Origin of the sequence: Deinococcus aerius, assembly GCF_002897375.1 — a bacterium.
GTDB classification, from domain to species: Bacteria; Deinococcota; Deinococci; order Deinococcales; family Deinococcaceae; genus Deinococcus; species Deinococcus aerius.
Genome location: NZ_BFAG01000005.1, coordinates 56625 through 166179, shown reverse-complemented (window position 1 = coordinate 166179; position 109555 = coordinate 56625). Strand labels below are relative to the sequence as shown.

Annotated in this window: 107 protein-coding genes, 14 tRNA genes and 1 pseudogene (2 of these 122 only partly in view); 58 read left to right on the top strand and 64 right to left on the bottom strand. The window is 70.1% G+C overall.

The annotated features are described in order from the left end of the window. Positions 1-778: the 5' portion of an ABC transporter substrate-binding protein gene (locus DAERI_RS08935; protein ID WP_103129078.1), read on the bottom strand. The gene continues 509 nt to the left of window position 1, outside the view; only the first 778 of its 1287 coding nucleotides appear in the window; its start codon is at positions 776-778; its stop codon lies off the left edge, out of view. Positions 779-899: 121 nt separating this feature from the next. After that, complete coding sequence (locus DAERI_RS08930; protein ID WP_103129077.1) at positions 900-1580, bottom strand: glycerophosphodiester phosphodiesterase; 681 nt, start codon at positions 1578-1580, stop codon at positions 900-902. Between the two features lie 105 nt (positions 1581-1685). Here DAERI_RS08930 and DAERI_RS08925 point away from each other — a divergent pair, with 105 nt between their 5' ends. Both DAERI_RS08925 and DAERI_RS08920 read left to right on the top strand, forming a co-directional pair. Then, on the top strand, positions 1686-2531 hold the full coding sequence (locus DAERI_RS08925; RefSeq protein ID WP_103129076.1) for a ribonuclease H family protein: 846 nt from the start codon (positions 1686-1688) through the stop codon (positions 2529-2531). Positions 2532-2596: 65 nt separating this feature from the next. Further along, positions 2597-3691, top strand: coding sequence for a M42 family metallopeptidase (locus DAERI_RS08920; RefSeq protein ID WP_103129075.1), 1095 nt, complete (start codon positions 2597-2599; stop codon positions 3689-3691). 306 nt (positions 3692-3997) lie between these two features. On the opposite strand, the gene rsr is transcribed toward DAERI_RS08920, so the two are convergent. From rsr to DAERI_RS08880, 10 genes and pseudogenes are all read right to left on the bottom strand, one after another. Next, entirely contained in the window at positions 3998-5644 is a 1647-nt protein-coding gene (gene rsr, locus DAERI_RS08915; protein WP_103129074.1) for an RNA-binding protein Rsr, read from the bottom strand. Between the two features lie 171 nt (positions 5645-5815). Next, positions 5816-5960: transfer RNA gene (locus tag DAERI_RS22370), tRNA-OTHER, on the bottom strand. Between the two features lie 30 nt (positions 5961-5990). Then, positions 5991-6114, bottom strand: a tRNA-Arg gene (locus DAERI_RS22365). 22 nt (positions 6115-6136) lie between these two features. Further along, a pseudogene (locus DAERI_RS08910) lies at positions 6137-6212 on the bottom strand. 4 nt (positions 6213-6216) lie between these two features. Next, a tRNA-Leu gene (locus tag DAERI_RS08905) sits at positions 6217-6290 on the bottom strand. A gap of 2 nt (positions 6291-6292) precedes the next feature. After that, a tRNA-Gly gene (locus DAERI_RS08900) sits at positions 6293-6367 on the bottom strand. A gap of 2 nt (positions 6368-6369) precedes the next feature. Next, positions 6370-6444 (bottom strand) — tRNA-Glu (locus tag DAERI_RS08895). A gap of 133 nt (positions 6445-6577) precedes the next feature. Continuing rightward, positions 6578-6653 (bottom strand) — tRNA-Arg (locus DAERI_RS08890). A 78-nt stretch (positions 6654-6731) separates the two neighbouring features. Further along, positions 6732-6807 (bottom strand) — tRNA-Asp (locus tag DAERI_RS08885). A gap of 85 nt (positions 6808-6892) precedes the next feature. Beyond that, positions 6893-6967 (bottom strand) — tRNA-His (locus DAERI_RS08880). A 369-nt stretch (positions 6968-7336) separates the two neighbouring features. Here DAERI_RS08880 and DAERI_RS08875 point away from each other — a divergent pair. After that, complete coding sequence (locus tag DAERI_RS08875; protein ID WP_133161998.1) at positions 7337-7849, top strand: hypothetical protein; 513 nt, start codon at positions 7337-7339, stop codon at positions 7847-7849. A 5-nt stretch (positions 7850-7854) separates the two neighbouring features. On the opposite strand, the gene purU is transcribed toward DAERI_RS08875, so the two are convergent. Then, the gene (gene purU, locus DAERI_RS08870) at positions 7855-8739 is read right to left on the bottom strand and encodes a formyltetrahydrofolate deformylase (protein ID WP_103129072.1); all 885 of its coding nucleotides are present in this window, start codon (positions 8737-8739) and stop codon (positions 7855-7857) included. A 43-nt stretch (positions 8740-8782) separates the two neighbouring features. Between purU and DAERI_RS08865 the strand changes: the two genes are divergently transcribed. Further along, a complete protein-coding gene (locus tag DAERI_RS08865) occupies positions 8783-9883 on the top strand; it encodes an aminopeptidase (protein WP_103129071.1) in 1101 nt (366 codons plus the stop codon). A gap of 77 nt (positions 9884-9960) precedes the next feature. After that, positions 9961-10278, top strand: coding sequence for a hypothetical protein (locus DAERI_RS08860; protein WP_133161997.1), 318 nt, complete (start codon positions 9961-9963; stop codon positions 10276-10278). 5 nt (positions 10279-10283) lie between these two features. On the opposite strand, the gene DAERI_RS08855 is transcribed toward DAERI_RS08860, so the two are convergent. The 4 genes from DAERI_RS08855 to DAERI_RS08840 form a co-directional block, all read right to left on the bottom strand. After that, positions 10284-10832: a cysteine peptidase family C39 domain-containing protein gene (locus DAERI_RS08855; RefSeq protein WP_103129069.1), complete on the bottom strand. Its 549-nt coding sequence runs from the start codon at positions 10830-10832 to the stop codon at positions 10284-10286. Between the two features lie 51 nt (positions 10833-10883). Continuing rightward, positions 10884-14261, bottom strand: a complete 3378-nt coding sequence (locus tag DAERI_RS08850; protein ID WP_103129068.1) for a DEAD/DEAH box helicase — start codon at positions 14259-14261, stop codon at positions 10884-10886. Positions 14262-14265: 4 nt separating this feature from the next. Further along, positions 14266-15855: a peptide chain release factor 3 gene (locus DAERI_RS08845; protein ID WP_103129067.1), complete on the bottom strand. Its 1590-nt coding sequence runs from the start codon at positions 15853-15855 to the stop codon at positions 14266-14268. Positions 15856-16426: 571 nt separating this feature from the next. Further along, a complete protein-coding gene (locus DAERI_RS08840; RefSeq protein WP_103129066.1) occupies positions 16427-17338 on the bottom strand; it encodes a histone deacetylase family protein in 912 nt (303 codons plus the stop codon). A 144-nt stretch (positions 17339-17482) separates the two neighbouring features. Here DAERI_RS08840 and DAERI_RS08835 point away from each other — a divergent pair, with 144 nt between their 5' ends. From DAERI_RS08835 to DAERI_RS08810, 6 genes are all read left to right on the top strand, one after another. After that, on the top strand, positions 17483-18991 hold the full coding sequence (locus DAERI_RS08835) for a S8 family peptidase (RefSeq protein WP_103129065.1): 1509 nt from the start codon (positions 17483-17485) through the stop codon (positions 18989-18991). Between the two features lie 40 nt (positions 18992-19031). Further along, positions 19032-20048, top strand: a complete 1017-nt coding sequence (locus DAERI_RS08830; RefSeq protein ID WP_103129064.1) for an NAD(P)H-dependent flavin oxidoreductase — start codon at positions 19032-19034, stop codon at positions 20046-20048. After that, on the top strand, positions 20036-20557 hold the full coding sequence (locus DAERI_RS08825; protein WP_103129063.1) for a GNAT family N-acetyltransferase: 522 nt from the start codon (positions 20036-20038) through the stop codon (positions 20555-20557). The genes DAERI_RS08830 and DAERI_RS08825 overlap by 13 nt, the downstream gene beginning before the upstream one ends. 59 nt (positions 20558-20616) lie before the next feature. Continuing rightward, positions 20617-20988 (top strand): helix-turn-helix domain-containing protein, encoded by a 372-nt coding sequence (locus DAERI_RS08820; RefSeq protein WP_103129062.1) that lies wholly within the window; start codon positions 20617-20619, stop codon positions 20986-20988. A 139-nt stretch (positions 20989-21127) separates the two neighbouring features. After that, positions 21128-22042 (top strand): S1C family serine protease, encoded by a 915-nt coding sequence (locus DAERI_RS08815; protein ID WP_235610314.1) that lies wholly within the window; start codon positions 21128-21130, stop codon positions 22040-22042. A gap of 80 nt (positions 22043-22122) precedes the next feature. Continuing rightward, entirely contained in the window at positions 22123-22722 is a 600-nt protein-coding gene (locus tag DAERI_RS08810) for a helix-turn-helix domain-containing protein (RefSeq protein WP_103129060.1), read from the top strand. A 6-nt stretch (positions 22723-22728) separates the two neighbouring features. Here the strand turns inward: DAERI_RS08810 and DAERI_RS21980 are convergent, their stop codons facing one another. From DAERI_RS21980 to DAERI_RS23075, 5 genes are all read right to left on the bottom strand, one after another. After that, entirely contained in the window at positions 22729-23034 is a 306-nt protein-coding gene (locus DAERI_RS21980; protein WP_133161996.1) for a hypothetical protein, read from the bottom strand. Positions 23035-23269: 235 nt separating this feature from the next. After that, the gene (locus tag DAERI_RS08805) at positions 23270-24259 is read right to left on the bottom strand and encodes an aldo/keto reductase (protein ID WP_103129059.1); all 990 of its coding nucleotides are present in this window, start codon (positions 24257-24259) and stop codon (positions 23270-23272) included. Then, positions 24256-24648, bottom strand: a complete 393-nt coding sequence (locus DAERI_RS08800) for a MerR family transcriptional regulator (protein ID WP_165794137.1) — start codon at positions 24646-24648, stop codon at positions 24256-24258. The genes DAERI_RS08805 and DAERI_RS08800 overlap by 4 nt, the downstream gene beginning before the upstream one ends. Before the next feature lie 39 nt (positions 24649-24687). Beyond that, the gene (locus DAERI_RS23080) at positions 24688-25233 is read right to left on the bottom strand and encodes a low temperature requirement protein A (protein ID WP_268806288.1); all 546 of its coding nucleotides are present in this window, start codon (positions 25231-25233) and stop codon (positions 24688-24690) included. A 13-nt stretch (positions 25234-25246) separates the two neighbouring features. Continuing rightward, entirely contained in the window at positions 25247-25843 is a 597-nt protein-coding gene (locus DAERI_RS23075) for a low temperature requirement protein A (RefSeq protein ID WP_268806286.1), read from the bottom strand. A gap of 43 nt (positions 25844-25886) precedes the next feature. Between DAERI_RS23075 and DAERI_RS08790 the strand changes: the two genes are divergently transcribed. Next, complete coding sequence (locus DAERI_RS08790) at positions 25887-26612, top strand: metallophosphoesterase family protein (RefSeq protein ID WP_103129057.1); 726 nt, start codon at positions 25887-25889, stop codon at positions 26610-26612. A 47-nt stretch (positions 26613-26659) separates the two neighbouring features. On the opposite strand, the gene DAERI_RS08785 is transcribed toward DAERI_RS08790, so the two are convergent. After that, positions 26660-27121: a DUF6194 family protein gene (locus DAERI_RS08785; RefSeq protein WP_103129056.1), complete on the bottom strand. Its 462-nt coding sequence runs from the start codon at positions 27119-27121 to the stop codon at positions 26660-26662. A 128-nt stretch (positions 27122-27249) separates the two neighbouring features. On the opposite strand from DAERI_RS08785, the gene deoD reads away from it, so the two are divergent. After that, complete coding sequence (gene deoD / locus DAERI_RS08780) at positions 27250-27957, top strand: purine-nucleoside phosphorylase (RefSeq protein WP_103129055.1); 708 nt, start codon at positions 27250-27252, stop codon at positions 27955-27957. Positions 27958-28376: 419 nt separating this feature from the next. Here the strand turns inward: deoD and DAERI_RS08775 are convergent, their stop codons facing one another. The 3 genes from DAERI_RS08775 to DAERI_RS08765 all read right to left on the bottom strand — a co-directional run bounded on the left by DAERI_RS08775 (position 28377) and on the right by DAERI_RS08765 (position 31664). Continuing rightward, positions 28377-29051, bottom strand: a complete 675-nt coding sequence (locus DAERI_RS08775; RefSeq protein ID WP_103129054.1) for a hypothetical protein — start codon at positions 29049-29051, stop codon at positions 28377-28379. A gap of 8 nt (positions 29052-29059) precedes the next feature. Next, positions 29060-30319 carry an RsmB/NOP family class I SAM-dependent RNA methyltransferase gene (locus DAERI_RS08770; protein ID WP_103129053.1) on the bottom strand — a complete coding sequence of 420 codons (1260 nt, stop codon included), beginning with the start codon at positions 30317-30319 and terminating at the stop codon, positions 29060-29062. A gap of 94 nt (positions 30320-30413) precedes the next feature. Further along, positions 30414-31664, bottom strand: a complete 1251-nt coding sequence (locus tag DAERI_RS08765) for an MFS transporter (protein ID WP_103129052.1) — start codon at positions 31662-31664, stop codon at positions 30414-30416. A gap of 330 nt (positions 31665-31994) precedes the next feature. On the opposite strand from DAERI_RS08765, the gene DAERI_RS08760 reads away from it, so the two are divergent. The 3 genes from DAERI_RS08760 to DAERI_RS08750 all read left to right on the top strand — a co-directional run bounded on the left by DAERI_RS08760 (position 31995) and on the right by DAERI_RS08750 (position 36173). Next, the gene (locus tag DAERI_RS08760; RefSeq protein WP_103129051.1) at positions 31995-33176 is read left to right on the top strand and encodes a sugar ABC transporter substrate-binding protein; all 1182 of its coding nucleotides are present in this window, start codon (positions 31995-31997) and stop codon (positions 33174-33176) included. 253 nt (positions 33177-33429) lie between these two features. Continuing rightward, positions 33430-34770 carry an ABC transporter permease subunit gene (locus DAERI_RS08755; protein ID WP_165794139.1) on the top strand — a complete coding sequence of 447 codons (1341 nt, stop codon included), beginning with the start codon at positions 33430-33432 and terminating at the stop codon, positions 34768-34770. Next, entirely contained in the window at positions 34767-36173 is a 1407-nt protein-coding gene (locus DAERI_RS08750; protein WP_103129049.1) for a sugar ABC transporter permease, read from the top strand. The genes DAERI_RS08755 and DAERI_RS08750 overlap by 4 nt, the downstream gene beginning before the upstream one ends. A gap of 174 nt (positions 36174-36347) precedes the next feature. On the opposite strand, the gene DAERI_RS08745 is transcribed toward DAERI_RS08750, so the two are convergent. Then, positions 36348-37004, bottom strand: a complete 657-nt coding sequence (locus DAERI_RS08745) for a TetR/AcrR family transcriptional regulator (RefSeq protein WP_103129048.1) — start codon at positions 37002-37004, stop codon at positions 36348-36350. Between the two features lie 125 nt (positions 37005-37129). Then, positions 37130-37960, bottom strand: a complete 831-nt coding sequence (locus DAERI_RS08740) for a hypothetical protein (protein WP_103129164.1) — start codon at positions 37958-37960, stop codon at positions 37130-37132. Between the two features lie 156 nt (positions 37961-38116). On the opposite strand from DAERI_RS08740, the gene DAERI_RS08735 reads away from it, so the two are divergent. Next, positions 38117-38680 carry a DUF2231 domain-containing protein gene (locus tag DAERI_RS08735; RefSeq protein ID WP_103129047.1) on the top strand — a complete coding sequence of 188 codons (564 nt, stop codon included), beginning with the start codon at positions 38117-38119 and terminating at the stop codon, positions 38678-38680. 71 nt (positions 38681-38751) lie between these two features. Here the strand turns inward: DAERI_RS08735 and DAERI_RS08730 are convergent, their stop codons facing one another. Further along, positions 38752-38997 carry a hypothetical protein gene (locus DAERI_RS08730; RefSeq protein WP_103129046.1) on the bottom strand — a complete coding sequence of 82 codons (246 nt, stop codon included), beginning with the start codon at positions 38995-38997 and terminating at the stop codon, positions 38752-38754. A gap of 295 nt (positions 38998-39292) precedes the next feature. Between DAERI_RS08730 and DAERI_RS08725 the strand changes: the two genes are divergently transcribed. Then, positions 39293-40123 (top strand): CAP domain-containing protein, encoded by an 831-nt coding sequence (locus DAERI_RS08725; protein WP_165794136.1) that lies wholly within the window; start codon positions 39293-39295, stop codon positions 40121-40123. Between the two features lie 240 nt (positions 40124-40363). Here DAERI_RS08725 and DAERI_RS08720 read toward each other — a convergent pair whose 3' ends face one another. From DAERI_RS08720 to DAERI_RS08710, 3 genes are all read right to left on the bottom strand, one after another. Then, positions 40364-43363, bottom strand: coding sequence for a DUF11 domain-containing protein (locus tag DAERI_RS08720; RefSeq protein ID WP_235610313.1), 3000 nt, complete (start codon positions 43361-43363; stop codon positions 40364-40366). A gap of 920 nt (positions 43364-44283) precedes the next feature. Continuing rightward, a tRNA-Val gene (locus DAERI_RS08715) sits at positions 44284-44358 on the bottom strand. Positions 44359-44375: 17 nt separating this feature from the next. After that, positions 44376-44450: transfer RNA gene (locus DAERI_RS08710), tRNA-Cys, on the bottom strand. A gap of 122 nt (positions 44451-44572) precedes the next feature. On the opposite strand from DAERI_RS08710, the gene DAERI_RS08705 reads away from it, so the two are divergent. Next, positions 44573-45436: a glycerophosphodiester phosphodiesterase family protein gene (locus DAERI_RS08705; protein ID WP_103129044.1), complete on the top strand. Its 864-nt coding sequence runs from the start codon at positions 44573-44575 to the stop codon at positions 45434-45436. A 422-nt stretch (positions 45437-45858) separates the two neighbouring features. On the opposite strand, the gene thrS is transcribed toward DAERI_RS08705, so the two are convergent. The 3 genes from thrS to DAERI_RS08690 form a co-directional block, all read right to left on the bottom strand. Next, complete coding sequence (gene thrS, locus DAERI_RS08700) at positions 45859-47808, bottom strand: threonine--tRNA ligase (RefSeq protein WP_103129043.1); 1950 nt, start codon at positions 47806-47808, stop codon at positions 45859-45861. Between the two features lie 228 nt (positions 47809-48036). Next, positions 48037-48534: a GNAT family N-acetyltransferase gene (locus DAERI_RS08695; protein WP_235610312.1), complete on the bottom strand. Its 498-nt coding sequence runs from the start codon at positions 48532-48534 to the stop codon at positions 48037-48039. 100 nt (positions 48535-48634) lie between these two features. Continuing rightward, positions 48635-49063: a DUF805 domain-containing protein gene (locus tag DAERI_RS08690; protein ID WP_103129042.1), complete on the bottom strand. Its 429-nt coding sequence runs from the start codon at positions 49061-49063 to the stop codon at positions 48635-48637. A 109-nt stretch (positions 49064-49172) separates the two neighbouring features. On the opposite strand from DAERI_RS08690, the gene DAERI_RS08685 reads away from it, so the two are divergent. Beyond that, positions 49173-50201 (top strand): metallophosphoesterase, encoded by a 1029-nt coding sequence (locus tag DAERI_RS08685; protein WP_235610311.1) that lies wholly within the window; start codon positions 49173-49175, stop codon positions 50199-50201. Positions 50202-50245: 44 nt separating this feature from the next. Here DAERI_RS08685 and DAERI_RS08680 read toward each other — a convergent pair whose 3' ends face one another. Continuing rightward, a complete protein-coding gene (locus DAERI_RS08680) occupies positions 50246-50491 on the bottom strand; it encodes a glutaredoxin family protein (RefSeq protein ID WP_103129040.1) in 246 nt (81 codons plus the stop codon). Between the two features lie 104 nt (positions 50492-50595). Further along, entirely contained in the window at positions 50596-51183 is a 588-nt protein-coding gene (gene infC, locus DAERI_RS08675; RefSeq protein WP_103129039.1) for a translation initiation factor IF-3, read from the bottom strand. Positions 51184-51318: 135 nt separating this feature from the next. Here infC and DAERI_RS08670 point away from each other — a divergent pair, with 135 nt between their 5' ends. The 9 genes from DAERI_RS08670 (at position 51319) to tatC (ending at position 58815) form a co-directional block, all read left to right on the top strand. Continuing rightward, complete coding sequence (locus tag DAERI_RS08670; RefSeq protein ID WP_103129038.1) at positions 51319-53304, top strand: amylo-alpha-1,6-glucosidase; 1986 nt, start codon at positions 51319-51321, stop codon at positions 53302-53304. A gap of 107 nt (positions 53305-53411) precedes the next feature. Continuing rightward, on the top strand, positions 53412-54089 hold the full coding sequence (locus DAERI_RS08665; RefSeq protein WP_103129037.1) for an NUDIX hydrolase: 678 nt from the start codon (positions 53412-53414) through the stop codon (positions 54087-54089). A gap of 58 nt (positions 54090-54147) precedes the next feature. Continuing rightward, entirely contained in the window at positions 54148-54438 is a 291-nt protein-coding gene (locus tag DAERI_RS08660) for a YbaB/EbfC family nucleoid-associated protein (protein WP_019587031.1), read from the top strand. Between the two features lie 34 nt (positions 54439-54472). Beyond that, positions 54473-55141 carry a recombination mediator RecR gene (recR, locus tag DAERI_RS08655; RefSeq protein WP_103129036.1) on the top strand — a complete coding sequence of 223 codons (669 nt, stop codon included), beginning with the start codon at positions 54473-54475 and terminating at the stop codon, positions 55139-55141. A 415-nt stretch (positions 55142-55556) separates the two neighbouring features. After that, entirely contained in the window at positions 55557-56129 is a 573-nt protein-coding gene (locus DAERI_RS08650) for a GNAT family N-acetyltransferase (protein WP_103129161.1), read from the top strand. 46 nt (positions 56130-56175) lie between these two features. After that, positions 56176-56652, top strand: a complete 477-nt coding sequence (locus tag DAERI_RS08645) for a hypothetical protein (protein WP_103129035.1) — start codon at positions 56176-56178, stop codon at positions 56650-56652. 95 nt (positions 56653-56747) lie between these two features. Continuing rightward, on the top strand, positions 56748-57476 hold the full coding sequence (locus DAERI_RS08640; protein ID WP_103129034.1) for an SDR family oxidoreductase: 729 nt from the start codon (positions 56748-56750) through the stop codon (positions 57474-57476). Positions 57477-57783: 307 nt separating this feature from the next. Continuing rightward, positions 57784-58038, top strand: coding sequence for a twin-arginine translocase TatA/TatE family subunit (locus DAERI_RS08635; RefSeq protein ID WP_103129033.1), 255 nt, complete (start codon positions 57784-57786; stop codon positions 58036-58038). 12 nt (positions 58039-58050) lie between these two features. Continuing rightward, complete coding sequence (tatC, locus tag DAERI_RS08630) at positions 58051-58815, top strand: twin-arginine translocase subunit TatC (protein ID WP_103129032.1); 765 nt, start codon at positions 58051-58053, stop codon at positions 58813-58815. 90 nt (positions 58816-58905) lie between these two features. Here the strand turns inward: tatC and DAERI_RS21975 are convergent, their stop codons facing one another. Next, entirely contained in the window at positions 58906-59124 is a 219-nt protein-coding gene (locus DAERI_RS21975; protein ID WP_133161995.1) for a hypothetical protein, read from the bottom strand. Positions 59125-59371: 247 nt separating this feature from the next. Here DAERI_RS21975 and DAERI_RS08620 point away from each other — a divergent pair, with 247 nt between their 5' ends. After that, positions 59372-60289 carry a prolipoprotein diacylglyceryl transferase gene (locus tag DAERI_RS08620; RefSeq protein ID WP_103129030.1) on the top strand — a complete coding sequence of 306 codons (918 nt, stop codon included), beginning with the start codon at positions 59372-59374 and terminating at the stop codon, positions 60287-60289. Between the two features lie 115 nt (positions 60290-60404). Further along, entirely contained in the window at positions 60405-61853 is a 1449-nt protein-coding gene (glmU, locus tag DAERI_RS08615) for a bifunctional UDP-N-acetylglucosamine diphosphorylase/glucosamine-1-phosphate N-acetyltransferase GlmU (protein WP_103129029.1), read from the top strand. Between the two features lie 112 nt (positions 61854-61965). Here glmU and DAERI_RS08610 read toward each other — a convergent pair whose 3' ends face one another. Both DAERI_RS08610 and DAERI_RS08605 read right to left on the bottom strand, forming a co-directional pair. Then, a complete protein-coding gene (locus DAERI_RS08610; protein ID WP_133161994.1) occupies positions 61966-62361 on the bottom strand; it encodes a hypothetical protein in 396 nt (131 codons plus the stop codon). Positions 62362-62423: 62 nt separating this feature from the next. Continuing rightward, on the bottom strand, positions 62424-63788 hold the full coding sequence (locus DAERI_RS08605) for an MFS transporter (RefSeq protein ID WP_103129027.1): 1365 nt from the start codon (positions 63786-63788) through the stop codon (positions 62424-62426). Positions 63789-64050: 262 nt separating this feature from the next. Here DAERI_RS08605 and DAERI_RS22360 point away from each other — a divergent pair, with 262 nt between their 5' ends. Next, positions 64051-64458, top strand: a complete 408-nt coding sequence (locus DAERI_RS22360) for a GNAT family N-acetyltransferase (protein ID WP_165794135.1) — start codon at positions 64051-64053, stop codon at positions 64456-64458. Here the strand turns inward: DAERI_RS22360 and rnhA are convergent. Next, on the bottom strand, positions 64445-65005 hold the full coding sequence (gene rnhA, locus DAERI_RS08595) for a ribonuclease HI (RefSeq protein WP_103129025.1): 561 nt from the start codon (positions 65003-65005) through the stop codon (positions 64445-64447). The genes DAERI_RS22360 and rnhA overlap by 14 nt on opposite strands. A gap of 43 nt (positions 65006-65048) precedes the next feature. Here rnhA and DAERI_RS08590 point away from each other — a divergent pair, with 43 nt between their 5' ends. The 12 genes from DAERI_RS08590 (at position 65049) to DAERI_RS08535 (ending at position 75467) form a co-directional block, all read left to right on the top strand. Continuing rightward, positions 65049-65552 (top strand): DUF4870 domain-containing protein, encoded by a 504-nt coding sequence (locus tag DAERI_RS08590; RefSeq protein WP_103129024.1) that lies wholly within the window; start codon positions 65049-65051, stop codon positions 65550-65552. Further along, a complete protein-coding gene (locus DAERI_RS08585) occupies positions 65549-66265 on the top strand; it encodes a nucleotidyltransferase domain-containing protein (RefSeq protein WP_165794134.1) in 717 nt (238 codons plus the stop codon). The genes DAERI_RS08590 and DAERI_RS08585 overlap by 4 nt, the downstream gene beginning before the upstream one ends. A gap of 36 nt (positions 66266-66301) precedes the next feature. Further along, complete coding sequence (locus DAERI_RS08580; protein WP_103129022.1) at positions 66302-67057, top strand: PIG-L deacetylase family protein; 756 nt, start codon at positions 66302-66304, stop codon at positions 67055-67057. A 156-nt stretch (positions 67058-67213) separates the two neighbouring features. After that, entirely contained in the window at positions 67214-67753 is a 540-nt protein-coding gene (locus tag DAERI_RS08575) for an SRPBCC family protein (protein WP_103129021.1), read from the top strand. A gap of 11 nt (positions 67754-67764) precedes the next feature. Further along, positions 67765-68019: a hypothetical protein gene (locus DAERI_RS08570; RefSeq protein ID WP_103129020.1), complete on the top strand. Its 255-nt coding sequence runs from the start codon at positions 67765-67767 to the stop codon at positions 68017-68019. 150 nt (positions 68020-68169) lie between these two features. Continuing rightward, entirely contained in the window at positions 68170-69246 is a 1077-nt protein-coding gene (gene gnd / locus DAERI_RS08565) for a phosphogluconate dehydrogenase (NAD(+)-dependent, decarboxylating) (RefSeq protein WP_103129019.1), read from the top strand. Further along, entirely contained in the window at positions 69243-70976 is a 1734-nt protein-coding gene (gene zwf, locus DAERI_RS08560; RefSeq protein ID WP_103129018.1) for a glucose-6-phosphate dehydrogenase, read from the top strand. The genes gnd and zwf overlap by 4 nt, the downstream gene beginning before the upstream one ends. Positions 70977-71091: 115 nt before the next feature. Next, complete coding sequence (locus DAERI_RS08555) at positions 71092-72048, top strand: glucose-6-phosphate dehydrogenase assembly protein OpcA (protein ID WP_103129017.1); 957 nt, start codon at positions 71092-71094, stop codon at positions 72046-72048. Positions 72049-72061: 13 nt separating this feature from the next. Then, positions 72062-72736 carry a 6-phosphogluconolactonase gene (pgl, locus tag DAERI_RS08550; RefSeq protein ID WP_103129016.1) on the top strand — a complete coding sequence of 225 codons (675 nt, stop codon included), beginning with the start codon at positions 72062-72064 and terminating at the stop codon, positions 72734-72736. A gap of 91 nt (positions 72737-72827) precedes the next feature. After that, complete coding sequence (gene queG, locus DAERI_RS08545; RefSeq protein WP_103129015.1) at positions 72828-73931, top strand: tRNA epoxyqueuosine(34) reductase QueG; 1104 nt, start codon at positions 72828-72830, stop codon at positions 73929-73931. Between the two features lie 58 nt (positions 73932-73989). Further along, positions 73990-74370: a nuclear transport factor 2 family protein gene (locus tag DAERI_RS08540; RefSeq protein WP_165794133.1), complete on the top strand. Its 381-nt coding sequence runs from the start codon at positions 73990-73992 to the stop codon at positions 74368-74370. A gap of 218 nt (positions 74371-74588) precedes the next feature. Continuing rightward, positions 74589-75467, top strand: coding sequence for a glutaminyl-peptide cyclotransferase (locus tag DAERI_RS08535; protein ID WP_103129013.1), 879 nt, complete (start codon positions 74589-74591; stop codon positions 75465-75467). 6 nt (positions 75468-75473) lie between these two features. Here DAERI_RS08535 and tmk read toward each other — a convergent pair whose 3' ends face one another. The 6 genes from tmk to DAERI_RS08505 all read right to left on the bottom strand — a co-directional run bounded on the left by tmk (position 75474) and on the right by DAERI_RS08505 (position 78666). Then, a complete protein-coding gene (tmk, locus tag DAERI_RS08530) occupies positions 75474-76103 on the bottom strand; it encodes a dTMP kinase (RefSeq protein ID WP_103129012.1) in 630 nt (209 codons plus the stop codon). A gap of 94 nt (positions 76104-76197) precedes the next feature. After that, positions 76198-76989 (bottom strand): Nif3-like dinuclear metal center hexameric protein, encoded by a 792-nt coding sequence (locus DAERI_RS08525; protein WP_165794132.1) that lies wholly within the window; start codon positions 76987-76989, stop codon positions 76198-76200. A 23-nt stretch (positions 76990-77012) separates the two neighbouring features. Further along, on the bottom strand, positions 77013-77411 hold the full coding sequence (locus DAERI_RS08520; RefSeq protein WP_103129010.1) for a VOC family protein: 399 nt from the start codon (positions 77409-77411) through the stop codon (positions 77013-77015). 340 nt (positions 77412-77751) lie between these two features. Continuing rightward, positions 77752-77828, bottom strand: a tRNA-Met gene (locus tag DAERI_RS08515). A 50-nt stretch (positions 77829-77878) separates the two neighbouring features. Next, positions 77879-77954, bottom strand: a tRNA-Ala gene (locus DAERI_RS08510). A 37-nt stretch (positions 77955-77991) separates the two neighbouring features. Continuing rightward, positions 77992-78666 carry a TrmB family transcriptional regulator gene (locus DAERI_RS08505; protein WP_103129160.1) on the bottom strand — a complete coding sequence of 225 codons (675 nt, stop codon included), beginning with the start codon at positions 78664-78666 and terminating at the stop codon, positions 77992-77994. Positions 78667-78847: 181 nt separating this feature from the next. On the opposite strand from DAERI_RS08505, the gene DAERI_RS08500 reads away from it, so the two are divergent. Next, positions 78848-79618: a transporter substrate-binding domain-containing protein gene (locus tag DAERI_RS08500; RefSeq protein ID WP_103129009.1), complete on the top strand. Its 771-nt coding sequence runs from the start codon at positions 78848-78850 to the stop codon at positions 79616-79618. A gap of 111 nt (positions 79619-79729) precedes the next feature. Continuing rightward, positions 79730-80401 (top strand): amino acid ABC transporter permease, encoded by a 672-nt coding sequence (locus DAERI_RS08495; RefSeq protein WP_103129008.1) that lies wholly within the window; start codon positions 79730-79732, stop codon positions 80399-80401. Positions 80402-80478: 77 nt separating this feature from the next. Here the strand turns inward: DAERI_RS08495 and DAERI_RS08490 are convergent, their stop codons facing one another. The 3 genes from DAERI_RS08490 to DAERI_RS08480 all read right to left on the bottom strand — a co-directional run bounded on the left by DAERI_RS08490 (position 80479) and on the right by DAERI_RS08480 (position 81296). Next, positions 80479-80898 (bottom strand): hypothetical protein, encoded by a 420-nt coding sequence (locus tag DAERI_RS08490; RefSeq protein ID WP_133161993.1) that lies wholly within the window; start codon positions 80896-80898, stop codon positions 80479-80481. Positions 80899-81106: 208 nt separating this feature from the next. Further along, positions 81107-81181 (bottom strand) — tRNA-Val (locus DAERI_RS08485). A gap of 39 nt (positions 81182-81220) precedes the next feature. Beyond that, a tRNA-Ile gene (locus tag DAERI_RS08480) sits at positions 81221-81296 on the bottom strand. Between the two features lie 67 nt (positions 81297-81363). Between DAERI_RS08480 and DAERI_RS08475 the strand changes: the two genes are divergently transcribed. Further along, positions 81364-82731 (top strand): glycogen synthase, encoded by a 1368-nt coding sequence (locus DAERI_RS08475; RefSeq protein WP_103129006.1) that lies wholly within the window; start codon positions 81364-81366, stop codon positions 82729-82731. On the opposite strand, the gene DAERI_RS08470 is transcribed toward DAERI_RS08475, so the two are convergent. Then, entirely contained in the window at positions 82700-83410 is a 711-nt protein-coding gene (locus DAERI_RS08470) for an alpha/beta fold hydrolase (protein WP_103129005.1), read from the bottom strand. The two genes, DAERI_RS08475 and DAERI_RS08470, sit on opposite strands and share 32 nt — an antisense overlap. A gap of 62 nt (positions 83411-83472) precedes the next feature. Between DAERI_RS08470 and DAERI_RS08465 the strand changes: the two genes are divergently transcribed. The 3 genes from DAERI_RS08465 to DAERI_RS08455 are packed head-to-tail and all read left to right on the top strand — an operon-like array spanning position 83473 to position 85793. Next, positions 83473-84294, top strand: a complete 822-nt coding sequence (locus DAERI_RS08465; RefSeq protein WP_103129004.1) for a hypothetical protein — start codon at positions 83473-83475, stop codon at positions 84292-84294. Between the two features lie 25 nt (positions 84295-84319). After that, positions 84320-85033 (top strand): aspartate/glutamate racemase family protein, encoded by a 714-nt coding sequence (locus DAERI_RS08460; RefSeq protein ID WP_103129159.1) that lies wholly within the window; start codon positions 84320-84322, stop codon positions 85031-85033. Between the two features lie 10 nt (positions 85034-85043). Further along, positions 85044-85793 carry an RNA methyltransferase gene (locus tag DAERI_RS08455; RefSeq protein WP_165794131.1) on the top strand — a complete coding sequence of 250 codons (750 nt, stop codon included), beginning with the start codon at positions 85044-85046 and terminating at the stop codon, positions 85791-85793. 6 nt (positions 85794-85799) lie between these two features. Here DAERI_RS08455 and DAERI_RS08450 read toward each other — a convergent pair whose 3' ends face one another. Both DAERI_RS08450 and DAERI_RS08445 read right to left on the bottom strand, forming a co-directional pair. Continuing rightward, a complete protein-coding gene (locus tag DAERI_RS08450) occupies positions 85800-86024 on the bottom strand; it encodes a hypothetical protein (protein WP_103129003.1) in 225 nt (74 codons plus the stop codon). 76 nt (positions 86025-86100) lie between these two features. After that, positions 86101-86574, bottom strand: coding sequence for a DUF1579 family protein (locus DAERI_RS08445; protein ID WP_103129002.1), 474 nt, complete (start codon positions 86572-86574; stop codon positions 86101-86103). A gap of 90 nt (positions 86575-86664) precedes the next feature. Here DAERI_RS08445 and DAERI_RS08440 point away from each other — a divergent pair, with 90 nt between their 5' ends. Next, positions 86665-88392 carry a sensor histidine kinase gene (locus tag DAERI_RS08440; RefSeq protein ID WP_103129001.1) on the top strand — a complete coding sequence of 576 codons (1728 nt, stop codon included), beginning with the start codon at positions 86665-86667 and terminating at the stop codon, positions 88390-88392. Positions 88393-88414: 22 nt separating this feature from the next. Here DAERI_RS08440 and DAERI_RS08435 read toward each other — a convergent pair whose 3' ends face one another. The 4 genes from DAERI_RS08435 to apaG all read right to left on the bottom strand — a co-directional run bounded on the left by DAERI_RS08435 (position 88415) and on the right by apaG (position 92882). After that, positions 88415-88720: a hypothetical protein gene (locus DAERI_RS08435; protein WP_133161992.1), complete on the bottom strand. Its 306-nt coding sequence runs from the start codon at positions 88718-88720 to the stop codon at positions 88415-88417. 174 nt (positions 88721-88894) lie between these two features. Then, positions 88895-90130 carry an MFS transporter gene (locus DAERI_RS08430; protein ID WP_103128999.1) on the bottom strand — a complete coding sequence of 412 codons (1236 nt, stop codon included), beginning with the start codon at positions 90128-90130 and terminating at the stop codon, positions 88895-88897. Between the two features lie 116 nt (positions 90131-90246). Then, positions 90247-91938, bottom strand: a complete 1692-nt coding sequence (locus tag DAERI_RS08425; protein ID WP_235610310.1) for an NPCBM/NEW2 domain-containing protein — start codon at positions 91936-91938, stop codon at positions 90247-90249. A 563-nt stretch (positions 91939-92501) separates the two neighbouring features. After that, positions 92502-92882 (bottom strand): Co2+/Mg2+ efflux facilitator ApaG/CorD, encoded by a 381-nt coding sequence (apaG, locus tag DAERI_RS08420; protein ID WP_103128998.1) that lies wholly within the window; start codon positions 92880-92882, stop codon positions 92502-92504. Positions 92883-93045: 163 nt separating this feature from the next. On the opposite strand from apaG, the gene DAERI_RS08415 reads away from it, so the two are divergent. Beyond that, a complete protein-coding gene (locus DAERI_RS08415) occupies positions 93046-94110 on the top strand; it encodes a M42 family metallopeptidase (RefSeq protein WP_103128997.1) in 1065 nt (354 codons plus the stop codon). A 219-nt stretch (positions 94111-94329) separates the two neighbouring features. Beyond that, positions 94330-95559 carry a TCR/Tet family MFS transporter gene (locus DAERI_RS08410; RefSeq protein WP_103128996.1) on the top strand — a complete coding sequence of 410 codons (1230 nt, stop codon included), beginning with the start codon at positions 94330-94332 and terminating at the stop codon, positions 95557-95559. A 4-nt stretch (positions 95560-95563) separates the two neighbouring features. Here DAERI_RS08410 and dusA read toward each other — a convergent pair whose 3' ends face one another. After that, a complete protein-coding gene (dusA, locus tag DAERI_RS08405) occupies positions 95564-96589 on the bottom strand; it encodes a tRNA dihydrouridine(20/20a) synthase DusA (protein ID WP_103128995.1) in 1026 nt (341 codons plus the stop codon). 486 nt (positions 96590-97075) lie between these two features. On the opposite strand from dusA, the gene DAERI_RS08400 reads away from it, so the two are divergent. Genes DAERI_RS08400 through DAERI_RS08390 form a run of 3 tightly spaced genes read left to right on the top strand, consistent with a single transcriptional unit; the run spans position 97076 to position 99366 of the window. Further along, on the top strand, positions 97076-98125 hold the full coding sequence (locus tag DAERI_RS08400; RefSeq protein WP_103128994.1) for an Mrp/NBP35 family ATP-binding protein: 1050 nt from the start codon (positions 97076-97078) through the stop codon (positions 98123-98125). Further along, positions 98126-98791 carry a helix-turn-helix transcriptional regulator gene (locus DAERI_RS08395; protein ID WP_103128993.1) on the top strand — a complete coding sequence of 222 codons (666 nt, stop codon included), beginning with the start codon at positions 98126-98128 and terminating at the stop codon, positions 98789-98791. It abuts the gene before it with no gap. Then, entirely contained in the window at positions 98788-99366 is a 579-nt protein-coding gene (locus DAERI_RS08390) for a 2'-5' RNA ligase family protein (RefSeq protein ID WP_103128992.1), read from the top strand. Before DAERI_RS08395 ends, DAERI_RS08390 begins: the two co-directional genes overlap by 4 nt. Before the next feature lie 369 nt (positions 99367-99735). Here the strand turns inward: DAERI_RS08390 and DAERI_RS08385 are convergent, their stop codons facing one another. The 4 genes from DAERI_RS08385 to DAERI_RS08370 all read right to left on the bottom strand — a co-directional run bounded on the left by DAERI_RS08385 (position 99736) and on the right by DAERI_RS08370 (position 106213). Beyond that, entirely contained in the window at positions 99736-100830 is a 1095-nt protein-coding gene (locus tag DAERI_RS08385) for a bifunctional 3-deoxy-7-phosphoheptulonate synthase/chorismate mutase (RefSeq protein WP_103128991.1), read from the bottom strand. Positions 100831-100885: 55 nt separating this feature from the next. Further along, a complete protein-coding gene (locus tag DAERI_RS08380) occupies positions 100886-101311 on the bottom strand; it encodes a globin domain-containing protein (protein ID WP_103128990.1) in 426 nt (141 codons plus the stop codon). Between the two features lie 9 nt (positions 101312-101320). Then, positions 101321-101986, bottom strand: a complete 666-nt coding sequence (locus DAERI_RS08375; protein WP_103128989.1) for a YczE/YyaS/YitT family protein — start codon at positions 101984-101986, stop codon at positions 101321-101323. Positions 101987-102391: 405 nt separating this feature from the next. Continuing rightward, a complete protein-coding gene (locus DAERI_RS08370; RefSeq protein ID WP_165794130.1) occupies positions 102392-106213 on the bottom strand; it encodes a PAS domain S-box protein in 3822 nt (1273 codons plus the stop codon). A gap of 192 nt (positions 106214-106405) precedes the next feature. Here DAERI_RS08370 and ychF point away from each other — a divergent pair, with 192 nt between their 5' ends. Continuing rightward, positions 106406-107503, top strand: a complete 1098-nt coding sequence (ychF, locus tag DAERI_RS08365) for a redox-regulated ATPase YchF (protein WP_103128987.1) — start codon at positions 106406-106408, stop codon at positions 107501-107503. 81 nt (positions 107504-107584) lie between these two features. Then, on the top strand, positions 107585-108172 hold the full coding sequence (locus DAERI_RS08360) for an antibiotic biosynthesis monooxygenase (RefSeq protein WP_103128986.1): 588 nt from the start codon (positions 107585-107587) through the stop codon (positions 108170-108172). 65 nt (positions 108173-108237) lie between these two features. Here the strand turns inward: DAERI_RS08360 and DAERI_RS08355 are convergent, their stop codons facing one another. Then, positions 108238-109350 carry an FtsW/RodA/SpoVE family cell cycle protein gene (locus DAERI_RS08355; RefSeq protein WP_103128985.1) on the bottom strand — a complete coding sequence of 371 codons (1113 nt, stop codon included), beginning with the start codon at positions 109348-109350 and terminating at the stop codon, positions 108238-108240. Then, positions 109347-109555, bottom strand: partial view of a UDP-N-acetylmuramoyl-L-alanine--D-glutamate ligase gene (murD, locus tag DAERI_RS08350; protein ID WP_235610309.1) — the 3' end only. 1102 nt of this gene lie beyond the right edge of the window; 209 of the gene's 1311 nt are visible here — the last part of the coding sequence; its start codon lies beyond the right edge, outside the window; the stop codon is at positions 109347-109349. The genes DAERI_RS08355 and murD overlap by 4 nt, the downstream gene beginning before the upstream one ends.

The following is a 109555-nucleotide window of genomic DNA, read 5'->3' as shown; positions in this document are numbered from 1 at the left end:
TGAGGTTGAACACGGCCTTCTGGTTGTTGAAGATCGCGTTGCTGCCGTCAGTGTCCGCCAGCTTCCCGGTGTAGGTGTAGTAGCCCTTGTCGTTCACATCCTTGAAGAACTGGAAGATGCGGCGGGCGGCGGCGCTGTCCAGGTTGCTCGCGGTCGCGCGGCCCTGGCGCCCGTTGCCGTTGTTCACGAGCAGGGCGCCCTGCTCGCTCATCCACTGCTCCACGAACCAGCCGTACACCGCCGCCGTCATGCACTTGGCGTCGATATTCGCGGCCTTGATCTTCTCGCAGGCCTTGAGGAGCGCGCCGTACGTCGTGGGGGGCCGCTTGGGGTCCAGCCCTGCTTTCTGCATCAGGTTCTTGTTGAAGTACAGCACCGGGCTCGACGAGTTGAAGGGCAGCGAGTTCACCTTGCCGCCGATGGTGTAGTAGTTGATCACCGGCTTGATGTAGTCGCTGAAGTCCACCGCCTTGATCCCGCTCACCGGCTGGAAGGCCCCCGAGTCCAGCGCGAGCTGGCTGCCGACCTCGAAGATCTGAACGAGGGCGGGCGGCTTGCCCTGCCGCGCGGCGAGGATGGTCGCCTGGAGGGAGTCGTTGTAACCCCCCTTGTAGGCGGGCACGACCTTCACCCCGGGGTGGGCCTTGTTGTACTCGTCAGCCCGGGCCTGAATCCAGCCCGCGCGCTTGGCGTCGCCGAACGAGTGCCAGAAGTCCACCGTCACCGTCTGGGCCGAGGCCGTTCCAGCCAGCGCGAGCGTGAGCATGAGTCGTTTCATGTATCCTCCCGAGGTCCGAGCGTAAGGGGGCGGGGTCAGGCGTTCGTCACGTGGCGCGGGTAGGCCGCGTCACGTTCCAAACGGTTCCAAATTGGCGTTCTTGCGCCAGCATAACATCGCTTCAGCGGGCTGCAAGCAGGACCTCCGGCACGTCCCCGATCAACCCGGCTGCCCCCAGCCCGACCAGGTGCCGCGCCAGATCCACGTCGTTCACCGTCCAGACGTTGACGCGCCAGCCGCGCCCGCGGGCCAGGTCCATCAGCCCCGGCGTCACGAGGGAATGGTGCGGGTGGAGGGCCTGCACGTCGAGGAGCCGGGCCACCCGGGGCATCACTCCCGGCCACCGGTCGAAGAGCAATCCGCGCTCGATCTCCGGGGCCGCGCTTCGCAGGGCGGCGAGGAAGAGCGGGTTGAAGCTCGACACGACGGTGGAGCCCACCAGCCCGTGCCGCCTCAGCCCCTCGGCGGTGCGCGCCACCCGGTCGTCGGGCCGCACCGACTCGTACTTGAGTTCGACGTTGAGGGAGGCGCCCGTGTCCGCCGCCCACTCCAGAACCTCCCCCAGCGTCGGCACGGGATGGGGGGCGAGTTGCCGGAGGGTCAGGTCCGCCAGGCGGCGCCCGTCGAACAGCCGCTCGTCGTGATGGACGACCAGCGTGCCGTCCGCGAGGCGGCGCACGTCGAGTTCCACGCCGTCCAGGCCCGCATCCAGGGCGGCCTGGAAACTGGGCAGCGTGTTCTCGCGGTGCTGGCGGGGCGAGCCGCGGTGGCCGAGCAGCAGGGGTTGGGGCATGTCGGGCATCGTACCGGGAGCAGGACGGAGCGGAGCGCACCCGGTGGCCCTGCCTTGGCCTCTTTCCCTGAAACATCACAGGGACCGGCGCTACAACTCGGGAAGGAGGGCCCCATGACAAACGGAACGCGCCCGGCAGGAGTCACGCGGCCCGACGAGGCTGACCCCGCCGACACCTGGCACGTCTACACCGACGGCAGCACCCGGCATGAGCGCCGTCAGACCTTTTCCGGGTGGGCGGCCCGGGCGGTGCAGCCCGAGACGCGGCAGGTGCGGCAGACGAGCGGCGCGCGTCCCGGCGGCACGTCGCTGGACGCTGAGACCGAGGCGATCCTGGCGGGGCTGCGGCTCGTGCCCGGGGGCGCCGCGGCGCGGCTGTACAGCGACCTGGAATTGGCGGCGCTGCTGGCCATCCTGGAGAGTCCCGCCGGGGAGGCCGCCCGCTATCACCTGCGGGACCTGTGGGTGCATCCCGTCGCGCGGAACAGTGGCCGGGATTCCCGCGAAATCCACCACGTCGCCCGCTCGGCAGAGCAGGAGGCGCGGCGGGGAGACACCCGGGACGGCAGCGGCCTTGCCAACGCCGCCTTGGAGGCGCAGGGCCTTGCGCGAATGGGACAGGCGGACCCGCCGCTCGCCCTGCACGCGCCCCGGCGCCTGCCCGGTGAGACGGGGCCCTTGCAGGTGCGTGTGGCTCGGCTCACGCTCGTCCCCGGGGGAGGACCGGGGGGAAGGGTCCGGGCCACGCTCACGCTGGACCTGGCTGAGGTGCCGGGGACCGGGCGCCACGAGGAGGAGGCGCTGCGGGACGCCCTGACCCGGGGCCTTACACCCCTGGTGCGCGGGGGGCTGGTGGAGGTCCGGGTGCCGTCCCGCTGGATGCCCGCCGCGGTGGAGGCCGCACGCGACCTCGGCGTGGTGCGGGTGATCGGGGAGCAGGAGCCTGAGGGGGACGGGTAAGGACGCGGCAGAACGGAGCACGGCACAGCCCCATTCCGCGCGGCGGCGCCCCCTATCTTGTCGTCATGTCAGCCGCCGAGAACGCCATGATCACCCACCTGCGCCACCTCGTCAGTCTGACTGGCCCCAGCGGCTCCGAGGAGGACGTGGGGCGCGCCGTGTTCCGCGCCGCCTCCGGGCTGGCCGACCGGGTGGAGGTGGATTCTTTCGGCAACGTGATCGCCGTGCGCGAGGCTTTGGCCGAGGACGCCCGGCGCCTGATCCTCGCCACCCACCTGGACGAGGTGGGGTTCCGGGTGCGGCACATCGGCCCCGACGGCTTCCTGCGGCTGGAAAAGGTCGGCGGGACGGACGACCGCATCCTGCCTGCCCAGCGGGTCTGGGTCCGCACGGAGAAGGACCGACTTCTGGGCGTGATCGGCACCAAGAGCGCCCACCTGCTGACCGACACCGACCGTCAGCGCGTCGTGCTGTACCCCGAGCTGTACGTGGACATTGGTGCGCGGAGCGCCGACGAGGCGGCGGGCATGGGCGTGCGTGTCGGCGATCCCGTCGGCTTTGTCGGCGACCTCGCGGAGCTGGGGCGGGGCAGCGGGCGCTACACCGGGCACGCGCTGGACGACCGGGCCGGGTGCGCCGTACTCCTCGCCCTGCTGGAGCGGTACCGCGACGAGCCGCCCCCCGTGACCCTGATCGTCGCCTTCACCGTGCAGGAGGAGGTGGGCCTGCGGGGCGCCATGGCCGTCGCCCGCGCCTTTGATGCGGACGTGGCCCTCGCGCTCGACATGACGGCCGCCGACGACACGCCCGAGGTGAACGGCGGGCACTTGAGACTGGGACAGGGCCCCACCATCAAGGTGATGGACTTCTCGACGCTGGCCCACCCCGCCGTTCGCCGCGGCCTGCTCGCTGCCGCGCAAGAAGGAGGTATCGACGTTCAGCACGAACTCCTGCGGGGCATCGGGACGGACGCCGGGGCCTTGCAGCACGTGGGACAGGGGATTCCGGCGGGCGCCGTGTCCGTTGCCAACCGCTACACCCACAGCCCGGTCGAGGTGCTGGACGAACGGGACCTGGAGGGGGCGCTGGGGCTGCTACACCAGTTCGTGCAGTTGCTGCCTGAGCTTGACCTGCGATTTATGGCGTTGGACGAGGAGTAGGGTTCGACTTTCGGCGGCGGAATGACGCTCTGTTTCTCCCTCTCCCCTCGTGGGAGAGGGCCGGGGTGAGGGGCATGTGACCAGCTCCACTTGTTTCTCCTACAAGGGGCATAGAATCCGGGTTGGCCCTGGGACGTGGCGCTCGCTCACCCCCTCTCCTGCGGAGCTGTACCAGTCCCAACCTCCCCTCTCAAGGGGAGGAGTTTTTATCGCTTCACACGCTCTTCTTCCTTCCATTACCAACGGAAAAATGGCAAGCGGGGCGCCAGGTCCTCCCCGACGCCCCGCTCCACGAACTGTCCTCCCTCAGAACCGGCCCGCCGCGAACTCCGTCATCACGCCCGGGGCCGCCGTGTCGAAGCCCACGAGGTCGAGCATACCCGCGTCGGTGGGGTCGGCGATGCTGAAGCGCGTGGCAGTCATGCCGACGACGATCAGGCGCGCGGGAATCCCCATCTTCTCGCGGTACTCGCGCAGCGCGACGACCGGCTGCACCCGGCCCGCCCAGGTCTCGTTGTCCGTGTAGACCACGAACACGTCGGCCTCGACCTTGTTGCGCGTCGCCCACAGCATCGGCAGCGCGCAGTCGGTGCCGCCCATCGGCACGCGGCGCATGGCATCCACCGCGTCGTCGAGCCGGGTGCGGGCCGAGAAGGTCAGGGGCGTCAGGCCGGGCTCGCCGCCGCCCCACTGCCCGCCGTAGCCGCCCGAGGCCGCCGAGAACGCGAGCGCCGTGTACCCCGGCTCGGTGCGCGCCGTCACCAGGCTCATCGCCGCCGTGCCCAGGCGCGGGGTCAGGCCGGGCACACCCGCCACCACGCCCGCGTCCATCGAGCCCGACACGTCGAGGCCCAGCACGAACCGCTTGCCCGCGGGTTCCACCGCCCCGAAGGCGAGCGCGAACGCCCGGTCGAGCGCGTCCACGACCTGCGGGACGACCTTCCACTCGCCGCCGCCCCGCACGCCGCGACCCGCGCGGTACACGAGCAGCGCCTTGAGCACGTCAATGGGGTGGATACGGCCCTTCCGCAGCCCCTCCTCGTTCGTCACCCGCTCCACGACCCGCGAGATCACGTCCCAGTTACCCGGGACAAGCAGGCCGACCCGGGCGAGGTTGCCGAGGTTGCGAAGGGTCCAGGTCAGGCCGTTCGTCTCCAGCGCCGTGCGGTACACCTCCGCGCCGCGCACGTGGGTGGGCACGGCCTCGATGGGCAGGCGGTACTCGCGCATCAGGGCCGCGGCATCCGCGTCGGTCGCCGCCCCCAGGGCCAGCAGATGACCCCAGATCAGGCGCAGCGCCTCGTCGGTCGCCTCGCCCTCCCCCAGCACGCCGTCCACCATGAACTTGAACACCGCGTTGCGGCGCACGTCGTCGGTCTTGGGGTGCGCCAGGCGCAGGGCGTCGGCGTGGGTCCAGCCGTCGCGGGCCTTGTACTTCACGGCCCACAGCGCCAGCTTGTCCACCGGGGCGTTCAGGTACAGGTTCGCCACGCCCTCGCGGGTCAGGCGGCCCCAGCCCCCGAACTCCTGCACGAAGGCCAGGAAGTGGAAGAGGTGCGTGCCTGTGCGCGCCACCCGGGGCAGCGCGTTCCAGGCGGCCTTGCGGGCCTCCAGGTCACCCAGCTTGGCGACCGCCGCGAGCGCGAGCAGCGAGGGACCCGGCTTGGGGGCGCGGTTCCGCTCCGCCACGTCCACGATCAGCTCCACGGCGCGCAGGCCATGCAGGGCGGCGAAGAGCTGGACGAACTCGGTTTCGAGCTTCGTCTGCGCTCGCTCGTCCGCGTAGAACGTGCCGCCCTCGGTTCCGAGGATCAGGAAGCGCAGGAAGCGCGTCTCCTCGCTCACCTCGAACACGAAGCCGCCCGCGTGGTTGCGAACCTGATCGCGCCGCCCGGGGAGGCGCTCGCGCTGGGTGACGTGCTTTGTCGAAATCGCCTTGAGGTAGTTCTTCATGCGTCGGCCCTCCTTTACAGGGCGAGATTGCCGAGCGGCCTGGGCCGCGAACAGCCGGAAGTGGGGGGGTGGCGAGGAGTCGAACCTGAGAACCTTCGCGCGTCGGCCCGTGGGGCAAGGGTGCCGAAGGGTTGCTGCCCGCCGAGTTGGGCAAACCACCCCCATAGGAAAGGGAACGGGTGGGACTTGAACCCACGAAGCTCAAACGAGCGAATGATCCCGAGAACCCTCGAACCGTTGGCCCGTGAGGCGAGGTGGTGCCGAGGGACCGCCGACAAGCGGCGTCATTTGCGTTTGACCACTCCGCCACCGTTCCCGGGTGATGCGGTGCCGCGAGAAGCGGCGGTGGTGGGGCGGGCCGGATTCGAACCGGCGACCTGGCGATTAGGAGTCGATAACCCTCTGGCTTCGGCCCGGCGGGCAAGGGTGCCGAGGATGTTTTTCCTGCTCTACCGCTGAGCTACCGCCCCACACGTTGTTGCTGCTGTTCGATGCGCCCGGCGAGACTCGAACTCGCACTGCCGCGGCTTTTGGACCGCGTTCCTCTGCCAGATTGGGGTACGGGCGCGTGATGCTCCGGGCGGGATTCGAACCCGCACTGCTCGCGTTCTCGACGCGATTCCTCTGCCGATTGGGATACCGAAGCATTGGAGCAGGTTGAAGGATTCGCACCCTCATCTCCGGTGTGGCACACCGGCGTCCTGACTGTTGGACGAAACCTGCGTTGGTCCTGCCAGCCGGAATCGAACCGGCGTTTCCTGATTGAAAGCCAGGGGTCCTGACCGCTGGACGATGGCAGGAGATGCGTGGGCAAGGGGAGTTCACGGGTTGGCCTTGCGGCCCTGGGGAGTCGAACCCCATGCCCCGGGTGCGGGACATTTTCACCCAAGAAAGAGAACCGTGAACGGTCGGCCCAACGCGGGGGAAGGAAGGTGGTGAATCGGGCAGGAGTCGAACCTGCGGCCTCCGGCTTCGCGGACCGGCGCGCTCTCCACTGAGCTACCGACTCGTGGGGGTGAGGACGAGTGGTTGATCCAGGGCACGTTCCTCTCGTACAGGTAACCCTGAATCTCCGGCCCTCACCGACTGGCGGCCCCGAAGGGAATCGAACCCTCATCTCCCGGGAGACAACCGGGTGTCCTCCGCCGTTGAACGACAGGGCCTTGAAGCTCCAGGCAAGGGGTGACCGACGGACGTGTGATCCTTGACAGGGATAACCGTCGGTCTTCGGCCCGAAGCAGGGGTCTTTGGGGTGACAGCCGGGACTCGAACCCTGGATTTCCGCGGCCACAGCGCGGCGTCCTGCCTTTGGACGACCATCACCACGAAAAACCCGGCTTGCGCTGAGGCAGGCCGGGCGGGGCTGGCTATGCCTTCAGAGACTTCGTTGATTGAGGGAATCGGTGCCTGGGAGGCCGCCGTCCTGTCCGTGACGACCCTCGGCGTACAGGGCGGGCCGGAGCCACTGGCCTGCAAGTCGTTCGCTATGTCGTCTGAAGTTCGTCACGGAAATCACCTCGGACCGGAGTGTACTGGGGGCCGCGAACGGATGGCATGTGGAAAAAAGCGTAGCCGCTGTCTGAGCTATTTGGCGGGGAAGTGGGCCTGGATTTAGCCAGCGCCGCCCGAAAAGGCAGCAGTGGTAGCTTGAGTTCTCCCCACCGCCGCCTTTCCCTTCCCCGAGGTGCGAACGTGAATGTCCTTCTTCCCGGTGTTGCCCTGCTGCTGCTCTCCACGGCCACAGAGACTCGCTTGACGGTGCCCGGCACGAGCGTCAGCCTGGCCCTTCCGGCGGGCTTCGCGCCCATGCCCGCCGACGTGATCGCCCTGAAGTATTCACGTGGGGGCAAACCGCCAACACAGGTCTACTCGACCCCTGGCCCGAGCTACGCGGTCAACATTGCCTTTGCTCTGCGGGATGTGAAGCTGCCCGCAGGGAGTCTTGCCCCGGCTCAGACCTCGATAGAACGCTCCATCGCGGGAACGCCCGGCCTGCGCTGGCTGGAGCGCGGCGTGAAGCGGGTGGGCGACCGGGAGTGGATCGTGCTGCGCTTCTGGGTGGACGGCCTGGATCAGCCGATCTACAACCACCTGCGGGTGACGCGCGAGGGTGACAAGACCCTGCTCGTTACGGCCAATGTCACCAAGACGCTGTATCCCCAGTACGCGGCCAAACTCGACGCGGCGATGAACAGCCTGAAGTAAGGAGGTTAGAACACCACCGTCTTGTTCCCATGCACCAGCACGCGGTCCTCAATGTGGGCCTTCACCGCGCGGGCGAGAACTTGGCGCTCCACATCGCGGCCCAGGCGCATCAGCGTCTCCGGCGTCTCGCGGTGGGTCACCGGCACCACGTCCTGCGCGATGATCGGCCCGGCGTCGAGTTCCTCGGTGACGTAGTGACTCGTCGCGCCGATAAGCTTCACGCCGCGCTGGAAGGCCGCGCGGTAGGGATTGGCCCCCACGAAGGCGGGCAGGAACGAGTGGTGGATGTTGATGACGGGCCGCCCGAAGCTGCTCAGGAAGTCGCCGCTGAGAATCTGCATATAGCGCGCGAGGACCGCGAAGTCCGCCCCCGCCTCCTGCATCAGCCGGACCTGCTCGGCCTCGGCCTCGGCCTTGTTCTCCTTCGTGACGGGGACGACGTGGTAAGGAATGCCGAACATCTCCGCGTCGCGGCGCAGGTCCTCGTGGTTGCTGAGGACCAAGGGGATTTCCACGTTCAGCTCCCCCCGCCGCTTGCGCCAGAGCAGATCGAGGAAGCAGTGGTCGTATTTGCTCACCAGGATCGCCATACGCTTGGGCTCGGTGGTGTAGCTCAGCCGCCAGTCCATACTGAAGGGACCGGCGACCACGTTGGCAAAGGCCCGCTCGAAGGGCTCGCGGGCGAGGTCCAGGCCCTCCAGGTGAAACTCCATCCGCATGAAAAAGGTGCCGCCCGAGGGGTCGGTGGAATGCTGGTCCGAGTGGATGATGTTGGCGCCGTGGTTGTGCAGGAACTGCGACACAGCCGCCACAATGCCGCCCCGGTCCGGGCAGGTAATGGTCAGCACGGCGGTGTTCAGGGGATCGAGTTTGGGAGAGGGGGCCGTCATGTCGGGGCAGGATACCGGCTGTCCGGCGTGTAGGCTCGGGGGCGTGCAGACCACTGACTCCGGCCTCCCCGTGATCTACGACCCCCTGCCCCACGCCGCCCTGCTCGCCGACTATTGCCTGAGCGCGGGGGCGGGCGAGCGGCTGCTCGTCGCGGCGGGCACCGAGGCGGTCCCCCTCGTGCGCGAGGTGACCCGCGCCCTGCTGTCGCGCGGTGCCCGCCCGGTGGTGCGCCTGGAGTACCCCGGACAGGATGACGACTTCGCCAACCTTGCCGCCGACGCGGTGCTCGACCAGGCCCACCCCGCCGACCTCTCGGACGTGGAGGCGCTCGACGGCAGCCTGCGGATTCTGACGCCGGAGGCGGGCACGAGTGCGGACGCCTCGCGCCGCGCACGCCTGACCGCCGCCCGCGCCCCGGTCGCGGCCATCCGCAGCCGGAAGAAGTGGAGCCTGACCCTCTACCCCACCGCGCACGCCGCCGAGCAGGCGGGGATGACGGGGGCCGAGTTCGGGGCCTTTGTCATGCGCGCGATGTTCCTCGACCGCCCCGACCCGGTGGCCGCCTGGGGCGAGGTGCGCGAGATGCAGGCCCGGCTAATTGAGCGGCTGACCCGGGCCGACACGGTACGGATCGAGGCGCCCGGCACCGACCTCACCCTGCGCGTGGGGGGCCGCAGTTGGGCGAACAGCGACGGCAAGCGCAACATGCCGAGCGGTGAGGTCTTTACCGGGCCGCTGGAGGACAGCGCCGAGGGCGTGGTGACCTTCACCGTCCCGGCGGAATACGGCGGGCGGGTGGTGCGCGGCGCCCGCCTCGTCTTCCGCGCGGGCGAGGTCGTGGAGGCGAGCGCCGAGGAGGGGGAGGACGTGCTGCGCGCGGCGCTGACCACCGACCCCGGCGCGCGGCGGCTGGGGGAACTCGGCATCGGCACGAACTACGGCATCCAGACGCCCACGGGCAACATCCTCTTCGACGAGAAGATCGGGGGCACCGTCCACCTCGCCCTGGGCCGCTCCTACCCCGAGACGGGCGGCGTGAACAAAAGCGCGATCCACTGGGACCTCATCACGGACCTGAGGGCGGGCGGGCGCCTGAGCCTGGACGGGCAAACCATGCAGGAGGGGGGGCTGTTCGTCGGGTGAGGCGCCGGAGCGAAGCCCTTCTGGCAGCGGGTGGCGGCTTCCTGGCAGGACTGCTCGTCGCCTGGATGTTTTCCGCCATGCCATTTGCCCCGAAGCGGCAGGTCGTCGCGCGGTGGGACGCGCCGGGAGGCGCCTATCACGCCCTGATCGTGGACGAGGGCCCAGCAAGGCTGCCGAGGTCCCTTCACCGCTGGCGGCTGTACCTGGGTCACGACGCGGCGGAGCCCTCCTACGGCCACTACGTCAGCCTGCCCGAACTCCCCGACCTGTACGGCGAGGACGGGGCGAAATGGCGGGAGAGCCGGGTGAGCTGGACGCCCGCCGGGGTCCGCCTCACCTTCTGGACGGGGCACGAGCTGTTCGTTCCGGCACAGGCTTACGAGGGGGGGCGCTGAAGGACCTACCCGATCACCTTTCGCACCGTTCCCCTCCACTCGGGCGGGTACATCACGGCGAACTCCCCCTGGTGGTCGGCCCAGACGCGGGTGAAGTCGGCGTAGCTCATCAGGACGTAGCCCAGGAGGGGGTCCATCAGGTAGACCTCCCGCCGGGTGTCGTCGTAGCCGGTCACGACCCGCCAGTGGGGAATGACCTGGGTGGCGGTGATGTGCGATTGCAGGGCGATCAGCGGCAGCCGGGCCCGAATGGCCGCGCGCACCGTCTGGAGCGAGCCGCCGCGGTACAGCCGCGCCTCCATCCCGACCTTCGGGGCGAAGTCCACGATGGCCTGCGCCGTCATGTAGGACCGCTCGGTGGGGCGGGTCAGGCGGCTCACGTCGGAGAGGCTGACGTTGATGCCGAAGTAGCCCAGGACCTGCGTGATGCTCGCCGGGCCGCAGGCGTTATAGGTCTGGTGCACCAGCGGCATCCCGGAGAGGACATACCCGGCGGGGGCGGCCTGTGCGCCGCCGAGCAGCGCGGCGAGAAGGAGGGGACGCAGGACACTCACGGGCGCAGGATGCCCCAGCCGCTCTGACGAAAGGGTTACGGGCGGGCGAGGTCAGCCCGGCACGGGCTCCGGCTCATCCTCCTCCAGCGGCGCGAACAGGCGTTCCAGGTCCCCCGTCGTCAGTTGCGTGGCGCTCGTCAGGCCGCCGTCGAGCACGCCCCTTGCCAGCGCCGCTTTGCGGTTCTGGAGGTCGAGAATCCGCTCCTCCACGCTGCCCGCCGCGATCAGCTTGTAGACGAAGACGGGTTTGTCCTGCCCGATGCGGTAGGCACGGTCGGTCGCCTGCGCTTCTGCGGCGGGGTTCCACCAGGGATCGAGGTGGATCACCGTATCGGCGGCGGTGAGGTTCAGGCCCACGCCCCCGGCCTTGAGGCTGATCAGGAAGACGGGCACCTCGCCCCCCTGGAAGCGCTCGATCTGCGCCACGCGGTTCTTCGTCTGCCCGGTCAGCTTGGCGTACCCGATGCTCAGGTCCGTTAGCGTCTCCTCCAACAGGCCGAGCAGGGAGGCGAACTGGGAGAAGATCAGGACGCGGCGGCCCTCCTCGACCATCTGGGGGAGGTTCTGCATCAGCCAGTCGAGCTTGGCGCTGCCCTTCACCTTGCGGGCGGCGTCGAGCTTCACCAGCCGCGGGTCGGTCACCGCCTGCCGCAGCTTGAGCAGCGCGTCGAGGATGGCGACGGTGGAGCGGGCCAGGCCCCGGGCGTCGAGTTCCTCGCGCACCCGTTCGAGCATGGTCACCCGCACCGTCTCGTAGAGGTCGCGCTGGTCGCCGTCGAGCGTCACGCGGACGGGAATCTCGGTCTTGGGCGGCAACTCGTGCGCCACGTCGCGCTTCTCCCGGCGCAGGATGAAGGGTTTCACCCGGGCGGCGAGGGCGGCCTGCCGGGCGCGGTCCCCCTGTTTCTCGACGGGCACGCGGTACAGCTCGCGGAAGGTCTTCTCGTCGTGCAGCAGCCCCGGCGTCAGGAAATTGAACTGCGACCACAGCTCGCCGAGGTGGTTCTCCAGCGGCGTGCCGGTCAGGGTGAGGCGGTGACGGGCTTTGAGGGCTCCAGCGGCCTTCGCGGCGGCGCTCTTCGGATTCTTGATGTTCTGCGCCTCGTCGAGAACGAGGAGGTGGAACTCATGCTCGCGCAGGCGGTCCACGTCGCGGGGCAAGAGCGGATAGGTCGAGAGGACGAGGTCGTGGTCGGGAATACGGGCGAAGTCGGCCTTGCGGTGCGGCCCGTGCAGCGTCAGTACCTTCAGGCCCGGCGTGAAGCGGGCGGCCTCCGCGCGCCAGTTGCCGATCACACTCGTCGGGGCGACCACGAGGCTGGGGCGGTCGGCGCGGCCCGCCTCCTTCTCGGTCTGGAGGTGGGCGAGAGTTTGAGCCGTCTTGCCAAGCCCCATATCGTCCGCCAGAATCCCGCCCAGGTCGTACTCGCGCAGGAATTGCAGCCAGTTCAGGCCCTGCCGCTGGTAGGGGCGCAGGTCGGCGTTCAGCCCGGCGGGGGGCGGAACCTCCCTCACGCCCGCGAAGTTCCGCAGGCGGCGCCCGAGTTCGAGCAGACGGTCCGCCCCCAGCCAGCGCGCGTGCAGCGCCTCGTCGAGCATCGCCAGGCGGGCGGCGTCGAGGAGGGGCAGCTTCAGCGGTCCGGGCGGCAGGTCGCGCAGGTGCAGTTCGACGAGGACACTGAGGATCGCCCGCACCCGTCCGGCGGGGAGCGGCAATCGGCGGCCATCGGGAAGCCGCGCGCTGAGGATGTCCTCGTCCCCCAGCGCGGCCAGGGCCTCGGGCGTGAAGAGGTCGGGGTGCTCGGCGATCAGGGAGACGAGAATGGGGATCAGGCTGTGGCGCTCGCCGTCCACGACCACCCCGAGTTCGAGGGTGAACCAGCCGCCCTCCTCCTCGGCCTCGCCGTACCAGTCCTCGATGGAGGCGAAGCGGTAGGGGAAGGAGGGGTCTATATCGACCCGGAAGCCCCTGGCCTCCAGCCTCGGGATTTCTTCGGTCAGGAAGCGTTGCCAGTCGCCCTCCTGCGGGAAGGCATACAAGGCGTTCGCCTCAGGATGCCGGATGTGGTCGCCGCGCGGTTGCAGGGACTGGAGGCGCCTGAGGCCCGTCCGGGTGACCTGCCCGCTCGCCCGTTTCTCGGCGGCGGGGTCGCGGGAGGCGAGGTGGAGAATGCCGTTCTCGTAGTGCTGGCGCGGGGCCTCCAGCGGTTTGCCGTCGTAGAGGTGGCTGAGGCGGGCGACTCCGAGGCGCTCCACCGCGTTCGCCCGCCGCCACCCCTGCTGACGGCTGACCTCCACCGCCTCCTCGCGCAGGGTCAGGACGGGCTGGTACTCCAGGGGCGTGCGGACGGTGCGGACGGGTTTCGGGGTGGGCAGCGCGTCCCCCAGGTCCGGGAAGGTCTCCCGCAGCGCCTGCGCGAAGCTGGCGGCCTGGGCGGGGGGCACCGGGGGCACCCCCAGAAAGGCATTCTCCAGCGCCGGGGGCAGCACCGAGGTGACGCGGCCCAGCAACCCCTCCCCCACATACCAGCGGGGCGAGACGGGAAGGACGCGCACCCCCTCCGGCAGGCTGACCGCAGGCCGCTGCACGCCGCCCTTGTCCATCTCCCAGTCGTAGCTGACCTGCCGCTCGGGGCCGGGACGGAGCGGCTCGCGCCCTCCCGCCCAGTACAGCCGCCCGGAGTCCAGCAGCCGCGCCAGCAGCGTGTCGGTGAGGGGATGCGTGCCCAGGAACCACGTCTCCTCGCCGCCCTGCACGCCGCTCTCGGCCCCCAGCGCGAGGAGGTGGAGCAGGTCTCGGTCGGGGCGGGCGTAGCGGGGCAGTCCCTTGGGGTCGGTCAGGCCCCCCGCCCAGCGCAGGGTGTGCGGCAGGGGGAAGGTGGGACCCGCCCGCAGTTCTCCGCGGCGCTCAGCCGCGCGGCGCACCTGCAAGGCGAGGACCTCGCGGCCGGAGCGGGAGCGCAGGGCGAGATTCAGGTCGAAGCGCAGGGTTTCCTGCTCCTCGCGCCGAGCAGCCGGACCTCCCAGGTCCGCCGCCACACTGAGCCAGGCCCGCAGCGGACTCGCCAGCGGGGGCAGCGGAGCGTCCTCCTCCCCGGGAGAGACGGGCGCCCCGGCCGGGACAGCCTCCTGGGCCTCTCCCCCCGCCCCCTCCAGCGCCCGTTCCAGCGCCGGGCTCAGCAGGACGCGGGCGAGGTGGGGGCAGCCCTTGCGCCCGCAGCCGCACTCGCCGCCGGTAAAAATCCCCGCCTCGTTCAGCAGGAAGCTCTGGCGGTAGATGCGGCCGTCCTCCTTCACCTGCGACTGCCCCTTGAACCCGAAGCGGGTGCGGGTGAGTTCCACCTCACCGACGGCCTTGGGGCTCATGCCGAGCGCCGCGCTGACGGCGGGCATGGAGAAGAAGGCGGGGGGCACGCGCTCCAGCCGCATCCTCTTAGACCCGGGTGAGGTCGCGCGGCAGCGGCAGGAACTCGATCTCGGGGTGCTGCTCGGCGGTGTAGTCGAGGTCGTACTTGCTGCGGAAGAGCATCACCGGGCGGCCCTGGTCGTCCTCCACGTGCCGGGCGAAACGGGCCACGCTGCCCGGGTCACCCGCCAACCAGCGGACGAGCTGGTACGAGGTCACGTGCATCTCGACCTCCACCCCGTACTCCTCGGCGAGGCGGGCCTGGAAGACCTCGAACTGGAGGGGGCCGACCGCGCCCAGGTAGGGGTCACGCGCCCCGTCCGTGGGGTAGAAGACCTGCACCACGCCCTCCTCGGCGAGCTGGGTCAGGCCCTTCATGAACGCCTTGCGCTTGCCCACGTCCTTGAGGGAGAGGGTGGCGAAGGTCTCCGGCGTGAAGCGGGGGAAGCTCGGCAACTGCACCTTGGGGTCCACGCTCACCACGTCGCCGATCTGGAACACGCCGGGGTTGACCAGGCCGACGATGTCGCCGGGGTACGCCTCCTCGACCTTCTCGCGGTCCTGGGCGAAGAGGGTGTGGGCCTGGCTGAGGCGCAGCTTGCGCCCGGTTCGCGTGTGCGTCACGTCCATTCCGCGCTCGAAATGCCCGCTCATCACGCGCATGAAGGCGGTGCGGTCGCGGTGCTGCTTGCTCATGTTGGCCTGAAGCTTGAAGACGAAGCCCGCGAACGGCGCGTCGGGGTCACGCTCGCCCAGGTTCGTCTCGACCGGGCCGGGCGGCGGGGCGAGGTCCACGAAGTGGGCGAGAAAGTGCTCCACCCCGAAGTTGTTCATCGCCGAGCCGAAGAAGACCGGGGTGAGTTCGCCCCGCAGGAAGGCCCCCGGCTCGAACTCCGGCATCGCGCCCTGGATGAGTTCCACGTCCTCGCGCAGCTTGGCGGCGAGGTCGGGACCGACGAGGTCCACGAGCCGGGGATCGTCCAGCCCCGCCGTCTGCACGGGCGCCCGGTGCTTGCCCCCCGAGGTGCGCTCGAAGGCGAGGACCTGCCCGGTCCCGAGGTCGTACACGCCCTTGAAGTCCGGGCCGTCACCGATGGGCCAGGTGAGCGGCACGGCGGTGATCTTCAGCGTGCCCTCCACCTGCGCGAGCAGTTCGAATGGGTCCAGCGCGGGGCGGTCCATCTTGTTCACGAAGGTCAGGATGGGAATGCCCCGGTTGCGGCACACCGCGAACAGTTTCTCGGTCTGCGACTGCACGCCGCGCGCCGCATCCAGAACCATCAGCGCGGAGTCGGCGGCGGTCAGGGTGCGGTAGGTGTCCTCCGAGAAGTCCTGGTGGCCCGGCGTGTCGAGGAGGTTGATGTGCCGGCCCGCGTACTCGAACGTCAGCGCGGAACTGGAAATCGAAATCCCGCGCTGCTGCTCGATGCTCATCCAGTCGGACTTCGTGTGCGAGCGGCCTTCCTTGGCCGTCACCGAGCCCGCCTCCTGAATGGCGCCTCCGTACAGCAGCAGTTTTTCGGTGATCGTCGTCTTCCCGGCGTCCGGGTGCGAGATGATGGCAAAGGTTCGCCGGCGGGCGATCTCGTGCTCCAGTGAAGTGGCGGGGGTGGTCATGGGGACTCCTGCGCGGGCCAGGGCGACCCGATCTGGTTTGATTCGGAAGACAAACGCGGCATCTGCGACTCGCGCTACGGGGGCGGGAGGAGATGCGTCATCCGAGCATGATAGCGCAGCGCAGGAGGCGGGGCATCGCCAGGCACGGATCCAACGACAGCTCGGCAGGCGCTGGTCGCCACACCACCGCTCGGGGAACGGGTCATCCTGTCTTTAGGAGGGCAGCCTGCGGCGGCCACCCCCCTCCCCACCTCCCCCGCAAGGGGGGAGGAGTAAGAGCGCCAAAGCTTCTGCTTCGTAAAACCGTCAACTGTGGACGGCCGATCCCCACCCTTCGGCTCACTCTCGCACCGCCTTCACCACGTCGGCTCGCGCAGCGAGACGGTGGGCGAGCGGCTCAGAATGCAGCAAGATCAGACATTGCGAGTAGAAGAGGACGGCCACGGGCGCAGTGGGCGGGCCCTTTGCCGAGCGCAGCGGAAAGCTCCCCCCTACCCCCGGTGGGGGTAGGGGGGCTGGGGGGGTGGGGGTAAGCCGCAGCAAGATGCCCTGCCCCACGCCTCCCCAGCCCTCACCCAAACGCCGCCAGCGCCGCATCCAACGTCCCCAGCCGGGTCTCGATCAGCTTCCGCGGGTCCCGGTTATATCCCCCCGCCATGACGGTCACGAGCGGCGTCCCCGTCCGGGCCGCCCACCGGAACACCCGGTCATCCCGCGCCCGCACTCCCCCAGGAGTCAGCGCCAGCCGCCCGAGCTGATCCCCCCCCAGCACATCCGCCCCCGCCAGGTAGAAGGCGAAATCGGGCCGAAATCGGGCGACGGCGGGAGCGATGACCTCATCCAGCACGGCGAGGTACGCCTCATCCCCGGTGCCATCGGGCAGGGCGAGGTCCAGCCCGCTCCGCTCCTTCTGAAAGGGATAGTTGTTCGCGCCGTGAACGCTGACGGTCAACACCCGCTCCTCGCCCTGAAGGATGGCGGCGGTGCCGTTCCCCTGATGCACATCGAGGTCGAGGATCAGGACGCGCCGGACGTGGCCCTGGTCGAGCAGCCAGCGCGTGCTGATGACCACGTCGTTCAGGAAGGAGAATCCCTCGGCCCGGTCGCGGTAGGCGTGGTGGGTGCCCCCGCCCAGATTGATGCCCAGGCCGTGAGCGAGCGCGTCGCGGGTGGCGGCGAGTGTCGCCCCGCTGGAGAGCAGGCCGCGCTCCACGACCGCCGGGTTCCAGGGAAAGCCCAGGGCGCGTTCCTCCGCCCGCGTCACCTCCCCCCGGCGCCAGCGCGCGAGGTAGGCGGGATCGTGGACCCGCTCGGCGTCGGCCCAGTCCAGCCGGGGAGCGTCGAGCAGCGGGAGCCGGGCGGCCGCCCCCGCAAGCAGCGCCTCCAGGAATTCGCGGGGAAGGAACTGGCGCCGGGGCGGGGGGCCAGCCTGGTAGGCCGGGCGCCGAAAGCCCGTCCAGGCGCGGGGAAAGGGGGAGGTCATGGGGAAGAGGCCGCCGCTGACCGCCTGCCCGGATCTCCCCCGCCCACAGCCCGCCCCCCCACTTCGACCCCGCACACTTGGATCACAGCCCCCAAGTTACCCTGCGGTCAGTTTGCTGTGTACTTCCACGGGTGGGGGAACGGGATGCTCAAGAAGTCGCTCGCCGTCGTCATGTTTTCGTCGTCTCTGCTGGCCTGCGGCCAACTCCCGACGGGGGACCAGACCCCCAAGGCGTCCGGCGCCGCCGCCGACCTTGAGGCGCAGGCGGTCCGGCGCGAACGGTACCTCGTGGTGTTCAGGACCGAGGGAGGACCCGCCGACGTGGCCGCGCGGGTGGCCCGGGCGGGGGGGCGGCTGGGCCGCAACCTGAGCGGGGTGGGGGTGGCGACCGCGACCGGGGACGCCAGTTTCGGGCGCCGAATGGCCGCCGACCCCGAGGTGCTGGCTGTCGGGCCGGAGGGCCACCTCAGCCTGCCCGCCGTGCAGGAGATCGCGGCCCTGGGAACGAGCAGCCTCGACGACCTGTCGGGGCAACAGTGGGATATGCGGCGCATCGGGGCCGGGGCGGGCGCGGGCCGGGCGGGGGGGCGGCAGAAGGACGTGCTCGTGGCCGTCCTCGACACCGGCGTGATGGACGACCACCCGGACCTGCGGGGACAGCTCGCCCTCAACGTGGGCACGAACTACTGCCGCGAGGCGGGCGGGCCGGGCGGCGCGAGCGGCTACCCGGTCTACCGCAGCTACCTCGACCCCGCCGCGCCCGGCGGCCCCTCCGCCGACGCCTGCACCGCGGGGACGACCCCCACGTATCAGGGGCACGGCACCCACGTGGCGGGCATCATCACGGGGCGGGCGGATGGGGAGGGCATCACCGGGGTGGCGCCGGGGGTGAGGATCGCGGCCTACAAGGTGTTCGACCGCTACCGCTCGGCGGACGGGCAGGACCAGTTCGGCGCGTTCGACGGACCCGTCTTCGCGGCGATCCTGGACGCGGCGAACCGGGGCGCGGCGGTCATCAACATGAGCATGACGAGTACGCTCGACCTCTCAAACCCCCAGCACAAGGCGATGTGGCACGCCTGGAGCCGGGTGACGAACTACGCGGCCCGGAAAGGCACGCTGATCGTGGCGGCGGCGGGCAACAGCGCCGAGAGTTCCCGGGGGAAGCTGGCACACCTGCCCTCCGACCTCCCGGCAGTCATGTCGGTCTCGGCCACCGGCACCACCCGCCTGGAGGGCGACGAGCAGGGCGTCCTGTGGCCGAAGGGGCGCGACGTCCTGGCCTATTACTCCAACTGGGGGCCCAGCACCGACCTCGCCGCGCCGGGGGGCGACTGCGGCACGAACCCGGATAACAACCTGAGCTGGTGCGACGGGCCCAGCGGCAACTCGTACCAGCTTCCCGACGACTCCTACCGCCACATGATCCTCTCCAGCGTCATCCACGAGGACGGCGGCGCGGGCTACGTCTACCTCTCGGGCACGAGCATGGCGGCTCCCCACGTGGCGGGGGTCGCGGCCCTCGTCAAGGCGCTGCACCCGGACTGGAAGGCCGGACGGCTGCGCGCCCACCTGAAGGCGACGGCGGAGAGGATCGGGCAGAAGCAGACCTTCGGCGGCGGCCTGGTGAACGCCGACCGCGCCACCCGCTGAGGTCCCGCCGACCCTGGGATCACGCCCGTAGACTTCCCGAATGAACGCCCTGATGGAGCGGCTCGGCCTGCGGGTGCCGGTGATTCAGGCGCCGATGGCGGGGGGACCCTCGACGCCGGAACTCGCGGCGGCGGTGAGTGAGGCGGGCGGCCTGGGCAGCCTGGGCGCGGCGTACCTGACAGCCGGACAGATTGGGGCGGCGGGGGAAGCCGTGCGGGCGCTCACGGCCCGGCCCTTCGGGATCAACCTGTTCATCCCCGGGCCGTTGCCGGAGGTCACGACCGCAGAGGTGGAGGCGGCGATCGCCGAACTCGCGCCGCTGCACACGGAACTGGGGTTGCCCCCACCCACATTAGGCGAGCGAGTTCGGGAGGACTTCGACGCGCAGTTCCGGGCGGCGCTGGAGGTCCGGCCCGCCGTGTTCTCCTTTGCCTTTGGAAGGCTGGGAGCTGCCAGGATTGCGGCGTTACGTGCGGCAGGCATTCTCGCCGTCGGTACAGCAACAGGGGGAGTGGAGGCCCGTGCGCTCGCAGCGGATGGGGTGGATGCCATCGTCGTGCAGGGCGGTGCGGCGGGCGGCCACAGAGGAGGCTGGACTCACGACGAGTTGGAGGACACGCTGCACCTGACCCGTGTGGCGGTTTGGGCCGTCAATGTCCCGGTCATTGCGGCGGGCGGCCTGATGGACGCGGCGGACGTTCGCGCCGCCCTGGGGGCCGGGGCCAGCCTCGCCCAGTGCGGCACGGCCTTTCTGCGGGCGGACGAGGCGGGCACCTCTGCCCCCTACCGGGGGGCGCTCGCCTCAGCAGGGCCGGGAGACACGACGCTCACCCGGGCCTTCAGCGGCCGGATGGCCCGCGGTCTCGCCAACCGGGTGACGGCGGGGGTGCGCTGTCCCCTCCCCTTCCCCCTCCAGAACGCGCTGACCCGCGAACTGCGCGCGGCGGCGGCGCGCCTGGGGCGGGCAGACTTCCTGAGCCTCTGGGCGGGCGAGGGCGCCCACCGGGGACGGGAAGGCACGGCGGCGGAACTTCTGGCGGGGTTATGGGACGGGTAAGCCTGCGCCCGCTGCGCCCCGGCGACGAGGAAGCCGCCATGCGCTGGGCCGCCGACCCCGAGTTCTGCCTGGCGACGGGCTGGACCGCCGGGCTGGCGCCCCGCAAGGTTCGGGAACACTGGTCACGCGTCATCTCGGGGCTGGGACCGGACTTCCTGCGGCTGGGCGCCGAACTGGACGGGCGGCTGGTCGGGTACGTGGACCTGGCGGACCTCACCCCCACCTCCGGCGAGTTCGGCATCGCCATCGGGGAGCGGGCGCTGTGGGGCCGGGGGGTGGGCGCGGAGACGGGACGGCTGATGCTCGCGCACGGCTTTGACACGCTGGGCCTGGAGACCATCACCGCCGAGGTCCACGCCCCCAACCTCCGCTCACACGCGCTGATGCGGCGGTTGGGCTTCCGCGAGGTCAGGGAGGGAGGGCCGGACACGTACTGTGGCGAGGTGGTCACGACGGTGTGGTATGAGCTCAAGTGGGGCCAGTTTGCTCTAACTCCCCCCACCTTTTGACAAACAGCATTAGATAGCGCGAGATAGGGTCATCTGAAAGGAGGTGACAGAATCAGCGCATGGATGAAGTCCTGACGCTGGAGGAGCTGGCCGCCTATCTGAAGGTGAGTGAAACGACGGCCTACGCGCTGGTGCGGGGTGGGCAGATTCCCGGTCGCAAGGTCGGGCGCGAGTGGCGCTTCCTCAAAGCGCGCGTGGTGGACTGGCTGATGAAGGCCGGAACGGAGGACGGGATGGAAGGGCACAGCGGTGTGGTTCAGCGCGACGAGCAGGGCGGCGAGTTCAAGGTGGAGCATGGGCGCGAGTACGTCGCGCTGTGGCTGCCCCTGACCCGCGAGGAGAAGGCCGCGCAACTGGAGAAGGCGGCGCGGGAGGGCGTGAACGTCAGCGACCTCGTGGCCGACTACCTGAGAACCTGGGCTGGGTCCTAGGTTCAAGAGGTGAGCAGGTCGTCCCATGGCTCGGGGCGGCCTGCTCAACACGTCCGCCCCACGCCCCGCCCATTCGGAGGGGGAAGTCGCCCCCCATTTGCCCGAGGTGAACTTCCCGCCGGAAGCGCACCCTGGGGGCATGACAACCTTTCAAGACCTTTCGGCAGGAATGGCGGACGCCGTGCGCGCGGCGGGACAGAGTGTAGTGACGGTGATGGGCGTTCGGCCGGTGACGGTGAGCGGCACGGTGATCGCGGACGGGCAGGTGCTCACGGTCGCCCACGTCCTGCACAGTGACGAGGTGACGGTGCGGACGCCAGATGGCCGCGAGTTGCCCGGCACCGTGGCGGGCCGCGACCCGGCGACGGACCTCGCGCTCGTGCGGGTGGACGGGCTGAACGTGGCGCCGCTCAGCCCCAGCGCGGGCGCGCGGGTAGGTGAACTGCTCCTCGCGGTGGGCCGCCCGACCCACGGCGTGCAGGTGAGCCTGGGGCTGATGGAGCGGGAGGCGGCGCCGGAACGCGGCCCGCTGCGCGGCTGGCTGAATGCGGGCGCGGCGCCCTTCCGGGGAGTGTCGGGCGGCGCCCTGGTGGACGCCCGGGGCGGGCTGGTCGGCGTGCTGAACGCGGGCATGAGCCGCGGCATCCTCCTCGCCGTGCCCGCCTCCCGCGCCCTGAAGGTGGCGGAGACGCTGAGCACGCAGGGCCGGGTGCCGCGCGGCTACCTGGGGGTGGCGACCCAACCCGTGCGCTTCCCCGACCCGGCGGGCGAGGGCACCGAACCCGAGCGCGGGTCACGCCGGGGCCGTCATGGGCGCTGGGGGCGTGACGGTGGCCGCGTCGGCCTCGCCGTCGTGCAGGTCGAGGAGGGCAGCCCCGCCGCGGGGGCCGGAATGCTCGTCGGGGACGTGCTGCTCGCCCTTGAAGGCGAGGGCATCCGCCACCCGGGCGAGTTGCTGGAGCGCGTGCGCGAGCGGGCCGGGGAGACCCTGACCGTGCGGGTGCTGCGCGGCGGGCAGGAACTCGACCTCACCCTGACGGTGGGGACGCGCTGAAGACCGCCGGGCGGCCGGGGCGGGGCGGTGGGGAGACCTCACCGGCCCCGACTCCGGCGTTGCGGCGGGTAGCATCGGGCATGACGGCCTCCTCGCTGCCCGCCGTGCAGGTCAGCGCCCGTTCCCCGCTGCTGGGCGCGGGCCTGGGCGCCCTGCTCCTCGCGGCGGGCCTGCCCGTGGTGGCCGAGGGGGGCGAGGTCCTCGTTCTCGACGACGGCTGGCTGGACGACCCCGACGCCCTGACGGAGGTGTGGCCGGAGGGCATCGGGGTGGTCGCGGTCGGTTCGCCCGCCTGGGCCGGGGTCCTGGCCGAACTCGCGCCGTGCGGTTGGGCAGCCCTCCCGCTCGACGCCACGCCCGGCGAACTCCTCGCGGGGGTGCTCGGTGCGGCGGCAGGCCTTGCGGTGCTGCCCCCCGCGCTCGTGCCCACCCCGGCAACTCCAGCCGGGGAGGAAGGCGAAAGCCCCCTTCCCACCGGGGACGTGTCCCTCACCCCCCGCGAGCGCGACGTGCTGGCCCTGCTCGCCGAGGGGCTAAGCAACAAGCGGGCCGCGCGGGAACTCGGCGTGACCGAGAGCACCGTCAAGTTCCACGTGCAGGCCGTGTATTCCAAGCTCGGGGTGCAGAGCCGGGCGGCAGCGGTGGCACGGGGGATTCAGTTAGGGCTGGTGAGTGTGTAGAAGCCGTTAGCTTTGACTTGAGGTGTCCTGATGAGCTGAAGTATTCGTCAGCCACTTCAAGTAGCCCATCGGGTCATGAACAAATCGCGCGGCCCGCGAAGCCAGAATTTCGGCCACAACTGCGTTCCACTCGGCCTCGAACACGCGCTCCTCACTGGAAACGAAGACCGCTTCTGCTGCTGCTGTCGCCTCTACGATAGCCCGCAACAGGGCGGTGTTCGGGTTTCTCAAGTCAAGGCGAGCCTGAATTTCAACTACCCGCCCACCCTCGTAGTCCACCTGGATGTCGTCTTGACTTGGCTCCCCGTACACGAGTCTCGCATCGTCTCCAGTGCCATACGTTTCGTGTAACGGCAACAAGTCACACAGCCGGGACAGCAAGGCTTCAGGAACGGGCTGAGCCTTCCAGCCGAATCTGCACCACAAGTCTTCAGGGGAGACGTTTGGTGCAGGGCGGGGAACCGGCCTGAAGGTGAACTGCCAAAGAGCCATCCACCCCATCACACCACAAACAGCCCCTCAAATCCCATGCTGTGCTCCCAAACCCTCAGCGATTCACGCTGCTCATATCCGGGTAACGCTCCCCGCTCGCCGCGCCCACCGGGAAGGCGGCGTCCATGCGAGACAGGTCCTCCGGCGTAAGCTGCACGTCCAGCGCCCCCAGGTTCTCCTCCAGGTACTTCACCCGCTTGGTGCCGGGGATGGGCACGAGATCGTCGCCCTGCGCGAGCACCCAGGCGAGCGCGAGTTGCGAGGGCGTGCAGCCTTTCTCGGCGGCCAGCCGCTCCACCTCGCGCACGAGGTCGAGGTTTTTCTGGAAGTTCTCGCCCTGAAAGCGCGGGCTCACGCGGCGGAAGTCATCGGGGGCGAAGTCCTCGGGGCTCTTGATCTGCCCGGTCAGGAAGCCGCGCCCCAGCGGGCTGTACGGCACGAAGCCCACGCCGAGTTCCCGGCAGGTTTGCAGGATGCCCCCTTCGGGGTCGCGGGTCCACAGGCTGTACTCCGTTTGCAGGGCGGCGATGGGGTGGACGGCGTTGGCGCGGCGCAGCGTCCCCGCGGACGCCTCCGACAGGCCCAGGAAGCGGACCTTGCCCTCCTGCACGAGTTCGCTCATGGCCCCGACCGTCTCCTCGATGGGGGTGTTGGGGTCCACCCGGTGCTGGTAGTACAGGTCGATGTGGTCCACCCCCAGCCGCCGCAGGCTGGCCTCGCACGCCGATCTCACGTACTCGGGGCGGCCGTTGATCCCCAGCCGCTCGCCGCCCTTGCCGCGCATGTTGCCGAACTTGGTGGCGATCACCACCCGGTCCCGTTTGCCCGCGAGCCAACGCCCCAGCAACTCCTCGTTGCGGCCGACGCCGTACATGTCGGCGGTGTCGTAGAAGGTGACGCCCAGTTCCAGGGCGCGGTCCAGCGTCCGCAGGTTCTCGGCGTCGTCGGTCCCGCCGTAGAACTCGCTCATGCCCATGCAGCCCAGGCCGAGGGCGGACACGCTGAGGTCGCGGAGGTGCCGGGTGGGAAGGGAAGTCGTGGTCATGCGGTCTCCTTGTGGGTGAGGGGCGAATGCTGCCGGTCGTACTTCTCGATCTTGTGGCGAATGGCCTCCAGGTCCGCTTGAAGAGCTTCCAGCCGCGCGACGACGGCCTGCTCGTGCCGGACGAGCAGTTCCCGGCGGGCGGCAACGGTGCCGTCCCCCTGCCGGGCGAGGGCCACGTAGTCCCGCAGCCCCGCCATGCCCATCCCGGTCGCCCGCAGCCGCAGCAGGAAGCGCAGCATGTCCAGTTCCCGCTCGGTGTACCGCCGCTCCCCGCCCGCCGCGCGGGGCACGGTCAGCAGGCCCTCGCGCTCGTAGTAGCGCAGGGTGTGGGCGCTCACGCCGAGGAGCGCGGCGGCCTCCCGAATCGGCAGGGGGAAGGGGTTCGGCACAGGGGCACCGTACGCCTTCGAGCGCACTCGAAGTCAACTTCAGGTGAGCTTCACTGTCCGCCGCCCCGCCTCCGCCAGCAGCAGGAGGACGAGCAGCGCGACGCACGCCCCCAGTTGCACCAGGCCCCCGTCGGCGAGGGCGAGGGGCACCGTGAGCAGCGCCCCCACTGCGGCCAGGAGGCGCAGGCGACCCGGGCCCAGCCCCATCAGCCGCCGGAACAGCACGTCCCCGGCCAGGTACAGGGCGAGACCGCCTCCCAGACACCAGGCGACGTGCGGCTCGGCGTGGTCCGCCGGGTGCGCCACGACCCCCTTGATCCCGGCGGCGAGCACGATGATCCCCGCGAGCATCAGGTAATGCCCGTAGCCGAACCCGGCGAGCGCGAGGCGGGCCCGCTCCCCGTCCGGCAGGGCGTCCATGCGGCGTTCGGCCCGCTGGTCGTCGCGGTCGAAGTAGGTCCACCACAGCGCCCCGGCGAGGGCCAGCCCGAGCGCCGCCGCCGTGACCAGCGTGGCGTTCAGGGCCAGGCCGCGCGCCCCCGTCCCGATAGCGACGATGCTCTCCCCCAGCGCGATCAGGACCACCAGCCCGTGCCGCTCAACGTTGAGGCGCCGGGCTGAGCGTGAACCCCCGCTCGCGCCCGAAAAAGGAGCTGGAGATCACCACCCCGACCGCCGCCACCCACAGCGGCCAGTCCCACGGCAGATTCACAAACCCCGCGAGCAGCACCAGCCCCGCCGAGACCAGGTTGAAGGGGGCGATGCCGAGGATCGCCCGCGCGCTCCCCGTCCGCGCCCGGGTGAAGAGCCCGGCGTGCACCAGCGTCACGACGAGCAGGCCCACCCCGTAGGCCACGCCGCCCGCACCAAACACGGTCGGAATGGCGAGTGCCATCACCAGAAAGCCCGCCATCCCCGCGAACATCAGGAGGCGGTGCTTCGTGCGTTCGGTGCCCACGTTGCTCGTGAGCCACACGTACCCGCTGTAGATCCACCAGATCGTCATGAAGACGAGCGCGGCCCCCAGGTAATCCGCCCCATTCCGCGCCCCGGCGATCAAACTGGTGAGCTGCGTGACCGTGAACACGAACACGAGGTCGAGGAACAGTTCCAGCGTGCTCACCCGCGTGATGACCGGCTCCGTCCGGGCCGTCTCACGGGCTGCCTGGAAGGCCGAGCGGGGCAGGTCCGTCATGCCCCATCCTGCCTGAAATCGGGGCGCACCTCTACAGTAAGGCATGCGAATCGCGGTGTTCGGCGATATCCACGGCAACCTCCCGGCGCTGCGGGCCGCCCTGGCGGACATGCGGGCACAGGGGGCGGAGGCGTTCGTCTGCCTGGGCGACGTGGCGATGGACGGCGCCTGGCCGCGGGAGTGTGTGGCGGAGGTGGCGGCGCTGGGCTGCCCGGTCGTGCGGGGCAATGCGGACCGGGAGATGCTAGAAGCGCCCCGCCCCTTCACCCCGCGCGGCCTCCCCGACGAGCGGGAGGGGTGGGAGATCGGGAACTGGGGCCGCGAGCAACTGACGGACGGCGACCGGGACGTGCTGCGAACCTACCGGCCCACCGTCAGCCTCCCCGACCTCCTGTGCTTCCACGGCAGCCCGGAGCGGGATAACGAGGAACTGGCGGCGGGGACGCCGGAGGACAGACTGGAGGAGTTGCGGGCCACGCACGGACAGCAGGCGGCCTGGGTGGGCGGCCACACCCACAAACCGCTCCTTCGCACGCTGGACGGCTGGACGCTCCTCAACCCCGGCAGCGTGGGCCTGCCCTTCGAGCGCCGGAGCGGAGGGTACGTCAACCTCGCCCGCGCCGAGTACCTGCTCATTGACCGGGCGGGAGGAGGCTGGCAGGTGACCTTCCGCGCCGTTCCCTACGACGTGGAGGAGGTGCGGCGGGGCCTCCTCGCCTCGGGCATGCCGCACGCGGCGTGGGCGGCGGGGGACTGGGTGGCCGAATAACGGCACCGCCCGGTAGGCACGGCGGCACGGGCGGGAACACTTGGACCCTACGTTTCCCGGCGCTCCGCCCGCGCGGCCCCACGCCGGGCTGCGCGCGTATGGGCCTCGTCCAGCAGGGGCTGGAGGGCCTGAAACGTCGCCTCACTGGGGTTGAGGACGCAGACCCAGGCCATCGGCGCGTACAGGGGGTGCGGCATGAGCCGGTCCAGCGCTGTGTAGTCGTGCCCGGTGTCGATGACGGACGCCCCGCTGCCCCGCGGCAGTTCCCCGAACAGCGAGCGGTAGGTTTCCGGACTCACCCCGACGTTGAGCCGAAAGACCGAGGGCCGCTCAAGCCGGGAGGCCCGATCGTACAGGTCGTTCGTGACCAGTGTGGCGAAGGGCAGCCAGCGGTCGGGGCCAGCCTCCCGTCCAGGCCGGACCTGGAAAAAGAAGTTGCCCGACGACTCGATCACCTCTAGGTCGGCGTACCGACGGGTAATGGCCTCTGTAACAGCTTGCTCATCCATACCGAGCCTCCTGCCTCAACCTCGCTGAGAACCGTGAGCAAACCCCGGGGCAGGTCGTTGAGTTCGCCTTCATCCTGGAACACCTCCCCGGTGGGACGGCGTTCGCGCCCGCCTGCTAGCCTGTCCGCGTGAGCGTCCACCTCAATGCCGAACCCGGCCAGATCGCCGAGACCGTCCTGCTGCCCGGCGACCCCCTGCGCGCCCGGCACATCGCCGAGACCTTTTTCGAGCATCCCGTGCAGCACAACTCCGTGCGCGGGATGCTGGGTTACACCGGCACCTACCGGGGCCAGCGGGTCAGCGTGCAGGGCACCGGCATGGGCATCGCCTCCTCGATGATCTACGTGAACGAACTGATCCGGGATTATGGCTGCCAGAACCTGATTCGGGTGGGTACCTGCGGCTCCTACCAGCCGGACGTGCATGTGCGCGACCTCGTGCTGGCCCAGGCCGCCTGCACCGACTCCAACATCAACAACATCCGCTTCGGGCACAAGAACTTCGCCCCCATCGCCGACTTCGGCCTGCTGCTGCGCGCCTACCAGATTGCGCGCGAGCGCGGCTTTACCACCCACGTCGGCAACATCATGTCGAGCGACACCTTCTACCACGACGATTTCGACCAGTACAAACTCTGGGCGGCATACGGCGTCCTCGCTGTCGAGATGGAGGCCGCCGGGCTCTACACCCTCGCCGCCAAGCACGGCGTCAAGGCCCTGACCGTCCTCACCGTCTCCGACCACCTCGTGACCCGCGAGGAAACGACCGCCGAGGAACGCCAGCAGACCTTCAACCAGATGATCGAGGTCGCGCTCGACGCGGGGTTGGGGCTGTAGGAGACGTGGAGGACGGTGGGCTCGCTTCTGGGCAAGTCGGGCACACCTCTCTTCTACAAGCTTCTCCAGGCCCAATCTTTGGAGGGCAAGCGTTACTTGACACCCCCTCCCAGCCTCCCCCCTCAAGGGGCAAAAAGAGCTAAAACTTGTGCTTCCCAAAACCGTCTATTCTGGACGGCCCATTCCCCAAAGTGGCCCGCTCGCGCACGGCCTTCACCCCGCCTTGCTCGCGCAGCGAGACGGTGGGCACGCGGCTCAGCAAGCAGCAAGATCAAACCTTGCGCGCAGAGAGAAACGGCCACAGACGCGATGGGCCGAGCCCCTTGCCGAGCGCAGCGGAAAGCTCCCCCTGCCCCCTCTGGGGGTAGGGGGCTGGGGGGTGGGGGCAACCCGCAGCAAGTTGCCCTGCCCCACCCCCTTCACTCCTCCTTCGCCGGAAACACCTGATTCACCAGAATGCTGTACCCCAGCGCCGTCGCCGCATCCCCCCGCGACCCCAGCGTGAGCATGATCGCCCGGCTCAGCGTCTCGTACCGGTTCACCATCCGGGTCCATTCCTTCGGGTCGTACAGGCCATACGTCTCGTTCGGCCCCGGTTTGTAGGCCCGCAGAGTCCTGATGTACTCGGCGTTGTTCTGCCGGGCGTCCTGAACGGTGCGGGCGTACTGGCCACCGGTCCGCGCCCCCAGGGAACTCCGGGCAAGAGCCGCCAGACTGGCAAGCTGCTCTTCCAGCGGCGCGAAGCTGCGGGGAATGGCGTGGGCGTACAGCGTCCCGCCCCCCGCCCGGATACCCGCCAGCTCGCTCTCCAGGTCCCGCATCTCGCGGAACTGCCCCCTCAGCGTGGCCATGCGCGCCCGGAGCTGCGGCATCCCCGCCAAGCTCGCCTGCAACTTCGCCGCCCGGCACTCGGCCCAGTGGTAACTCGCATTGTCCTGATCGGCCTCACTCCACTGCTCGATGGTGAGGAGGCCGTAGCTGTCCGCGTCCACGACGTTCGCCAGAGGGCAGTTCGCTGGCGTCTGAGCCCGCGCGGCGCCGAGGACCAGGAGAGCGGCCAGGGGGAGCAGCAGGCGGAGGGGTGCGGGCGTCATGCCCCAGCCTACTCCTCCCGCCCCTTTCTGAGCCGCGCAATGAAAAAGCCGTCCAGACCACCTTCGGGCACCGTCAGCACGCCCTCTCCAGCGGCCACGGTGGGCAACTCCAGGTCGGGCAGCGGCTCGGGGGTGAACTCCGGGTGCCCGGCCAGGAAGTCCCGCACGACCTCCGGCCCCTCCTGGGGGGTGACGCTGCACACGCTGTAGACGAGCAGGCCGCCGGGCTCGACCAGGGCGGCAGCGTTGGGCAGCATCCGGGATTGAAGGGCCGCCATCTCCCCCACCGCCTCCCTTGTCAGCCGCAGCTTGATCTCGGGGTGGGCGCGCAGGGTGCCCGTCCCGGTGCAGGGCGCGTCCAGCAGGACGAACGGTGCGGGGGGCACGTCGAGCGGCGTGGTGAGGTCGTGGGTCAGGAAGTCGGCGTGCAGGCCCAGGCGCCTCAGGTTCGCCCGCGCGGCCTCGTGCTTGCGGGCAGCCACGTCCACGCTCGTGACCCGTGCCCCCCTTGCCGCGAGCATGGCGGCCTTCACCCCTGCCCCCCCGGCGAGGTCCAGGACCCGAGCCCCCTCCACCTCCCCCAGTGCGTCCACCACGGCCAGGCTGGCTGGGTTGATGGGCTGGGCCTGCCCCCGGCGGTACGCGGCGGACTCGCGCAGTGGGCGGGCGAGGGTCACCCGGTCCACCCCGTTCGGCCCGGGCTCGACCACGCTGCCCTCGGCCTCCAGGCTCCCCACCCCCGCGTCCGAGAGGCTGAGCCAGAGGGGTTGCGGCTGGAGCAGGTCGGCCAGCACGGTGTCCGCCCGCTCGCCGTAGGCCGCGCGGAACACCCCGATCAGCCAGGCGGGAAGGGCGTAACGGGTCTCGTCCGTCTCCGGCGGCGACTCGACCCGGCGCAGCACGGCGTTCACCAGCCCGGGCGGGGCCAGACGTGCGAGCCGGGCGACATTCACGTACTCGCTGACGACCGCGTGCGGCGGGGTGCCCAGGATCAATTTCTCGAAGGTCCCGGCGAGCAGCAGCGCCCGCGCCTTGGGGTGCGTCTCGCCGCGCAGCAGGGGCGTGAGGGCCGCCTCTAAGCGCGGGGCGTAGCGCAGCGTGCCGTACACGAGGTGGGTCGCCAGGCCCGCGTCCCGGGGGGAGAGCCGCGCCTCCGTCAGCGCCGCGTCGAGCGCCGGGGCGGCGAAGGTTTCCCCCGCCAGCACGCGCGTCAGGACACGGGCGGCCAGCACGCGGGCCGGGTTGGCGGTGGGGCGGGGGGCAGTCACCGGGGCAGGATAAGGCCAGCAGGCCGTGGGCGGGAAAGGAAGCGGCCCGGGCTCACCGCTGGGGGCGGAACCCGGGCCGGTGGGAGGAGGAGACTCAGCTCCTGACGGCCTCCCCCTCCCTCCCCGCGGGCCGGACCTGGGGCCGGGCGATCAGGGTCCACACCAGCAGCGCCCCCAACACGCCGCCGCTGAGCAGGTAGGGGGCCGCGTGCCCGGCGGTCTGGTACAGGCCGGTGCCCAGCAGCGGGCCGGTCATGCGCCCCAGCGCGAGGGCACTGCTGTTGAGCCCGGCGACGGCCCCCTGCCCGTTCGCCCCCGCGCTCAGCGAGAGGGCGGCGCTCAGGCTGGGGCCGAGGATGGCGCTCCCCACCCCGACCACGGCGAGCGCGGCGGTGATGGCCCAGAAGGTGTGCGTCTGGGGCAGCAGGAACATGCCCGCACCCATCACGAGCAGGCCCAGGCTGATGAGCGGGCCGGGCGCCACCTTCTTGCTCAGGGGCCGCATCGCCCCGCCCTGCACCGCCGCGGCGAGGAAGCCGAACACGGCGAGCATCCCGCCCACCGCCCGCGCCGTCTCGGCGGCCCCCAGGCGCAGGGTGTCCTGCACGTAGAACGCGATGGTCTGCTCCATCCCCACCGAGGCGAGCGTGTACAGGGCGCTGACCGCCAGGAAGAGCAGGATGGCGGGCTGCCGCAGCAGGGCGCGGCGTTCCCCCCGGGGGGCCGCTCCAGCGCCCGCCCGGCGCGTCTCCGGCAGGGTGAGGAAGGCGGCGAGCGCGGTCAGCAGGCCCAGCCCCGCGCTGAAGAACACGGGCACGGTGAGCCCGAAGCCCGAGAGCAGTGCCCCCAGCGCCGGGCCGAACACCACGCCCAGGCCAAAGGCCGCGCCGATCAATCCCATCGCGGCGGCGCGGTCCTTCTCGGCGGTCAGGTCGGCCATCATCGCCTGGGCGGTGGGCAGGGTGGCGCTGGAGAGCAGGCCGCCGATCAGCCGGGCGCCGACGAGCAGCGCGAAGAGCGCGGTGCCGCCCAGCACGCCGTGCAAGCCCAGGGCAGCGAGCACCCCGAACAGCCCGAAGCTCAGCGAGAAGCCGACCAAGCCGAGGATCAGGATGGGCTTGCGGCCCACGCGTTCGCTGCGGCTGCCCCAGATCGGGGCGAACACGAACTGCGCGAGGCTGTAGGCGGTGGAGAACCAGCCGATCTGCGTCTCGCTGAGGCCCAGTTGCCGCCCCAGCGGCGCGATGATCGGGAACAGCACGCTCAGGCCCAGCATGGCGACGAAGATGGTCAGGAACAGGATCAGTTTGGGACTCCCGCGATGGGGAGGGGGGGCGTCGCTCATACCCCCAGTCTACCCCCCGCCCGACCGCTCGGTCAGGGACGGATGTAGGTGGGAAGGGACACGAGGCCATCGCCGTTGTTACGGCCCTTGACGCCGCCGGATGGGAGCAGTCTGACCTCGGGATGAAAAAGGGCTTTGTAGCAGGGGATTGTCAAGATTTTTGCGGCCTCCTATACTGGCGGGCGAGCCACCGAGAAGATGCCGTCTGCCGGGTCCCTCCCCGTTGAGGAAACTCTGCCTGACGACCCCGCTGAGGCGGTGCGGCTCGTCTTGCCCGATGGGTATCGAATCTCTGGAAGCGGTTCAATCACCGCGCCCCAAGGAGTCAGCATGAAGAAAGCTCTTACTGTTCTGTCCCTCGCCCTGCTGGGAAGCGCCAGCGCCGCCAACCTGACGGTCTGGACCCACTTCGGGACGGGCGAACTCGCGTGGCTCAAGAGCCAGGCGGAAGCCTACGAGAAGAAGACGGGGAACAAAGTCACGGTCGTCAGCGTGCCCTTCGACCAAATCCCCGACAAGTTCATCCAGAGCGCCCCCAAGGGCCAGGGTCCCGACGTAATTGTCACGCTGCCCCAGGACCGCCTGGGCCAGATGGCCGCCGCGGGCGTGGTCGAGCCGCTGAACAAGTACGTCACCACCACCACCGACCTGGACCGGACGGCCGTGAGCGCCTTTACCTACCAGGGCAAGCTGCTGGGCCTCCCCATGTTCGCCGAGTCCGTGGCGCTGGTGTACAACAAGAAGCTGGTGTCCAAAGCGCCCACCACCTGGGCCGAGTTCCTGAAGGTCGCGCAGGCGAACACCGGCAACGGCAAGTTCGGCTTCCTGTACGACCTGAGCAACGCCTACATGGGCTACGGGTTCATCAACGCCTACGGCGGGTACGTGTTCAAGAACAACGGCGGCACGCTGAACACCAAGGACATCGGCCTCGCCAATGCGGGCGCGGACAAGGCGAGTGCCTTCCTGAACGACCTGCGCTACAAGTACAACCTGGTGCCCGAGGGCGTGAGCGGCGACGCGGCGCGCAGTGCCTTCCTGCAAGGGCGCCTGGCGATGTTCCTGACCGGACCCTGGGACATGTCCGACATCAAGAAGGCGGGCCTCGACGTGGGCATCGCCCCCTTCCCCACGCCTCCCGGCGCGGCGGGCAAGTGGAGCCCCTTCGTGGGCGTGCAGGGCACCCTGATCAACGCCTACAGCAAGAACAAGGCGGCGGCGGCGGCCTTCGCCAAGCAGATCACCTCCTCGGACGCGCAGGTCGCCTTTAACAAGGCGGGCGGGCGCATCCCGGTCAGCCTTTCGGCCAGGACCAAGCTCAAGGCGGACCCGGTGGTCGCGGGCTTCGGCAAGACGATCAGCATGGGCACCCCCATGCCCAACGTGCCCCAGATGGGCGCCGTGTGGGGCCCCTGGAGCAACGCCATCGCCCAGAGCGTGCAGAAGCCCAACCAGAACTACACGCAGATCCTCGACAAGGCCGTGCAGGAAATCAACAGCAACATCAAGTAAAGGGCCGTGCGGGGCGTGGCCTGAAGCAGGAGACGGACGGGGCGGCGTTCCCGTCCGTCTCCCCTTTCCTCCCGCTCCACCGGCCCCCCACCTGTTCAAACACTCAAGGGTTCCTGCTGGCAGAACGGCGTAGCATGATGTACTTGCCAGCGGACAACCCAGCCCGAAAGGAGCCCCATCCATGACTGTGACCGCCTCCCCGCGTCTTTCCGCTCCGCGCTCGGCCAGTCCACCGGAGGGGGCGGGTGGAGTTATGCTGGCGGTGCTGGTCCTCCTGCTGCTGATGGGGGTCTCGGTGCTGATCGGCTGGCTGCTGAGCGGCGCGACCGCCCGCGTCCTGCCGTCGGCGCCGCCCTACCTGATCCTGGTCTACACGCTGGGCGCCCTGCTGGTGCTGATGCCCGTCACGGCCCGGCTGGTCCCCTGGATCACGAACTGGTACTACCTCTTTCCCGCCATCGTGTTTCTGGCGGCCTTTACGGTGCTGCCCGTCGTGCTGACGGTGAACTACGCCTTTACCAACTACAGCGCGGTGAACAGCGGCAGCCCGGACTCGGCGGTGCGGACGGCGGCTGGCCTCAGCCCCGACCGCCGGGTGGTCACCCTGGCCGAGACGCCGCAGGCGAACACCATTCAGGAGTACCTGAAGTGCCGCACGCCGACCTGCGCCGGGGACACCCTCATCCTGTTCGACGAGGAGGCCGCCGTCCCCGTGCGGGCGAAGATCGCCAGCGTGAGCGGCAAGCAGGTCACACTGACCGCGCCTGCCCCCGCCGGGCTCGCCGTGGCGAACGCCACCCGGCTCAACCGCTACGAGTACGTGGGCCTGGCGAACTTCCGCGAGATCTTCGCCAAGGCGAGCCGGGCGCTGTGGCCGGTCTTTCTCTGGACCGTGATCTTCGCCTTCTCGACGGTGGTGATCAATGCCGTCGCGGGGCTGATCCTGGGCATCCTGCTGTACAACAAGCGGCTCAAGGGCCGCAACATCTACCGTACCCTGCTGTTCCTGCCCTGGGCGATTCCCGCCGTGATCAGCGTGCAGATGTGGGTGGCGCTCTTCAACCAGCAGTTCGGCATCGTGAACAAGACGCTGGGGCTGCTGGGGATCACGGCCATCCCGTGGCTGGGTGACCCCCTCTGGGCCAAGATCAGCATCCTGCTCGTGAACCTCTGGCTGGGCTTTCCCTACATGATGACGGCCACCATCAGCGCGCTCTCGACCATCAACGAGGACCTGTACGAGGCCGCCAGCATCGACGGGGCGAGCCGCTGGCAGCAGATCACGAACATCACCCTGCCGCTCTTGCGGACCTCCTTCACCCCGATCCTGCTCTCGGGCTTCGCCTTCAACTTCAACAACTTCGGCATCATCTACCTGCTCACCAAGGGTGGCCCCACCCAGGAGGGCCGCGAGGCGACCGCGCAGAGCACCGACATCCTGCTCTCGTGGGGGTACAACACGGCCTTCGCCAGCAGCGGCGGCCAGAACTTCGCCCTCGCCAGCGCTATCGCGCTCATCATCTTCTTCCTGACGCTCGCCATCAGCCTGGTGAACTTCAAGGCCGCGGGCGTGTTCGAGGAGGCCCGCCGATGACCGTCGCTCCCCAGAATCCGCAGACGCCCCGCGATGTTCCGCGCTCGCAACCCCTGCCGCCGGGGGGGTACGTCCACCGGGAACCCGGGCCGCTGCGCCGGGCGCTGCCCTGGCTGGTCCTGGCGGCGCTGCTGGTCGGCCTGGTCGTCCTCGGCTATTTCCTGGTACGCAGCCTGGCGAACAGCCAGAAGAGCTTCACGATCTACTTCGTGGAGGGGGGCTGGAAGCGCTTCTTGCTGTTCCTGCTCGCGGCGAGCGGCGTGCTGGCGCTCACCAGCCTGGCGGGGCAACGCATCGGTCAGGCGCGCACCGGGCGGCGCATCAGCTACCTGGCGGTGCTGGGCGACCAGCTCACGCACCTGTTTCTGATCCTGGTGGTGCTCGTCGCCATCTATCCGCTCTTCTACGTGCTGCTGGCGGCCTTCGACCCCAACAACAGCCTGTTCGCCTTCCCCGACTTCGGGAATCCCAACATCTTTTACAGGACGGGGCTCCTGCCCCAGCTCAGCGGCCTGAGCTACGACAACTTCCGCCAACTGTTCGAGGGCTTCTCCATGCCCGGCTGGCAGGTGCTGCTCGCGGGCATTGTCGGGGCGGGCCTGGCGGCGATGCTGATCCTGCTGCTGCTGGGGCGCTTCGGGCGGGAGAGCGCGGGTCTGGACCGTACCCGCACCTGGATCACCCGCGTCCTGCTGGCCGCGCTGGCGATTCTGATCATCTTCATGACCCCGGCGCAGTTCACGGGCGGCACGAACGAGAGCAAGTTCCTGCTGTCGGTCCGCAACACGCTGTTCGTCTCCGGCCTGACCGGCGCCCTGGCGATCCTGCTCTCCACGACCGCCGGGTACGCGATGGCGCGGCTGCGCTTTCCGGGCCGCTTCCAGACCCTGCTGTTCTTCATCTTCATCCAGATGTTCCCGGTGTTCCTCGCGCTCGTCGCCGTGTACACGCTGATGGTGCTGCTGGGCCTGAGCAACACCTTCACCGGCCTGATCCTGGCCTACTCGGGCGGCGCCATCGCCTTTAACACGTGGATTTTCAAAGGCTACGTGGAGTCGCTGCCCGAGTCGCTGGAGGAAGCCGCGATGGTGGACGGCGCCACCCGCTGGCAGGCGTTCCAGCGGGTGGTGCTGCCGCTGTCGGGCGGCATCCTGGTGTTCATCTTCCTGAACCAGTTCATCGGCACGTACGCCGAGTTCATCCTGGCGAACGTGCTGCTGACCGGCGTGGAGAAGTGGACGGTGGGCATCATGCTGCTGAGCTTCACCAGCGGCCAGTTCTCGACCAAGTGGGGCGTGTTCGCCGCCGCCGCCACGCTGGGCGCGATCCCCATCGTGGCGCTGTTCTACGGCTTCCAGCGCTATTTCGTGGGTGGGGCCGTGGCGGGCGGCGTGAAGGAATAGGCACGCTTTCCAGCTTGGGAGGAGGCCCCAGGTACGCTCCCCGGGGCCTCCTCCTTTTGGCCGGACCTAAAACAGTTGGCGAAAGAACAGTGTCATGCTGAGCGAAGCATCCTCAAACCTCCTGGGAGGGAACTCTTCACTTCGTTCAGGGCGACCATTCTTCTGTCCAACGCCCTAGACTTGGGCGGTTTCCGCGACCAACCTATCCACCACCGCGTGCAGGCTGAACGACAGCTCCTTCTCGAAGGAGGGAAACATGAAGGCGAGTTCGGGCTGGCGGCGCAGGTAACCCGTGGAGGGCTGCTCCTCGGTGACCTGCTGCCAGCCCACCGACAGGGCGTACAGGTGCATCAGGAGCCGCAGCGTGACGCCCTGCGGCAGGGGCACCCGGTCGAGGACCGGCTGGAGCAGGGTGCGGACCTCCCGCTTGAAGCTCAGCGTCAGTTCCAGGCTCACGTTGTGTTCCAGCACGGTGCCCAGCAGGATCAGCAGTCGGCGCAGCGCCTCGTGCCCGCGGGTGGAGGCGACGAGGACATCGGCGACCTCGCCCGGCGTCTTCGGCCCGCGCTCGTCGAGCAGGGCCGTCAGCTCCTCCAGCCAGCGCCCCAGGTGTTCAGTGAGCAGCGCCAGGAACAGCTCCTCCTTGGTGTCGAAATACAGGTAGAGGGTGCCCTTGGCGAGTTTCGTCTCGCGCGCCACCTGGTTCATGCTCAGGTCGGCGTAGGGGGTATGGGCCCAGAGCCGCTCCGCGGCGCGGAGGATGTCGTCGCGCCGCTGGCCCTTCTCCTCGGGGCTGCGGGCGCGGGCGGGACGGGGGGGATCGCTGACCACGAGTCAGATCATACGCCCGCCCCTTTAGCGCCCGCTGTGAAGCCTTTTACGGCGAGTCTCCCGGTGTGGGGCCGGAAGGGTCCTTTCCCAGGCACCCCCGGGCCGCTCGATCCCTTCCGAGGTGGCTAGGACTCGGCACCTGGCTGCCGCGACTCCTCGCCAGTAAGGGCTCGCAGGCGGGCGGCCAGCGCCTCCTGAATCACGGCCCTCTCCTCCAGCCGCAGGACCGCGGCCAGGCGGCGGGAGACGGTGAGCGCCCGCCCGTAGGCAGAGGCCGCCTGGCCCGAGACCGTCCCCCGCAGGGCTTCCCGCCACCCCTCCGGCAGCTCGCGTTCCGCCCGGCGGGTGGGGGCGAGCGGTTGCGGCAGGCCCTCCAGCACGCGGACCAATCGCAGCAGCCCGCCCCGCACCGGGGTCAGCAGGTCCCAGGCCCGCAGCTCCTCGCCCCGCGCCAGGACCGCCGAGCCGAACACCAGGTCGTTCAGCACCCCGTCGTAGAGCGCCTGGACGCCGGGCAGGGTCGCCGCGAAGATCGGGCGGGTCGCCAGTTCCTCCAGCCGGGCGCGTAACGCGCCGTCGGCGTCCTTGATCAGCATCCGGTCGGGCGAAGTTCCAGCGTTGGGCCAGGTGGAAATCTGGGCCAACTGCTCCCCGTCAACCATGTGCAGCTCGACCCGGACCAGGTCAGGAGTGACCACGTTCGGCGTGCCATAGGGATTGACCACCGCCAGGGCGACCGGCATCAGGGGCCGCAGGAAGGCGAAGGCGTCCAGCGTCTCCCCCGACTCCAGAAAGGCCCAGTACTCCAGGTCGCTCCACCCGTCGGAGGCGGGCGCGCCGTCTGGCCCCACCTGAGTCCGGCTGCCGTAGGCGAGGGCATGGCGCACCCCCGGCTCGGCCACCAGGGCGGCCCGGATGCGGGCGTCCAGAGCGTCGAGAGCAGCCACGGAGGTCACGGCCCCAGCGTAGCCCACCTCATCCCGCGCTTCCGCCCCATGACCGAGTGGCGGCCCTCACCTCCCATCAGGTGTCTTAAGGGGCGGGCAAGCCGGGCTCACTGAGGAGGAGACGGCACTCCCTAGGGTGGACAGAAAGCACGGCAAGGAGCGGGTATGGATTCACAGATCAATGACCGCATAGAAGACGCGCTGAGTAACCACCCTTCCGTGGAGGTTCTGTCCGAACGGCTGCAAGGCTGGCTGAAGGAGGCGGAGGAGGCCTTGCCGGACGGGCTGATCAGCCTGCTGCACGGCGAGCCCATCGGCCATCCCCTGCATCCCATCCTGATTCACCTGCCGCTGGGGGGCTGGATCGTCGGGGGCATCCTCGACTTCCTGCCGGGCCGGAGCAGCCCGGAGCGGGAGTACGCCGCCGACATGGCCCTGCTGCTGGGCACCGTGGGCGCCGTTCCCACGATTGCCGCGGGCTGGACCGACTGGTCCAACGCCCGAGGTCAGGCGCGGCGCACCGGCCTCATCCACGGCAGCCTGAACGAGGTGGCCTTCCTGCTCAACGCGGCCTCCCTGCTGGCGCGCAGGCGCGGGCGGCGGGGCCTGGGCAAGGCGCTCTCCGGCACGGCCCTGGCCCTGGGCGGCGTGGGCGCCTTCCTGGGCGGGCAGCTCGTCTACCGGCACGGCCTGGGGGTGGGACACACGATGACGGTTCCGCAGGGCTAGCCGGCGCGCCCATCCCGCAAACAGGCCCGGGGCATCCTTCCCGGGCCTGCACCTTTTGGGGGGCGGGTCGCTCAGCGGGGCTTCTTGTAGTCCTTCGTCGTGGGATCCAGGAGGCTCGGTCCCTGATCCTCTGGACCCTCGACATGGTCCTGAACGTACTCGTCCGACGGCTCGGCACCGGGCACCTGCCGGGCGCCGCGTCCCTCGCGCGCGTGCAACTCCACGATCTCCTTGTCGGTCAGGTCCGTTCCCCCGGCGTCGGCGGGGAAGTCGCCCTCCGCGTGCTGCTTCTGGCCCCTCTGATCATCGCGTGTCATATCCAACCTCCGGGTGATGTGGCTCCAGCAGATGGAGAAGGGCAGCATACGCCGGGTGCGGCGAGGGGCCGGTGACCATGACGAATCGCTCAAGCGCTCCTGGTGTCCGTCTTAAACAGACGGGAGGTTCGGGGAGGGGTGTGAGGCCCGACGGGGCCAGAGGCTGTGAGACACAGCGGATCTCGGACTGAGGGTGCCCGATCTCAACCGGGCGGGGGCATCCTCATGAGCGCCGGCGGGGAGAACTCAGGCCCAGTTCATCCCTTTACCTGACTGAATTCTTAGGCTGCGTTACGTGAAATCACAATCTCTTCTTATCCTCCTCGGCTCGGCCACGCTGCTCCTGGCCGCCTGCGGGCAGACGCCAGGGCCTACCGCCACCGCGGCGGAGCAACGCCTCTCGACCTCCGCCGACGCCGCGGGGATCACCCCACTCGCCGTCACGCCCATCGCCCTCACCGTCGGGCAGACGTATCAGATCAACGTGTACTACGGCGGGCAGCCGGTCACGCCCGCCCTTGTCACCTGGACGAGCAGCAACGCGGCGGTGGCGACGGTCGACCAGTATGGCCTGGTCACCGCCCGGGGGGCGGGAACGGCGACCGTGCGGGTGGCGCTGCGCAGCAACCCGGCCAGCTTCCTCGACTTCCCGGTCAATGTCAGCAAGGCGGCGACAGCCCCGGCTCCCACGCCGACGACGGGCACGGGTCCCAGCGCCTACGAGCAGCGGGTCCTGGACCTCACCAACCAGGCCCGCGCCCAGGCGCGCACCTGCGGCACCCAGTCCTTCCCCGCCGCCGCACCCCTGACCTACAACGCCGCCCTGCGCACGGCCGCCTACAACCACTCCAAGGATATGGCGGTGCGGGGCTTCTTCAGCCACACCAACCCCGACGGGCTGAGCCCCTTCGACCGCATGCGCGCGGCCGGGTACACGAACTTCACCGCCGCGGGCGAGAACATCGCCGCCGGGCAGTCCACGCCCGAGCAGGTCGTGGCGGGCTGGCTCCAGAGCCCCGGCCACTGCGCCAACATCATGAACGCCGCGTACCGTGATCTCGGCGTCGGGTACTACGCCGGGGGCAGCTACCGCTCCTACTGGACGCAGAACTTCGGTCGGCGCTGAGCGGCAAACGGAATGAGGGGGCCTTCACCGGCCCCCGTTCCGTTTTGGTCAGCCCCGCGCCCTGATCCCCAGTTGCGATGAGGCGAGGACGAGGGGCGAGTGAAGCGGGCAGCAGAAGCTGCCGGACTTGCGAGGATGGCCGAACATCCGGTGCCGGTTCAGATGTTCGGGAATTGGAGCCATCCGGCATAGCAAGAGAAACCCCCGCGCCTCGGCGGGGATTTCTCCTGGGTGCCAGGTTTACTTGCCGGAGGGATCCGGCATGCCCATGGCGTCCGTGATGTAGGTGTGTTCGTTGTCCACGATGGTCCGGCCACCACCCTGATCCCAGGTCATGGTCGTGTTGAAGAAGTCGTCGCCCTTCTGGCTCGCCACCACCTGGAACTCGAGGCCGATCCGCTCGCCGGGCTCCATGTTGTCGACGTGGAACCGGAAGCTGCGCTGATCGTCGGCGGGGATCAGCGTCACCGTGGTGTCGCCGAAGGTCGCGGTCCAGGTCGAGGGGTCGCGCAGGTCGAACTGGTGGAGGGTCAGGTTCGCCGTGGGGTTCTCGCTCAGGAAGTCGCTCCAGAAGCCCAGGTAGATGGACGAGCTGTTCCTGAGGTTGACCATTCTCGGCAGGGCCGCGTTGATGAACACGTTGGTCGCCGAGTTGGTGCCCTCGTTGTCGTAGTACGTGTCGTACACGAACGGCGAGCCGACCGGGTAGGCGTCCGTGCCGTTGTCGCGGTCGAACTCCTCGGCGGTGACGTAGTGGTCCCACAGGTCGTGGCCCCAGGCGGGCTTGCCCACGATGTCGACGTAGGCGCAGTCCTCGAGGAAGTTGCGGCCGTTGTCGAGTTCGTACGAGGCGTTGAGCTGGCCGTTGTCGGGACCCTCGAACTGGAGGTACTCGTTCGGGTTGCCGCGGTAGAGCTGGTTGAGGTTCCAGGCGAACAGCCGCACGCAGTTCTGGTTGCGGTTGCCGATGACCTCACCACGCAGCGACATCGTGATCGTGCGCGAGGTGCCGTTGAGCAGCGTGCCGAGGTTCAGGCCGACGCGGCGGTCGCCGTTCATCTGGTCGGAGCGCTCCAGCGTGATCAGGTTGCCGTTCTCGTCGCGCGCCACCGGGCCGCTGAAGGCCGGGCCGTAGGTGTCCTCGATCCGGGCGTTGTACAGGAAGCCTTCCTGCGGGTACTCGTTCGGGAAGAGGGCCTTGAGGCGGGCGTAGGCGTTGCGGATGCGCGAGTCGGTCTCGTTGAGCGTGGAGCGGTCGAAGTTGTCCACCCGGATGTTGAACCGGGCCTGCTGGTTCGAGACGACCTCCTGATCCAGCGCCGTCTTGGTGATGCGGGCCACCGGACGCACGATGTTGATGTACTTGTACGCGTCGACCTCGGCCGCGTTGCTGGCGCTCGCCTTGGCGCGGTTCTTGATGTCGTACGGGTCCTCGTACTCGGTGTTGAGGTCCGCGATCGTCTCGGGCGGCGTGAGGCCGTACACACCGCGCAGGTCCGTGACCGGGTCGGCGTCCCCGTTGCGGTCGTTGTCGTTCCAGGCGTAGCCGGGCTTGTGGCGCGGGTAGACATCGATGGCGATGCGCAGCTCGGCGCCGGGGGCGAGGTCACCCACCGTGTTGAAGTCGATGGTGTGGGTGTTGAGGTCGTAGTCGGCATTCAGGGTGCCGCCGGTGGGCGTCCCGTTCGCGTTCACGATGCGGGCGCTGCCGAGGACGTAGCCCAGTTCGGCGGGCAGCTCGTCGCGCACCGTCACGTCGCGCGCTGGCGTCGTGGTCGAGCTGTTGCGGACGCGGATCGTGTAGGTGTAGGTCTTGCCGACCGTGAAGTTGTCCTCGGTCGTCGCGGTGCTGGTGCCGCGGTCGAGGCGCGGGGGCAGGTTCACGTCGTCGGGCGCGTAGGGGTTGTGCGCCGGGCTGTTCGGGCTGACCCGCTGGAAGCCGGTCCACGTCAGGATGTTCGGCCCCGTCTTCTCGATCTGGAGGATCGCGCCGCTGAAGGTCTTGGTGAAGTTGTAGCTCTTCAGCAGGAAGTCGTAGACCGTGCTGCCGTAGCGGACCTGGTAGTAGTAGTCGGCGCGCACGCCCGTGGACAGCGGCAGCTCCTCCGCCCTGACGTCGAGGGCCGGGCGCAGGTAGACGTTCTGGCCGCCGCCAACGGTCACGCTGCCCGAGCCGCTGATCGCGCCGGAGTTGGTGGTGAGGAACAGGCGGTCTGAGGGCCCGGTGAGCGTGTAGGTGACGTACCCGGGGAATGGGGCGTCCTGCCCGCCGCCCACGGCGACCGGTCCCTGCTGGGGCTGCTTGGCGTAGGCGAGGGTGGCGAACGAGTGAATCCGCTCGCTGGGGTTGAACCAGTTGTTGTCGAAGCTGCCGACGTTGCCACCCAGGCGCTGACCGCTGGGGAGGAGGCGCCCGCTGCCGTCGGCGTAGTACAGGTGGCTCATGTTCGTGAAGAACATCTTGAACTCGGCGAGCGCGGAGCTGGTGGGCGCGTCGGAGGCGTCGCTCGCGCTCACCACGAACTTCACGGGTGTGCCCTGGGACGGCGCGCTCGTCGCGTACACCGTGAAGCGGACGATGCCGTTGGCGTCCGAGAACGCCGTGGCGGTGGCCGCGACGGCCTGGGCGCGGATGCCCAGCGGCGACGCCGAGGCGCCCATCTGCACGTGGCCCGCGATGATGGTCACGTCGTCGCTGTCGGCCGAGACATTTACCCGGGCACCGGCGACCGGCGCACCGGCGGCGTCCCGCACGACCATCTGGACGAGGACGGGTTCCTCCGTCTGGGAGGCGTACAGCCGCACGTTCTTGTTGGCGTTGACTTCCGGGTTGAAGGGCAGGCCCTGGCCCATGCTGTCGGTCACGGCGGGGTCGGTGGTGAACCCGATGCTCCTGACCTGCTGCTGCTGCTGGGCCTGCTGGGTGCGGTACGACAGCGTGACCAGGCCGTTGGCATTCGCCGCGCAGTCCAGCGTCACGGACTGCGGAGTATTGGACTCGGGCTGGTAGCCCTGCATCTCCTGCGCGGCAACGGTATACGTGCCCGCCTCGAACATGGTCGAGAGCTTCTGCCCGCTGGTGGCCGTACCGGTAAAGACGGCCTTGCCCGCGGCGTTCTTAATGACGACTGGGGCCTGAACCTTGCCGTCGACAGCCTTGACGTTTTGCAGGTTGACGGTGATGGTGGCGCAGGTGTTGGCGGCTGGGGGCTTGGTCGGGGGGTTGACCGGGGGCGTCACGACCGGGGGTTGGCTGCCCGGAGGTTGTGAGATAGGCGGGTTCGTTCCCTGGGAAGGCGTGTTCGTGCTTCCGCACGCAGCGAGGGTAAGGGCACCGGTCAAAGCCAAGCCGACGTATCTGAATCCCTTCATGCTGTATCTCCCTAAAGGCTCTGAGCATCTCGTGACGCGATGATGAGCCTTCGCAAAAGCCGATAAACCGGCGATCGCGTCCTTCATGTGGCCGTATGAAACGAACCGATGAACTGTTGGGAAAGCGCCCGCTTATGCACCCGAATCGGGGGGGTTGAGCCTGTAGCCCTTGATCTGCCTGGGAATGCCCCTCCGAGGAGCCGCCACACAATTTCTCTCCTGACGCCCCTCCCAGCGGGGTACGGGCGCCAAAACCGGCCTCACATCAGCAGTGTTCAGTCAGGACTTCTCGAACAGCGAACCTCCACCAACTCCGGGAGAAAGACCTCGAACAGCCGCAGACACGTCACATGGGGGTAAACCTCACATTCACCTCCCCCTGCATAATGTGGAATTTCCGACATTATATGGACCAATCTGTTTCTCATGTTGAGAAAAATGAGTTGCGGCTAAAATTAAGCTCTTTGAGAGGGGGAGCGGGGCGCGTGGTGGGCGTTCGGGAGGCGGAAAGCTCAGCTCACAGCCTGAGGAAAGCGGCAACGCCTCAGGCTGGACTCGATCCAACTAGCTGTGTTTTTCCCCGTCCCACCGCCACTTTTTGCGCCAGCAGAACTGACACCGCCAGCGACAGTTCAGGTGAGAGGTGGTGTGAGGCTGGGGCTCTGCTCCCGGCTCACCACCTCCTCTCAGGGAGGAGTCGTCTTCCCCGTCCGACGTGGAGCGGCGTGGCCAGGAGAACGTGGCCCCCGGGGGCAATAGAAAAACCCCCGCCGGGCGGGGGCTGATGCTGGTAGAACCGAGGGGATTTGAACCCCTGACCCCTACCGTGTCAAGGTAGTGCTCTACCCCTGAGCTACGGTTCTGAACCTGAATGGGGTATTGGAGGCGCTGACCGGATTCGAACCGGTGAATCGAGGTTTTGCAGACCTCTGCCTTACCACTTGGCTACAGCGCCGCTGTACTCGCCTTGGGGCGGCTGGGGGGCTCAACCTCTGCCAGCGGAGGGAATGTTAGCACGCCCCCCGGGGGCTGTAAAGCAGGCGAAAAGCTCGCCTAGGCCCGTAGAGTTGAGGTGTCATGAACAGAATGCTGACCGCCGGTCTGGCGCTGCTGCTGGGAGCCTGTGCGCCCGCCGCCCAGCCCACCAATCCCTTCATCCAGGGGCGGACCCTGAACATCGCGCACCAGGGGGGCGAGGGGCTGCGGCCCAGCAACACGATGCTCGCCTACCGCCATGCCGCCGACCTCGGGGTGGACATGCTGGAGATGGACATGCACGCCACCCGTGACGGCGTCCTCGTGCTCTCCCACGACGAGACGCTCGACCGACTGACGGACACGAAGGGACGGATCGCCGACCTCACGCTGGCGCAGGTGCTGGCGGCAGACGCCGGGTACGCCTTCACGCCGGATGGCGGCGCGACCTTCCCCTTCCGGGGGCAGGGCGTGCGGGTGGCGCAGCTCTCAGAGGTGCTGGCCACCTTTCCCGATATGCCCCTGACGGTCGAGATCAAGCAGGCGTCCCCCAGCATCGCCGCGCCGTTCTGCAAGACGCTCCGGGATGCGGGGGTCACAGATCACGTCATCGTCGCCAGCTTCAGCGACGCGGCCCTGAACGAGTTCCGCGCGGCCTGCCCGGAAGTGACCACGAGCATGACGGAGAAGGAGCTCCGTCCCCTCGTGCTGCTCAGCAAGGTGGGGCTCGCCGGGCTGGCCCCGCTCCCGGGCCGTGTGGCGCAGGTGCCGGTGCGGTCGGGGAACATCGAGGTCGTGACCCCCGGCTTCGTGCGGGCGATGCACAGGCGCGGGGTGGCCGTTCAGGTTTGGACCATTGACGACCCCGCCGAGATGCGCCGCCTGATTCGGATGGGCGTGGACGGCATCATCACCAACCGGCCCGACCTGCTGAAAGCCGTTCTGGCGGAGGGGATGGGGCGCTGAAGCAGAGGGGATCAGGAACGGGCAGGAGCCAGCGCCGCCATCGCCTGGGGCGGGGCGCAGAAAGCTGGTCACCCTGAGCGAAGGCGTTGGGTCCCGGAGCCTTGGGATGCTTCGCCGGCGCTCAGCATGACAACCCTTTGGCGCCCCGCCCCAGAACAGGTTCACCCTCGCCCCCTGAGGGAGACTTGCAAAGCTGCGAAGCAAAGGGTCGGCGCGCAGCGCCGGGGAGAGGAGGTCCACAGGCGGGCTGACCCCTGCTTTCCCCGCAAGCTCCCTGCAAGGGGTCAGGCCGAGCATTCCACCTGTCGCCGAGGGGGCCCTTCACAGCATCCAGGGCGACATCCTCTCCCGCGTCACCTGCTTCAAATGAAGGAGGGGCCAGCCGCGGTAGCCAGAGCCAGCCCCTCTCTCCTCCCCACTCCTTATGCCCGCGTCCGGTAGCGTTCCTGCAATTCCCGGAGCAGGTCCGTGAAGTCCACGCCCTTGCGCTCCCTGTGGCCTTCCGGGGTGCGCTCGCGGACGCTGACCTCGCGCCGGGCCTCCTCCTGATCGCCGACGATCAGCATGACGGGGATTTTCGACAGTTCGGCGTTGCGGACCTTGGCGTTCATGCGGTTGGTCGAGTCGTCCACCTCGGCGCGCAGGCCCGCCGCCCCCAACTCGTTCGCCAGCGTCTCGGCGTAGGCGTTGTGCCGGTCAGCGATGGGGATGACCACGACCTGCCGGGGTGCCAGCCACAGCGGGAAGTCGCCGCCGTAGTGCTCGATCAGGATGCCCACGAAGCGCTCCAGGCTGCCGAAGGGCGCGCGGTGGATCATGACCGGGCGGTGGTCCTGACCGTCCTCGCCCACGTAGGAGATGTCGAAGCGTTCGGGCAGGTTGTAGTCCACCTGGATGGTGCCGAGCTGCCACTCGCGGCCCAGCACGTCCTTCACGACGAAGTCGAGCTTGGGGCCGTAGAAGGCGGCGTCGCCGGGCTCCACCGTGTAGGGCAGGCCGACTTCCTCGACCGCCTCGATGATCTGCCGCTCGGCCACCTCCCACTGGGCCGGATCGCCCACGTACTTGTCGGACTCGGGGTCGCGCACGCCCACCCGGAAGCGCACCTCGTTCATCCCGAAGGTCTTCAGGACGAGGACCGTCAGGTCAAGTACGTCCAGGAATTCCTTCCCCAGCTGGTCGGGCCGCGCGAAGATGTGCGCGTCGTCCTGCGTGAAGCCGCGCACGCGGGTCAGGCCGTTGAGCTCGCCGCTCATCTCGTAGCGGTACACCGTGCCGAACTCGGCCAGGCGCACCGGGAGGTCGCGGTAGCTTCTGGGCTTGCTCGCGTAGATCCGCACGTGGAAGGGGCAGTTCATGGGCTTGAGCATGTACTGCTCGTCGTCCACCGTGATGGGCTCGAACTGGCTGTCGGAGTAATAGGGGTAGTGGCCCGAGGTGCGGAAGAGGTCGAGGTTGCCGATATTCGGCGTCACCACGCCCTGATAGTCGCGCTGGAACTGCTGCTCGCGCAGGAAGCGGGTCAGCTCCTCACGCAGAACCGTGCCATTGGGGAGCCACAGCGGCAGGCCCTTGCCCACGAGGGGATCGATGGTAAAGAGTTCGAGTTCCTTGCCCAGCTTGCGGTGGTCACGGCGCTTGGCCTCTTCGAGCCGCGCCAGGTACTCGTCCAGCTCCTTTTGCGTGGCGAAGGCCACCCCGTAGATGCGCTGGAGGATCGGGTTCTTCTCGTTCCCGCGCCAGTACGCGCCGCTCGTGCTCATGAGCTTGAAGGCCGTGGGCAGCCTGCCCGTGTTCGGGAAGTGCGGCCCCCGGCACAGGTCCACATAGTCGCCCTGCTGGTAGAGGGTGATGGGCTCGCCCTCCGGCAGCTCGCGGATGAGTTCCTGCTTGTAGGGGTCGTGCGGGAACTGCGCCAGCGCCTCGTCCTTGCTCACCTCGCGGCGGGAGAAGTCGAGGCCCCGGGCGATGATCTCGCGCATGATCCGCTCGATTTCCGGCAAGTCCTCCTCCCGCAACGGCTCGGGCAGGTCGAAGTCCTGATACCAGCCGTTCTCGATGGCGGGGCCGACCCCACGCTTGACAGCTTCCGGGCCGTAGCCCCTGGCCCGGTAGAACTCGCCGACCGCCTGGCTCATCACGTGGCCCAGCGAGTGGCGGAAGACGGCGGCGGCGTCCGCAGGGTTCTTCTTCGTGACGAGCGTGATGTTCGCGCCCTCGGGGAGCGGGGACATCAGGTCCACGAGGTCGCCGTTCGCGGTGGCGGCCAGGGCGTCCTGCGCGAGGCGGGGGCCGATGGCCCGGGCGGCGTCGAGGGCCGTGGCGCCCTGGGGCAGATCGAGTTGTTTTCCGTCGGGCAACGTGACGTGCATGGGGTGACTCCTTGAGAGCAGAATTGACCCGGTCTGGCCGCAAATCCAGCAAAACGCCTGAGAGCCGCGTGGGAGCTTCTCAGGCGCTGAGAGTTCGCGTGGCCAGACCGGGAAGGGGCATTCGCCTCGGCAGCCCGCCACGCATCACCAGACCGGAGTGATGGGCGAGCGGCTTCATGAACGCAGGATAGCGGGCGAGGTGGACCAGGGGCAACCCGCCGAAGAGGCTCAGGACCCCCGCAGGGGGTGGGGGGCGCGGGTGTTCGCCTCCCCGAGATCGATCTCGAAGAAGCGGTAGCCCTCCTGCCCGGCGTCCGCCGAGCGGTAGCCCATTCGCTCGTAGGCGGGCGCCGCACGGTGCCCGTTCGCGTACCAGAAGACGTAGCGCAGGGGCCGGGACCGGGCCCAGTCCTCCACCGCACGCATCAGGGTTCGGGCGACACCCTGCCGCCTCGCCCCGGGGACGGTGTAGAGGTCGTCCAGCTTGGCCGTGCGGTGCGAGTTGCCCGAGCGGAGATGCGGGCCGTAGTCGTGGACGGCGGCATAACCGAGCAAACGGCCCGTCTCGTCCCCCGCCACGAGCAGGGCGAAGTCGTCGCGGGCGCAGAAGGAGGGGAAGCGCCGGGCGAGCGCCTCCTCGTCCTCCACGAAGCCCATGTCGAGCAGCATGGGGCGCAGGGCGGGGAAGTCGGCGGGAATGGCGGGGCGGACGGTGAGGGGGGGCATGGGAGGAGTTTCGCCGCCTGGAGGCTGTGGGGAATGCGCCAGATGGCTCAGGCACGAGAAAAGGCCCCACCGAAGCGGGACCTGCCATCGCTGACCCGACCTACCAGGCGGGTGCCGCCGTCGCCTCCATCCCCTTGGGATTCGGCCCCCACTTGTTCGCGCCGGGCTGGCTCTCCATCACCAGGAAGATGAAGAGCACCAGGCCGCCGACGAACGGGACGAAGTTAATCAGGTACCACCACCCGCTGCGGCCCGTGTCGTGCAGGCGACGAATGGTGACGGCGAGGCTGGGCACGAAGATGAACAGGGCATAGAGAATCGTCAGGACCAGGCTGAGCATGGCGAGGCCGCCCGGGTTCCAGTCCTCCTGCCCCGCCGCCGCCGCACCCACGGAACTGAGCAGCAGGGGCAGTTCCAGCAGGATCACGACGACTGTGTTGATCAGCGAGAACATCCAGAAGTCCCGTCGGCGCGCCCTTCCCCGAAAGTCGGCGTAGTGGTTGCGGATCACGTTCAGGTATTCGTTCATATGGCCTCCTCCGCCCGGTTCTGCCCACGGGCGCGTGAGGATATCCTAAAGAAGTCCTGAGAGAGATGGGCCGCAACTTCGCCTTCCCTGATGGGGGTAGCATCCCCCCGTGCGTCCCCCCCTGCCCCTCGGCCTGGGTGTGCTGCTGGCCGCCTGCGCACCTGTCCCGACCGGACCCGTCCCGCCACTGCCGGATATGACGGCTCCTCTGCTCATCCGGGCGGATGCGGCGGATGTGAGGATCGTGGTGATGGGAGACCAGGGCACCGGAACGGAGGTGCAGCGGCGGGTGGCGGCGGCGATGCGTGCGGTCTGTGAACGCGAGGGCTGCGACCTGGGGGTGGGGCTGGGCGACAATTTCTACCCGGCGGGGCCGCGTGATCCGGCGTCCATCCTCTTTCGAGAACGCTTTGCCGAACCCTACGGCCCGCTGGGCGTGCCCTTCCTGATGGTGCCCGGCAACCACGACGAGTCGTGGCTCCTGGGCGGGGACGGGGCCGACGCGCGGGGAGCGGAGGCGGAGGTGGCCTACGCCCGCCTGAACCCGCAGTGGGTGATGCCCGCCCGCAGCTACCGCGCCGCCGTGGGCGATCTGGTGGAGTTCTTCGCGGTGGACACCTCCCCCCTGGCCGCGTACCTGCCGCCCCTGCGGGTAAACGAGAGGCCGGGCGGGTCGTGGGACCGGGCGCAGCGGGCGTGGTTGGCGGGTGCCCTGGAAAGCAGCCAGGCCCGCTGGCGGCTGGTGTTGGGCCACCATCCCCTCTTCAGTGGTGGCAAGCACGGGGACGCGGGGCACTACGATGGTCTGCCGCTGCCCGGACAGCGGGGGGACGGGGTGCGCGCCCTGTACGGCGTGGCCTGCGGAAAGGCGGACGCCATCCTGAGCGGGCACGACCACGTCCTGATGGGCTTCGCGCCGCAGCCGGAGTGCCCGGGCACCCGGCAGTGGGTGAGTGGAGCGGCGGGGCAGGTGGAGCCGGGACGCAGCGGCTCCCGCCCGGTCACGTTCGGGATTTTTGACCAGCCCGGCTTTCTGTGGCTAAACATCACCCGGGACGCCCTGACCCTCCGCGTCTTTACCGTCTCCGAAGACGGCGCGGCGCAGGAGGTCCACACCGAGACGGTTGGCAAACCCTAAAGAAGGGCGGCCCCACGCGGAGGCCGCTCCTACGCGAATTACCCTTACAGCCCGGCGGCGGCCAGGAAGGCGTCGAGTTTCTGGGGACGGAAGCCGCTGAGGCTCTGGGCCACGTCGCCGCTCACCAGGGTGGGGACGCTGCGCTTGCCGCCGTTCACGCTCATCACGTACTCGGCGGCCTGCTCGTCCTGCTCGATGTTGATCTCCTGAAAGGCGATCCCCTTGCTGCTCAGGGCACGCTTGGCGGCGTGACAGTCGGGGCACCAACTCGTCGTGTACATCTTGACCATGCTTCTACTTTACAAAATAAAGCGGTATGGAAGGTGAGAGTTCTTCCCAACGTCCAGAGAAAACGGCCCACCGATGTGGCGGGCCGACGAGGAGCAGGCTGGGATCAGGCGTTGGCCGCGGCTTCGGGCCGGGGCGCCTCGGCCTGCGGGGCTGCGTCGCGCCGGGGGGCCGGGGCCGCCTTGGGCGCCATGATCATGTTCATGTCCATGCCCATCATGGAGGGCATCCCCTCGGGCGTGCCGATGTCCGAGAGCGTTTCAGCCACGCGGTGCAGGATGCGCTCGCCCAACTCGGGGTGGGTGCGCTCGCGGCCACGGAACATGATGGTGACCTTGACCTTGTGGCCTTCTTCCAGGAAGCGGCGCACGTGCCCGGTCTTGGTGTTGAAGTCGTGGTCGTCGATCTTGACGCGGAACTTGATCGCCTTGACTTCCTGGGCGCGGGCACGCTTGCGGTTTTCCTTCTCGTTCTGCTGCTGCTCGTAGCGGAACCGGCCATAGTCCAGCAGGCGGCAGACGGGCGGCACGGCCTGGGGGCTCACCATCACGAGGTCCAGGTTCTTCTCGCGTGCCATCGCCAGCGCGTCGCGCGTGTCGATAATGCCGATCTGCTCACCCTCCGCGCCGATCAGGCGAATCTGGCGGACGCGAATCTGGTCGTTGACCTTGTGTTCTTTCGCTATGTCTATCACCTCCGCACGCCGCCCACACGCTGGCGGGTCGGCGGCTCGTACACCCCTCGGGGCATGACACGTCATTTTACCACGCGGGCCGCGCTTCCCGGGAGATGGCTTTCTTCATCGCGGCGCTGGGGCATTCTGGGCTCCATGACACCCCCCTCCCACACCGGCCCGGCGGTCTCCCGCGCGTTCGGGCCGCTCGCCGCCCGCGACCCCAACCTGGAGGTGCTGCTCACCGACGGGCTGGGCGGCTTCGCCCTGACCAGCCTGGCGGGGGTGCCCACCCGCTGCTACTCGGGCCTGGCGGGGAGCCACGAGCCCCCGGTGCGCCGCTGGCAGCACCTCGTCTCGCCGCTGGAAGGGCTGGAGGTGGGCGGCGAGCGCGCGACGCTTCACGCGCTGGAGATCGCCCCCGGCGTGTTCGAGGGCGAGGGCCTGACGCATCTCGCGGGCGCGGGCCTGCACGACCTCCTGCCCGAACGGGAACAGTGGGTGCGGGGGGTGCGGGTGAGGCGGCGCTCCTTCACCCCCCGGCACTCCGGCGCAGTCGTCTTCCTGTACGACGTGGACGCCCGCGATGAGGTCACCCTGACGCTGGGCGGCTTTTTCGCCGACCGCGACATGCACGCCGTCCACCGGGAGGCGCCGGAGTTGCGCTTCGACGCTGGGGGAAGGCAGGTCCGGGTGCGCGGCGAGCGGGAAACCTGGGTGACCCTGCACGCCCCGGACGGCGGGATGGAAGCCCTCACCCCCCAGCCCTTCGCCCAGCGGGTCTACTACCGCCACGACGAGGCGCGCGGGGAGCCGAACCACGAGCGGGTAACGGGGGCGGCGCTGTGGCGCGTGACCCTGCCGCCCGGGGGTGGGCGGGTGGCCCTCGTCGTCTCGGGGCTGCCGGGCGTGACCGTGGATGATCCCTGGGCAGCCTACGGGGAGGAAGCCACGCGGCGCCGCACCCTGGTCCGGCAGGCAGCAGAGGCGACCGGACTGGACGACGAATTGACCGCCATCCTGGCCGTCGCCGCCGACGCCTACCTCGTGCGGCGGGCGAGGCCGGAGGGGGTGAGCGTGATCGCGGGCTACCCCTGGTTCGCCGACTGGGGCCGCGACTCCATGATCGCGCTGACGGGCCTGACGCTGACGACGGGGCGGTACGGGGACGCCCGCAGCCTGCTGGGCACCTTCCTGCGCTCGCTGCGGCGCGGCCTGACGCCGAACAACTTTCGCGACGACGGCTCGGGGGCCGGGTACAACACGGTGGACGGGGCGCTGTGGCTCGCGGCGGCACTCGAACGCTACGTGGGGGCGAGCGGGGACCTCGCCTTCGCGCGGGAGGCGCTGCTGGGGCTGCGCGAGCTGCTGGCCTGGCACGTGCGCGGCACCGACCACGGCATCCGGGTGGACCCGGCGGACGGCCTGCTCCTCGCGGGGGAACCCGGCGTGCAGCTCACCTGGATGGACGTGAAGGTGGAGGGCTGGGTGGTCACGCCCCGCCACGGCAAGCCGGTGGAGGTGCAGGCGCTGTGGCTGGGGGCGCTGGGCGCGGAGACCCGGCTCTCGGAACGGCTGGGCGAGTCTCCCGAGTTCGGGGAGACATACAAGCGGGCGAGGGCAAGCTTCGCGGCCTTCTGGCAGGAGGAAAGCGGGGCCTTCGCGGACGCGCTGGGAGGGGACGGCTCGCCCGACCCCAGCGTGCGCCCGAACGCCGTCATCGCGCTGGCCTTGCCGGACACACCGCGCACCCCCGCCCAGGTGGAGGCCCTGGTGCGGCAGGTCGAGGCGCAGCTTCTGACCCCGGTGGGCCTGCACACCCTCAGCCCGCGGGACCCGCGCTACCGCGGCAACTACGGCGGCCCGCAACTGCTGCGCGACGCCGCGTACCACCAGGGCACCGTCTGGCCCTGGCCGCTGGGCTCCTTTGTCGACCTGCTGCTGGAACGGGGCGAGGTGGGCCGGGCGCGGGCCGCCCTGACCGGCCTGAGCGGGCACGTCTGGGAGGCGGGGCTGGGCCACGTCAGTGAGGTCTTCTCGGGAGACAGCCTGGGGCCGGGCGGCTGCCCCTTTCAGGCCTGGAGCGTGGCCGAACTCCTGCGCGCCCACGTGCGGGTCAGCCGGGTGGAGAGGGATGTATGAAAGACCACAAAACCGGGAGGGAACCGCGTATAGCAGCCACTTCTTCCGCCAGCCTGCCTACACTTATTCCTTGACGTTTCGGGAACACAAAGTCTACAGTTTGTGTCATGGGGACACTCTCGCTTCCGCCGCAGGCCACCCAGGTCGGGCTGGCCGTGGACGTGGCGGCCTTTGCGATGCACGCGGGCGAGCTGCGCGTGCTGCTGGTGCAGCGCGGCGAGCTTCCGCACGCCCGCGACTGGGCGCTGCCCGGCGGCTTCGTGCAGCCCGGCGAGGCCCTGCACGAGGCGGCGCTGCGCGAGCTGCGGACCGAGACGACGGTGGAACTCGAGCCCCGGCACCTGGAGCAGTTCTACACCTTCGGCGAGCCCAGCCGCGACCCGCGCGGGCGCATCGTCTCGGTCGCGCACCTCGCCGTGCTGCCCCACGGCACCGTGCGGGTGACGGGCGGCGGGCACACCCTGGGGGCGGACTGGTTTCCGGCCCACCGCCCGCCCCGCCTCGCCTTCGACCACGCCCTGATCCTCGACCGGGCGATCAAGCGGCTGCAAATCCGGCTGGAATACGCCAACCTCGCCCTGGAGTTCCTGCCCGACACCTTCACCCTGCCCGAACTCCAGGGCGTGTACGAGGCGATCCTCGACCGCCAGCTCGACAAGCGCAACTTCCGCAAGCGGCTGCTCGCGCAGGGCATCCTCGCGCCCAGCGGTGAGCGGCGCAGCGGCGTGGGCCGACCGGCGCAGCTCTACCGGCGGGCGAAGGGGGCGAAGGCGGCGGCGCTGTAGGCGAACTGTCCGGCCCCACGTTCTGCGGCACGGCCCCCCGGTAGAATGTCCCCCAGCTATGGACATGAAGAAGCTCATGAAGCAGATGCAGCAGGCGCAGGTCGCCGCCGCCAAAATTCAGGAGAACCTCGCCGCGCAGACGGTCGAGGGCACGGCGAGCGGGCTGGTCACCGTGACGATGAACGGGCACGGCAAGGTCACCGGGCTCAAGATCAAGCCCGAGGCGGTGGACCCGGACGACGTGGAGGCCCTGGAGGACCTGCTGCTCGTCGCCCTGCAAGATGCCTCGGCCAAGGCCGACGCGCTTCAGCAGGAGGCGACGCGCGGGCTTGGGTTGCCCGGATTCTGATGCGGACATGGTCTATCGTTGAAAGGGGAGGAGTATGAAGTACCCACCTTCCCTCGTCGCGCTGATCCGGGAGCTGTCGCGGCTGCCGGGCATCGGCCCCAAAAGCGCGCAGCGGCTCGCCTTTCACCTCTTCGAGCAGCCGCGTGAGGACATCGAGCGGCTGGCGGGGGCGCTGCTGGAGGCCAAGCGCGACCTGCACACCTGCCCGATCTGCTTCAACATCACCGACGCCGAGCGGTGCGGCGTGTGCAGTGACCCTAGCCGCGACCAGAACATGATCTGCGTGGTCGAGGAACCCGGCGACGTGATCGCCATCGAGCGCAGCGGCGAGTACCGCGGCCTCTACCACGTGCTGCACGGCGTCCTGAGCCCGATGAACGGCGTGGGTCCCGACCGGCTGCACATCCGCCCGCTGCTGCCCCGCGTGCAGGAAGGCATGGAGGTCATCCTGGCCACCGGCACGACCGTGGAGGGGGACGCGACCGCCCTGTACCTCCAGCGGCTGCTCGAACCACTGGGCGCCGACGTGAGCCGCATCGCCTACGGCCTGCCGGTGGGCGGCGCCCTGGAATACGCCGACGAGGTGACCCTGGGCCGCGCCCTGAGCGGAAGGCGCCGGGTGAGCGAGCAAAGCCCGCCTCCCCCCCGCCGCCGCAACGAGGACGAGCAGGACGGGGCGGCTCCGGCGGCATCGGCCCATTAGGGGGATGGCCGTCCTCTCGAGGTCAAGCCCGAGAAGACTGGGAAAACACGGCCCTGACGGCGCCTTTTGCCCCTCCCCCTTGAGGGGCGAGGTCGGGTGGGGGTGAGCGAGCACGCCCCCCGACGCGGCCAGTAGACGAGGCAAGCCATCTTGCAGACGCCAAAGCCGCCCACACGTCCCCTCACCCCGGCCCTCTGCAAGCAGCTCTGCGAGTCTCCCACAAGGGGAGGGGGAGAAAAACCTCGTTCCCGCCGCGCTTGTTCCGAACGGGACTATACGGGGCGCCGTTCCCACCCACCCTCTCTCCCGCCCTGCCCCTCCCCGGTGGGGCGTTTGCTTTCCCGGACGGCTGGGCTACCGTTGCCCTGTGACCCCCACCTCCAACCCCCTCTCCCCTGCCCCGCCCGACGAGTGGATGCGGCCCGTCACGCTGACGGGGCCACACGTGACGCTGGTGCCATTGACGCCGGAACACGCCGCCGACCTGCACCTGGGCGCCGATGAGGACACCTACGCGCTGCTCGCCCGCGGCGGCCCGGAGCAGCGCACGGTGGAGGGCTGGGCGGAGTACATCGGGCGGCTGAATGCCCTGCCCGCCCGGGTGAACTGGGCGGTGCTGCGGGAGGGCCAGGCCGTGGGCCGCATCAGCTACAGCGAGGTGCGGGCCGCCGACCGCTGGGTGGAGATCGGGACGATGCTCGTGCCCGCCGCACAGGGCACCGTCGCCAATCCCGGCGCCAAACTGCTGCTGCTGACGCGGGCCTTCGAGGAGCTGGGCGCCAACCGGGTCCACTTCAAGGTGGACGCCCGCAACGCCCGCAGCCTGCGCGCGATGGAAAAGCTCGGGGCCGTGCGGGAGGGGACGCTCCGGCAATATCAGGTGCGGCCCGACGGCTACGCCCGCGACAGCGTGATGTTCAGCATCCTGCACGGGGAGTGGCCCGCCGTCAGGGCCGGGTTGCAGGCCCGCCTCCTGACTGGCGGATGAGAACCCGCCCCGCGCTTGCCACATCCCGGCGGGTACACTGACCCCCATGCGTGCCCCCCGCCTGCCTCGCCTCCCGCTGGCCACCCTCGCCCTGGCCGGGACCCTGCTCGCCGCGCCCGCGCGGGCGCTCGTCGTGCCGCTGACAGGCTGGACGCCCGTGAACGGCAACGCGAACCTCTGGACCGACCCGCAGGGAGCCTGCCTGGTGCGGGAGGAGCGGCATGACCAGGCCTTTCCGGCCTTCAACACCCTGGAGGAGGCCCGGCAGTTCGCCCTGCGCCTCCAGAACGCCCTGGGCCGCGGCGGGGCCAGCGAGGTCACCGCGCAGCCGGTGGACCGGCCCGGGGGCTGGGGAATCCTGGCTGCCTACACGCATGACGAGGGCGGCGTGCTGTACCGCATCAGCCAGCTCTACCTCAGCGACGAGGGGCGCCTGCGGACGATCACCGCCAGCAGCGCCCAGTACGAGGCGAGCCCCTGCGTGAACGACATGCGCTCGTTCGTGCGGTACGTGGCGAACTGATCTGGATTCCGGTTGAACCAGGGGCGAACCGGTCAACCCGGGCGGCGCGAGCGGGAAAGAACCGGTTGCCGGCCCCCGCCTGTTACGCTGCCCGCATGAGTCTATTCAGGCTGGACGGGAGGCAGGCCCTCGTCACGGGTGGAAGCAAGGGGATCGGGCTGGCGGCGGCGCACGCCCTGGTCCGGCTGGGGGCCGATGTGACGGTCGCGGCGCGCGGGGAGTCGGCGCTGCGGACGGCGGCGGATGCGCTGGGGGCGCGGTGGGTGGTCGCGGACGTGAGTACCCCCGAAGGGGTCCGAGCGGCGGTCGAGGCGGCGGGCGCGGTGGACATCCTGGTGAGCAACGCGGGCGGCCCGCCCCCCAGCCGCCCCAGCGGGGTGACGGAGGAGGCGTGGCAGCGGGGCTTCGAGACGACCTTCCTCTCGACCGTGCGCCTGGCGGACGCCGTGCTGCCGGGAATGCGCGAACGGCGCTGGGGCCGCATCATCGCCGTGACCAGCCTGACAGTGGGGCGGCCCGCGCTGAACCTCCCCGTGAGCAATGCCATGCGCGCCGCGGTGACGAATCACCTGAAGACCCTAGCGCTCGAGGTGGCCGCCGACGGGGTGACCTGCAACACCGTCGCGCCCGGCTACACCGCCACCGACCGCCTGAAGGCCCTGCACGCCGACCCCGCCGAGGCCGAGCGTCTGCTGGCCCGCATCCCCGCCCGGCGCTTCGGGCAGCCGGGCGAGGTGGGCGCGGCGGTCGCCTTTCTCGCCACCCCCGAGGCGGGGTACATCACCGGGCAGGAGGTGCTGGTGGACGGGGGATGGAGCATCTGATCGCGGCGCTCCGTTACGTTGATGGGAGGAAAGCACCCCCATCAACTCCACTCCGACCGCTCCCGCTCACGGTTTCTCGCTCTGCTCGGGCCGCAGGAGTTGCGAGGCGGTCCCGCAACTCCTGCGGCCACCGCTGTGAAGCTCCCGCACCTTAAGGGGAGATGGGGGTGGTCGGTGATCCAGTCCCGGCGCGACCGCATAGGTACAGGACAGCAGGGCCGCGTGAGGGAGTACCAAACTTCTTCATATGTGGGCGCTACGCTGAGGACGTTCCCGCTGGAGCGCGGGGCTGCCAGGAGGAGTCACTATGTCGCTCGGACCGCTCGAAATTATCCTGATCGTCGCCGTCATCGCCCTGATCTTCGGGGCGCGCAAGCTTCCCGAACTGGGCAAGGGCCTGGGCCAGGGCATCAAGGAGTACAAGAAGGAAATCCGCGACCCCGCCGTGCCCCCGGTCACCGACGTGCCCTCCCGCCCCCTCGACCCTGTGACGCCCGAGGTTCCCCGCACGGCGGACGGGCGCCCAGCCCCGACCGTCACCGAGCGCGACCACCGCGCGTAAGGCAGGCCCGGCATGTCGCAGGACCTCAAGAGCGCCCCGCTCCTCGACCATCTTGAGGAGCTGCGCAAGCGCATCATCATCAGCCTGATCTTTCTGGCGGCCGGCCTGGTGGTCGCCTTTCAGTACCGCCTGCAACTCATCGAGCTGATCAAGCTGCCGCTGCACGCCTCCGAGCAGTACCAGCAGAACAAGGTCACGGTGGTGACCCAGGGGCTGACGGACCAGTTCATCCTGTCGCTCAACCTGTCGTTCTGGTCGGGCCTGGCGCTGGCGCTGCCGTTCATCCTGTGGCAGGTCTGGGCCTTCATCGCGCCGGGACTGTATCCCCAGGAGCGGCGGTGGGCGCTGCCCTTCGTGATCGGGGCCGGGCTTTCGTTCCTGGCCGGGGCGGTCTTCGGGTACAAGCTCGTGCTGCCCGCGATGGTCGGCTTCCTGCTCGACTTCCTGGCCGGGGCGGTGACGCCGCTGCTGAATCTCAAGGATTACATCGGGACCGTGACGACCTTCCTGGTGTCGTTTGGCCTCGCCTTCGAGCTGCCGATTCTGGCGGTCATTCTGACCCGCATCGGGCTGGTGAACCACGTCATGCTCCGCAAGAGCTGGCGCTTCGCGCTCGTCGCGGTCGCGCTGGCCGCCGCCCTCATCACGCCCACGCCCGACCCCGGGAACATGCTCCTCGTCGCCGTGCCGCTGTACGCCCTGTACGAGCTGGGTGTCCTGCTCTCGCGCGTCTTCCGGGTGGTCCCCAGCGAGGACGCCCCCGCCATAGGCGCCTGAGCCCCTGTCGTCCCGCCCCCCGGCCCGCTGAGGTCGGGGCTTTTTTTGGTTCAGCAACAGCGTGCCGTATGCCACAGGTCAATTCCCGCTTCAGATGGTGAACGAGCTCCCCAGCGCCAAGGTATACAGCAGCACGAGCAGCAGGGCCGCGGCTTCAGACAGGTACATGTTCAGAATGGCCCGCCGCCGAACCGGGGCAGCCGCGTTCACCTCACGGGTCCGCTTCTCACGGACGTGACGGGTGACAAACGCGGGCGCGATGACTGCCAGGGCCGTCAGCGTCACCGCGTCCCCCCCAACGTCCGTCATGCGGTGGAAATACGGGACGGAGAGGGCTCCCAGGACCAGATGCGCGGCGGAAAGGAGCAGGGCGATTCGTTCCAGGGTGAGGACCAGCAGAGTTACCTCAGGATCTGAGGGCGTTGTCGCCTCTCCCCCATCACTGCCCATTCCTCCCTACAGAGACCTGACCTCAAGCGGCCCGAACGGCTCCTGTTGCGTGGCCCCGCGGAACAGCGACCCAAAGCCCGCAGGGGGATTACACTGCGTAGGACCTATGGACCCCGTCTTCCTGAAAATTGGCAACTTCACGATTGCCTGGTACGGCGTACTCATCACGCTCGGCATCGTCCTGGGGATCTGGGTGGGGACCCGGCTGGCGCGGCGGCGCGGCCTGGATGTGGACCTCTTCGAGCGGATGATCATGTGGATGCTCTTCTGGGGCTTCGTGGGCGCCCGGCTGGTGTTCGTCCTGACCTCCTGGCACCTGTTTGAGAACATCCCCTTTCCGCGGGTGCTGCTCGACATCGTGAACCTGCGGGCGGGGGGCATCTCGATTCACGGCGGCCTGATCGGCGGCATCCTGACGCTGATCTACTTCGCCCGGCGCTACCGGCTCAACTTCTACGAGTACGCGGACCTCGCGGTGCCCGGCGTGGCCTTCGGCATCATCGGCGGGCGCATCGGCAACATCATGAACGGCACGGACACCGTGGGGCGCGTGACCGGGTGGCCCATCGGCTTCCACTGGCCGGCCTCGGCCCGCGCCTTCCACGAGGGCATGTGCATCCCCAACCCGAACCCCGACCTCGACCTCTCGAAATACTGCCGGGAGGTGGGCGGCCAGCTCGTGATGACGGCACCCGTCCACTTCACCCAGCTCTACGGGGTGATTATCGGGATCATCCTCGCGGTCGCCGCGTACTTCTGGCTGCGGTCGCGCAAGGCGGGGTGGGCCTTCTGGCAGTTCTGGCTGTGGTACTCCATCCTGCGCGCCGGGCTGGAGGAAACCTTCCGCCTCAACCCGCTGCCGCTCAAGGTGTACCTCAACCAGGGCCTCGGCTCCCCCGGCATCGGCCTGTGGACCGACACACACCTCATCAGCTTCCCGCTCATCATCATCAGCATCGTGATGCTGCTCAGGATCGGGCGGCGGCCGGACACGCGGCAGGAGCAGCCCGTCCCCGGGGATTAGCCGGGACCCTCACCCCGCGCGGCGCGGCCACCCCAGGCCCGCCGCGTTCTGCTGACGCCCGACCTCTGAAGGCGCACCGCTTTCCCTTACACTGCTGCCCGGACAGGTGATTGAAATGACACACACGGAACGTCCCCTGGACGTGGTAATTCTCGCGGCGGGGCAGGGCACCCGCATGAATTCAGCGCTGCCCAAGGTGCTGCACCCCGTCGCCGGGCGCCCGATGGTCGCGTGGGCCGTCAAGGCCGCGCGGGAGCTGGGGGCGCACGACATCGTGGTGGTGACCGGGCACGGGGCCGAACAGGTCGAGGCCGCGCTCTCGGGGTCCGGCGTGCGCTTCGCCCGGCAGGAGCAGCGGCTGGGCACGGGGCACGCCTTTTTAGTCGGGGCGGAGGCCCTGGGAGAGACAGGCGGCGCCGACCTGCTCGTGCTGTACGGCGACACGCCGCTCCTGCGCACCGAGACGCTGCGCGAGCTGATCGCCGACCACCGCGCACACGGCAACGCCTTCACGATCCTGACGGGCGAACTGCCCGACGCGACGGGGTACGGGCGCGTCCTGCGGGGCGCGGCGGGAGACGTGGAACGTATCGTGGAGGAAAAGGCCGCCACGCCCGCGGAAAAGGCCGTGCGCGAGTTCAACTCCGGCGTGTACGTGATGGACGGCCAGGCCCCCGAACTCGCCCGCCGCATCACGAACCACAACCGGGCGGGCGAGTATTACCTGACCGACCTGCTGACCCTCTACCGGGCCGAGGGCGCGAGGGTAGGCGCTTTCAAGCTGAGCGACCCCGACGAGGTGGTGGGCGCGAACGACCGGCTGGGCCTCGCGCAGGCCGAGGCGATCCTGCGGCGGCGCATCAACGCGGCGCACATGCGGGCGGGGGTGACCCTCCAGGCCCCCGACACCGTCCAGATCGAGGACACCGTCATCCTGGGCCGCGACGTGACAGTCGAGCCGGGCGTGATCCTGCGCGGGCAGACGCAGATCGCCGGGGGCGTGACCGTCGGCGCCTACAGCGTGGTGACCGATTCCGTCCTGGAGGCGGGCGTGGTCGTCAAACCCCACAGCGTGCTGGAGGGGGCGTGGGTCGGCGCGGGCAGCGACGTGGGGCCGTTCGCCCGGCTGCGCCCCGGCACCGTGCTGGGCGAGGGGGTCCACATCGGCAACTTCGTGGAGACGAAGAACGCGCGGCTCGACGCGGGGGTGAAGGCCGGGCACCTCGCCTACCTGGGCGACGTGACGATGGGCGCCGAGACGAACGTGGGGGCGGGCACCATCATCGCCAACTTCGACGGGGTGAACAAACATCAGAGCCGGGTGGGCGCGGGCGTCTTTATCGGCTCGAACTCCACCCTGATCGCCCCGCGCGTGGTCGGTGACGCTGCCTTTATCGCCGCGGGCAGCGCCCTCCACGAGGACGTGCCGGAGGGCGCGCTGGCCGTCGCCCGGGGCAAGCAGCGCACCCTGGAGGGCTGGTCCCGCCGCTACTGGGGCGGGATGCGGGAGAAGGTCCGGGAGAAGTTGCCGTGGCTGGCAGGGTGGTTGGAACGGCAGGGGTGAGTGGTCAAGAGATGGGGGGGGAGAGGTCGTTCCTCTCCCCCTCATCCCTACAGCCCATCCCCAAGAGCCCCCCGAAAGAGCGAGGCGAACGGACGGGGTTGCCCTGCCGTCCTCAGCTCTTCACCCCTCCGCCTGAGGGGCCAGACCGAACACTGGCCAACGTCTCCTCAATAATGTTCTGAAACCCACCGTGGTACATCCGGTTCATAAAGATCAGGGTTCTTTCCGCCGCATCCGAGAAGCCGAACTCGCATCCGTTGAAGTCGCAGCCGGAGATCAGGGGAACCTGGCCGCCGCTGTAGACAACGGTGCAGCGTCTGAACGTGCAGTTCCTGTACTCATTGCCGTCCAGATCGACTCTCGTGTTTTCAAAAACCTGATTCTGAAACTTCACGCGACTCCCCCTGTTGAACCGTTTGACTTGGGTGTCACGCCGGGACATCCCGGGACGAACTCCCAGCAGTCCAACCTCTCCCCCTAGACCGGCACGGGGAATTTCGGCCAGCATATCCCCTCCGGCAAAAGAGGCGCGCCGTCAAGCTCGACGGCACGCGGATCCCCGTTCCTCTTCTACCCGCCCCGCGCCGCTGCCAATCCCTCCAGGTACGCCTTATCCTCCACCCGCTGCACGGTGGGGCTCAGGAGTTGCAGGGCGCAGATCACGATGACCAGCAGGCCGAGCGCCGCGATGACCGGGCCGGGGGGCAGGGTGGTGGACAGGCCGCTGACAAAGGCCATCCCGAGGGGCACGGTGAACCGCCCGACGATGCGCCGCACGGCAAAGACGCGGCCCTGAAGCTCGCGCGGGACCTGCGACTGCCAGATGCCGTTGCTGTGCGCCATGGTGATCGGCATGACGAACACGGTCAGGGCGAAGGCGGCGGCGGTGAGGTAGAGGTTGCCGGAGAGGCCCATCAGGACCAGGCCCGCGCCGCAGAGCAGGCAGGGCAGCAGGATACCCAGGACCCGGCGCCGCTTCAGGCCGCCCCAAGTGCTGATGACGAGGCCCCCCAGGAACATGCCCGCGCTCGTGGCCGTCTGGATGATGGCGAGGGTGGCGGCGAAGCTCAGGCCCCGGCTCGTACGGTCGGGCTCCAGGGTGAAGGTGGTCAGGAGCGTCTGGTACACCGGAATCGCGGCGGTGGCGAAGTTCAGGGCGGCGGCCAGGATCAGCAGGTGCAGCAGGGGCGGGCGGCGCAGCAGGTAGGTCCAGCCCAAGCGGGTGTCGGCGCGCAGGTTCGCGGCGGCGCCCCCGTGGTCCTCGGCGGGGGGCGGGCTGGGCACGGCGAGCCGGGCGAGGATGGCGGCGGCGATCAGGAAGCTCACGCCGTCCACCAGCAGCGCGAAGGGCACGCCGTCGCGCAGGGAGGCCAGCCAGCCGCTGCCGTGCAGCAGCGTGGGCACCCCGATCAGCAGCGTGGCGAGCGTGGGCGCCAGCAGCGAGCTGAAGGTGCGGGTGGTCTGCATCAGGCCGTTGGCGCGGGTCAACTGCTCCTCGGGCACGATCATCGCGTAGCTGCTCTCCAGCGCCGCCTCGTGGAAGATGCTGACCGCCTGGGTGACGATCACGAAGGCGAGCAGCAGCCAGAAGGGCACCACCGCGCCGAACATCAGCGCCACCAGGCCCAGGGTCAGCGCGCCGCTCAGCACGTCGCAGGTCAGCATCACACGCTTGCGCGACGTGCGGTCGGCGACCGACCCGGCGACCGGGGCGAGCAGCACCGCCAGCAGCGTCGCGGCGATGGCAAAGGCCCCCAGCGCCAGTGCCAGGGGCGCTTTTTGCTCCGGCGCCGGATACAGCGTCTGCGCGACATACACGTTCAGCGCGAACCAGGCGACGTAGCTGCCGATCTGGCTGATCGACTGCGACCCCCACAGGGCCAGGAACGTTCGCCACCCCGCCGCCGGGATCTCCGAGGAAGTGGATGAGAGCATGACAAGGCAGTGTAAAGGCAGTGGTGTGATGACGTATCCACATTTCAGCAGACCGTCAGCCCGACAGAATGCATCCAGAGAAATACGTGTGGGATGGAGTCTTTCGACCGCAGGGGACGCCGGAGACGCTGAGAATCAGGCTCTCCCCCACGCCCGGGCTGACCAGCGGTCACATTTCTGCGGGGTCTGCCAACAGGAGGGCCGAGTTCAGACGCCGCGCGCCCCTGCCCGAGAGCGGGGAGAGGGAGGCTACCCTGTCCCCATGCTGACCGAGGCGAACACCCTCACGACCGAGGTGGAAGCGCTGCTCATCCGGGCGATGTTCCCCGACCCGGAGCGCATCCGCCGCAAGCTGGAGGATTACCGCACCGAGCCCGGGAGGCAGGTCTTTGTCTGGTCGGTGGACGGGCGACCCGTGAGCGCGGCGGGCGTCCGGGAAGTTGGGGAGGCAGCCGAAATCCTGCACCTAGGCACCGCACCCGGGGAGGAAGGGCGGGGGTACGCCCGGGCGCTCCTCCATGCCGTCGCGGCCCACCTGAACGCCGCCAAGCTGCTCGCCGAGACGGACGACGACGCGGCTGCCTTCTACCGCCGCGCCGGATTTGAGATTACGCCCGCCACACCCAGGGGAGGCCGCCCCCGCTACCGCGCCGTCCTCACCCGGCCCTGAGCTTCTTTCTCTCCTCCACGGCGAGCTTGTCCACCCGCTCGTTCTCGCCGTGGCCGTTGTGCCCGCGCACCCAGATAAAGGTCAGGGCGTGGATTTTGGCCTGCGCGATCAGTTCCTCCCACAGGTCCTGATTCTTGACCGGCTCGCCGCCCGCCGTCTTCCAGCCGTTGCGCTGCCACTTCAAAATCCAGCCGTCGGTAAAGGCTTTGCGGAGGTACTGGCTGTCGGTCACCACCCGCACCTGGCAGGGCCGCTTGAGGACCTTCAGGCCTTCGAGCAGGCCGCGCAGCTCCATGCGATTGTTCGTGGTGTCCCGCTCGTGGCCGCTGAGGACGAGTTCCTTGCCCCTGTAGTTCAGGATCGTCGCCCAGCCGCCGTGCCCGGCCGCCGTGTCGCAAGCGCCGTCGCTGTAGAGCTCCACCTGTTCCCCGGCGACCGGCTTCTCCGGCTGGATGCCCGCCTTGATGGGGAGCAGGTCGCGGGCGGCGTCCTGGGCCTTTTTCGCGGGAGATTTCCTGAACTGCGGTTTCCCGCCGGGCCTCGTCATAACCCCGGAACTGTAGGGAGACCTCGCTCGTACTGTCAAGCGTATGAGCCTCCCCGAGCCGCCCCGCACTGAAGCTCCCCCGGGCTGGCGCCTCGACCCGGGCCTCATCCCCGAGCCCGAGCGGACGCCCGCGCTGCTGATCCACCTCTCGCCGCTGCTGGGGCTGGTGCTGCCCGCCCTGGGCAACGTGCTGGGGCCGCTCGCCGCCTGGTTGGCGTACCGCGACCGCAGCCACGTGCTGGACGACCAGGGCAAGGAGGCGCTGAACTTTCAGCTGAGCGTGTGGCTGTACTCCTTCCTGGTGGGGCTGCTGTTCTTCGCGCTGTTCAGCCTGGGGTTGCTGGGGGGTCTGTTTGGCGCGGCCTCGGGGAGTTCCGAGCTGGGCGTCCTCGCCATCTTCGGGAGCCTGGCGGCGTTCTTCGCCTTTTTCATCCCCGTCAGCCTGGTGCTGTGGGCCTTTCCGCTCGTGGTGATGCTGCTCGCGGTGATCCGGGTGAACCAGGGGCGGGCGTACCGGTATCCGCTGAGCATCCGGTGGATTCGGTGAGCCTGCCGGACTGGGTCCACGTGCGGCTGGGGGACCGGGCCGATGTGCTCGGCGCGCTCCTGTACGGCTCGCGGGCGCTGGGTGGAGCGGGGCCGGGCTCCGATATCGACCTGCTGCTGATCGTGGCGGGTGAGCGTGCTCCCGGACCCGAGGCCTGGCACGGCCCGGACGGCGGGCAGGCCGACGTGCATTTCACCACCCTGACCGGGTGGCGGGAGATGCCGGAGCGCCGGGGCTGGTGGACGTTCGGCTACGCGAATGGCCGTCCCGTCTATGATCCCGGCGGCGTGGTGGCGCGTGGCCTGGAGGCGCTGCGCGTGCCTCCCCCCTCCCACAGGGCCGCGGGTCGGGACATGCTCGACGGTTACCTGAACGCCACCTACCGCAGCGTGAAGGCGTGGCGGCGCGGCGACGAGCTGGGGGCGCGGCTGCAGGCCACGCTGGGGCTCTCGTACCTGCTCGACGGCCTCTTCCGGCTGGCGGGAACGTGGACGCCGTACTGGGACAGGTTGGAGGGGTACTGGGAACGACTCGCCCCCCTCGGTCTGGACGTGGGGGCCCTGCGCGCGGAGGTCGAAGCCGTCTCCCGCACACCCGCCGACGCCGCACAACTCGCCCTCTATAGACGGATCTCGGGCTGGATGCGTGCCCACGACCTCGGCTCCATCCTCGACGCCTGGGACGGGCCGTTCCACAACACCATGCGGAGTTAAGGGCTGGCCTTCCTCCACGCAGCTATTCTTTCCCCCATGCGGATCATGGCTGTCTTTGCCCACCCCGACGACGAGATCGGGTGCATCGGGACGTTGAGCAAGCACGCGGCGCGCGGCGACGAGGTGATGCTGGTGTGGACCACGCTGGGCGAACTCGCCTCGCAGTTCGGGGACGCCCCGCACGAGGAGGTCACGCGGGTGCGGCAGGAACACGGGGCCTGGGTGGCCCGCCGCATCGGGGCGCGCCACCACTTCTTCGACATGGGGGACAGCCGCATGACGGGAAGCCGTATGGAGGCGCTGCAACTCGCCCGGCTGTACGCGCACTTCCGCCCCAACGCGGTGATCACCTGGAGTGACGACCACCCCCACCCCGACCACCGCATGACGGCCAAGATCGCCTTCGACGCGATCACGCTCGCCCGCATCCCCAAGATCATCAACGAGTCGGGCGGCGGCGCGGCCATGCCCCCGGCCCCCAACCTCAGCGGCGACGAGGCCGTCGAGAGCGGTGAGGACGTGACCCGGCTGGAGGCGTGGCGCGAGCCCGTGCGCTTCTACCAGTACTACGCCCCCGCCAGCCCCTACCCGGACGTGTTCGTGGACACCTCCGACACCTTCGAGGCTTCCGAGGACGTGGCGCGCTACTACCGCGACTTTTACAAGTGGAACTGGACCGCCGAGCAGTTCCGCGAGGGCCGGGCGGGGCTGGGCAGACTCGCGGGCGTGAAGTACGCCGAGCGCTTCAACCTGCGGGCCAGCCACCTGCGGGCGCGGGAGTATTTGGATTGAGGGGAAGTGGGCAGTGGTGAGTGGTCAGTGGATCGTGGGCACCACAATCCCGGCGGTCAACAGGAGAGGCCAAAGCCTCCCCCGCCAGCCCTTCCCACTCCCCAGTTCCCACGGACCACTAACAGCGCGCCCCCGCGCGCTACAGTGACCCCCGACATGTCCGAAGACATCCAGATCAGGCAGAGCATCGTGGTGCGGTCGCGCCCGGACGTGCTGTACCGGCTCGCGCTGGAGCCCAAACGGCGGGTCCGCTGGGACCCCAACCTGGTCCGCGCCGAGTACGAGGGCGGCGAGGGCCGACTCGCCAACAACGTGCTCGTGCGCTTCAAGTTTGCGCGGCGGCTGCTGGGCCTGAGCTTCACGGCGAAGTACGGTCAGCTCCAGGCGCCCATGCGCGGCGGCTGGGAGAGCGTGCGAAACGTCGGCCCGCTGGAAAAGCTCACCCAGGGCTGGACCTTCAAGGCGATGCCGGGCGGCACGGAGGTCACGATGACCCTGAATGGCCGGGTACGCTACCGCTGGATCAAGACTCCGGTGGAGCGGATGCTGCACAACCTCGTCGTGACCACGCTGATCGAACTTCAGCGGCAGGTGGACGCCCAGGGCGCGCAGCTGATGGAGGACATGGGCCGCGAGATGCAGCGCAAGCAGAAAGAGGAGCAGAAGGCGGCGAAGGCGGCGCGGCGCAAGCGGTAGTCGGGGGAACCGTGGACCTGTGGGACCTGCGGGACGAACTCATCTTCCCGGACCTGCGCCTCACGCTGGGGCGGCACCTGGGGACCGGCGAGCCCTGCCTGCTGTTCATGGTGCAGCGTGGCCCCGGGGAGTACCCGGCCCGGCTCCGAATCAGTGAGGACGACTTCCGGCAGTACCGGCAGGACCCGCATCTGGCTGCTCGCCGGACCGACGAGTACCAGGGGCTGACCTGCGAAGAGGTGCGCGGGGCGGGCGGCGAGTGCTGAGCGCGCCGGATCAGGTCGGAATGCCTAAGCTCATCTAAACCTCCCCTTCAGGAAGGGAAAGGCCCCCGGGGCCGCGCGTATGATGCGCCTCATCAGGCGCCCGGGGCTGGAACCGCTTCCGAACCCCCTCTCGGCGCCGGGAGGTCAGACATGAAGATGGGCATGATCGGGCTGGGCAAGATGGGCGGCAACATGGTGCTGCGGCTGACGCGGGGCGGGCAGCAGATCGTGGGCTACGACCGCGACCCGGCCAGCGTGGACCTCGTCGAGGCGCAGGGCGCCCAGGGCGCGCGCACGATGGACGAGCTGGTCGCGCTGCTCGGCGAGCCGGGCCAGCGGGCCGTGTGGGTCATGGTGCCCGCCGGGGCGATCACCCAGGCCGTGATCGACGACCTCGCCGGACGGCTCGCGCCGGGCGACATCATCATCGACGGGGGCAACTCCAACTTCAAGGACACCATGCGGCGGGCCGAGGCGCTCGCGGCGAAGGGCATCCATTTCGTGGACGTGGGCACCTCGGGCGGCGTCTGGGGCCTGACCGAGGGCTACGCGATGATGGTGGGCGGGCCGGAGGAGGCCGTCGAGCGGTTGCGCCCCATCTTCGAGGTGCTGGCGCCCGCGCCCGACCGGGGCTGGGGCCGCATGGGACCGTCGGGCTCGGGGCACTACGTGAAGATGGTCCACAACGGCATCGAGTACGGGATGATGCAGGCCTACGCCGAGGGCTTCGAGCTGATGCACGCCCACAAGGTCTTCAACCTCGACATGGCGCAGATCGCCGAGCTGTGGCGGCACGGCTCGGTGATCCGCTCCTGGCTGCTCGACCTCACCGCCGAGGCGCTGAAGAACGAGACCGACTTCTCGCAGCTCTCCGACTACGTGGCCGACTCGGGCGAGGGGCGCTGGACCGTCATCGACTCCATCGAGCTGGGAGTGCCCACGCCCGTGATCACGCTGGCGACGCAGATGCGCTTCCGCTCGCAGCAGGAGGTCAGCTACGCCGGGCAGATGCTCAGCGCGATGCGCCGCGCCTTCGGCGGCCACGCGGTCAAGGTCCTCGAGTCCGCCCGGCAGGAGACGGTCGTGCCGGAGGTGCAGCCCGGCGAACACCCCGCCGCCGCCGCCCCGCAGAACATTCCCGTGGAGGCCGCGCAGCCCGTCCCGATCGGGCAGCAGGCCGAGGAACTCGGCGAGACCGGGCAGCAGCGCGTGACGGGTGACGCATGACGAAGGGCCGCAAGACCAAGGCGGGGAACACACGCCAGCCCACCACCGCCAGCGTCCAGGAGGGCGTGGAGAAGCTGGAGGCGGTGCGCAACGACGATCTGGAGCAGTCGCTGCCCGCCCCCCCCGCCCGCCGCCCCCGCAAGAGCCGCGCCCGCGTCCCCGAGCCCGAGTCCCCGGAGGCCGAGCCTCCTGAATCCGGGCCGGGGGCCGACGGGCAGAATCCCTTCCGCACCCTGATGCGCCGCAACCGCGCGCCCGAGCCCGCGACGCTGGTGATCTTCGGCGTGACGGGCGACCTCGCCAAGCGCAAGCTGCTCCCCGCCGTCTTCGGCCTGTGGCAGGACGGGCTGCTGGGAAGTGCGTTCAACATCGTGGGCGTGGGCCGCCAGGAGATGACCGACGACCAGTTCAAGGACTTCGCCATCGAGGCCCTGAAGAGCAGCAAGGAGACCGACGCGATCCAGCCCGGCAGCCTGGAGAAGTTCCGCGACCTGCTGTACTACGAGTTCGGGGACTTTGGCGGCGACGAGGTGTACGACCTGGTGGGCAAGGAACTCGACCGGGCCGAGGAGGCGCACGGCGGGCGCAAGAATGCGCTCTTCTACCTCTCCACCCCGCCCAGCCTGTTCGAGCCGATCTCGGCGGGCCTGGGGCGGCTGGGCCTGGCCGACGAGTCCCAGGGCTGGCGGCGCATCGTGATCGAGAAGCCCTTCGGGCGCGACCTCGCCTCGGCGCGGGAGCTGAACGCCGCGATTCACCGGGTGTGGGACGAGTCGCAGGTCTACCGCATCGACCACTACCTGGGCAAGGAGACGGTGCAGAACCTGATGGCGATCCGCTTCGGCAACGCCATCTTCGAGCCGCTGTGGAACCGCGGATACGTGGACCACGTGCAGATCACCGCCGCCGAGGACCTGGGCCTGGAGGGTCGCGCCGGGTACTACGAGGAGGCCGGGGTGGTGCGCGACATGCTGCAAAACCACCTCATGCAGCTCTTCACGCTGACTGCGATGGAGGCCCCCGCCGCCTTCGACGCCGACGCGATCCGCGACGAGAAGGTGAAGGTGCTGCGCGCGGTCAAGCCCATCCCGCCGGAGCGGGTGCCCGAGGTCGCCGTGCTGGGCCAGTACGGCCCCGGCACCCTGTACGGCGAATCCGTGCCCGGCTACCGCGAGGAACCCGGCGTGAAGCCCGGCAGCACCACGCCGACCTACGTGGCGGTCAAGCTGGAGGTCGACAACTGGCGCTGGCAGGGCGTGCCCTTCTTCCTGCGGACCGGCAAGCGGCTGCCGAAAAAGGTCACCGAGATCGCCGTCGTCTTCAAGCGCCCACCGCTCGGCATGTTCCCGGGCGGGCTGGAGCGCAACGTCCTCGCCTTCCGCATCCAGCCCGACGAGGGGGTGAGCCTGAAGTTCTCCTCCAAGTCGCCCGGGCAGGAGATGGTGCTGCGCGAGGTCGTGATGGACTTCCGCTACGACGCCTTCGGGGCGGAGCTGGAGAGCCCCTACTCCCGCCTGCTGCTCGACGCGATGCTGGGCGACGCCACCCTCTTCCCCCGCGAGGACGAGGTGGACCGCGCCTGGCAACTCGTGAGCGGCCTGCTGCAAGTCGCAGATGCCCCGGCCACGGGCAAGAACGCGCCGAACTACCCCAACTACCCCGCCGGAACCTGGGGACCGGACGCCGCCGACGCCCTGATCGGGCCGGACCGGCGCTGGAGGCGGCTGTGAGGGGCGCGGCGCGCCGTCAGTGGTGCGTGGTTAGTGGGCAGTGGTTTGAAGGCGCCGTCTCTCCCACTTCCCACTCCCCACTCCCCACTTCCCTCCTCTCCCACGGAGGCACCCCATGACCACCGCCACCGACCTCCAACCCCTCGGCCCCGTCGAGACGAGCGTTCGGCGGGCGCAGGCCACCCTGGACGAACTCTGGGCGCAGACGGACGTGGAGACGCGGGCGTACACGGGCAACATCGTGGCGCTCACGGTGAAAAAACACCTCGCCCGGGTGGAGGAGGCCCTGGCTGGGCTGGAGGGCCGCTACGCGGGGCGGCAGATCATCGGGGTGATGGACGGCACCAGCGAGGTGCGGGTGCAGGTCAGCCTGGTGCCGCAGCGGGGGGGGCTGTACATCGAGCGGCTGCGGCTGGCGGCGGACCCCGAGCAGCTTCAGGGGGCAATCCTGCCGCTGCTGCGCCCCGCGACCGTCAACCACGTGTGGTGGGGTGCCGACACCAAGCCGAGCGGCGTGCTGCTCTCGGAACTCACCGAGATCGCCGACCAGGTGATCGCCGACAGCCTCAGCCTCGACATCCCCCCGGCGCGGCACTACGCCCTGGCCGACCTGGGCTGGAGCCGCTCGGCGGGCTGGCGCGAGGCCCTGGCGCAGGTGTTCGACAGCCCCGACGCGGCCCGGCGGCTGCCCGGAGTCACCCGGATGACCGTGCGCTACGCGGGCCACAACGACCTGCCCGCCCGCCTCTTCGCGGGCTGGGTGGCCGACACGCTGGGCTGGCCCGACCTGGGCCGCGTCACCTTCAAGGCGGCCCGCTGCGGGCGGGAGAACGGCGACCTGTGCGGGGTGGAACTCGCGGGCGACGGGGTGGGGTTCAACCTGAGCGCCGCCGACGAGGAGATCGTCCGCACCCGCTGCCACTGGCCCGGCATGAACCGCGAGACCGAGCTGAACGTGCCCCGGATGACGCTGGCCGAGGGGCTGGCCCGGGTGATGGCCCGCCCCGAGCGGCGCGAGGTCTTCGAGCGGGCGTGGACCCTGGCGAAGGCGAGCCTGGCGGGGGGGAAATGAGCGGGGGGACCGCGTGAACGTGTGCGTCTTTCCCACCCCGGAGGACACGGCAAGGGCGGCGGCGAAGGCCTTCGCGCGGGCGGCGGGGGTCGCGGTGGCGGCGCGGGGGGCGTTTCACGTCGCGCTCTCGGGCGGCAGCACTCCGCGGATGATGTACCGCGAGTTGCGCACGCTGCCGGATGTTCCCTGGGAGGGCGTCCACATCTACTTCAGCGACGAGCGCAGCGTGGGGCCGGACAGCCCTGAGAGCAACTACCGGCTCGCCCACGACGAACTGCTCGCCCACGTCCCGGTGCCCGAACGTCAGATTCACCGCATGGAGGGCGAGCGCCGCCCGCTGGAGGACGCGGCGCGCGACTACGCCGCCCTCCTCCCCGAACGGCTGGACGTGGTCCTGCTCGGCATGGGGGACGACGGGCACACCGCGAGCCTCTTTCCCGGCACGGCGGCGCTGACGGCGGGGGGACGGGTCGCGGCGAACTGGGTGCCGAAACTGGGTACCGGGCGGCTCACCTTCACCTTTGATGAGATCAACGCGGCCCGGGAACGCTGGCTCCTGGTGACGGGGGCGGGCAAGGCGGACGTGCTGCGCGAGGTGGCGGCGGGCGAGGGGGATTACCCGGTGGCGCGAATCCGGGACCCCCTCTGGTACCTGGACGAGGCGGCGGCGGGGAAGCTGGGCCGATAGCGCCTCACGCAGGAGGCGGGGAGCCCCGGCCCCCGCCTTTTTGTTCACTACCAGCCAGAGGCCGCGCCCCGCACCCTCCATACTCTCCCCCGTGAACGCCGCCGACCTCCTCTCCGATCTCGCCGTGTCCCTGGGCGCGGACGCGGTGGGGTGGGCTCCGGCGCGGGTTCCGGCCTCCGCCGTCGCCGAGTACGCGGGGTGGCTCTCGGCGGGGCGCCACGCGGGGATGGGTTACCTGGAGCGGCAGCTTCCCGCCCGCTCGGACCCGGCGAGCCGCCTGGAGGGGGTGGGCAGCGTCCTCGTGCTGGGGGTGTCGCACGCCTTTGCGGACCCCGGGGTGCCCACTGGCGGCGTGCGGGTGGGCCGGGTCGCCCGCTACGCCTGGACGCCCGACTACCACGACCAACTCCAGCCCGTCCTCTCGCGGCTGGAGGCGGAGGCGGCACGGCTGGGCGTCCGGTCCCGCGGCTACGTGGACCACGGCCCGGTGATGGAGCGCCTCTTCGCGGCGGGCGCCTCCCTGGGCTGGCGGGGCAAGTCGGGCATGACGGTCAGCACCCGGCTGGGCGCCTTCGTGACGCTGGCGGTTCTTCTGACCGACCTTTCCTTTGAAGGGGTGGAGGAAAGCCACCCCGACCGCTGCGGGCGCTGCTTCCGCTGCGTGGCAGCCTGCCCCACGGGCGCGATTGGAAACGACCGGGCCATCGACGCGCGGCGCTGCGTCTCGTACCTCACCATCGAACACCGGGGGCCGGTGCCGCATGAACTGAGGCCCGGGATGGGCGACTGGCTTTTCGGCTGCGACGTGTGTTCCGAGGTCTGCCCCTGGACGGCGAAGGCGGGACCGCTCGCCCGGCTGCTGAGGCCCGACCCCGACCTCGCCCACCCGGACCTGTCGGCCTTTTTCGGCGTGGGCGAGCGGCAGTTCGAGCGGCGGTTCGCGGGGACGGCCTTCCTGCGCCCCCGCCGCAAGGGGATGGCCCGCAATGCGCTGACGGTCCTCGGGAATACCCGCGCTCAGGAGGGCTGGCCGCTGCTCCTCGCCGGGGCACAGGACCCCGCCTGGGAGGTCCGGGAGGCCGCGGCCTGGGCGCTGGGCCAGTGGGGCGAGTCCCGGCACCTCCGCCCCCTGCTGGACGATGAGCACGGGACGGTGCGGGAGGCGGCGGCACTGGCGTTGAGCCACGCTTCATGAGGAAATTGCCCGGGTGATCTCCCACCCTTTTGCCCCCCCCGCCGTGTTGTCTTGGGGCATGGCGAACATGACCGAGAGCTTCATGCAGGCCCTCCAGACCATCGAGGCGAGCGGTGACCCGGCCCCGCTGGTGGACCTCTTCGCGGACGAGACGAGCCTGCGCAACATGACCACCCAGGAGTGGAGCGGCAAGGAGGGGGCCCGCGACTTCTGGACGCGCTACCTGGAGAACTTCCAGAGCATCCGCAGCGAGTTTTTCCACCACACCGACGACGGCCACACCGGCCTGATGGAGTGGGAGGCGACGGGCAAGCTCGCGGACGGGGCGGACATCGCCTACCGCGGCAGCAGCGTGATCGAGCACGACGGGGAGAAGGTCACCGCCTTCCGCACGTACTACGACTCCGCCGCCTTCGTGAAACCTGCCGCGCAGCAGTAATACCGACTTGCTCTGATTCCAGGACATCTGGGAAAGCGCCGGATGTTCTTCCATCGCCGCCAGCCGGTATTTGTTGCCTCTCGCTCTGCTTCGCAGCTTTGCAAGTCCGCTCGGGTTCGTCTGCGCCTCACCGCCATTTCGTGTAGGAGCCGCGCGGCGGACCCGGCCCTGCCCACAGTGCACCCTTTCCGGGCACCGGGGACAGCTACCATGACGGCATGCGTCCCCGGCTTCCCCTGTTCGCCGTCCTGCCCGCCGCCTGCGCCCTCCTGGTCCTGAGTGGGGGCGGGGCGGGACTCCAGGCGGCCGATACGCCGTCCGGCCCCGTGGCGCCCGTGCTGCGCGCCACCGTCACCGCCCGCTATCCCCACGACCGCGCCGCCTTCACCCAGGGCCTTCAATATCTGGGAGGCGGCCTCCTGGTGGAGAGTACCGGGCAGGTCGGCGAGTCGGGCGTGCGGCGGGTGGACCTGAGGAGCGGGCGGGTGCTGGCGCAGGTGCCCACGCCCATCGCCAGCGCCTTCGGGGAGGGCGTGAGCGTGCTGAACGGGGTGGCTTACCACATCACCTGGCAGACGGGCGCGGCCTTCGCCTTCGACGCGGCCACCCTGCGGGAGATCGGGCGTTACCGCTACACGGGCGAGGGCTGGGGCCTCACCCAGGATGGCCGCAGCCTGATCATGAGTGACGGCTCCGAGACCCTCTTCTGGCGCGACCCCAGGACCTTCGCCGTCACCCGCACCGTTCGGGTCACGGACCGCGGCCAGCCCGTGCGGAACCTCAACGAGCTGGAGTACGTGGGGGGCAGCGTCTACGCCAACATCTGGCTGACGGGCCGCATCGCCCGCATCGACCCCCGCACCGGCACCGTGACCGCCTGGCTCGACGTGCGGCCCCTGACGCAGGAGGCGAGCGTGGCCGCTGCCCGCGCCGGGAAGCCCCTCACCTTCGACGACGTGCCCAACGGCATCGCCTACGTCCCCGAGCGTGGCACCCTGCTCCTGACCGGCAAGCGCTGGCCGACCATTTTCGAGGTGAAGGTGTCCGGCGTGCGGGCCGAGCCGGGGACGACCGGGCGGGGCCAGCCGGGGCGCTGAGAGGGGCTAAGGGGCCGGAGCCCCCAGCCTCTCCCCCACCGCGTGCCAAATGGCGGCAGCCAGGGTCTCCACGCCCCGTGAGGCGTCGAGGACCAGGAACCGCCCCGGCTCGCCCGCCGCGAGGTCCAGAAATCCCTGCCGGACCCGGCGGTGAAACCCCAGGTCGGCCCGTTCCAGGCGGTCGGGCTGTCCCCGGTTTGCGGCCCGGGTCAAACCCACCCCCGGGTCGAGGTCGAGCAGCACGGTGAGGTCGGGGGTCAGGCCGCCCGTCACCTCGCGCGTCAGCATCCTGAGAAAGGACGTGTCCAGCCCCCGCCCCGCCCCCTGGTAAGCCAGGCTGGAGTCGGCGTAACGGTCGCACAGGACGACTTCACCCCGCTCCAGCGCGGGCCGGATAATCTCCCGGACAAGCTGGGCGCGGCTGGCCGAGTACAGCAGGAACTCGGGCAGCGGGTCGATGGTCAGCCCCGGGTCGAGGAGGACTTCCCGCACCCGGGTGCCCAGCGGCGTTCCCCCCGGCTCGCGGGTGACGATGTGCCGCACCCCCTCCGCCCCCAGCCGCTCGGCCAGGCGCCGGAGTTGCGTGCTCTTGCCCGCCCCCTCGGGCCCCTCGAAGGTGATGAAGAGGGGGGTCATGGGGCACCAAAAACCAGGAAGTGGGAAGTGGGAAGTGGGGCGTGGGAAAACAACTGACCACCGATCCCTGACCACTGACGGCGCGCCGCACCCCTCACAAGCCCGTCGGGTGGTGCAGGAATTGCCACGGCAGGCCGAACTCCTGCTCCAGCCGGGCGGCGAGGGCGCGCACGCCGAACACCTCCGTCTCGTAGTGCCCGGCGAAGACCACGTTGACCCCGTACTCGAAGGCGTCGTGGAAGTGCTTGTGTTCCGGCTCGCCGGTCAGCAGGGTGTCCAGGCCCGCCGCCGCCGCTTCCGCCACCGCGCCCGCGCCGCCCCCGCTCACGATGCCCAGGCGCTGGACCTGCGGAAGGCCACCCCCGTGGACCAGGCAGATTTCCCCGGTCAGCTTCTGCACCCGGTCGGCGAAGTCCTGGAGACTCTGCGCGAAGGGAAGCTCGCCCGCCAGCCCGATCTTGTGGCCCTGCCAATCGCCGAAGGGCCGCGCGTTTTGCAGGCTGAGCGCCCGGGCGATCATCGCGTTGTTGCCGACCTCGGGGTGCGCGTCGAGGGGAATATGGGCCGCGTAGAGGTTGAGGTCCGCCATCAGCGCGGTGCGGACCCGCCTGCCGTGCGGCCCGGTCAGCGCCAGGGGCCTGCCCCAGAACAGCCCGTGGTGCACGAGCAGCAGGTCGGCCCCGTTGTCGGCGGCGTCCTGAAGGGTCCTCACGCTGGTATCCACGCTCGCCGCCACCCGCCGGATCACGGGCGTGCCCTCGATCTGGAGGCCGTTGAGGCTGGGGTCGGGGTAGGCGCCGAGATTGAGGTACTCGCCAAGCCAGCGCACCAGCGTGTCGCGGTCGACCTCGCCGCGCGGGGTCTGGGGGGAAGGGCTCTCGGTCATGGGGTGCATTGTAGGCGGGCGGCTCAGGACGCACCGGTCAGGGGCACCCCGGCGTGGCCCCCCTCCACGACCTCCAGTCGGTTGCCGAAGGGGTCGCGCAGGAAGACGCGGGGGACGCCCGCCTCCGCGTCGGCCTTGTACGCCACACCGTGAGCGTCACAGTGTGCCCGGAAAGCGGCGAGGTCCGGGCAGCGCAGTGCCGGGTGCCCCTTCTCGCGCGGCACGAAGCCGGGGGTCACGCCGACGTGCAACTGGCGACCGTCGGGCAAGGCAAACCACACCCCGCCCCTTCCCCGCAGCGCCTCCGGCTTGAGCAGTTCCGGCAGCCCCAGGAAGGCCCCGAAGAACGCCCGGGCCTGTTCCTCGCAGCCCGCCGGCGCCTCCACCTGCACGTGGTCGAGTCCCGAGATCAGCGGCGACATGGCAGGAGCTTAGAATCTTACCGGCGAGCGGCCCTGTTCCTTCTTCAGAGACAACAGGTGGGCGGCCCTGGCGCCCGCCCGGAACCCGAAGAAGGAGACGACGATGGCTGGCGCATCAGGCCCGCAGGGATCACCCTCCGGCCCGCTCGTGTTGCCGCGGGCAGCAGGGGGACGGGGGAGAGAGGCACCAGGGGCCAGGTTTTCGATCAGTCTGGTCCTCCCCGTCCCGCACCACATCGGCGGTACCGGCCGTCGTCTCCCCGCAGCGGGAGAACGTACGCCACCCGAATCAGGCCGCAGAGCGACGAAAGAACCCCGCACGGATCGGCGGGGCCTTCTTTGGTGGCGATGGACGGACTTGAACCGTCGACCTAACGATTATGAGTCGTTCGCTCTAACCAGCTGAGCTACATCGCCCCGGTACTTTCCTGGAGAGCAATGCCCCGCACGGTGGCGGGGCCTCTCTTTGGTGGAGCTGAGGGGATTCGAACCCCTGACCTTCTGAATGCCATTCAGACGCGCTCCCAACTGCGCCACAGCCCCGAAGGCCCGGTTAGGTTACAGCGGGCCGCGGAAGTTGTCAACGGCTCCCCGCGGGATGCTGCGCGGCGAGCTGCACATACCCCTCGATGAGGTGAATCACCACCGGGTTGTGGGTGTGGACCCCGTGCGCCTCCCCGCTGGCGCCCTCCTCAATGAAATGGGCGATCACGGCGGCCTCCCCATCGCGGGCGAGCAGGAAGGCGCGCTGACCCTCGGCGGCGATGGCGGGCAGGCCGCTCAGGGAAGCGCGGTGCAAGTCCACCCCACGGGGGGTGAGGCGCTCCAAACGCTCTCCCAGGGGGAGGTCGCCCGCCATATAGACGCTGCGCCGGGCGTTCAGGGTCAGGTCCTCGCACAGGCTGCGAATCGCCGCCTCGCCGTAGAGGTGGTAGACGGCCTCGGGCGCGGGGTCGGGCGCCAGGCGCGAGAGGTCGCGGTCGAGGGCTCCCAGCCGGTCGTCGAAGGAGCGGCGGGCCCGGGCGAGATACTCGCGGGCGCTCAGCGGCGCGTATTCCAGCGGGTTTTGCCCCACCCGCGCCGCCAGCCCCCGGCCCTCCAGGCGCTCCAGCGTCTCGTAGATCTTGGGGCGGGGAATGCCGGCCTGCCGCGCCACCCGGGCGGGGACGGCGCGCCCGAGGGCCAGCAGGGCGGTGTAAGCGCGCGCCTCGTACTCGGTCAGGCCCAGCGCTTGCAGGTGAATCACGGCACTCATGTCGTCCCAGCATACGGGAAAAGCCGTGCCAGCACGCCCGGCCCAGGGGAAGGCCACGCGGCCTCCTCCACCCACCACCCGTGCGAAGGACACCACATTCTTCTTTCTAAAGCACTTTAGAATTCTGTGCAGAAAGGCGGCGGGTCGTCCCTTCCCACCCGCCGCCGGAAAAGAGGTTCCGATGCGTTTCCCGATCCTGCTGACCACCCTGGCCCTGGCCGCCGGGCTGAACGCCCAAGCCGCCCAGACCACCCCTCCGACCCTGACGGGGGGCGTGCTCAAGATCGCCATGGAGGGCACCTATCCGCCCTTCACCTTCAAGGACGAGCGGGGGCAGCTCACGGGCTTCGACGTGGACGTTGCCAAGGCCGTCGCCGCCAGGCTCGGGTTGAAGCCCCAGTTCGTGCTGACGGAGTGGAGCGGTATCCTGGGCGGGCTCCAGGCGAACAAGTACGACGTGATCGTGAACCAGGTGGGGATCACGCCCGAGCGGCAGAAGACCATCGGGCTGAGCCAGCCGTACGCCTACAGCAGCCCGCAGATCATCGTGCGAAAGAGCGGGAGCTTCAGCCCCAAGACGCTGGCCGACCTGAAGGGCAAGCGCGTCGGCGTGGGGCTGGGCAGCAACTTCGAGCAGCAATTGCGCGCGGCGGGCGGCATCAACGTCGTGACCTACCCCGGCGCCCCCGAGTACCTGGCGGACCTGGCGGCGGGACGCCTCGACGCCGCGTACAATGACCGCCTGCTCGTCGGCTACCTCATCACGAAGAATAATCTGCCCATCCGGGGCGCGGGCGTGGTCGGACAGCCCGAACCCGTCGGGATCGCCTTCAAGAAGACGAACACCGCGCTGGGGAGCGCCATCAACCGCGCGCTGGCGCAGATCAAGGCCGACGGCACCTATGCCAAGATCAGCCGCAAGTGGTTCGGGGCGGACGTGAGCAAGCCCTGAACGGAGGGGTGACGACTCGGGGGAAGCAGGGGGGTAGCCTCCTCTTCCCCTTCGTTCTGGCCCTTCGCCTTGATCCCGCCCGCCGAGTTCACCCCCAGCCGGAGAACGCCCATGACCACCGAGCAGTTGCAACAGATTCTTCAGAGTGCCTGGGGCGCCCTGCCCACCCTGCTCGCGGCGGCGCCCATCACCATCGGGTACGCGCTGGCGGCGATGCTGTTGGGGCTCCCGCTGGCCCTGCTCGTCGCGCTGGCGCGGCTCTCGGGCGTGGCTCCCCTGCGGACACTCAGCAGCGTCTACGTCTCTTTTATTCGCGGGACGCCGCTGCTGGTGCAGATCTTCATGGTGTACTACGGCCTGCCCTCCTTCGGGGTGACGCTCAGCCCGCTGGTCGGCGGGGTGCTCGCCCTCACCCTGAATGCCGCCGCCTACCTCTCGGAGACGATCCGCGCCGCGATCCTCAGCGTGCCGCGGGGGCAGCGGGAGGCGGCGCTTAGCCTGGGCCTGACCCCGCGGCAGACCCTGCGGCTGATCGTGCTGCCCCAGGCGGCGCGGGTGGCCCTGCCCAGCCTGGGCAACACCCTGATCGGGCTGGTCAAGGACACCTCGCTGGTTTCAGTCATCACGGTGGTCGAGCTGCTGCGCAGCGCCCAACTGGTAATCGCGCGGACCTTCGAGCCGTTCGGGCCGTACCTGGCCGCTGCACTGATCTACTGGCTGATCAGCAGCCTGCTGGAACTCGTGCAGCGCAGGCTGGAGGGGCGGCTGGCGCGCCGGGGATAACCCGGTGCAGGAGAAAGGCAGAGGAAAGCCCCAGCGCAATGCCGGGGCTCTTCCTCTGCCCTCTCTCCCTTCCCCCTTCAGATCGTGCAGCTCAGCGCCGGGAGGCCCGCCACCGCGCGCCGCACCGTCCTCGCGATCTCGCAGCTCAGGGTGGCGGCGCTGCGGTGACGCTCGTACGTGGCGCTCGTGACCCTCACCGTCACGGTTCCCCCGGCCCCCGACGCACTCACGATCAGGGGCGTGGCGGGCGGACCCGCCTGCGCGGCCCAGGTGTAGGCAGGCAGCAGCGCCGGGAGGTCGAGCAGCAGCGCCGCTTCCCGGGAGGAGCGAGCGCCGCCGATCTGGCGCACGGGGGCGGGCTCCCCCGCCAGGGGCCAGTCGGCGGGCTCACCCTCGAACAGATACCCCAGGGCTGCCGCACGGTCGTGGTCACAGCCCGTGAGCGGCGCCCCCGGGCCGCACGGGCGCACGTAGAGGGTGCCGCCCTGGAGAGCCATGCTCGTGTTGCCCCCGGGCGTGGGCGTGAGCGGAGGCCAAGTCTCGCCCCCGGCCCGCGTCCCTGCGGCGGAGCCAGGGTTCCGGGGAGGCAACAGGGAGAGTTCGGTGTGCATTGTGAAGAGCGTACTTAATCGACTCTACATTCTTCTTACAGCCCTGCCCGCGTGACCACAAAAGCAAAAACCCCGGCTACGCCGAGGTCTTGTCTGGTGGGCGGTATAGGATTTGAACCTACGACCCTTCGCGTGTGAAGCGAATGCTCTACCGCTGAGCTAACCGCCCGTGTCGCGGCCCCGTTCCACTTGCACGGCTGGGGCTTGGTGGTGGGCCCTGCCGGATTTGAACCGGCAACCAATCGGTTATGAGCCGACTGCTCTGACCGTTGAGCTAAGAGCCCGGGCCGTGAGCGAGGGGAAGTGTAGCAGCGGGGGTGGGGGTTGTCAAACGGGCGTAGAGTACGGGCCATGCGTGCCGTGCATGTCGGTTCCGAAGTGTTTCCCTTCTCGCGTTCGGGGGGGCTGGGTGACGTGCTGGCGGCCCTCCCGGCGGTGCAGGCGCGGCTGGGCGTGGACGTGACGGTGGTGTCGCCCTGGTACGCCTCGCTGGCGGGCACGCCGCGGGAGGTCTGGCGCGGCGACGTGTTCGGCGTGGGCGCGGTGCGTGTCGGCGAGCTGCGGGAGGGCGGCGTGCGCTTCCTGTTCGTGGGCCTGGCCGAGTTTGACCGCCCCGGGCTCTACCACCCCGACGACGTGGAGCGGTTCTGCGCCTTCGGGCGGGCGGTTCTTCCCGTGTTGCAGGCCCTGAACGTCCGGCCCGACCTGCTGCACGGCCACGACTGGCAGGCGGGTCTGCCCCTGGCGCACGCCCACCTCAGCGGGTGGCGCACGGCCTTTACCATCCACAACCTCCAGTACCAGGGGCGCTGGAATCTGGCCGAGGCGCGCGGGTGGACGGGCCTCCCCGACTGGGCGTTCGGACCGGAGGGGGTGGAGTTCTTCGGCGACCTCAACCTGATGAAGGCGGGGCTGGTGTTTGCCGACCACGTGACCACCGTGAGCCCCACCTACGCCCGCGAGATCACGACGCCCCAGTACGGCGAGGGCCTGGACGGCCTGCTCGTCCGGCTGACGCTGGAAGGAAGGCTCAGCGGCATCCTGAACGGGCTGGACCAGGAACGCTGGGACCCGCGCACCGACCCCGACATCCACCCCTATGTCGGCGCTGAAGGAAAGGCGGCCAACGGGGACGTGCTGCGGGCCGAGTTCGGGCTGGACGACGCGCCCATCCTGGGGGTCGTGAGCCGCCTTGCCGAGCAGAAGGGGATGGACCTCCTGATCGAGGCGCTGCCGGACCTCGTGGCCGATTGGAACGTGGTCGTGCTGGGGGGCGGCGATCCCCTCCTGACGGCGGCGCTGACGGGGTGGGCGCAGAACCCGCGGGTGGCCTTTGTCGGCGGCCTGAACGAGGGGCTCGCGCACCGCATCTACGCGGGGGCGGACGCCTTCGCCATGCCGAGCCGCTTCGAGCCCTGCGGCCTGTCACAGATGATCGCCATGCGCTACGGCACCCTCCCCGTCGTGCGCGAGACGGGCGGGCTGGTGGACACCGTGCCGCACGACGTGGGCTTCCGCTTCGCCGGGGAGACGCCGGGGGACCTGGCCGCCGCCTGCCGGGAGGCGCGGTTCGCCTTCGACGACCGGACCGAGTGGCGGGCGCGGGTCGAGCGCGGCATGGCCCTCGACTTCAGTTGGGAAAGTCCGGCGAGACATTACCTCGCGCTGTACGAACGGCTGACGGGGATCAGCGCAGAAAGTCCAGCAGCGCGGCGTTGAAGGCCCCCGGCGCGTCCAGGTTCGAGAGGTGGGCGGCGCCGGGGATGACCCGCAGCGTGCCGCGCCCCGCGTCGGCGATCTCCCGGGCGAACTCCGGCGGCGTGATCTCGTCCCGCTCGCCCACGAGGACGAGGAGGGGGATATTCAGCTCCCGCAGCACGTCCCGTCCCTCCGGTCGGTTCGCCATCGCGCGCAACGCCCCGGCGATGCCTTCCGGTGTCGCGACCTCGATCATGGGCCGCACCCGCTGGAAGGTGGCGGGGGAGTGCTCCTTCTCGGCGGCCTCGATGATGAAGCCCTTTCCCTCGGCGAGCACCCGGTCGGCCTGTTCGCGGCGGTCCCTGGCCTTTTCGGGGGGATCGGCGCGCAGGGTGGTGTCGGCCAGGACGACGCGGGCGAAGCGTTCCGGCGCCTGCCGGAGCAGTTCCAGCACGAGGTAACCGCCCATGCTCAGGCCGACGGCGGCGATCGGCTCCCCCGGTAGCGTCCCCAGCAGGTCCCGCGCCGCGTCCGCGAGGGAGCCCATGGCGCCCTCCTCCCCCCCGAAGCCTGGCAGGCTGGGGGTGAGGACAGCCAGGCCCGCCTCCTCCAGCGCGGCCCTCTGGTCCCGCCACATGTCGGCGGAGAGGGGGTAGGCGTGGAGCAGGAGTACGGTGCGGGGGCGGCGCTCGGGGGTCATGGGTTCAGGCTAGGCGGGGAAGAACAGGGCTGGCCTTGAGCTTCGCTTGATAGGCTCGCCCCATGCCGGTGACCGTCTCCCCCGCCCCACCTGCCGACCTGCCGCCCGTATTCGCCGCGCTGTACGGTGCCCCCGAGGAGGCGGTGGCCTGGATGGCCGAGGTGCTGACCGGGGCGTGGGTCGCGCGGAATTCGGCGGGCGAGGTGGTGGGCGCGGTCGGCCTGCGCCCCAGCCCGGCGCACGGGGCGGAACTCGTGGGCGGGGCGCTGCCCGGGCCGGAGCATGGGGAGGCCGCGACCGCCCTGGCGCTGGCCGCCCGGCAGGAGGCGGGGCGCGCGTACGCCTTCGCGGAGGGGGCCTTGTTTCCGGCGGGGGCGCTGGAGGCGGCCGGTTACCACGAGGTCGCCGCCTACCGCCTCCTCGCTGGACCCACACCCGGGGCCGAGGCCGACGTGCCGGAGGGCCTCCGCCTCCTGCCCCTCGCGGACGTGCCCGACCCCGCCACCCGGCTGGACGCCCTCGCCACGTACGAGGACCGCGTCGGCCACCACGCCGTCAGCCCCGAGGCGGCGGCGGACGGGGCGGGGGGCTTCGACCCACACCTCAGCCTGATCGCGCTCGACGCGGGGGGGCGCGCCGCCGGGATCTGCCGCGCCGCGCCCGAGGAGGGGTACGCCCGCATCGACGCGCCCGGTGTTCGGCCCGACCTGCGGTCCACCGGCCTGCGCGCCGCCCTGCTGCTCGGCGTCTGCGCCCTCGCGCGCGGTCGTAGCCTGGACCACGTCAGCGTGGAGAGCTGGGGCGACACGCCGGGGGAACTCGCCGCCGACCTCGGGCTGGGGCTGGGCGTGGAGATCGAGAACCCGATCTACGCGGCGGGGTGACGGGCCTCCCCTTATGCTGGACCCCGTGAAGACCCTGGGCGTGCTGGGCGGCATGAGCTGGACGAGCACGGCGGAGTACTACCGCCTGCTGAACGAGGGAGTCGCCGAGCGGCGCGGCGGCCTGCACTCCGCGCCGTTGCTGCTGCACAGCCTCGACTTCGCGGAGGTCGCGCGACTCCAGCGCGAGGACCGCTGGGAGGAGGCGGGGGAACGGCTCGCAGACGCCGCCCGGGGCCTGGAACGCGCCGGGGCGGGCGCCCTGCTGCTGGCGACGAACACCATGCACAAGGTCGCCGATCAGATCGAGGCGGCGACGGGCATCCCCCTCCTGCACATCGCGGACGCCACCGGGCAGAGCATCCGCGCGGCGGGCCTCACGCGGGTGGGGCTGCTGGCGACGGCCTTCACAATGGAGCAGACCTTCTACCGGGAGCGCCTAGGGCGCTGGGGCGTGGAGGTCGTCGTGCCCGCTGCGGCGGCCCGCGCCGAGGTTCACCGCATCATCTTCGACGAGCTCTGCCGCAACACTGTCCGGGAGGACTCGCGCGCCATCTACCGCCGCGTCATGGAGGAACTCGTCGGCGAGGGCGCCCAGGGCATCATCCTCGGCTGCACGGAGATTACGCTGCTTGTCGGCCCGGGGGACGCGAGTGTCCCCGTGTTCGACACGACCCGCCTTCACGTGGGGGCGGCGCTGGACTGGCTGCTCGACGGGGGAAGGAGGCCCCTCCCGCGCTAGCATCCCAGGCGTGAACCTCGCGGTCGTCCTCGTCTCTCCCAAAACGCCGGGCAACATCGGGGCGGCGGCCCGCGCGATGCTGAATATGGGGGCGCATGACCTGCGGATCGTGGCGCCACGCTGCGACCCCCTCGACAGCCAGGCCCTGGCGATGGCCGTCCACGCGGCGGACCTGTTGCGCTCGGCGCGGATCTACCCCACCCTGCGCGAGGCGCTCGCCGACCGGGACGTGAGCGTGGGCACCTCCGCCTGGATTCGCGCCGACCTCCCCCCGCCGCGCCACCCCTCTCAGGTCCGCCCGCTCGTCCGCGCGGCCTCGGCCCCCGCCCTCGTCTTCGGGCCGGAGGAGACGGGACTGGTCAATTCGGACCTGGAACAATGCCAGGTGACGGTCCGCGTGCCGACCGGCGACTACGCCAGCCTCAACCTCGCGCAGGCGGTGCTGCTCGTGTGTTACGAGTTCCTCCAGGCGCAGGACGAGGCGCCCAGCTCCGAGCGCAAGACCGCCACCCGCGAGGAGATGGAGGCGCTGTACGGGCACCTCCACGAGACGATGGAACTCATCGGCTACACCGACGCCGTGCGTGCCCGGCATACCCTGCGGCTGTGGCGCGCGATGCTCGACCGGGCGCTGATGAGCAGCGCGGAGAGCCGCCTCTTCCGGGGCTTCCTGCGCCAGGTGCGGTGGAAGGTGGAGGACGCGGCGAGGAGGGGGACGGTGGAGGGCCGGGGCGGGAGCTCAGAGGACGCCTCCGAGTAGCAGATGCTACTTCTGGCTCCGGGCCTTCCTCTGGAGCAGCCCGGCCAGCAGCCACAGCAGCAGCGAAAGCCCCACGGGCACGAAGACAGCCCCCCAGTTCCCGCCGATATCCTCCCAACTGACGACAAACCACCCGAGGGAGATCAGGAGCATCGGCCCGCCGAAGGCCAGCAGCACGATCAGCGCTATCCCCCGCAACGCCCGGCTCCACAGCAGGAGAGGATCGCCCATGCCCCAGGGTATCTGGCGATTCCCCGCGAACGGTCCTCCCCGGGACTGCGGGACCCCAGGTTTCCCCGGCCCATCCTCAGTCCACACCCCGCCGAACATAGGTCGCGGTCAGGAACGGCGTGAACGTCTCCTGGCCGGGCAACCTGTTCTCGATGGTGTACCTGTACCGGTCCCCCTGCCAGGCGAAGCGGTGGCGCGCCTCCCCCCGGGGGGTACTCTTGCCCACCGTCAACGTCTCGCCCTCCCAGCCGCCCCGGGCCGGTTCGAGCGGCGGAAAACCGAAGGTGTCGAAGGCGTAATACAGCACGTCCCCCTGCCCCGGGTCCACGGTGAAAAACCCGCGCAGGCTCAGGCCGGGCTGGCCCCGGCGCTCCTGCTGGTAGTGCTGCACCAGGAGGATGTCCCCCAGGTCGGGGGCGAAGGTGACGTGGCCGGTCGCCGTGCCCGCCTCGGCCCAGGGGGAGGGGGACAGGGTTTCCTCGCCCCGCCAGGTGCCGTGGAACCGGGCCAGCAGGGCGCGTCGCCGGGTCAATTCCGCGTGTTCGAGCATGGGGGCTCCTCCCGCCGCTGACCCGCAGCATAGCGGCTGGCGCGGACTCCGGTTACGGTTCTCTGCCGCCCCCTCCCTAGACTGTCTCCCATGATGGACACTCCCGCCGCCCTGCCCTCGCCGCCGCCGCCCGCCCCGCGCGGGGTGCCGCTGTCGGACCGGGTGCAGCTCGTGCGGAACGTGCTGCCGCCGCTGATCGTGCTCGTGGTGGCGGTCGTCGAGTACACCATCGCGCGGCTCCCCGACCCCCGCGCGGAGGTCTGGGCGCACCTGCTGTTCTACGGTTTGGTCGGCCCGGCAGTCACCTTTTTCAGCGTGGAGTGGATCGCGGAGGGCACCCGCGCCCGCGAGCGCGCCGAGCGGGAACTGCGCGAGACCTACGCCCAGCTCAGCGCCTCGCACGAGCGGCTGCGGGCGGTGCAGGAACTCATGCGCGACCTGACGGACGCCCCCGACATGGGCGCGGTCGTCGAGGTGGCCGCGCGGGGGGCGGTGCGGGCGACGGGCGCGGCCCACGCCACCCTGACCGTGCCCGGCGGCCTGAGCAGTTCCGCGACCGGTGAGCCTCCAGCCGCCGCCACCTCCGAGCTGTACCCCCTGCGGGTGGGCATTCCCGGCGGTGGCGCCCTCGCCCTGCACTTCCCGACGCCGCCAACCCCGGAGACCGAGGCGCTCGCCCAGGCCCTCGCCGCCGAGGTGGTGACCGGGGTGGAGGCCGCGCGGCAGCGCACCCTGGACCTGATGACGCTCTATTCGGTGGACCAGTCCATCCGCGCCGAGCGCAACATGCGCCGGTTGCTCGCCCGGGTGACGCGCAACATGGCCGAGCGGGTGCGGGCGGGGGCGCGGGCCGCGTACCTCAGCGACCAGGACGGCGTGCTGCGGCTGGAGTACGCCGGGCAGGCGGGCGGCGAGAGCGGCAGCAGCGGCGCCCTGGCCCCACCCTTCGTGGCCCGGGTGGCGCAGGCGGGCACGCCCCTGGTGGCGAGTGCCGAGGAGGCCGCCGAGGTGTTTCCGGGCGCGGCCTCCGCCGTGGGCTTTCCCATGCGCGACGAGGAGGGGCTGGTCGGCGTCCTCGTGCTGGGGGACGCCCGGCCCGGCGCCTTCGAGGAGGCCCGGCTGCCCCTGCTCGCGCTGCTGGCCTCGCAGGCCGCGCTGGGAGTCCGCAATGCCCGCGCCTACCTGTACTCCGAGGAGCTGGCGATCAGCGACGAGCGCGCCCGCATCGCCCGCGAGATCCACGACGGGGTGGCGCAGTCCCTCGCCTTTTGCGCCCTGAAGCTCGACGTGGTCGCCCGGCAACTCCACACCGACCCCGACAGGGCCGAGGAGGAGGTTCGCGCCGCCACGGGGCTGCTGCGCGAACAGATCCGCGAGGTGCGGCGCTCGATCTTCGCCCTGCGGCCCATCGACCTGGAACGGTACGGCCTGCTGGAGACGGTGCGGCGCTACGTCGAGGACTTCGGGCAACAGAACGGCGTCCGCACGGTCCTCAACGTCTCCGGCGACATTCACCTCGCGCCGGGGGACGAGGCGGTCGTCTTCCGTATCCTGCAGGAGAGCCTGAACAACGTCGCCAAGCATGCCCGCGCCCGCGAGGTCACCGTCACCCTCCACGGTGGCCGGAACGTCACCCTGCGCGTGCAGGACGACGGCGCGGGCTTCGACCCGGAGCAGGTTTCGGGCCGTGTCAGCAGCGCCGGGGGCCTGGGCCTGATGCAGATGCGCGAGCGCGTCGAGAGCCGGGGGGGGAGTTATAGGGTACTGAGCAGCCCCGGGCACGGCACGGTGGTGGAGGCGGAAATGCCGCAGGCGTAGGGGTCAGCCGAGGTCACACGGGTCAGGGAAAGGGGAATCTCGCGCATGGGACATCATCGGCGAAGTCCTCTTGATCAACGAGCCGCATCCCCTTGTCCGTGAGATCGACGGCGAGAGTCCAGCACGCCCGCATTACTTCACCGAAATGCAAGTCGACGTAGCCCAGGCCCTCCAACTCCCTCAACGCCAGCACATCGGGATGCGAGTCGAAATCCTCGGACTCGTCAATGTTCAAGTCGAAGGCTGCGCCGCTCCTATACCCTTTTCTCCAAAGCCTGACCAGCCAGCGCAAGTTCTCCAAGGCGCGCTCGGAGAGCAGTTCGCTCATATTGGCCTCCACGGGGTTCTCCTCCGATCCATTGAGCACAAAGGGCAATAATACGGGGGGAGTTACCGCGGGCTCATCAGCCCCGGGCGTGGGACCGTGGTGGAGGCGGGGATGCCGCAGGCGTGACGGGCGAATTCGACCTCACCCCGGAAGTTGTTCCACTGGTCTCAGGAGCTACGACAGGGGCGGCGACCCATACACCCGCTCCTGGGCGCGAGCTACCGCCCGGTTGTTCACGCGGCCCACGAACAGCACGGCCACCACGAGGGCCAGCCCGCCCGCCACCGCAAAGGTCTCACGCAAGCCCAGGGTCTGGCCGAGCACCCCTCCCAGGAACGCGCCGAGCGGGGCCGCACCGGCAACTATGAAGCGGTACGCCCCGCCCACCCGCCCGAGCAGTTCCGGCGGCACGAGCCGCTGGCGCAGCGTCACCTTCACGACCCCCGACAGACCCAGGTTGAGGCCGTCGAGCACCAACAGGGCGGCCAGCAGCGGCGGCGCGCGGAGGACGCTCAGGCCGAGGTACACGAGCCCCAGGACGAACACGGAGCCGAGCACGGTCCGCCCCGCCCCGAAGCGCCGTGAGACATACGGCGACAGCAGGCTGCCGAGGATGTGCCCCACAGCCCCAGCCGTGAGCAGCAGGCCGTAGCCGACCGGACCGACGCCGGGGAGAGCCGTCGCAAAGAGCACGAACAGCGCGAACACCGCCGCGTCGAGCAGCGTCGTGAGGGCCATCAGCAACGCGACCGAGCGCAGCAGCGCGTGCGACCACAGCCACCTCAGGCCGTCCGTCACCTCGCGCCACCACCGTTCGCGCGTCACACCTCGCGGTGCTGGGCGGCGGGGCAGGGTCGAGATCAGGGCCGTGCTCCCGAGAAAGCTCAGGGCATTGACGAGAAACGGCAGGCCGGGAAAGGCGGCGAACAGCAGCCCCCCGAGCGGTGGGCCGACGAACTCGTTGCTCGTCACGCTCGTGGCATACAGCGCGCCGTTGGCGTCCTCCAACTGCTCCTTCCCGACGAGCGACGGCACCAGGGTCTCGGCGGTCCCGTCTGCGAGCGTCTCCGCCGTGCCGAGGACGAAGGCGACCCCATACAGCAGGGCGACGTGGAGGTGCCCCGCAAAGATGGCGAGGGCGAGCAGGCCGAGCAGCACCCCACGCGCCGTGTGCGCGACCAAGAGCAGGGTGCGGCGGTCGAGACGGTCGATCAGGGCACCGAACGGGAGCGTGAACACCAGGCCGGGCAGCGCGGCGAAGGCCGAGAGGCTGGCGACAATGATGGGATCGCGGGAGATCGACGCGACGAGCAGCGGCAGCGCCGTTTTGCCAATGCCGTCGCCGATATTGGCGCTCGTGCTCGCCAGCCACAGCCGCCGGAAGGTCGGTCCCGCCCGCCACACCCTCATGGCTGAAGGCTACCGTGTCGCCCCTGAGGACGTCCTCTCATTCAGTCTCCGCCCTCCTGGCACCTCCAAAACGAAGGGGAGCAGGCGTTCATGCCTGCCCCCGCCGAGGGCTGTTGTCAGCGCGCCCCGACCGCCACCCCAGCCGCCCGCAGCTTCTGCTGCCAGAGGTCCCACTCGGCCCGCTCGGTCGCTAGGGTCACCTTGCCCAGGTCGCGGTTGTTCGCGCAGCGGCTGCCGTTCAGCGTGCAGTGCGGAAGCCACATCGGGTTGTTGTTCTCGCGCCCGTCCGCACCCACCCGCGTCCAGCCCGAGACGTTGTCGCGCAGAACGTTCCGGCCGAAGGTCGCGGGCCTGAGGTTCGAGGCGCCGTTGATGTCCCACACGTACATGCCCACGTTCATGGCGGCGATGGGGCGGCCATCGGGGAGGCGACCGCTGCTCACCACCCGGTTCCCGTACGCCTCGATGCCCGAGCCGCCCGCGATGGCGATGCCGTAGTTCGTGGTGCTGACGATCTGGTTGCCCCACGCCCGCACGTACCCGTTGCCCAGCGGACTCTTCACCTTCCCGTCGCCCAGCATGATCCCGCCCCCCGAGTAGCCCTTCTGGGAGGCGGGATTCATGGGGTAGGCCCCCTGGATGTAGTTGTCGTGGATCAGGATGGGGCTCTGCGGCGTGCCGCTGCTGGCGTGGAGGTTGATGTTGTCCTCGACGGCGCTCTCACCGGGCCGGTTCACAACCTGATTCCAGGCGATCTCGGCGTTCGGGATGCCCTGCACGTCGTTGAACTGCACCATCTGGCGGCGGTCCACCCTCCCGCTGAAGCCCCGGACGCCGCCACTCTGGCGACCGTCGATGTTGGCAAAGGTGTTGCGCCGGATGCGAATGCCCTGCGCGCCCCGGCCCAGGAACTTGCGGACGTAGATGCCGCCGCGCACGAACGAGGAATTCTCGACGGTGAGGTTCTGAATCTCCTCGACCAGCACCGCGTGACCGGGGGCGCGGCCCGCAGCGTTGGGCGGCAGATTCTCCCCCTGGACATTCCGCAGCGTGAGGTTGACGCCGAAGCCCCTCACGAGGTCGCCGCGCCCCCTCAGCCGGGCGTTCTCAATCACGACGGGCTCGGAGGTCCTGATCGTCACGGCGGGCGTGCCGTCGCTGCTCGCCCAGTTGCCCGAGTAGACCCCGCCCCGGGTGATCGTGATGGGCGCGCGGTAGACCACCGGGCCGGAGGCGGGAGTCTGGGGGGCGGCAGGACGCGCGGCGGGACCCGGTGTGGCCGCGCGCCGCGCCGTGGGGCTGGACACCGGGGGCCGGGTGGCGGCGCGGGGTGCGGGGGAACTGTTCAGGGCGCAGCCCAGCACCTGGGGACTCACCCAGTCGGCGTGGTCCCCACCGTTGCCATCTCCGCCATCCGTCACGACCAGCCGCAGTTCCCCCGCGCCCGTCACCGGGACGATCACCGTTTTCGTGGCGCTCCGGCCCGTCATGGGGCCGCTGTCGTAGACCTTCGACTGGTCGGCGTAGACCTGGAAGACCACGCTGCCCCGGTCGCCCACCTCGTCGTCCACGCCGACGCGGGCCATGAAGAGGCGGCAACGGCCCCCCAGGGCGAACGACAGGCTGGACCCCGCGTGAACGCCGAGGCCGCGGGCGTAGACGCGGCCATTCAGCGTGAGCGCCCGGCCGTCGCCGGTGGCCCCTTCCCCGTTGCTGCGATTGCGCTCGGCCGGTCCCCGGGCATTCGTGGCCCGGAGGAACGGCTGCACGCTCAGGTCGCCGCGGCTCAGCGGCGTGTGCGTGGGCATTCTGCTGATGGCCGTGGACGGGGCGACCGCCACCGCACCCGGAAATAGACCCGGTACCAGGCCGAGCAAGGCTCCGACAGAGATGATGGAATAGCTTTTTGTCAGAACTTGGCGCATAGACTTCCCTCATCCCGGTCAGTGAGTGCACTGGGACCCCTGAATACTTAAGGCTGGCTTCAGATCAGCTCAGGGCACCTTCACGGCCCTCTGATCCAGACCACCGTAGTGCCTTCACCCCCCCTGCGGCTGTGCGGTTTACCGCATCCGGGCAAGGTGGGAAGCTCCACTCGATGCCGGAGAACTCGGGACTCATCCTTAACGTCAGCTCACAATTACGAGATCGCCCATGAGGGCGCCCGAAGAGTTGACGGCGGCGAGCCGGGTGAACGGCACAGCCTCGGTAGGAATATCCCGGACGCCCACGCCTGGCCTCGCCTGCTCATCGCCGTGAAGAGGGCGCCCAACGGCGAGGCTCTAAAAGTTTGTCACCCCGAGCAACGCGAAGGCTCTCGCCTGGAAATGCTCCGCATTCGCTCAGCATGACCAGGATTCTGCGCTCCGCCTTAATTCAGCGTCCGCTCCCCCGGCACCTCCAGCACGAAGGGCGGGATGGGCACCTGCGCCCGCTCGCCCCAGGCGTCCTGCATCACGTAATGGCCGCCCATTCGTCCCGGCGTGTCCTGCATGGTCACGAAGGAGTCGTAGACGAAGGTGCCGCCGGGCGGGATGACCGGCTGCTCACCGACCACACCCTCGCCGTCCACAACGGTCTCTCGGCCCCCGGCGTCCACGATGTCCCAGTGGCGGGCGAGGAGTTTCCAGGTCTCGCCCGAGTGGTTCTCGATGCGGATGACGTAGGTGAAGATGTGGCGCCCGGGCGCGGAGTGGGCCCGGAGGTAGGACACGTCCACGTGGACGCGCACATCCGGTGAAGGCTGGCTCATGCGGGCAGGATAAGGGGTTGGCGCCCCGGTTCCGTGCATCCGGGAACCCCGCCCGAAGGCTCTCCACCTCCGCCACCAACCGCTTCTGGCTTCTCGCCCCGCTTGGGTGCTGGCCGGGTCATCACCCGCCCCCGATTCAGCCGCGCGGCGTAGACTCGCCCGTGTGAGCGCCCCCACTGACCCGCAGATCAACCTCGACTTCCTGTTCGCCCTGCTGCGCCAGGCCGCCCCCAGCGGCTTCGAGCGCCGCGCCGCCGACGTGTGGAAGCAGGAGGCGAGCACCTTCGCCCGCGTTTCGGAAGATCACTACGGCAACGTGTACGCCGAACTGGGGCCCGAGGACGCCCCCGCCATCGCCCTGCAAGGCCACCTCGACGAGATCGGCCTGATCGTGAGCCACGTGGGGGACGAGGGTTTCCTGAGCGTCCTCGCCCTCGGGGGCTGGGACCCGCAGGTCCTCGTGGGGCAGCGGATTCGCCTCCTCACGCCGGGGGGGGACCTGATCGGCGTGGTCGGCAAAAAGGCGATTCACGTGATGGAGGCCGAGGAGCGCAAGGTCGCCAGCAAGATCGAGGACCTGTGGATCGACGTGGGCCTGGGCAAGGAGGAGGCGCAGGCGAGGATTCCGGTCGGCACCCCCGGCGTGATCGAGCAGGAGCCGCTGCTGGTGGGCGGGCGCATCGTCAGCCGGGCGCTCGACAACCGGGTGGGAGCCTTCATCGTGCTGGAGGCGCTGCGCGCCCTCGCGGGTGAGGAGTTGCGGCACCGGATCGTCGCCGTGGGCACGAGTCAGGAGGAGATCGGCCTGTTTGGGGCGCAGGTCAGCGGCCACCGGCTGAACCCCATCGCCGGGGTCGCCGTGGACGTGACCCACGAGACGAAGCAGCCCGGCGTCAGCGAGAAGAAGTACGGGGTGGTGCCCTTCGGCTCGGGGGCGAACCTCAGCGTGGGGCCCATGAACAGCCCGGTGATCCTGCGGCAGATGACGGCGGCGGCGCAGGCGGGGGGCATCCCCTACACCCTCAGCGCGAGCGGACGCCACACGGGCACGGACGCGGACGCCCTGACGCTCGTGCGCGGGGGCGTGCCCACGGCGGTCGTCAGCATCCCCAACCGCTACATGCACTCGCCCAGCGAGATGGTGGACGCGCGGGACGTGAGGGCGTGCATCGACATCATCGCGGCGTGGGTCAGGGGGCTGGGGGCGGAGCCGGACTTCACGCGCTGAGGAGGGGAGCCCTCACCCCGCTGCTTCGCAAGGAACCTCTCCCCCTGGTAGAGGGTTGGGTGAGGGGTCTTTTGTCACCAGCCCACCTCCCCGAGATTCGCACCACGCCGTCCCGGACCAGCCTGCGGAGGCCCGGTCACAAAAAGCGTCACCTTCTGGCGGGAATCTTAGGCCATAGGCCCTATTCATCCCGTTGCCAGCACAGTTTAGAGTGCCCTGATGGTAGCCACCTCTGCCCGCCGCCCCGCCGCGCTGGCGTTCATCCTGCTGACGGTCCTGCTCGACGTGATGGGCATCGGGCTGATCATTCCGGTGTTCCCGCTGCTCGTCACCGACCTGGCGCACTCGCCCACCGCCGGGGCGCAGATGGTCGGCGTGTTCACCGCCGTGTACGCCGTCATGCAGTTCATCTGCGCGCCGATCCTGGGGGCGCTCTCCGACCGCTATGGCCGCCGCCCGGTCATCCTCGCCAGCCTGACGGGGATGGGGCTGGACTACCTCCTGCTGACCGTGGCACCGAACCTGTGGTGGCTTTTCGTGGGCCGGGTGATCGCGGGCATGACGGGAGCGAGCATCACCGTGGCGAACGCCTACCTGGCGGACGTGACGCCGCCCGAGGGCCGCGCCCGCTCCTTCGGGCTGCTGGGGGCGACCTTCGGGGTGGGCTTCATCCTGGGTCCGGCGCTGGGCGGCGTGCTGGGGGACGTGAGCCTGCGGCTGCCCTTCCTGGTGGCGGCGGGGCTGGCGCTGCTGAACGCGCTGTACGGCTTCTTCGTGCTGCCCGAGTCGCTCTCGCCCGAGAACCGGGGGGCGCGTCCGGGGCGCGGCGTCCTCAACCCGCTCGCGCCGCTGGGGGCGCTGGCGCGTTATCCCCTGGTGCGGAACCTCGCCGCCGCCTTCGTGCTGATCGGCATGGCGCAGCAGGTCATCTTCACCACCTGGGTTCTCTTCACCGAGCGGGTGCTGGGGTGGACCCCCGCGCAGAACGGCGTCGCGCTGGCCGTGGTCGGTCTACTTTCGGTGGTGGTGCAGGCAGGGCTGGTCGGCACGGCGATGCGGGTGCTGGGGGAGCGGGGGGCGATCCTCACCGGGCTGCTGATCGGCGTCGTGCAGTACGTGCTGCTGGGCGCCGCGCGGTCGGGTGAAATGCTCTACGCCTCCATCGTGATCGGCTCGCTGGCGGGCATCGCGGGTCCGGCCATCCAGGGCCTGATCAGCCGAACGGTGGACCCCGGCGAGCAGGGGCGGGTGCAGGGGGCACTTACCAGCGTGAACAGCCTCGTCGCCATCGTCGGCCCGCTCCTCGCCACCACCGTCTTCGCCTACTTCACCCGGCCGGGCAACACGCTCCACGAGCCGGGCGCGGCCTTCTACATGGCGGCCCTCTTCAGCCTGCTGGGGACCGTGGTGGCGGGCGTGGTGCTGCGGCGGGCGGGGCGGCAGTATTGAGGCGCTACGCGGGCTGAGCCTCTCCCACCCCGGGCCGCGCATCCAATACACTTTCGGGCACCCCGGCCAGCGCCTCCCGCAGCACGTCCAGCCCCGCGCCCGGGCGGTGGCCCTGCTCGCTCAGCGTCCGCTTCCAGTGACGCGCGCCCGGCTGCCCCGCGAAGAGGCCGAGGGTATGTTTCATCATGCGGTTCAGGGGCTGGCCCTGTTCCAGTTGCCCGGCGACGTAAGGCAGGAACGCCTCGATAGCTTCACGGCGGGTGGGCGGCGTCACGTCTTCCCCAAACACGTCCCAGTCGGCGGTCGCCAGAATGTAGGGGTCCTGGTACGCCGCGCGCCCGATCATCACGCCGTCGGCCCAGCGCAGATGCTCGCGCGCCGCCTCCAGGGTCAGCACGCCACCGTTCAGCACGACCGTCAGGTGCGGGAAATCGGCCTTGAGCTGCCGCACGACCTCGTAGCGCAGCGGGGGAATCTCCCGGTTCTCCTTCGGCGACAGGCCCGAGAGCCACGCCTTGCGCCCGTGGACGATGAAGGTCTCGCACCCAGCCTGCGCCACCGTTCCCACGAAGCGCGTCAGGTGCTCGTAGCTGTCCAGATCGTCGATGCCGATGCGGTGCTTGACGGTGACGGGCAGCGTTGTGGCGCCCCGCATCGCCTCCACCGCTCGGGCCACCACGTCCGGCGTGCCCATCAGGCAGGCGCCGAACGAGCCGCTTTGCACCCGGTCGCTGGGGCAGCCGCAGTTGAGGTTCACCTCGTCGTAGCCCCAGTCCTGGGCGATGCGGGCACACTCGGCGAGCGCCGCCGGGTCGCTGCCGCCCAGTTGCAGGGCGACGGGATGCTCTGCCTTCCCGAAGCCGAGGTGCCGCTCGCGGTCGCCGTGCAGGATCGCCCCGGTCGTGACCATCTCGGTGTACAGCAGGGTGCGCCGGGTCAGGGTGCGGTGGAAGGCCCGGCAGTGCCGGTCGGTCCAGTCCATCATGGGCGCGACCGAGAGGGTGTGCGGGGGGCGGGCGGGGGCCGTCATCAGCCCGTCAGTGTACGGGAAGGCGGCGGGGGGAAAGGTGGCGGGAGGAGGGGGACAGGGTGAGCATCCGAACTTCTTGCGCTGGGGAAGCCACGGCTGAAAGAGCGTTTCGCGCCCCTCCCCCTTGAACGTCTGATATGAATTGCAAAACGGGCAAGCTGGGCGAGGCGGAGCGTATTGCTCGTCTGACACGAGGACGAGCTACGCTCGTCACCCCTCTCCCCAGCCCTCTCCCGCAAGGGGAGAGGGAGAAAAAGATCTATCCCACACGGTGCTTTCCGTGTTGCGGATCAAGCGTCGCCCGGCGAGAGGCTGGGACCCGCAGAGCTGCTGGCCGAGGGGGTGAACAGGCCCGACCCCCAGCGCGGTGGGTCAGCGAGACAGGCCATCTTGGAGACGCCGGAGCTGGTCACACGCCTCCTCCCCCGCCCACTGTGAGCCCGTGGCTTGCCGCCCCCCCCCGGGCCGCGCTACTAATGGCGGGACATGCGTGACGCCCTGTGGACCGCCCTGAAGACCGTGAACGACCCGGAACTGCACCGCGACCTGGTGTCGCTGGGCATGATCGAGCGCGCGGAGGTCGAGGGGGACGTGGCCCACGTCAAGGTGAACCTGACGACACCCGCCTGCCCGCTCAAGGGTCAGATTGAGGGGGATGTGCGCGCGGCGGTGCTCGCCGTGCCCGGCATCCGGGACGTGGCGGTGACCTTCGGGGCGATCGTGCGGCAGCCCGCCCAGCCCGCGCTGCCCGGGGTGAAGCACGTGATCCTCGTCGGCAGCGGCAAGGGCGGCGTGGGCAAGAGCAGCGTGGCGGTGAACCTCGCGGCGTCGCTCGCGCGGGACGGGGCGCGGGTCGGCCTGCTCGACGCCGACGTGTACGGCCCCAGCGTGGCGCACATGATGGGTCAGGGCGGGGCGCGCGTGACGGCCAACGCCGAGCGCAAGATGCAGCCCATCGAGGCGCACGGGGTCCGGTTCCTGAGCATGGCGAACCTCTCGCCCGCGGGGCAGGCGCTGGTGTGGCGCGGGCCGATGCTGCACTCGGCGATCCAGCAGTTCCTGAAGGACGCGGCCTGGGGCGACCTCGACTACCTGATCGTGGACCTGCCGCCGGGCACCGGGGACGTGCAGCTCTCGCTGACGCAGACGATCCACGTGACGGGGGCGGTGCTCGTGACCACGCCGCAGGACGTGGCGCTGATCGATGCGGCGCGGGCGCTGGATATGTTCCGCAAGGCCAGCGTGCCCGTGCTGGGGGTGGTGGAGAACATGAGTTACTTCGTGGCGCCCGACACCGGCCTCACCTACGACCTCTTCGGGCGGGGCGGCTCGCGCAAGCTGGGGGGCCTGCCGCTGCTGGGCGAGGTGCCCCTCGACGTGGTGACCCGTCAGGACGCCGACGCGGGCACCCCCGCCGTGCTCGCGCACCCCGAGTCGCCCGCCGCCCAGGCCCTGACGCAGATCGCGCGCAACCTCGCCGGGCGGGTCAGCGTGCAATCGCTCGCCCAGCTTCCCGAACAGCTCCCGGTGGTCTGAATGACGGCGCTGCCTTCCCCGGCTCCCGCCGCGGCACCTCCACCCGCCCCCGAGCGCACCAAACACCGCCTGCTGGAACTCCTCAAGCGGGGCGGCCCCCAGACGGTGCAGGACCTGGCCGTGGGGCTGGGGGTCAGCGTGCCGGGGGCGCGGCGGCATCTCATTGACCTTCAGGAACAGGGGCTGATCGAGGCGCGCACCGAGCGGCCCGGCGGGCGCGGGCGGCCCCAGCACGTCTTCGGTCTCACCGACCGGGGCGAGGCGGCCTTTCCCAAGACGTACTCGACCCTATGCGTGGACGTGCTGCGGCACGTGCAGGAACTCTTCGGCGAGGGGGCGGTGCTTCAGGTCCTCGACGCCCGCAGCGCGGAGCTGGCGCAGCGGCTGCGGGACGACCTTCCCGACACCCTTCCCCTGGAGGAGCGCGTGCGGCGGCTCTCGGAGTGGCTGACGGGCGCGGGCTTCGACGCCGTGGTAGAGCCCGGTGAGGACGGCGCGTGGTATGTGGTCGAGCGCAACTGTCCCAACCTGACTGTCGCCCGGCAGTACCCACAACTGTGCCGCAGCGAACTGGGCATGTTCGTCGGGGTGCTGGGGGTGCCCGTCACGCGCGAGACACGCATCGCCTGCGGGCAGGGCAGTTGCCGCTACCGGATCGGGCCTTGAGCACCACGTTCCCGCCCTCCCCGCCGCTGTACAGCCTGGTCGCGTGGCCGCCCGAGGCGCTCGACACCTGGCTGCGGCGGACCCAGGAGCGGCTGAACGTGCGCGCCTTCGGGGTGCCGCACCTGAACCTGCGTGCCCCCTTCCAGACCGACCTGAGGACCCCCGAACTCGTCGCCGCCTTCCGCGAGGTGCTGCGCGGCGAGGGGCCTTTCGAGGTCCGAGTGAAGGGCTGGAAGCGCGTGCCACACGTCATCTTTCTGGAATGCGAGCTGGACGCCCGGTTGGCGAACCTGCACGCCCGGGCGCTGAGCGTGGGGCCGTCCAGCCGCGCCCCGCACGACGGCGAGCGGTACATCCCGCACCTCACCCTCGCGCTGGGCCTGCTGCCCTGGGCCGAGGACGAGGTGTGGGAGCAGGTGCGGGACCTGATGCCCCCCGTTCAAGCCTTTACCGTTAATGTCCTGAGCCTCACCCGCGAGGAACGCGGCGAGGTGCAGGAGCTGCACACCTTTCCGCTGGACGGGGGGCAGGCGGGGGAACGGGCGGTGGTGGGGACGGGCGAAGCGCACTTCTAGGGTGAAAGCGGCAGCGGGGATGTCGGCCTGAGCCGCTGCTCCAAAACCCTTTTCCTTCAGGCACTGGGGGACATCCGTGACCTCCATGAGGAAAAATTGCGTGTCATGCGTACAGGACGTCAAAAAGCCCCTCCCCCTCGAGGGGGGAGGCCGGGTGGGGGTGAGCGGGCAGGGCATCCGAGGCGGTGAGGAGGTGAGACAGGCCATCTTGCAGGCGCCCAGGCTGGTCACACGCCCCCTCACCCCCACCCTCTCTCCTTCGGAGCTGTACCAGGCCCACGAGAGGAGAGGGAGAACGGCCCCGCTTTTTCCCTCAACGGCAGGCGAGGGGCCGGGAACAGCCTCCCCGGCCCCTCATCCTTTGATTCCCTACACCGTCGCGGGCACCTTCAGCAGGGGCGACAGCGCGTTCAGGAAGCGGTCGTACCCGGCGAAGTCGAGTTGCTGCTCGTTGTCGCTGAGCGCCGTGGCGGGGTTGGGGTGAACCTCGACGTGGATGCCGTCGGCGCCCACCGCGAGGGCGGCCTTGGCGAGGGGAATCAGGAGGTCGCGGCGCCCGGCAGCGTGCGTCACGTCCACGATGACGGGGAGGTGCGTCTCCTGCTTGGCGAGGGCCACCGCCGAGAGGTCGAGCGTGTTGCGCGTCCACTTCTCGAAGGTGCGGATGCCGCGCTCGCAGAGGATGACCTCGGGGTTGCCCTCCGAGAGGATGTACTCGGCGGCGTAGAGCCACTCCTCGATGGTGGCCGAGAGGCCGCGCTTGAGGAGCACCGGGCGGCGGGCGCGGCCCACCTCGCGCAGCAGGGCGAAGTTGTGCATGTTGCGGGCGCCCACCTGGAGGATGTCGGCGTGTTCGGCCACAACTTCCACGTCGCGGGTGTCCATCACCTCGGTCACGAAGAGCATCCCGTTCTCGCGGGCCGCCCGCCCGCCGATGATCAGGCCGTCCACGCCCATGCCTTGGAAGCCGTAGGGGCTGGTGCGGGGCTTGTAGGCGCCGCCGCGGAGAATCTTGACGCCGCGCCCGGCGAGGAAACGGGCCGTCTCCTCCATCTGCTCCGCCGACTCGATGGAGCACGGGCCCGCCACGATCACGGGGGGCGCGTCCCCACCGATCCGCACGCCGTCGATGTCGAGCATGGTGTCGGTGGGCTGGACCTTGCGCGACACGAGGAGCTGCTTCTTGTCGTTGCTCTCCTCCAGGTCGAGGCTGGCCCGGAAGATTTCCTTGAAGATCGCCTTGACGGCGGCGTTGGTAAAGGGACCCTTGTTCAGGCCCTCCAGGTCGCGGAGTTGCTGCTCCTCGCGGGCGGGGTCGTAGTGCTGGGGGCGGCCCTCGAGCGACTTGGCGCGCCCGATCTGCGCGACGACCTCGCCGCGGCGGGAGAGCAGGATCAGGAGGTCGCGGTTGATCGCATCGACCTCGGCGCGAAGCTCGTCGATGCTGCGTGGGGAAGGGGTCATTGGGTCAGTGTAGGCAGAGCGGGCGCTGGCGGACCGTGACCGTGCTAGTCAATTGTCAAGAGTTGTCCAGGTTCGGCTCCCCCTCCTCGGGGGTGTTCACCATGTGCGCCGCCACCCGGGAAAGGGCCGCGTACAGCTCGCGCGCCTCGGCCTCGCCGATCTCGGGCGTCTCGCGCAGGGCAGCGTTCATGCAGGCGAGCCAGGCCCGCGCCCGCGCCGGCGTGATCGGGAAGGGCAGGTGCCGGGCGCGCAGCCGGGGATGTCCGAACCGCTGGTGGTAGAGGGGCGGCCCGCCCGTGAAGCCCGTGAGGAAGGCGAGCTGCTTCTCGGCGGTGTGGGTCAGGTCGGCGGGAAAGAGGGGCGCGAGGTCGGGGTGGGCGGCCACGCGGGCGTAGAAGCGGGTCACCAGGGCGGCGAGCGCCTCCGGGCCGATGCGGCCGTAGAGGCTGCCGCCCTCGGTGAGCGTCAGGGGCGCGGTCATGGGGGCAGGCTAACGCGCGGCGGGGGCGGGGATAGTGGCCGCTTCCCGTGAGGCGCCGCGCCGCAGCCCGTACAGGGCCATCCCCGCACTCATCGCCGGGCCGCTTCCCAGCGCGAAGACCAGCGTGCCCCAGCCGACCAGACCGCCGAGCAGCCAGCCCAGCGCCAGCACGACGAGTTCGATGCCGGTGCGGACGCGCGCCACATCCCAGCCCGTCCTCCGGCTCAGGCCCAGGATCAGGCCGTCGCGCGGCCCGGCCCCCAGCCCCGCCGCCACATACGTCCCGGTGGCGAAGCCCAGCAGCGCCACGCCGAGCACGAACTGCACCCAGCGGCCCAGGAAAGTGGCTGGATCGGGCACCAGCGGCCCCAGCAGGTCGAGGAAGACGCCAATGAGGATCACGTTGATCACCGTCCCCGGCCCGATGCGTTCCCGCAGCCGCAGCGCCGTGAAGGTCACGATGAGCACGCCCGTCAGCACGCTGACCATCCCGATGCTCAGGGGCAGGTGGTGGGTCACGCCGAGGTGAAAGGCCTCCCACGGCGCCAGCCCCACCCGCGCGTCGAGCATCAGGCGCAGGCTCAGGCCATACAGGAAGAGGCCGAAGACGAGCAGCGCGTACCGCCCCGGCAGGGGCAGGCGGGTCAGGGACGCGAGGGGGGCCGGGCGGGGCACACGGGCGAGGGTAGCACTCTCCCCGGCGGCGTGGGGAAGCGGACGGCCTGCTGGGGAGGAGGGTGGCTGGTTTCCCCGAAGCTCTCCGGTCCAGTGGCGCGATTCATTTGCGACTTCCAAACCTTCAGGAGCCAGAAACCCGTTCTAAAACGCACTTTTTTGCCCCTTCCCCTTGAGGGGGGAGGCTGGGACTGGTAAAGCTGCGGAGCAGAGGGGGTGAGCGCCAAGGACCTGCGGGGCGGCTGGGATGAGGAGCAGGGCATCTTGCCCGTGTCGGCGCCGCTTCGTCGCCCCCTCACCCCGGCCCTCTCCCACCGGGGGAGAGGGAGAACAACAGGGAAAAGAGGTTTAGCCAACTCCCCGGCGGAAAGCTGGGCAGCCGCCCGTCAACCTCTCCAGGACGCGTCAAATACCGGGTTCCGCCTCCCCCGCCCCGCGTCCGGTCCCCGGAAGCTCCTCTTCCACGTCCGGCAGGGTGAAGAAGAAGGTGGAGCCCTCGCCCGGGGTGCTCTCCAGCCACAGCCGCCCGCCGTGGCGCTCGGCGATCTTGCGGCTCACCGCCAGGCCCAGCCCGCTGCCCTCGACCTGATCCTGGGCGTGCAGGCGCTTGAACGGCTCGAAGACCTGCTCCAGGTAGCGGCGCTCGACCCCGACGCCGTTGTCGGTGACGGCAAAGCGCCACATCCGCCCGTCCCGCTCGGCGCGGACGTGAATGCGGGGCGCCATCCCCTCGCGGCGGTACTTCAGCGCGTTCCCGATCAGGTTGACGAGCAGCCGCGAGAGCTGGCCCTCGTCCGCCCGCACGGTGGGGAGCGGGCCGGAGGTGACCTCCCCGCCCGTCGCCTCCAGGTCGGGTGCCAGCAGGTCCAGCGCCTCGGCCAGCACGCCCGCGCTGTCCACCAGCTCCAGGGGCCGCTGCTGGGTGTTCAGGCGGGAAAAGGCGAGCAGGTCGTCCACCAGGCGTTTCATGCGCTGTCCGCCCCGCACGATCTGGCGCAGGTAGGCGTGCCCCCGCTCGTCGAGCCGCTCGCCGTAGCGCAGTTGCAGGAGTTCGGCAAAGCTCGTCACCGCCCGGGCGGGGGTCTGGAGGTCGTGGCTGGCGATATAGGCGAACTGCTCGAGTTCCCGGTTGGAGCGGCGCAGGTTCTCGTTCGCCTCGCGCAGCGCCGCCTCGGCCCGGTACCGCTCCGTCACGTCGCGCATGGCGACGACCGCGCCCAGCCGCTCGCCCCCCGCGGCGACGATGGGGGCGCCGACGCTCAGCACGGTGCGGGCCTCGCCGTGCCGGGGCCGGATCACCATCTCCGCGTCCCGCACATGCTCGCCCCGCAGGGCCCGGTACAGCGGGATCTCGGTGGTCGGCAGCCGCGTCTCGCCGTCCGCGCGGTACAGGTCGTAGTGCCCCGCCCACTCGTCCGGCGGCAGCGGGGCCTCGGGCAGGCCGTGCAGCTCCCGCGTCGCCCCGTTGAACAGGGTGAGGTACCCCGAGGCGTCGCAGGCCACGATGCCCTCCGAGAGGCTTTCGAGAAGCGCCGAGAGGAAGGTCCGCTCGCGCTGGAGTTCCCGCAGGGCGTCCGCCCGCTCCAGCGCGAGCCCCAGGGACCGGGCCACCGTCTCCAGCAGGGCGCGCTCCTCGGGGGTCCAGGGCCGCGCCGCGTAGGTGCCCACCACCAGGACCCCGCGCGGCCTGCCCCCCACGCACACGGGCAGGGTGGCCGTCGCGCCGATCTCCCGGACCTCCTCGGCGGCGGCGGGCACCGTCGCGGGGTCGTAGCGGTCCTGGTAGTAGGGCGTCCCGGAGTCGAAGGGCCGGTCGATGTTGGGGGTCGCGCCGCGGGGCAGGCCGCGCCGCAGGGCGGGGAGGAGCGCCGGGTTGCGAAACTCGCCCCGGTGCGAGCGCAGCTCCCAGCGCTCCCCCCCCGGCTCGTAGTAGGTGCTCGCCCCGCTGGGGAGCAGGGAGACCAGAATCTCCTGGGCGCGGCCCACCAGCGTGGCGGGGTCGGGCTCGGTGGCGAGGTCGCGCGAGAGTTCGGCGAACGCCTCCAGCGCCCGGTTGCGCGCCTCCAGCTCGGCGGTGCGCTCGGCCACCCGGCCCTCCAGGTCGGCGTTCAGGTCGCGGGCCTGGGCGTACAGCCGGGCGTTTTCCAGGGCGAGGGCCGCGCGGCGGGCGAGTTCCCGCGCGAAGGGCACGTCGTCCTCGGTAAAGGCGCGGCCCGAGCCGTGGAGGGCGAGGCTCAGGGTGCCCAGCACCCGCCCGTGGACCGCCAGCGGCACCAGCAGCGACGAGCCGAACCCGAAGGCCTGCAGGAGGGCGCGCTGCTCGTCCGGGATGGGGAGGGCGCCCAGCATCTCGCCCGTGACCCGGGGCAGCAGCACGGGCACGTTCTCGCGGAACACCTTGGACACCGCGCCGATGTCGTCCACCCGCTGCGGGAAGGCGGCGAGGTAGGCCTGTGCCAGCCGCGCCTTTTCCGGGTCGCGGTGCGTGTGGGCCCGGGGGTGCAGGGTGCCGTCCGGCTGCGGGAGGTAGACGGCGCACCAGTCGGCCAGCCGGGGCACGGCGAGGGTGGTGAGGCGGGCCAGGGTCTCCCCCACGTCGAGGTCCTGCGCGAGCGTCTCGCCCGCGTCGGCGAGCAGGGTGAGCCGGGTTTCGGCCTGCTTGCGCGCGGTGATGTCGGCGGTGACGCCCAGCAGCCGCCGGGCCTCGCCCTGCTCGTCCCGCTCGACGCGGGTGAGCTGCTCCACCCAGATCTTCGTGCCGTCCCCCCGGAAAAAGCGGTGTTCGACCCGGAAGCTCTCCGGCCCACCCGGCGCGACCGCCCGCGCGAAGGCCGCCTCGACGGCCGCCCGGTCCTCCTCATGCACCCGGGAGAGGAACGTCGAGAGGGGGGCTACCGCCTCCGTGAAGCCCAGCAGGCGCCGGGTCTCGGGGGTGCGGGTGACGAGTCCCGTCGCCACGTCCAGGGTCCACACGCCCAGCCCGCTCGCCTCCAGGGTGAGGTGCAGCCGCTTCTCCGCCTCGTACCACTCGTGGACCTCGCTGGCGAGGCCCAGCCACTCGCCCTCCTGGAAGGGCCGGACCGTCACGTGGTGCCAGCGGTACGCGCCGTCCGCCCGGCGCAGCCGCACGTCGCAGGCATAGGCTGCCCCGGCGGCCAGGCCCCGCTCGCGCGCCTCCCGCATCGCCGCGAGGTCGTCCGGGTGAAGGGCCTCCTGCCAGGCGTCCCCCGTCAGGGTCGCGCCCAGCCCGGTGTACTCGGCCCAGGTGCGGTTGAAGTGGGCGGCGTCCTCCCCGGGGCGCGAGGTCCACATCAGGACGGGGGCGGCGTCCAGCAGGGCGCGCTCCCGCTCCCGCGCGGCGCGTTCCTCCTCGTGGAGGCGGGCGCGCTCCAGGGCCTGCCCGAGCAGCCCGGCGAGCGTGAGCATAAAGGTGCGTTCGGCGTCCCCGAACTCGCGCGGCTCCAGAAAGCCCAGCGTGAGGACGCCCACCGGCTGGCCCTCGGCGATCAGCGGGAGCAGGACCAGGTCCCGGGCATGTTCGTCAAGCTGGCCCGCGAGGTGCGGGTAACGCGCCGTGAGCGCCGCGAGGGGCAGGTGGAGGGGCTCCCCGCCCCGGATCGCATCGGTCGCCGGGAGGGGGAGGCCGGTGGGCAGCACCCGGAAGCGGTCCAGGCTCGCCTCCGGGTAGCCCACCGAGCCGATCAGGTGCAGCTCGGCCCCCCCGGCCCGCAGGACGGCCACACTCGCGCGCGGGGCGGCGAGGGCGCGGGCGATGTCGGGGAGAACCGCGAGAACGTCCGCCACACTCCGCGCGTCCGCAAGTGCGGCGGTGAGGCGCTGAAGCCGCCCCGCGCGGTCCTCCACGCCTTTGAGCGCGTGGATGTCGTGACAGGTGCTGATGACCGTGGGGGACCCCCCGCCGCGGCGGGGACGGCTCTGAATGCAGTGCCAGCGGTCCTCCCCCCCCGCCGTCCGCAGCCGGACCTCGCACTCGGTGGCCTCCCCCCCGGGCCAGGCGCGCCTCCAGACCTCCAGCGCCGCCCCCCGGTCCCCGGGGTGAATGAGGGCCGCCAGGCCGTCCCCCAGCAGCGCCCGGGCGGGGAGCCCGCTGAGGTCGGCGAGGGCGCGGTTGGCGAAGACGACGGCGGCATCCGGGCTGCTGACGTACGTGGGGAGGGGCAGGTCGTCGAGCAGGTCGAAGGCACCCACGGAGAGCAGCTCGGGCATCGCGGCCATATTAACGGGCCATGAAGCACGAATTGTCTTCCCCGTGACTTCATGAGAAGGTGGCCCCGGGCAGGCGCGCCCGGCCATCCGCGAGACACGCGGGCAGGAAGGCTCCTCCGGTATACTTGCCCGGTTGCCTTGTGGACGCGGCGAAAAGCGTCCAGACCAGCAGGAACGCCGGAGGACACAGACATGGGACTTTCAATCGGCATCGTTGGCCTGCCCAACGTCGGAAAAAGCACGCTGTTCAACGCCATTACCCGCGCCGGGGCGCTCGCGGCCAACTACCCCTTCGCGACCATCGAGCCCAACGTGGGCCGGGTGCCCGTGCCCGACGAGCGGCTGGGCGCGCTGGCCAAGGTGTTCACCAAGGGTGAGCGGGTGCCCCCCATCATCCCCACCTACGTCGAGTTCGTGGACATCGCCGGGCTGGTGAAGGGGGCCAGCCAGGGCGAAGGGCTGGGGAACCAGTTTCTCGCGAACATCCGCGAGGTGGACGCCATCGCCCACGTGGTGCGCTGCTTTACCGACGACAACGTGATTCACGTGGCGGGCCGGGTCGATCCCACCGACGACATCGAGACGATCAACACCGAGCTGATCCTCGCCGACCTCGCGGGGCTGGAAAAGCGGCTCGCCAACCTCCAGAAAAAGGCCAAGGGGAACGACAAGGACGCCCGGGAGCAGGCCGCGCTCGCCGAGCAGATCCTCGCCGTGCTGGGGGAAGGCAGGCCCGCCCGCGCGGGGACGTATGACGCGCCCATTCCCAAGGACTTCGGCCTGATCACCACCAAGCCCGTGATCTACGTGGCGAACGTGGGCGAGGACGAGCTCACGGAGGACAACGACGCCGTGCGCCGGGTGCGCGAGTATGCGGCCCGCGAGAACGCCGCGGTCGTGAAGATCAGCGCCCAGATCGAGGGCGAACTCGCCGAGATGCCGGAGGACGAGGCGCGCGAGTTCCTGAGTGACCTCGGGGTGCAGGAGAGCGGCCTGGATCAGCTCGTGAAGGTGGGGTACGAGACGCTGGGGCTGATCACCTTCATCACCTCGGGCGAGAAGGAAGTCCGGGCCTGGACGATCCGCCGGGGCGAAAAGGCGCCCGAGGCCGCCGGGGAAATCCACTCCGACCTGGAGCGGGGCTTTATCCGCGCCGAGGTCATCGAGTGGCAGAAGATGGTCGAGGCGGGCGGCTGGGCGAACGCCAAGGCGAAGGGCTGGGTCCGCACCGAGGGCAAGGACTACGTGATGCAGGACGGCGACATCATGAACGTGCTGCACAGCAGTTAGGCAGAGGGCAACAGCTTCCCCGGTGACCGAGCCGGGGGCTTTCTTTTTCCTGGGGCGCGGCCAGGGTAGAGTGCGCTCCCTATGGTCGACGTACCGCCTTCCCCCAACGCCGCCCCTGCCCCGCCCGCCCGGGAGGGCGTGACGCTCGTGGTGACGGAGTTCGTGCGCCCCTCGCGGGTGGCCGAGTACGAGGCCTGGGCGCGGGAACTGCACGCCGTTCAGTCCCGGCAGCCGGGGTTCGTGGGCCTGCACGTGCTGCGGGGGCAGAGCGGGGACACGCCGGAGTACGTGACCCTGGTGCGCTTCGCCTCGCCGGAGGCGCTCGCGGCCTGGCGCGCTTCTCCCGAGTACGCGGCGGCGCTGCGGGAGCTGCCCCGGTTCACCGCGGGCGAGGTCGATTACCGCGAGTCGGTGGGGCTGGAGGCCTGGTTCGACCGCCCCGTCCACTCCGCCCCGCCGCCCCTGTGGAAGAACGTGGTGCTGGGCTTCGTGGGCGTGTATCCCCTCATCCTGCTGTTCACCTGGCTGTGCCGCCCCCTCGTGCAGGGCTGGCCGTGGTGGGCCGCCATCCTGCCGTCGGCCCTGCTGGCGACGGTCTTCCTGAACTGGCCGGTACTGCCGCTGCTGTCGCGCCTGCTGCGGGGGTGGCTGTACCCGGATCGCTCCTGACCCGCGCCAGGATGAAGGGGGCAGCCGCCGACGCGCGCGCTGCCCCCTCTCCCCTATTTCCCGGGTCAGTCGGCGGGCACCTGCACGAGGTCGGGGGCGACCTCCAGCGCGGGGAGGTGGCGCCGGACCTCGCGCATGGCGCTGTGGATCACGCCCAGGGCGAGGCTCATGGTGAGCATGGAGGAAAAGCCGTAGCTCACGAGCGGCAGCGGCACGCCCGTCACGGGGAAGATGCCCGCCGCGACGGCGAGGTTCACGAACGCCTGCCCGACGACCATGAACATCGCGCCCGTCGCCATGATGGTCGCGCCGTGAATCTCGGGGGTCATGGGGCGGACGCGGGCGGCGAGCTGCGAGACGTGCAGGGCGGTGGACACGATCAGCCAGTAGGCGAAGAGCAGCATGGCGACCCCCAGCAGGCCGGTCGAGAAGCCCACCGAGGCGACCACCATGTCGGTGTGCGCCGCGAAGTACGACCAGCGGGGGCCGTCGGGACCCAGGCCCCACAGGCCGCCGAAATTCAGGTCGCGGTGGGCCATGCCGATCTGGTCGAGCCCCACCGCCATCGTCTCGCCGCGGTTCACGTGCCCGAAGAACCGCTCCAGGATGTAGCTGTGCGTCTCCAGGTAGCGGCCCACGAAGGGGATCGCCAGCAACCCCAGCGCGAACACGAACCCGGTGATGTTCGTGATGCGGACGCCCGCCGCGTACATCAGGATGATGCCCAGGCCGAAGGTCAGCACCGAGGTGCCCAGGTCGGGCTCCAGCAGCACGAGCAGGGTGGTGAAGACGATCATCAGGGTCGCGCTGATGAGCTTGTTCTGCACGCCGCGGCGCGAGAAGAAGGACGCGAGTTGCAGCACCAGCCCCAGCTTGGCGAGTTCCGAGGGCTGGAACCGCAGCGGGCCGAGTTCCAGCCAGCGCTTGGTGCCCGGGCTCGTCACGGTGCCCTCCCCGATAAAGAGGGTCAGCAGCAGCAGCAGCAGGGTGAAGCCCCAGAAGTACGGGGCCGCCTTCAGGAAGGTCTTGGGGCGCAGCCGGGCGGCGGCAAAGGTCACCCCCAGGGCGAGGAGCGCCTTGCTCCCGTGGTCCACGATCAGGTCGGGCCGGGCGGTCGCCACCCCCAGCAGCCCCAGCGTGAGCAGCAGCACCTGCGCGATCACCAGTTGCAGACTCATGCCCGCACCTCCGCCGCCGCCGCGAGTTCACGCGCGGCCCGGCCAAAGCTCTCGCCGCGCGCCCGGTAGTCCCGGAACAGGTCGAAGCTCGTGCCGATGGGGGCCAGCAGCACCGTGCCCGCCCCGCCCGGCCCCCCCAGCGCCTCCAGCCCGGCGCGGGCGGCGGAGCGCATCACCGCGTCGCCGTCCTCGCCCGTCGCGGTCT

Coding starts and splice junctions, on each gene's coding strand:
- DAERI_RS08930 (WP_103129077.1), bottom strand. CDS start 1,580: ATGCCCGACATGCCCCAACCCCTGCTGCTCGGCCACCGCGGCTCGCCC.
- DAERI_RS08925 (WP_103129076.1), top strand. CDS start 1,686: ATGACAAACGGAACGCGCCCGGCAGGAGTCACGCGGCCCGACGAGGCT.
- DAERI_RS08920 (WP_103129075.1), top strand. CDS start 2,597: ATGTCAGCCGCCGAGAACGCCATGATCACCCACCTGCGCCACCTCGTC.
- rsr (WP_103129074.1), bottom strand. CDS start 5,644: ATGAAGAACTACCTCAAGGCGATTTCGACAAAGCACGTCACCCAGCGC.
- purU (WP_103129072.1), bottom strand. CDS start 8,739: ATGACGGCCCCCTCTCCCAAACTCGATCCCCTGAACACCGCCGTGCTG.
- DAERI_RS08860 (WP_133161997.1), top strand. CDS start 9,961: ATGCCATTTGCCCCGAAGCGGCAGGTCGTCGCGCGGTGGGACGCGCCG.
- DAERI_RS08850 (WP_103129068.1), bottom strand. CDS start 14,261: ATGCGGCTGGAGCGCGTGCCCCCCGCCTTCTTCTCCATGCCCGCCGTC.
- DAERI_RS08845 (WP_103129067.1), bottom strand. CDS start 15,855: ATGACCACCCCCGCCACTTCACTGGAGCACGAGATCGCCCGCCGGCGA.
- DAERI_RS08840 (WP_103129066.1), bottom strand. CDS start 17,338: ATGACCTCCCCCTTTCCCCGCGCCTGGACGGGCTTTCGGCGCCCGGCC.
- DAERI_RS08835 (WP_103129065.1), top strand. CDS start 17,483: ATGCTCAAGAAGTCGCTCGCCGTCGTCATGTTTTCGTCGTCTCTGCTG.
- DAERI_RS08830 (WP_103129064.1), top strand. CDS start 19,032: ATGAACGCCCTGATGGAGCGGCTCGGCCTGCGGGTGCCGGTGATTCAG.
- DAERI_RS08825 (WP_103129063.1), top strand. CDS start 20,036: ATGGGACGGGTAAGCCTGCGCCCGCTGCGCCCCGGCGACGAGGAAGCC.
- DAERI_RS08820 (WP_103129062.1), top strand. CDS start 20,617: ATGGATGAAGTCCTGACGCTGGAGGAGCTGGCCGCCTATCTGAAGGTG.
- DAERI_RS08815 (WP_235610314.1), top strand. CDS start 21,128: ATGACAACCTTTCAAGACCTTTCGGCAGGAATGGCGGACGCCGTGCGC.
- DAERI_RS08810 (WP_103129060.1), top strand. CDS start 22,123: ATGACGGCCTCCTCGCTGCCCGCCGTGCAGGTCAGCGCCCGTTCCCCG.
- DAERI_RS08805 (WP_103129059.1), bottom strand. CDS start 24,259: ATGACCACGACTTCCCTTCCCACCCGGCACCTCCGCGACCTCAGCGTG.
- DAERI_RS23075 (WP_268806286.1), bottom strand. CDS start 25,843: ATGACGGACCTGCCCCGCTCGGCCTTCCAGGCAGCCCGTGAGACGGCC.
- DAERI_RS08790 (WP_103129057.1), top strand. CDS start 25,887: ATGCGAATCGCGGTGTTCGGCGATATCCACGGCAACCTCCCGGCGCTG.
- DAERI_RS08785 (WP_103129056.1), bottom strand. CDS start 27,121: ATGGATGAGCAAGCTGTTACAGAGGCCATTACCCGTCGGTACGCCGAC.
- DAERI_RS08775 (WP_103129054.1), bottom strand. CDS start 29,051: ATGACGCCCGCACCCCTCCGCCTGCTGCTCCCCCTGGCCGCTCTCCTG.
- DAERI_RS08765 (WP_103129052.1), bottom strand. CDS start 31,664: ATGAGCGACGCCCCCCCTCCCCATCGCGGGAGTCCCAAACTGATCCTG.
- DAERI_RS08760 (WP_103129051.1), top strand. CDS start 31,995: ATGAAGAAAGCTCTTACTGTTCTGTCCCTCGCCCTGCTGGGAAGCGCC.
- DAERI_RS08755 (WP_165794139.1), top strand. CDS start 33,430: ATGCTGGCGGTGCTGGTCCTCCTGCTGCTGATGGGGGTCTCGGTGCTG.
- DAERI_RS08750 (WP_103129049.1), top strand. CDS start 34,767: ATGACCGTCGCTCCCCAGAATCCGCAGACGCCCCGCGATGTTCCGCGC.
- DAERI_RS08735 (WP_103129047.1), top strand. CDS start 38,117: ATGGATTCACAGATCAATGACCGCATAGAAGACGCGCTGAGTAACCAC.
- DAERI_RS08730 (WP_103129046.1), bottom strand. CDS start 38,997: ATGACACGCGATGATCAGAGGGGCCAGAAGCAGCACGCGGAGGGCGAC.
- DAERI_RS08705 (WP_103129044.1), top strand. CDS start 44,573: ATGAACAGAATGCTGACCGCCGGTCTGGCGCTGCTGCTGGGAGCCTGT.
- thrS (WP_103129043.1), bottom strand. CDS start 47,808: ATGCACGTCACGTTGCCCGACGGAAAACAACTCGATCTGCCCCAGGGC.
- DAERI_RS08695 (WP_235610312.1), bottom strand. CDS start 48,534: ATGCCCCCCCTCACCGTCCGCCCCGCCATTCCCGCCGACTTCCCCGCC.
- DAERI_RS08690 (WP_103129042.1), bottom strand. CDS start 49,063: ATGAACGAATACCTGAACGTGATCCGCAACCACTACGCCGACTTTCGG.
- DAERI_RS08680 (WP_103129040.1), bottom strand. CDS start 50,491: ATGGTCAAGATGTACACGACGAGTTGGTGCCCCGACTGTCACGCCGCC.
- DAERI_RS08670 (WP_103129038.1), top strand. CDS start 51,319: ATGACACCCCCCTCCCACACCGGCCCGGCGGTCTCCCGCGCGTTCGGG.
- DAERI_RS08665 (WP_103129037.1), top strand. CDS start 53,412: ATGGGGACACTCTCGCTTCCGCCGCAGGCCACCCAGGTCGGGCTGGCC.
- DAERI_RS08660 (WP_019587031.1), top strand. CDS start 54,148: ATGGACATGAAGAAGCTCATGAAGCAGATGCAGCAGGCGCAGGTCGCC.
- recR (WP_103129036.1), top strand. CDS start 54,473: ATGAAGTACCCACCTTCCCTCGTCGCGCTGATCCGGGAGCTGTCGCGG.
- DAERI_RS08650 (WP_103129161.1), top strand. CDS start 55,557: ATGCGGCCCGTCACGCTGACGGGGCCACACGTGACGCTGGTGCCATTG.
- DAERI_RS08645 (WP_103129035.1), top strand. CDS start 56,176: ATGCGTGCCCCCCGCCTGCCTCGCCTCCCGCTGGCCACCCTCGCCCTG.
- DAERI_RS08640 (WP_103129034.1), top strand. CDS start 56,748: ATGAGTCTATTCAGGCTGGACGGGAGGCAGGCCCTCGTCACGGGTGGA.
- DAERI_RS08635 (WP_103129033.1), top strand. CDS start 57,784: ATGTCGCTCGGACCGCTCGAAATTATCCTGATCGTCGCCGTCATCGCC.
- tatC (WP_103129032.1), top strand. CDS start 58,051: ATGTCGCAGGACCTCAAGAGCGCCCCGCTCCTCGACCATCTTGAGGAG.
- DAERI_RS21975 (WP_133161995.1), bottom strand. CDS start 59,124: ATGACGGACGTTGGGGGGGACGCGGTGACGCTGACGGCCCTGGCAGTC.
- DAERI_RS08620 (WP_103129030.1), top strand. CDS start 59,372: ATGGACCCCGTCTTCCTGAAAATTGGCAACTTCACGATTGCCTGGTAC.
- glmU (WP_103129029.1), top strand. CDS start 60,405: ATGACACACACGGAACGTCCCCTGGACGTGGTAATTCTCGCGGCGGGG.
- DAERI_RS08610 (WP_133161994.1), bottom strand. CDS start 62,361: ATGCTGGCCGAAATTCCCCGTGCCGGTCTAGGGGGAGAGGTTGGACTG.
- DAERI_RS08605 (WP_103129027.1), bottom strand. CDS start 63,788: ATGCTCTCATCCACTTCCTCGGAGATCCCGGCGGCGGGGTGGCGAACG.
- DAERI_RS22360 (WP_165794135.1), top strand. CDS start 64,051: ATGCTGACCGAGGCGAACACCCTCACGACCGAGGTGGAAGCGCTGCTC.
- rnhA (WP_103129025.1), bottom strand. CDS start 65,005: ATGACGAGGCCCGGCGGGAAACCGCAGTTCAGGAAATCTCCCGCGAAA.
- DAERI_RS08590 (WP_103129024.1), top strand. CDS start 65,049: ATGAGCCTCCCCGAGCCGCCCCGCACTGAAGCTCCCCCGGGCTGGCGC.
- DAERI_RS08580 (WP_103129022.1), top strand. CDS start 66,302: ATGCGGATCATGGCTGTCTTTGCCCACCCCGACGACGAGATCGGGTGC.
- DAERI_RS08575 (WP_103129021.1), top strand. CDS start 67,214: ATGTCCGAAGACATCCAGATCAGGCAGAGCATCGTGGTGCGGTCGCGC.
- gnd (WP_103129019.1), top strand. CDS start 68,170: ATGAAGATGGGCATGATCGGGCTGGGCAAGATGGGCGGCAACATGGTG.
- zwf (WP_103129018.1), top strand. CDS start 69,243: ATGACGAAGGGCCGCAAGACCAAGGCGGGGAACACACGCCAGCCCACC.
- DAERI_RS08555 (WP_103129017.1), top strand. CDS start 71,092: ATGACCACCGCCACCGACCTCCAACCCCTCGGCCCCGTCGAGACGAGC.
- DAERI_RS08540 (WP_165794133.1), top strand. CDS start 73,990: ATGGCGAACATGACCGAGAGCTTCATGCAGGCCCTCCAGACCATCGAG.
- DAERI_RS08535 (WP_103129013.1), top strand. CDS start 74,589: ATGCGTCCCCGGCTTCCCCTGTTCGCCGTCCTGCCCGCCGCCTGCGCC.
- tmk (WP_103129012.1), bottom strand. CDS start 76,103: ATGACCCCCCTCTTCATCACCTTCGAGGGGCCCGAGGGGGCGGGCAAG.
- DAERI_RS08525 (WP_165794132.1), bottom strand. CDS start 76,989: ATGACCGAGAGCCCTTCCCCCCAGACCCCGCGCGGCGAGGTCGACCGC.
- DAERI_RS08520 (WP_103129010.1), bottom strand. CDS start 77,411: ATGTCGCCGCTGATCTCGGGACTCGACCACGTGCAGGTGGAGGCGCCG.
- DAERI_RS08505 (WP_103129160.1), bottom strand. CDS start 78,666: ATGAGTGCCGTGATTCACCTGCAAGCGCTGGGCCTGACCGAGTACGAG.
- DAERI_RS08500 (WP_103129009.1), top strand. CDS start 78,848: ATGCGTTTCCCGATCCTGCTGACCACCCTGGCCCTGGCCGCCGGGCTG.
- DAERI_RS08495 (WP_103129008.1), top strand. CDS start 79,730: ATGACCACCGAGCAGTTGCAACAGATTCTTCAGAGTGCCTGGGGCGCC.
- DAERI_RS08490 (WP_133161993.1), bottom strand. CDS start 80,898: ATGGCTCTCCAGGGCGGCACCCTCTACGTGCGCCCGTGCGGCCCGGGG.
- DAERI_RS08475 (WP_103129006.1), top strand. CDS start 81,364: ATGCGTGCCGTGCATGTCGGTTCCGAAGTGTTTCCCTTCTCGCGTTCG.
- DAERI_RS08470 (WP_103129005.1), bottom strand. CDS start 83,410: ATGACCCCCGAGCGCCGCCCCCGCACCGTACTCCTGCTCCACGCCTAC.
- DAERI_RS08465 (WP_103129004.1), top strand. CDS start 83,473: ATGCCGGTGACCGTCTCCCCCGCCCCACCTGCCGACCTGCCGCCCGTA.
- DAERI_RS08450 (WP_103129003.1), bottom strand. CDS start 86,024: ATGGGCGATCCTCTCCTGCTGTGGAGCCGGGCGTTGCGGGGGATAGCG.
- DAERI_RS08445 (WP_103129002.1), bottom strand. CDS start 86,574: ATGCTCGAACACGCGGAATTGACCCGGCGACGCGCCCTGCTGGCCCGG.
- DAERI_RS08440 (WP_103129001.1), top strand. CDS start 86,665: ATGATGGACACTCCCGCCGCCCTGCCCTCGCCGCCGCCGCCCGCCCCG.
- DAERI_RS08435 (WP_133161992.1), bottom strand. CDS start 88,720: ATGAGCGAACTGCTCTCCGAGCGCGCCTTGGAGAACTTGCGCTGGCTG.
- DAERI_RS08430 (WP_103128999.1), bottom strand. CDS start 90,130: ATGAGGGTGTGGCGGGCGGGACCGACCTTCCGGCGGCTGTGGCTGGCG.
- DAERI_RS08425 (WP_235610310.1), bottom strand. CDS start 91,938: ATGCCCACGCACACGCCGCTGAGCCGCGGCGACCTGAGCGTGCAGCCG.
- apaG (WP_103128998.1), bottom strand. CDS start 92,882: ATGAGCCAGCCTTCACCGGATGTGCGCGTCCACGTGGACGTGTCCTAC.
- DAERI_RS08410 (WP_103128996.1), top strand. CDS start 94,330: ATGGTAGCCACCTCTGCCCGCCGCCCCGCCGCGCTGGCGTTCATCCTG.
- dusA (WP_103128995.1), bottom strand. CDS start 96,589: ATGACGGCCCCCGCCCGCCCCCCGCACACCCTCTCGGTCGCGCCCATG.
- DAERI_RS08400 (WP_103128994.1), top strand. CDS start 97,076: ATGCGTGACGCCCTGTGGACCGCCCTGAAGACCGTGAACGACCCGGAA.
- DAERI_RS08395 (WP_103128993.1), top strand. CDS start 98,126: ATGACGGCGCTGCCTTCCCCGGCTCCCGCCGCGGCACCTCCACCCGCC.
- DAERI_RS08385 (WP_103128991.1), bottom strand. CDS start 100,830: ATGACCCCTTCCCCACGCAGCATCGACGAGCTTCGCGCCGAGGTCGAT.
- DAERI_RS08380 (WP_103128990.1), bottom strand. CDS start 101,311: ATGACCGCGCCCCTGACGCTCACCGAGGGCGGCAGCCTCTACGGCCGC.
- DAERI_RS08370 (WP_165794130.1), bottom strand. CDS start 106,213: ATGCCCGAGCTGCTCTCCGTGGGTGCCTTCGACCTGCTCGACGACCTG.
- ychF (WP_103128987.1), top strand. CDS start 106,406: ATGGGACTTTCAATCGGCATCGTTGGCCTGCCCAACGTCGGAAAAAGC.
- DAERI_RS08360 (WP_103128986.1), top strand. CDS start 107,585: ATGGTCGACGTACCGCCTTCCCCCAACGCCGCCCCTGCCCCGCCCGCC.
- DAERI_RS08355 (WP_103128985.1), bottom strand. CDS start 109,350: ATGAGTCTGCAACTGGTGATCGCGCAGGTGCTGCTGCTCACGCTGGGG.